At 54.1% G+C, this 115343-nt stretch carries 103 protein-coding genes, 1 tRNA gene, 1 other RNA gene, 3 pseudogenes and 1 riboswitch (2 of these 109 only partly in view); of the genes and pseudogenes, 63 read left to right on the top strand and 45 right to left on the bottom strand.

The annotated features are described in order from the left end of the window. Positions 1–868, bottom strand: the 5' end (the start) of a protein-coding gene (locus FD428_RS03330) for a DUF2264 domain-containing protein (protein WP_114848340.1). 953 nt of this gene lie to the left of the window's left edge; only the first 868 of its 1821 coding nucleotides appear in the window; its start codon is at positions 866–868; its stop codon lies beyond the left edge, outside the window. A gap of 165 nt (positions 869–1033) precedes the next feature. On the opposite strand from FD428_RS03330, the gene FD428_RS03325 reads away from it, so the two are divergent. Beyond that, complete coding sequence (locus FD428_RS03325; RefSeq protein WP_012135160.1) at positions 1034–1885, top strand: AraC family transcriptional regulator; 852 nt, start codon at positions 1034–1036, stop codon at positions 1883–1885. A gap of 75 nt (positions 1886–1960) precedes the next feature. On the opposite strand, the gene parE is transcribed toward FD428_RS03325, so the two are convergent. The 5 genes from parE to nudF are packed head-to-tail and all read right to left on the bottom strand — an operon-like array spanning position 1961 to position 6366. Next, positions 1961–3853 (bottom strand): DNA topoisomerase IV subunit B, encoded by a 1893-nt coding sequence (parE, locus tag FD428_RS03320; protein ID WP_012135161.1) that lies wholly within the window; start codon positions 3851–3853, stop codon positions 1961–1963. Positions 3854–3881: 28 nt separating this feature from the next. Continuing rightward, complete coding sequence (yqiA, locus tag FD428_RS03315) at positions 3882–4463, bottom strand: esterase YqiA (protein ID WP_012135162.1); 582 nt, start codon at positions 4461–4463, stop codon at positions 3882–3884. After that, the gene (cpdA, locus tag FD428_RS03310) at positions 4463–5290 is read right to left on the bottom strand and encodes a 3',5'-cyclic-AMP phosphodiesterase (RefSeq protein ID WP_114848341.1); all 828 of its coding nucleotides are present in this window, start codon (positions 5288–5290) and stop codon (positions 4463–4465) included. Before cpdA ends, yqiA begins: the two co-directional genes overlap by 1 nt. A 24-nt stretch (positions 5291–5314) precedes the next feature. Next, positions 5315–5737: a DUF1249 family protein gene (locus FD428_RS03305; protein ID WP_012135164.1), complete on the bottom strand. Its 423-nt coding sequence runs from the start codon at positions 5735–5737 to the stop codon at positions 5315–5317. Then, positions 5734–6366 (bottom strand): ADP-ribose diphosphatase, encoded by a 633-nt coding sequence (gene nudF / locus FD428_RS03300; protein WP_024130957.1) that lies wholly within the window; start codon positions 6364–6366, stop codon positions 5734–5736. The genes FD428_RS03305 and nudF overlap by 4 nt, the downstream gene beginning before the upstream one ends. A 199-nt stretch (positions 6367–6565) precedes the next feature. Here nudF and tolC point away from each other — a divergent pair, with 199 nt between their 5' ends. The 3 genes from tolC (at position 6566) to FD428_RS03285 (ending at position 10085) form a co-directional block, all read left to right on the top strand. Continuing rightward, a complete protein-coding gene (tolC, locus tag FD428_RS03295) occupies positions 6566–8035 on the top strand; it encodes an outer membrane channel protein TolC (RefSeq protein ID WP_012135166.1) in 1470 nt (489 codons plus the stop codon). A gap of 215 nt (positions 8036–8250) precedes the next feature. Beyond that, positions 8251–8919: a DUF1190 family protein gene (locus FD428_RS03290; RefSeq protein ID WP_012135168.1), complete on the top strand. Its 669-nt coding sequence runs from the start codon at positions 8251–8253 to the stop codon at positions 8917–8919. 5 nt (positions 8920–8924) lie between these two features. Continuing rightward, positions 8925–10085 (top strand): glutathionylspermidine synthase family protein, encoded by a 1161-nt coding sequence (locus FD428_RS03285; protein ID WP_012135169.1) that lies wholly within the window; start codon positions 8925–8927, stop codon positions 10083–10085. A gap of 85 nt (positions 10086–10170) precedes the next feature. Here the strand turns inward: FD428_RS03285 and ygiD are convergent, their stop codons facing one another. Beyond that, the gene (ygiD, locus tag FD428_RS03275) at positions 10171–10959 is read right to left on the bottom strand and encodes a 4,5-DOPA dioxygenase extradiol (protein ID WP_047461156.1); all 789 of its coding nucleotides are present in this window, start codon (positions 10957–10959) and stop codon (positions 10171–10173) included. Positions 10960–11100: 141 nt separating this feature from the next. On the opposite strand from ygiD, the gene zupT reads away from it, so the two are divergent. Continuing rightward, a complete protein-coding gene (gene zupT, locus FD428_RS03270; RefSeq protein WP_114848342.1) occupies positions 11101–11874 on the top strand; it encodes a zinc transporter ZupT in 774 nt (257 codons plus the stop codon). Between the two features lie 19 nt (positions 11875–11893). Here zupT and FD428_RS21910 read toward each other — a convergent pair whose 3' ends face one another. Beyond that, positions 11894–12070 carry a hypothetical protein gene (locus FD428_RS21910; RefSeq protein WP_012135172.1) on the bottom strand — a complete coding sequence of 59 codons (177 nt, stop codon included), beginning with the start codon at positions 12068–12070 and terminating at the stop codon, positions 11894–11896. Positions 12071–12363: 293 nt separating this feature from the next. Beyond that, positions 12364–13017 (bottom strand): 3,4-dihydroxy-2-butanone-4-phosphate synthase, encoded by a 654-nt coding sequence (gene ribB, locus FD428_RS03265; protein ID WP_012135173.1) that lies wholly within the window; start codon positions 13015–13017, stop codon positions 12364–12366. Between the two features lie 105 nt (positions 13018–13122). After that, a riboswitch (FMN riboswitch) is annotated at positions 13123–13328 on the bottom strand. 132 nt (positions 13329–13460) lie between these two features. Between ribB and ubiK the strand changes: the two genes are divergently transcribed. Continuing rightward, positions 13461–13757, top strand: coding sequence for a ubiquinone biosynthesis accessory factor UbiK (gene ubiK, locus FD428_RS03260; protein WP_024130961.1), 297 nt, complete (start codon positions 13461–13463; stop codon positions 13755–13757). Between the two features lie 34 nt (positions 13758–13791). Here the strand turns inward: ubiK and glgS are convergent, their stop codons facing one another. From glgS to FD428_RS03240, 4 genes are all read right to left on the bottom strand, one after another. Then, a complete protein-coding gene (gene glgS / locus FD428_RS03255) occupies positions 13792–14001 on the bottom strand; it encodes a cell surface composition regulator GlgS (protein ID WP_012135175.1) in 210 nt (69 codons plus the stop codon). Positions 14002–14175: 174 nt separating this feature from the next. Then, positions 14176–15609 (bottom strand): bifunctional D-glycero-beta-D-manno-heptose-7-phosphate kinase/D-glycero-beta-D-manno-heptose 1-phosphate adenylyltransferase HldE, encoded by a 1434-nt coding sequence (gene hldE, locus FD428_RS03250; RefSeq protein WP_012135177.1) that lies wholly within the window; start codon positions 15607–15609, stop codon positions 14176–14178. A 59-nt stretch (positions 15610–15668) separates the two neighbouring features. Beyond that, complete coding sequence (gene glnE, locus FD428_RS03245; RefSeq protein ID WP_114848343.1) at positions 15669–18509, bottom strand: bifunctional [glutamate--ammonia ligase]-adenylyl-L-tyrosine phosphorylase/[glutamate--ammonia-ligase] adenylyltransferase; 2841 nt, start codon at positions 18507–18509, stop codon at positions 15669–15671. 135 nt (positions 18510–18644) lie between these two features. Continuing rightward, positions 18645–19946, bottom strand: coding sequence for an inorganic triphosphatase (locus tag FD428_RS03240; RefSeq protein WP_114848344.1), 1302 nt, complete (start codon positions 19944–19946; stop codon positions 18645–18647). 241 nt (positions 19947–20187) lie between these two features. On the opposite strand from FD428_RS03240, the gene FD428_RS03235 reads away from it, so the two are divergent. Both FD428_RS03235 and FD428_RS03230 read left to right on the top strand, forming a co-directional pair. After that, a complete protein-coding gene (locus FD428_RS03235) occupies positions 20188–20808 on the top strand; it encodes a TIGR04211 family SH3 domain-containing protein (RefSeq protein ID WP_012135182.1) in 621 nt (206 codons plus the stop codon). 64 nt (positions 20809–20872) lie between these two features. Next, a complete protein-coding gene (locus FD428_RS03230) occupies positions 20873–22114 on the top strand; it encodes a multifunctional CCA addition/repair protein (RefSeq protein ID WP_058668122.1) in 1242 nt (413 codons plus the stop codon). A gap of 200 nt (positions 22115–22314) precedes the next feature. On the opposite strand, the gene bacA is transcribed toward FD428_RS03230, so the two are convergent. Both bacA and folB read right to left on the bottom strand, forming a co-directional pair. Beyond that, positions 22315–23133 carry an undecaprenyl-diphosphate phosphatase gene (gene bacA, locus FD428_RS03220; protein WP_104868173.1) on the bottom strand — a complete coding sequence of 273 codons (819 nt, stop codon included), beginning with the start codon at positions 23131–23133 and terminating at the stop codon, positions 22315–22317. A 90-nt stretch (positions 23134–23223) separates the two neighbouring features. Next, on the bottom strand, positions 23224–23592 hold the full coding sequence (gene folB / locus FD428_RS03215; protein WP_012135187.1) for a bifunctional dihydroneopterin aldolase/7,8-dihydroneopterin epimerase: 369 nt from the start codon (positions 23590–23592) through the stop codon (positions 23224–23226). Positions 23593–23698: 106 nt separating this feature from the next. Between folB and plsY the strand changes: the two genes are divergently transcribed. After that, the gene (gene plsY / locus FD428_RS03210; RefSeq protein WP_012135188.1) at positions 23699–24316 is read left to right on the top strand and encodes a glycerol-3-phosphate 1-O-acyltransferase PlsY; all 618 of its coding nucleotides are present in this window, start codon (positions 23699–23701) and stop codon (positions 24314–24316) included. 103 nt (positions 24317–24419) lie between these two features. On the opposite strand, the gene FD428_RS03205 is transcribed toward plsY, so the two are convergent. Beyond that, positions 24420–25355, bottom strand: a complete 936-nt coding sequence (locus tag FD428_RS03205) for a LysR family transcriptional regulator (protein WP_012135189.1) — start codon at positions 25353–25355, stop codon at positions 24420–24422. Between the two features lie 210 nt (positions 25356–25565). Between FD428_RS03205 and ttdA the strand changes: the two genes are divergently transcribed. The 10 genes from ttdA (at position 25566) to ureG (ending at position 33647) form a co-directional block, all read left to right on the top strand. Continuing rightward, positions 25566–26477, top strand: a complete 912-nt coding sequence (ttdA, locus tag FD428_RS03200; RefSeq protein ID WP_371417130.1) for a L(+)-tartrate dehydratase subunit alpha — start codon at positions 25566–25568, stop codon at positions 26475–26477. Then, complete coding sequence (gene ttdB, locus FD428_RS03195; protein ID WP_012135191.1) at positions 26474–27079, top strand: L(+)-tartrate dehydratase subunit beta; 606 nt, start codon at positions 26474–26476, stop codon at positions 27077–27079. Before ttdA ends, ttdB begins: the two co-directional genes overlap by 4 nt. Before the next feature lie 48 nt (positions 27080–27127). Next, positions 27128–28591 (top strand): anion permease, encoded by a 1464-nt coding sequence (locus FD428_RS03190; protein WP_058668123.1) that lies wholly within the window; start codon positions 27128–27130, stop codon positions 28589–28591. Between the two features lie 89 nt (positions 28592–28680). Beyond that, positions 28681–29538, top strand: a complete 858-nt coding sequence (locus FD428_RS03185) for an urease accessory protein UreD (protein ID WP_200074446.1) — start codon at positions 28681–28683, stop codon at positions 29536–29538. 10 nt (positions 29539–29548) lie between these two features. Beyond that, a complete protein-coding gene (locus tag FD428_RS03180; RefSeq protein ID WP_042289336.1) occupies positions 29549–29851 on the top strand; it encodes an urease subunit gamma in 303 nt (100 codons plus the stop codon). Between the two features lie 10 nt (positions 29852–29861). Further along, positions 29862–30182, top strand: coding sequence for an urease subunit beta (locus FD428_RS03175; protein ID WP_012135195.1), 321 nt, complete (start codon positions 29862–29864; stop codon positions 30180–30182). After that, positions 30175–31878: an urease subunit alpha gene (ureC, locus tag FD428_RS03170; protein ID WP_012135196.1), complete on the top strand. Its 1704-nt coding sequence runs from the start codon at positions 30175–30177 to the stop codon at positions 31876–31878. Before FD428_RS03175 ends, ureC begins: the two co-directional genes overlap by 8 nt. A 9-nt stretch (positions 31879–31887) precedes the next feature. Continuing rightward, entirely contained in the window at positions 31888–32346 is a 459-nt protein-coding gene (gene ureE / locus FD428_RS03165; protein ID WP_114848345.1) for an urease accessory protein UreE, read from the top strand. Continuing rightward, positions 32346–33020, top strand: coding sequence for an urease accessory protein UreF (locus tag FD428_RS03160; protein ID WP_114848346.1), 675 nt, complete (start codon positions 32346–32348; stop codon positions 33018–33020). The genes ureE and FD428_RS03160 overlap by 1 nt, the downstream gene beginning before the upstream one ends. A 9-nt stretch (positions 33021–33029) precedes the next feature. Beyond that, complete coding sequence (gene ureG, locus FD428_RS03155) at positions 33030–33647, top strand: urease accessory protein UreG (RefSeq protein ID WP_114848347.1); 618 nt, start codon at positions 33030–33032, stop codon at positions 33645–33647. 86 nt (positions 33648–33733) lie between these two features. Here the strand turns inward: ureG and tsaD are convergent, their stop codons facing one another. Continuing rightward, on the bottom strand, positions 33734–34747 hold the full coding sequence (tsaD, locus tag FD428_RS03150) for a tRNA (adenosine(37)-N6)-threonylcarbamoyltransferase complex transferase subunit TsaD (RefSeq protein ID WP_047461129.1): 1014 nt from the start codon (positions 34745–34747) through the stop codon (positions 33734–33736). Positions 34748–34984: 237 nt separating this feature from the next. Between tsaD and rpsU the strand changes: the two genes are divergently transcribed. The 3 genes from rpsU (at position 34985) to rpoD (ending at position 39185) form a co-directional block, all read left to right on the top strand. Next, positions 34985–35200, top strand: coding sequence for a 30S ribosomal protein S21 (gene rpsU, locus FD428_RS03145; protein WP_001144069.1), 216 nt, complete (start codon positions 34985–34987; stop codon positions 35198–35200). Between the two features lie 164 nt (positions 35201–35364). Then, positions 35365–37110: a DNA primase gene (gene dnaG / locus FD428_RS03140; protein WP_012135203.1), complete on the top strand. Its 1746-nt coding sequence runs from the start codon at positions 35365–35367 to the stop codon at positions 37108–37110. Between the two features lie 200 nt (positions 37111–37310). Then, a complete protein-coding gene (gene rpoD / locus FD428_RS03135) occupies positions 37311–39185 on the top strand; it encodes an RNA polymerase sigma factor RpoD (RefSeq protein ID WP_256372597.1) in 1875 nt (624 codons plus the stop codon). 51 nt (positions 39186–39236) lie between these two features. Here rpoD and mug read toward each other — a convergent pair whose 3' ends face one another. Then, positions 39237–39743 carry a G/U mismatch-specific DNA glycosylase gene (mug, locus tag FD428_RS03130; RefSeq protein WP_012135205.1) on the bottom strand — a complete coding sequence of 169 codons (507 nt, stop codon included), beginning with the start codon at positions 39741–39743 and terminating at the stop codon, positions 39237–39239. 125 nt (positions 39744–39868) lie between these two features. On the opposite strand from mug, the gene FD428_RS03125 reads away from it, so the two are divergent. Next, positions 39869–39944, top strand: a tRNA-Ile gene (locus FD428_RS03125). A 119-nt stretch (positions 39945–40063) separates the two neighbouring features. On the opposite strand, the gene FD428_RS03120 is transcribed toward FD428_RS03125, so the two are convergent. Beyond that, complete coding sequence (locus FD428_RS03120) at positions 40064–40363, bottom strand: DUF1889 family protein (protein WP_071257989.1); 300 nt, start codon at positions 40361–40363, stop codon at positions 40064–40066. Positions 40364–40951: 588 nt separating this feature from the next. Here FD428_RS03120 and FD428_RS21790 point away from each other — a divergent pair. Beyond that, positions 40952–41050: pseudogene (locus FD428_RS21790) on the top strand (hypothetical protein); the annotation flags it as partial. Positions 41051–41104: 54 nt separating this feature from the next. Here FD428_RS21790 and dhaR read toward each other — a convergent pair. Further along, complete coding sequence (gene dhaR, locus FD428_RS03110; RefSeq protein ID WP_114848348.1) at positions 41105–43030, bottom strand: dihydroxyacetone kinase operon transcriptional regulator DhaR; 1926 nt, start codon at positions 43028–43030, stop codon at positions 41105–41107. Between the two features lie 105 nt (positions 43031–43135). Beyond that, entirely contained in the window at positions 43136–44233 is a 1098-nt protein-coding gene (locus FD428_RS03105) for a glycerol dehydrogenase (RefSeq protein ID WP_024130968.1), read from the bottom strand. A 594-nt stretch (positions 44234–44827) separates the two neighbouring features. Between FD428_RS03105 and FD428_RS03100 the strand changes: the two genes are divergently transcribed. Beyond that, on the top strand, positions 44828–46486 hold the full coding sequence (locus FD428_RS03100) for a glycerone kinase (protein ID WP_114848350.1): 1659 nt from the start codon (positions 44828–44830) through the stop codon (positions 46484–46486). A gap of 59 nt (positions 46487–46545) precedes the next feature. On the opposite strand, the gene FD428_RS03095 is transcribed toward FD428_RS03100, so the two are convergent. Beyond that, positions 46546–47322: a siderophore-interacting protein gene (locus tag FD428_RS03095; RefSeq protein WP_047463900.1), complete on the bottom strand. Its 777-nt coding sequence runs from the start codon at positions 47320–47322 to the stop codon at positions 46546–46548. 239 nt (positions 47323–47561) lie between these two features. Between FD428_RS03095 and FD428_RS03090 the strand changes: the two genes are divergently transcribed. Further along, on the top strand, positions 47562–48122 hold the full coding sequence (locus FD428_RS03090) for a PadR family transcriptional regulator (RefSeq protein WP_110493781.1): 561 nt from the start codon (positions 47562–47564) through the stop codon (positions 48120–48122). Here FD428_RS03090 and FD428_RS03085 read toward each other — a convergent pair. Beyond that, positions 48119–49684 carry a methyl-accepting chemotaxis protein gene (locus FD428_RS03085; protein ID WP_114848351.1) on the bottom strand — a complete coding sequence of 522 codons (1566 nt, stop codon included), beginning with the start codon at positions 49682–49684 and terminating at the stop codon, positions 48119–48121. The two genes, FD428_RS03090 and FD428_RS03085, sit on opposite strands and share 4 nt — an antisense overlap. A 327-nt stretch (positions 49685–50011) precedes the next feature. Next, positions 50012–51532 (bottom strand): PAS domain-containing methyl-accepting chemotaxis protein, encoded by a 1521-nt coding sequence (locus FD428_RS03080; RefSeq protein WP_114848352.1) that lies wholly within the window; start codon positions 51530–51532, stop codon positions 50012–50014. 431 nt (positions 51533–51963) lie between these two features. On the opposite strand from FD428_RS03080, the gene ygjG reads away from it, so the two are divergent. Then, positions 51964–53343: a putrescine aminotransferase gene (ygjG, locus tag FD428_RS03075; protein WP_111925746.1), complete on the top strand. Its 1380-nt coding sequence runs from the start codon at positions 51964–51966 to the stop codon at positions 53341–53343. 150 nt (positions 53344–53493) lie between these two features. On the opposite strand, the gene FD428_RS03070 is transcribed toward ygjG, so the two are convergent. Further along, positions 53494–53826, bottom strand: a complete 333-nt coding sequence (locus tag FD428_RS03070; protein ID WP_049009430.1) for a tRNA-binding protein — start codon at positions 53824–53826, stop codon at positions 53494–53496. A gap of 219 nt (positions 53827–54045) precedes the next feature. Here FD428_RS03070 and ebgR point away from each other — a divergent pair, with 219 nt between their 5' ends. The 7 genes from ebgR (at position 54046) to FD428_RS03035 (ending at position 66159) form a co-directional block, all read left to right on the top strand. Further along, positions 54046–55029 carry a transcriptional regulator EbgR gene (gene ebgR / locus FD428_RS03065; RefSeq protein WP_049009429.1) on the top strand — a complete coding sequence of 328 codons (984 nt, stop codon included), beginning with the start codon at positions 54046–54048 and terminating at the stop codon, positions 55027–55029. Positions 55030–55236: 207 nt separating this feature from the next. Beyond that, positions 55237–58329 carry a beta-galactosidase subunit alpha gene (ebgA, locus tag FD428_RS03060; protein ID WP_114848353.1) on the top strand — a complete coding sequence of 1031 codons (3093 nt, stop codon included), beginning with the start codon at positions 55237–55239 and terminating at the stop codon, positions 58327–58329. Continuing rightward, on the top strand, positions 58326–58775 hold the full coding sequence (locus FD428_RS03055) for a beta-galactosidase subunit beta (RefSeq protein ID WP_049009427.1): 450 nt from the start codon (positions 58326–58328) through the stop codon (positions 58773–58775). Before ebgA ends, FD428_RS03055 begins: the two co-directional genes overlap by 4 nt. Positions 58776–58842: 67 nt before the next feature. Then, complete coding sequence (locus FD428_RS03050; RefSeq protein WP_114848354.1) at positions 58843–60276, top strand: amino acid permease; 1434 nt, start codon at positions 58843–58845, stop codon at positions 60274–60276. 88 nt (positions 60277–60364) lie between these two features. After that, a complete protein-coding gene (gene ygjJ / locus FD428_RS03045) occupies positions 60365–61420 on the top strand; it encodes a protein YgjJ (RefSeq protein WP_371417128.1) in 1056 nt (351 codons plus the stop codon). Positions 61421–61436: 16 nt separating this feature from the next. Then, complete coding sequence (gene ygjK, locus FD428_RS03040; RefSeq protein ID WP_114848391.1) at positions 61437–63788, top strand: alpha-glucosidase; 2352 nt, start codon at positions 61437–61439, stop codon at positions 63786–63788. A 352-nt stretch (positions 63789–64140) separates the two neighbouring features. Beyond that, complete coding sequence (locus tag FD428_RS03035; protein ID WP_047461103.1) at positions 64141–66159, top strand: NADPH-dependent 2,4-dienoyl-CoA reductase; 2019 nt, start codon at positions 64141–64143, stop codon at positions 66157–66159. Positions 66160–66250: 91 nt separating this feature from the next. Here the strand turns inward: FD428_RS03035 and rlmG are convergent, their stop codons facing one another. Further along, a complete protein-coding gene (gene rlmG, locus FD428_RS03030) occupies positions 66251–67387 on the bottom strand; it encodes a 23S rRNA (guanine(1835)-N(2))-methyltransferase RlmG (protein ID WP_012135225.1) in 1137 nt (378 codons plus the stop codon). 86 nt (positions 67388–67473) lie between these two features. Here rlmG and FD428_RS03025 point away from each other — a divergent pair, with 86 nt between their 5' ends. The 4 genes from FD428_RS03025 (at position 67474) to sstT (ending at position 71825) form a co-directional block, all read left to right on the top strand. Continuing rightward, entirely contained in the window at positions 67474–67977 is a 504-nt protein-coding gene (locus tag FD428_RS03025) for a M48 family metallopeptidase (protein ID WP_012135226.1), read from the top strand. Between the two features lie 69 nt (positions 67978–68046). After that, complete coding sequence (locus FD428_RS03020; protein ID WP_012135227.1) at positions 68047–69033, top strand: Gfo/Idh/MocA family protein; 987 nt, start codon at positions 68047–68049, stop codon at positions 69031–69033. A 324-nt stretch (positions 69034–69357) separates the two neighbouring features. Next, positions 69358–70326, top strand: coding sequence for a TerC family protein (locus FD428_RS03015; RefSeq protein ID WP_114848356.1), 969 nt, complete (start codon positions 69358–69360; stop codon positions 70324–70326). A 254-nt stretch (positions 70327–70580) separates the two neighbouring features. Beyond that, the gene (gene sstT, locus FD428_RS03010; RefSeq protein WP_012135229.1) at positions 70581–71825 is read left to right on the top strand and encodes a serine/threonine transporter SstT; all 1245 of its coding nucleotides are present in this window, start codon (positions 70581–70583) and stop codon (positions 71823–71825) included. Between the two features lie 180 nt (positions 71826–72005). Here sstT and FD428_RS03005 read toward each other — a convergent pair whose 3' ends face one another. Then, positions 72006–73493 carry a UxaA family hydrolase gene (locus FD428_RS03005; protein ID WP_012135230.1) on the bottom strand — a complete coding sequence of 496 codons (1488 nt, stop codon included), beginning with the start codon at positions 73491–73493 and terminating at the stop codon, positions 72006–72008. A gap of 14 nt (positions 73494–73507) precedes the next feature. Continuing rightward, positions 73508–74920, bottom strand: a complete 1413-nt coding sequence (gene uxaC / locus FD428_RS03000; protein WP_114848357.1) for a glucuronate isomerase — start codon at positions 74918–74920, stop codon at positions 73508–73510. Positions 74921–75392: 472 nt separating this feature from the next. Between uxaC and FD428_RS02995 the strand changes: the two genes are divergently transcribed. The 11 genes and pseudogenes from FD428_RS02995 (at position 75393) to FD428_RS02945 (ending at position 82830) form a co-directional block, all read left to right on the top strand. Next, positions 75393–76694 carry an MFS transporter gene (locus FD428_RS02995; RefSeq protein ID WP_047463898.1) on the top strand — a complete coding sequence of 434 codons (1302 nt, stop codon included), beginning with the start codon at positions 75393–75395 and terminating at the stop codon, positions 76692–76694. A gap of 142 nt (positions 76695–76836) precedes the next feature. Continuing rightward, positions 76837–77613 carry a transcriptional regulator ExuR gene (gene exuR, locus FD428_RS02990; protein WP_012135233.1) on the top strand — a complete coding sequence of 259 codons (777 nt, stop codon included), beginning with the start codon at positions 76837–76839 and terminating at the stop codon, positions 77611–77613. Positions 77614–77962: 349 nt separating this feature from the next. Further along, a complete protein-coding gene (gene yqjA / locus FD428_RS02985) occupies positions 77963–78625 on the top strand; it encodes a DedA family general envelope maintenance protein YqjA (RefSeq protein WP_012135234.1) in 663 nt (220 codons plus the stop codon). 3 nt (positions 78626–78628) lie between these two features. Beyond that, entirely contained in the window at positions 78629–79012 is a 384-nt protein-coding gene (gene mzrA / locus FD428_RS02980) for an EnvZ/OmpR regulon moderator MzrA (protein WP_047461090.1), read from the top strand. Between the two features lie 147 nt (positions 79013–79159). Further along, a complete protein-coding gene (locus FD428_RS02975) occupies positions 79160–79528 on the top strand; it encodes a DUF1090 domain-containing protein (RefSeq protein ID WP_049010354.1) in 369 nt (122 codons plus the stop codon). Positions 79529–79569: 41 nt separating this feature from the next. Further along, positions 79570–79875, top strand: a complete 306-nt coding sequence (locus tag FD428_RS02970) for a YqjD family protein (protein ID WP_012135237.1) — start codon at positions 79570–79572, stop codon at positions 79873–79875. A gap of 2 nt (positions 79876–79877) precedes the next feature. Continuing rightward, positions 79878–80283 (top strand): annotated as a pseudogene (locus FD428_RS02965) (phage holin family protein). Further along, positions 80273–80572: a YqjK-like family protein gene (locus FD428_RS02960; RefSeq protein ID WP_012135239.1), complete on the top strand. Its 300-nt coding sequence runs from the start codon at positions 80273–80275 to the stop codon at positions 80570–80572. Before FD428_RS02965 ends, FD428_RS02960 begins: the two are co-directional and overlap by 11 nt. Before the next feature lie 277 nt (positions 80573–80849). Next, positions 80850–81242 carry a DoxX family protein gene (locus FD428_RS02955; protein ID WP_012135240.1) on the top strand — a complete coding sequence of 131 codons (393 nt, stop codon included), beginning with the start codon at positions 80850–80852 and terminating at the stop codon, positions 81240–81242. A gap of 68 nt (positions 81243–81310) precedes the next feature. After that, positions 81311–82306, top strand: a complete 996-nt coding sequence (locus tag FD428_RS02950; RefSeq protein ID WP_049010352.1) for a glutathione S-transferase family protein — start codon at positions 81311–81313, stop codon at positions 82304–82306. 158 nt (positions 82307–82464) lie between these two features. Beyond that, the gene (locus FD428_RS02945) at positions 82465–82830 is read left to right on the top strand and encodes a DUF805 domain-containing protein (RefSeq protein ID WP_012135242.1); all 366 of its coding nucleotides are present in this window, start codon (positions 82465–82467) and stop codon (positions 82828–82830) included. Positions 82831–82908: 78 nt separating this feature from the next. Here FD428_RS02945 and yhaJ read toward each other — a convergent pair whose 3' ends face one another. Next, on the bottom strand, positions 82909–83805 hold the full coding sequence (gene yhaJ, locus FD428_RS02940) for a DNA-binding transcriptional regulator YhaJ (RefSeq protein WP_012135243.1): 897 nt from the start codon (positions 83803–83805) through the stop codon (positions 82909–82911). 104 nt (positions 83806–83909) lie between these two features. Between yhaJ and FD428_RS02935 the strand changes: the two genes are divergently transcribed. Both FD428_RS02935 and FD428_RS21705 read left to right on the top strand, forming a co-directional pair. Beyond that, positions 83910–84611: a pirin family protein gene (locus tag FD428_RS02935; RefSeq protein WP_071257775.1), complete on the top strand. Its 702-nt coding sequence runs from the start codon at positions 83910–83912 to the stop codon at positions 84609–84611. Between the two features lie 26 nt (positions 84612–84637). Then, positions 84638–84802, top strand: a complete 165-nt coding sequence (locus FD428_RS21705) for a hypothetical protein (RefSeq protein ID WP_047463896.1) — start codon at positions 84638–84640, stop codon at positions 84800–84802. A gap of 32 nt (positions 84803–84834) precedes the next feature. Here the strand turns inward: FD428_RS21705 and FD428_RS21930 are convergent. The 14 genes and pseudogenes from FD428_RS21930 to garL form a co-directional block, all read right to left on the bottom strand. Next, positions 84835–84915, bottom strand: a pseudogene (locus FD428_RS21930) (hypothetical protein); the annotation flags it as partial. A gap of 15 nt (positions 84916–84930) precedes the next feature. Beyond that, positions 84931–86241: a serine dehydratase subunit alpha family protein gene (locus FD428_RS02930; protein ID WP_071257772.1), complete on the bottom strand. Its 1311-nt coding sequence runs from the start codon at positions 86239–86241 to the stop codon at positions 84931–84933. A gap of 25 nt (positions 86242–86266) precedes the next feature. After that, complete coding sequence (locus FD428_RS02925; protein ID WP_024130973.1) at positions 86267–87598, bottom strand: amino acid permease; 1332 nt, start codon at positions 87596–87598, stop codon at positions 86267–86269. A 380-nt stretch (positions 87599–87978) separates the two neighbouring features. Beyond that, positions 87979–89343, bottom strand: a complete 1365-nt coding sequence (gene tdcG / locus FD428_RS02920) for an L-serine ammonia-lyase (RefSeq protein ID WP_112001528.1) — start codon at positions 89341–89343, stop codon at positions 87979–87981. A gap of 100 nt (positions 89344–89443) precedes the next feature. Beyond that, positions 89444–89839, bottom strand: a complete 396-nt coding sequence (locus FD428_RS02915; protein ID WP_012135250.1) for an enamine/imine deaminase — start codon at positions 89837–89839, stop codon at positions 89444–89446. Positions 89840–89852: 13 nt separating this feature from the next. Further along, on the bottom strand, positions 89853–92147 hold the full coding sequence (gene pflB / locus FD428_RS02910; RefSeq protein WP_047461071.1) for a formate C-acetyltransferase: 2295 nt from the start codon (positions 92145–92147) through the stop codon (positions 89853–89855). 32 nt (positions 92148–92179) lie between these two features. Next, positions 92180–93388: a propionate kinase gene (gene tdcD / locus FD428_RS02905; RefSeq protein WP_114848358.1), complete on the bottom strand. Its 1209-nt coding sequence runs from the start codon at positions 93386–93388 to the stop codon at positions 92180–92182. Between the two features lie 31 nt (positions 93389–93419). Further along, positions 93420–94751 (bottom strand): threonine/serine transporter TdcC, encoded by a 1332-nt coding sequence (tdcC, locus tag FD428_RS02900; RefSeq protein ID WP_012135253.1) that lies wholly within the window; start codon positions 94749–94751, stop codon positions 93420–93422. Between the two features lie 34 nt (positions 94752–94785). Next, complete coding sequence (gene tdcB, locus FD428_RS02895) at positions 94786–95775, bottom strand: bifunctional threonine ammonia-lyase/L-serine ammonia-lyase TdcB (RefSeq protein WP_012135254.1); 990 nt, start codon at positions 95773–95775, stop codon at positions 94786–94788. A 103-nt stretch (positions 95776–95878) separates the two neighbouring features. Then, on the bottom strand, positions 95879–96817 hold the full coding sequence (tdcA, locus tag FD428_RS02890; protein WP_047461068.1) for a transcriptional regulator TdcA: 939 nt from the start codon (positions 96815–96817) through the stop codon (positions 95879–95881). A 771-nt stretch (positions 96818–97588) separates the two neighbouring features. Then, positions 97589–97967: RNase P RNA component class A (gene rnpB, locus FD428_RS02885), an RNA gene on the bottom strand. Positions 97968–97999: 32 nt separating this feature from the next. After that, positions 98000–99145 carry a glycerate 2-kinase gene (gene garK, locus FD428_RS02880; protein ID WP_114848359.1) on the bottom strand — a complete coding sequence of 382 codons (1146 nt, stop codon included), beginning with the start codon at positions 99143–99145 and terminating at the stop codon, positions 98000–98002. A 96-nt stretch (positions 99146–99241) separates the two neighbouring features. Then, complete coding sequence (garR, locus tag FD428_RS02875) at positions 99242–100132, bottom strand: 2-hydroxy-3-oxopropionate reductase (protein WP_012135258.1); 891 nt, start codon at positions 100130–100132, stop codon at positions 99242–99244. Between the two features lie 28 nt (positions 100133–100160). Continuing rightward, positions 100161–100931 (bottom strand): 2-dehydro-3-deoxyglucarate aldolase, encoded by a 771-nt coding sequence (gene garL, locus FD428_RS02870; RefSeq protein ID WP_024130976.1) that lies wholly within the window; start codon positions 100929–100931, stop codon positions 100161–100163. A gap of 409 nt (positions 100932–101340) precedes the next feature. Between garL and garD the strand changes: the two genes are divergently transcribed. Continuing rightward, on the top strand, positions 101341–102912 hold the full coding sequence (gene garD / locus FD428_RS02865) for a galactarate dehydratase (RefSeq protein WP_114848360.1): 1572 nt from the start codon (positions 101341–101343) through the stop codon (positions 102910–102912). Positions 102913–102971: 59 nt separating this feature from the next. On the opposite strand, the gene FD428_RS02860 is transcribed toward garD, so the two are convergent. Beyond that, complete coding sequence (locus FD428_RS02860) at positions 102972–103781, bottom strand: DeoR family transcriptional regulator (protein ID WP_012135265.1); 810 nt, start codon at positions 103779–103781, stop codon at positions 102972–102974. Positions 103782–104030: 249 nt separating this feature from the next. On the opposite strand from FD428_RS02860, the gene kbaZ reads away from it, so the two are divergent. From kbaZ to FD428_RS02810, 10 genes are all read left to right on the top strand, one after another. Then, positions 104031–105326, top strand: coding sequence for a tagatose-bisphosphate aldolase subunit KbaZ (gene kbaZ, locus FD428_RS02855; protein WP_024130977.1), 1296 nt, complete (start codon positions 104031–104033; stop codon positions 105324–105326). Between the two features lie 18 nt (positions 105327–105344). After that, the gene (agaV, locus tag FD428_RS02850) at positions 105345–105818 is read left to right on the top strand and encodes a PTS N-acetylgalactosamine transporter subunit IIB (RefSeq protein WP_012135267.1); all 474 of its coding nucleotides are present in this window, start codon (positions 105345–105347) and stop codon (positions 105816–105818) included. A gap of 10 nt (positions 105819–105828) precedes the next feature. Further along, a complete protein-coding gene (gene agaW, locus FD428_RS02845; RefSeq protein ID WP_012135268.1) occupies positions 105829–106608 on the top strand; it encodes a PTS N-acetylgalactosamine transporter subunit IIC in 780 nt (259 codons plus the stop codon). After that, entirely contained in the window at positions 106598–107476 is an 879-nt protein-coding gene (gene agaE, locus FD428_RS02840) for a PTS N-acetylgalactosamine transporter subunit IID (RefSeq protein ID WP_012135269.1), read from the top strand. Before agaW ends, agaE begins: the two co-directional genes overlap by 11 nt. Before the next feature lie 17 nt (positions 107477–107493). Next, complete coding sequence (agaF, locus tag FD428_RS02835; RefSeq protein WP_110493762.1) at positions 107494–107928, top strand: PTS galactosamine/N-acetylgalactosamine transporter subunit IIA; 435 nt, start codon at positions 107494–107496, stop codon at positions 107926–107928. Then, on the top strand, positions 107925–109058 hold the full coding sequence (nagA, locus tag FD428_RS02830; protein WP_114848361.1) for an N-acetylglucosamine-6-phosphate deacetylase: 1134 nt from the start codon (positions 107925–107927) through the stop codon (positions 109056–109058). The genes agaF and nagA overlap by 4 nt, the downstream gene beginning before the upstream one ends. Before the next feature lie 299 nt (positions 109059–109357). Beyond that, positions 109358–110503: an AgaS family sugar isomerase gene (locus tag FD428_RS02825; RefSeq protein WP_114848362.1), complete on the top strand. Its 1146-nt coding sequence runs from the start codon at positions 109358–109360 to the stop codon at positions 110501–110503. A gap of 12 nt (positions 110504–110515) precedes the next feature. Further along, positions 110516–111388, top strand: coding sequence for a tagatose-bisphosphate aldolase subunit KbaY (kbaY, locus tag FD428_RS02820; protein ID WP_049008854.1), 873 nt, complete (start codon positions 110516–110518; stop codon positions 111386–111388). A gap of 121 nt (positions 111389–111509) precedes the next feature. After that, positions 111510–113081 carry a maltose/glucose-specific PTS transporter subunit IIBC gene (gene malX / locus FD428_RS02815; protein WP_012135274.1) on the top strand — a complete coding sequence of 524 codons (1572 nt, stop codon included), beginning with the start codon at positions 111510–111512 and terminating at the stop codon, positions 113079–113081. Positions 113082–113093: 12 nt separating this feature from the next. Then, complete coding sequence (locus FD428_RS02810; RefSeq protein ID WP_110493759.1) at positions 113094–114266, top strand: MalY/PatB family protein; 1173 nt, start codon at positions 113094–113096, stop codon at positions 114264–114266. Between the two features lie 96 nt (positions 114267–114362). On the opposite strand, the gene rsmI is transcribed toward FD428_RS02810, so the two are convergent. Continuing rightward, on the bottom strand, positions 114363–115226 hold the full coding sequence (gene rsmI, locus FD428_RS02805) for a 16S rRNA (cytidine(1402)-2'-O)-methyltransferase (RefSeq protein WP_047461036.1): 864 nt from the start codon (positions 115224–115226) through the stop codon (positions 114363–114365). Between the two features lie 62 nt (positions 115227–115288). On the opposite strand from rsmI, the gene FD428_RS02800 reads away from it, so the two are divergent. Next, a protein-coding gene (locus FD428_RS02800; protein ID WP_114848363.1) for a penicillin-binding protein activator crosses the window boundary here: on the top strand, positions 115289–115343 show its start. It continues 1991 nt past the right edge of the window; the window shows 55 of its 2046 coding nt (coding positions 1–55); it begins with the start codon at positions 115289–115291; its stop codon lies off the right edge, out of view.

Raw genomic sequence — 115343 nt, 5'->3', positions numbered from 1 at the left:
GGATCACCCCTTTAATCACGCCCGGCGAGAAGACATCCAGCTCAGCAAACGCCGCCGCGCTCCAGAACGCGACCATCGCAAAGCGATAGGTCAGACTGCGGCCAAACGGTACGGATGCGCCATCTGCTGCCGACATGTAGATAAAATCAGCGGCAAACAGGCGAGCGCGTTCGCGCAGGGTGACGGCACGGGCAGCATCTTCCGGGTTCAGCGTGGCGTACAACAGCCCGTAAAAATGGAAAGCCATTGAAATGTAGTAATCTTTTGGGCGACCGGGGCCATCGGCATACCAGCCGTCACCCAGGTAGTACGCTTCCATCATCGTAAAACGGCGGTCGATCGCCGCCTGATCGAACGGCAGCCCGGCACGTTTGAAACCCAACTGGACGATAATCGCAAAGTAGTTCCAGTTGCTGTCCGGCATTTGCGCGTCGGTGATCTGGTTTAGCCAGCGATGAAGATTCGCCAGTTCCGTTTCGCTGAACTTGTCGGTTAAACGCGTTTGCAACAACGCCAGGCCGAGACCGTAGACGGCCATCTCAACCAGACGCTGATCGTAAGGGTCGGTATCGCCCCAGTAGTGCGGACTGAGTGGATCGGTGCCGAGTTTAATCGCCTGAATATACTTATCAGCAAACGGCACCTCAGCGCCGCCAGCCATCAGAGGAAACAGACCCCATAACGCTCTGGAGAGCCCTTCCATGCAGGCGATATCCACACTGTAGTGCGCGCAGGTGTCACCCAGTGAAAACTGCGCCGCTCCTGCGGGAAACTGTTTATCCAGCGCGCTCAGCATCGTTGTGACGGCGCTGATTACGTCTTCACGGAATGACAATGGATTTGATTTTTCTTCAGTTGCCGACCACATACTCTGCCCCTCTGAATTAAGTGGCTAAAGGATAGTGAATCGCCGACAAGCGGAAATGTTATCTCAATCACACCAATAGAATTAAAATAAAACAGTGATTGAAAAAATTTAAAAACAAGGTTTATAAACCAGAATTCAGAGGCAAAAATTTAAATCTGTTGCACTATGAATGCACCCTCATCTCAGGAACATCTGGAACTGATCGCGCTCAATGACGCCATTGCGTCATTTAGTCGATTATTTGCTAACTCGGTTCGCTATCACCACTGGCATCAGTGTCTGGAGGTGCTGTATGTGGAGGAAGGATTTGGCGTGGTGATCGTCGATCACCAGCAATACACCATGCGGCCAGGTCGATTATTCTTTTTCCCGCCCTTTACCCTGCATAAAATCATGGTGGATGAGCAGGCGCAAGACCACTACCGCCGAACCATTATTCACCTCGATCAGCATGCGGTACTGAAAGTGCTGCGCGATTTTCCGCTTAATCAACAGCGTCTGCAAAGTCTGACCGTACGTGGCGGCGAGGCCAGAGTATTCGATGTGGCGGATATTCACCCGCACGTTGATTTTCTCTTCAGCCGTTACGAGAAAATGGCAGCGCTCAAGCCGCTTAACGCCGAACAGATTTCCTGCCTGTTATTGAGTTTATTTAGCCTGTTGCCCGAAGATAACGTCAATATGACGGAGATTGGCACCGGAATAGCAAGCCAGGTGATGTTCTGGCTGGATGAAAATTACACCCGTAAATTCAGCCTCAGCGAGCTGGCAGAAGAGTCAGGAAAATCAAAAAGCTACATTTCCCGGCGTTTTCATTTTGAAACCGGTGAAAGCATCCTCAATTACCTCAATACCCTTCGGTTACGCAAAGCCTGTGAAGCGTTGTTACACAGCGAGGAGAGTGTGCGGGAGATTGCCCGACAAGTGGGGTTTTCAGACGTGACGTACTTTATTAGCGCCTTTGGCAAAGGGATTGGCGAAACGCCGTTACAGTATCGCAAGCGGCATAGACAGTAACGCCGGATGACGCTTCGCTTATCCGGCCTACGGGCACAATGCGAGCGTAGGCCGGATAAGGCATTCAATGGTCGATTACGCGTCGAGATCCGCCATATCGCCTTTTTCCTGCAACCAGTTGCGGCGGTCTTCGGAGCGTTTCTTCGCCAGCAGCATATCCATCATGGCGTTGGTACGCTGATCGTCTTCGTCGCTGATAGTGAGCTGCACCAGGCGACGGGTGTTCGGATCGAGCGTGGTTTCGCGCAGTTGCATCGGGTTCATTTCACCCAGACCTTTAAAGCGCTGCACGTTCGGCTTGCCTTTCTTACGCTTCAACTGTTCCAGCACGCCCGCTTTCTCTTCTTCCGTCAGCGCATAGTAAACCTCTTTGCCGAGATCGATACGGTACAACGGCGGCAGCGCAACGTAGACGTGCCCGTGCTTCACCAGCGTGCGAAAGTGCTTCACAAACAGGGCGCAGAGCAGCGTGGCGATGTGCAGACCATCGGAGTCCGCATCCGCCAGGATACAGATCTTGCCGTAACGCAGCTGGCTCAGATCGTCGCTGTCTGGATCGATGCCGATCGCCACAGAAATATCGTGTACTTCCTGCGATGCCAGCACTTCATCGGAAGAGACTTCCCAGGTGTTGAGGATCTTACCTTTCAGCGGCATGATCGCCTGATATTCACGATCGCGCGCCTGCTTGGCGGAACCGCCCGCCGAGTCCCCTTCCACGAGGAACAGTTCGGTACGATTGAGATCCTGCGCGGTACAGTCCGCCAGTTTGCCCGGCAGCGCCGGGCCGCTGGTCAGCTTTTTGCGCACCACTTTCTTCGCCGCGCGCAGTCGACGCTGGGCGCTGGAAATGGCCATCTCCGCCAGCAGCTCCGCAGACTGAACGTTCTGATTCAGCCACAGGCTGAAGGCGTCTTTCACCACGCCCGACACAAACGCCGCACACTGGCGCGAAGAGAGACGCTCTTTGGTCTGCCCGGCGAACTGCGGGTCCTGCATCTTCACCGAGAGCACGTAAGCGCAGCGATCCCAGATATCTTCCGCAGACAGCTTCACGCCGCGCGGCAGAATATTGCGGTATTCGCAGAATTCACGCATCGCGTCCAGCAGACCCTGGCGCAGCCCGTTCACATGAGTGCCGCCCTGCATCGTCGGTATCAGGTTAACGTAGCTTTCGGTCAGCAGCTCGCCGCCTTCCGGCAGCCACAGCAGCGCCCAGTCTACAGCTTCCGTATCACCGGCAAAATTACCGATAAACGGTTTTTCAGGAAGGGTCGGCAGACCGTTAACCGCTTCGCCCAGATAGTCGTTCAGGCCATCCTGATAGCACCAGCGCTGCTCGCTATTGTTGACCTCATCTTTAAAGGTGATTTCAACGCCAGGGCACAGCACCGCTTTCGCTTTCAGGATATGGGTTAAGCGAGAGACGGAAAAACGCGGGCTGTCGAAAAAAGTTTCATCCGGCCAGAAGTGAACGCTGGTGCCGGTATTACGTTTACCGCATGTCCCGACAACCTGAAGATCCTGCACTTTCTCGCCGTTTTCAAAGGCGATGCTATAGACCTGGGCATCACGACGCACGGTGACTTCCACGCGTTTTGACAAGGCGTTGACGACGGAAATCCCCACCCCGTGCAGACCGCCGGAGAACTGGTAGTTCTTGTTGGAGAACTTACCGCCCGCATGCAGTCGGCAGAGGATCAGTTCAACCGCCGGAACGCCCTCTTCCGGGTGGATATCCACCGGCATCCCACGGCCATCATCAATCACTTCCAGTGACTGATCGGCATGTAAAATCACATCCACGCGTTTTGCGTGACCCGCCAGTGCTTCATCCACACTGTTATCAATCACTTCCTGCCCAAGATGGTTCGGGCGGGTTGTATCGGTGTACATCCCCGGGCGGCGGCGTACCGGCTCAAGCCCAGTGAGTACCTCAATGGCATCAGCGTTATAAGTTTGCGTCATGATTTAAATTAGCAATTCGAATTGATTGTCAGAAACTGTGCAGTCCAAGGAAATCGACAATCTGGTTGAAATAATCTTCGAAGCCCGTGAATGCATGGTTTCCGCCCTCGATAACGGTCTGGCGGCAGGAGGCGTAATACGCCACCGCCTGGCGGTAGTCCAACACTTCATCCCCCGTCTGTTGCAGCAACCAGATCAAATCCGGCGCTTCCAGCGGGTCAATCTGCATGACTTTAAGATCGTAAATATGGCGAGACTCTAGCACATATTGCTGCCCGGTGTAGGGGTTCTCGTTCTGACCGAGGTAGTCGGTCAGCAGTTCAAACGGCCGCACCGCCGGGTTCACCACCACCGCAGGCAACATAAAACACTGCGACAGCCAGGTGGCGTAATAGCCGCCCAGCGACGATCCGACGACGCCGAGCGGCGCTCCACCGTGTTCAAGCACGATAGATTCCAGCAACTCTGCCGCATCGGCAGGATACGGCGGCAGTTGCGGCACGATCATCTCAACATGAGGGTGGCGCTCCGCCAGCCAGCTTTTAAGCTGACATGCCTTTGCCGAACGCGGAGAGCTATTAAACCCATGCAGATAAAGAAGCGTAGACATCAGTATCCTTCCGAAGCGGTATCGGGTCGGAATTGAGTCCCCGGCAGACGATGCACTTGCGTTTCCAGAGAACCCCCGGCGTACAGTTCCAGCGTCCGCCAGCCTGGCCCTATCGTGTCCAGCGTGAAGTTCGCGCAGTGTGGCTTGAACTGGACGCAGGTGGACGGCGTCGCCAGCAGGCGGCGGCCATTCCAGTCAAGATCCAGCTCCTGATGAATATGACCGCACAACAGGTATTTGACGCGAGGATAGTTCGCCAGCACGCTGTCCAGTTCGGCCGCGTTACGCAGGCTGTGCTGATCCAGCCAGCTGCATCCCGAAGGCAATGGATGGTGATGCAGAAGCAGCAAGGTGTGGCGCTCCGGCGCATCGGCAAGTTTGCGCTCCAGCCATTCAAGCTGAAAGTCGCTCAATTCACCATGCGGTACGCCAAAAACCTGGCTATCCAGCAGCAAGATTTGCCATTGTTCGCCGATAAACACGCGTTTGGCCGGGGAGATCCCCGCTTCCTGCAACGCGCTGTACATCGCGGGCTGAAAGTCATGGTTACCCGGCAACCAAACGCAAGGCGCGCGAAAGCTTGCGATACCTTCAGCAAAGTGCTGATAGGCCGCAGCCGTTTGATCCTGCGCTAAATCACCTGTCGCCACGATCAGATCGTATTCGTGCTGCCCGGCATGAATCGCATCCAGCACCGCCTGGTAACTTTCCCAGGTATTCACGCCCAGCAGCGTTTCATGTTTTTCGGCAAACAGGTGAGTATCGGTAATTTGTAAGATCCTGACTCTGGCCTCACCAGCCAGAGGAAGGGTTAACAGGCTTTCCAAATGGTGTCCTTAGGTTTCACGACGCTAATAAACCGGAATCGCCATCGCTCCATGTGCTAAACAGTAACGCAGCCAGTCGGCCAGAAACTGATTAATTTGATGCTTTTCGTCGCGTTGATGCAACTTTTTATTTGGATAATCATACCGCGCTTTGAAGCGAAAGATCTGCTGACTTGAACACACTTCGGCCACCATCGCGTCATGGTACAGGCGCACCGTAAGTGACGGCAGGCTCCAGTACGTAATGGCTGGCGCCGTCTGCTCGATCGCAACAAGCGTAGTGTATCGGGTCGATTCAACGATCGTTAACCGATATTGCGCGTTGGCCACCTGATAGCTTACTGTTTCGCCGGGTGCGTCATTGCGCGGCAACAGGCGGCGCAATTGCGAAAAATTAGTTTCGCACAGGCGCATCATTTCAGGGAAGTCAGGTGTGTAACGCTTCATTTTTTCCACTCGTGTTTTAACTCTTGATAGTGCAGTTGCAGCCATTGCAAAGCGATGACAGAAGCCGCGTTGTCGATTTTCCCCTCTTCTACCCACTGGTAAGCCTGCTCCCGACTTACCACATGAACACGAATATCTTCGTTTTCATCGGCCAGACCATGAATCCCGTTCGCGGTCGTGGCATCCACTTCACCCACTAAAATAGAAAGACGCTCGCTGGTGCCGCCGGGGCTTGCCAGGTAACTCATGACTGGTTTCGTCCGTTTGACCTCAAGTCCGGCCTCTTCCATTGCTTCGCGACGAGCGACCTCCTCAACGGTTTCGCCCTCTTCGATCATCCCGGCGACCATTTCCAGCAACCACGGCGTCTCGCTGGTGTCATACGCCGCGATACGAATCTGTTCGACCAGTACAATTTCGTCGCGCTCAGGGTCAAAGGGTAGCAACACTGCGGCGTGGCCGCGCTCAAAAATTTCGCGTTTCACTTCACCGCTCATTTCACCGTTGAACAGGCGGTGGCGGAAACGATAGAGATCCAGTGAAAAAAAACCGCGATATAGCGTTTCTCGTGCAATAATTTCTACATCGTTTTTGGAGAAAGTCATTGGCGAGTTGTCTGGTTTATGCATTGTGCTGTCCTGGTACCAATAGTGATTAAAATGTGAATTTCAAGGGCGTTTGACTGCCGTTTCAGCGACCTTGTGATAAATTGGTGCAAATTAACGCCGGATGGCACGTAACGCCAACTTTTTGCAGTGGCGGATTCTGCTAGAATCAGCAATTATTTTTACAATTTGATCAGCGCTAAATACTGCTTCACAACAAGGAATGCAAATGAAGAAATTGCTCCCCATCCTTATCGGCCTGAGCCTGACGGGGTTCAGCACACTGAGCCAGGCAGAGAACCTGATGCAAGTTTATCAGCAAGCACGCCTGAGCAACCCGGAATTGCGTAAATCCGCCGCCGATCGCGATGCTGCATTCGAAAAAATTAACGAAGCGCGTAGTCCTTTACTGCCGCAACTGGGTTTAGGTGCCGATTACACCTACAGCAACGGCTATCGTGATGCGAATGGCATCAACTCCAACGCCACCAGCGCCTCTCTGCAATTAACCCAGACCCTTTTTGATATGTCAAAATGGCGCGCGCTGACGTTGCAGGAAAAATCCGCAGGTATCCAGGACGTCACGTTCCAGACCGATCAGCAAACGCTGATCCTCAATACGGCGAGCGCCTACTTTAAAGTCCTGAACGCCATTGACGTTCTCTCTTATACGCAGGCGCAGAAAGAAGCCGTTTATCGTCAGTTAGATCAAACCACCCAGCGTTTTAACGTCGGCCTGGTCGCTATCACTGACGTGCAAAACGCCCGTGCACAATACGATACCGTGCTGGCGAACGAAGTCACCGCCCGCAACAATCTGGATAACGCCGTAGAAGAATTGCGCCAGGTCACTGGTAACTACTACCCGGAACTGGCTTCGCTGAATGTCACGAACTTTAAAACCGATAAGCCGCAGGCCGTTAACGCTCTGCTGAAAGAGGCCGAAAACCGTAACCTGACGCTGTTGCAGGCGCGTCTGAGCCAGGATCTGGCGCGCGAGCAAATCCGCCAGGCGCAGGACGGCCATCTGCCAACGCTGGATTTAACCGCCTCTACCGGCGTGTCTGACACCTCTTATAGCGGCTCTAAAACCCATAACAGCACGCAGTATGACGACAGCAATATGGGCCAGAACAAAATCGGCCTGAGCTTCTCGCTGCCGCTGTATCAGGGTGGGATGGTCAACTCTCAGGTGAAACAGGCGCAGTACAACTTTGTTGGCGCGAGCGAACAGCTGGAAAGCGCGCACCGCAGCGTCGTGCAGACTGTGCGCTCTTCCTTCAACAACATTAATGCTTCTATCAGCAGCATCAACGCTTACAAACAGGCCGTTGTTTCCGCGCAAAGCTCTTTGGATGCAAACGAAGCCGGTTATTCCGTGGGTACGCGTACCATTGTTGACGTGCTGGATGCCACCACCGCGCTGTATGAAGCGAAGCAACAACTGGCGAATGCGCGTTATAACTATCTGATTAACCAGCTGAACATCAAGAATGCTCTCGGTACGTTGAACGAGCAGGATCTGGTGGCGCTGAACAATGCGCTGGGTAAACCGATCTCGACATCCCCGGACAACGTCGCGCCGGAAACCCCGCAGCAGGATGCAGCGGCGGATGGCTATAATGCCAGTACGGTTCAGCCTGCTTCAGCACGTTCCACCAGCAGCAACGGTAACAACCCGTTCCGTAACTGATGAATTGCCCGATGGCGCTTCGCTTATTGAGCCTACCTGATTCCAGGCAGGGTAAGCGTCGCGCCACCGGGCGCTAAACCTTGTCTGAACGTAAGGCAACGTAAAGATCCCGCCATTCTGCCGCATTCTCGCCTCTTCTCGCTTCAATTTCGACCAGCCATCCACTATCCTGAGCATTATTTATTGTGTTTACCACTGGGTCCTGGAAGACAAAAATGAAACGGACAAAATCTATACATCACGCCTCGTTCCGCAAAAGCTGGAGCGCACGTCATCTTACTCCGGTTGCTCTGGCGGTTACCGCTGTCTTTATGCTGGCCGGCTGTGAAAAAAGCGACGAAACGGTTTCGCTGTATCAAAACGCCGACGACTGCTCGGCGGCGAACCCGGGCAAAAACGCTGAATGTACGACCGCATTCAACAATGCCCTGAAAGAAGCGGAACGTACCGCGCCGAAATACGCGACGCGTGAAGACTGCGTGGCTGAATTCGGCGAAGGCCAGTGCCAGCAGGCGCCGGCTCAGGCAGGTATGGCGCCGGAAAATCAGGCGCAGGCGCAATCCAGCGGCAGCTTCTGGATGCCGCTGATGGCGGGCTATATGATGGGTCGAATGATGGGCGGCGGCGCGGGCTTTGCTCAGCAACCACTGTTCAGTTCAAAAAACCCGGCCAGCCCGGCCTACGGTAAATACACCGACGCCAGCGGCAAGAACTACGGCGCCGCACAGCCTGGCCGTACCATGACTGTACCGAAAACCGCGATGGCGCCGAAACCCGCCACAACCACAACCGTTACCCGTGGTGGTTTTGGCGAGTCAGTGGCAAAACAAAGCACGATGCAACGTAGCGCCACCGGCACCTCGAATCGTTCGATGGGCGGCTAAGACGCATGGAAAGAATCAGTATTACTGAGCGCCCGGACTGGCGCGAGAAAGCCACCGAATACGGTTTTAATTTTCACACGATGTACGGGGAACCGTACTGGTGTGAAGACGCGTACTACAAGCTGACGCTCGACCAGGTTGAGAAGCTGGAAGACGTCACCGCTGAACTGCACCAGATGTGCCTTAAGGTCGTGGAGAAAGTGATCGCCAGCGACGAGCTGATGACGAAGTTTCGCATTCCTAAGCATACCTGGGGCTTTGTACGTCAGTCCTGGCAAACGCAGCAGCCGTCGCTCTATTCCCGCCTCGATCTGGCGTGGGATGGCACGGGGGAGCCTAAGCTTTTAGAAAATAACGCCGATACGCCGACCTCACTGTATGAGGCCGCGTTTTTCCAGTGGATCTGGCTGGAAGACCAGCTCAATGCGGGCAACCTGCCGGAAGGCAGCGATCAGTTTAACAGTCTGCAAGAAAAGCTGATCGAACGCTTCGCCGAGCTGCGTGAGCAGTATGGCTTCCAACTGCTGCACCTCACCTGCTGTCGCGATACCGTGGAAGATCGCGGGACGATCCAGTATCTACAGGACTGCGCCGCCGAAGCTGAAATCGCCACCGAGTTCCTCTACATTGAAGATATCGGCCTGGGTGAAAAAGGTCAGTTTTCGGACTTGCAGGATCAGGTGATTGCCAATCTGTTTAAGCTCTATCCGTGGGAATTTATGCTGCGTGAAATGTTCTCCACCAAGCTGGAAGATGCTGGCGTTCGCTGGCTGGAACCGGCCTGGAAGAGCATTATCTCCAATAAAGCGCTGCTCCCAATGTTATGGGAAATGTTCCCGGATCACCCTAACCTGCTGCCGGCTTATTTTGCGGAAGATGACTATCCGCAAATGGAAAAATTCGTCGTCAAACCGATCTTCTCGCGTGAAGGCGCTAACGTCTCCATCATTGAGAACGGGAAAACGATCGAAGCGGTGGAAGGCCCTTACGGCGAAGAAGGCATGATTGTGCAGCAGTTCTGCCCGCTGCCGAAGTTTGGCGACAGCTATATGCTGATTGGCAGCTGGTTGATCAACGATCAACCCGCCGGGATCGGTATTCGCGAAGACAGAGCGTTGATCACCCAGGATCTGTCCCGCTTCTACCCGCATATCTTTGTCGAATAGTCTCTTGTGCCGGGTGGCGGCTCCGCCTTACCCGGCCTACAATTCGTGCCGTAGGCCCGACAAGCGTAGCGCCATCGGGCATTAATCATCCCACCTGTACCGACAGCATACTCAGGCTGCCCATCTCGATGCCGTCAACCGGGATCGTCACCGGCTCTTTGCCATCCCATGCACCTAACACATACAGCAGCGGCAGATAGTGATCCGGCGTTGGGTTCGACAGCGATCCTCCTTCATGATCGAGGTAATTAACCAGCGGATGCTGTTCTACCGGCCCCTGCCATGTCAGATTCGCTTTCACATACTCATTGAATGACGTTGCCCATGGGTAGGGCGTATTCTCGCCATGCCAGCGCGCCGTGCGCAGGTTATGCACCACGTTGCCACTGGCGACCAGCATAATGCCTTCGTCCCGCAACGCCGCCAGTTTGCGCCCTGTTTCAAAATGCCAGGCCGCCGGTTTGGTGCTGTCGATGCTCAACTGCACCATCGGGATATCCGCATTCGGGTACATCTTGATCAACACGCCCCAGGAGCCGTGATCAAAGCCCCACGCCTCTTTATCCAGCGCGACCGGCGTCGGCGACAGCAACTCAACCAGATGTTGCGCCAGTTCCGGCGAACCGGGCGCAGGATAGTGCGTGTCATACAATGCCTGAGGAAAGCCGCCAAAATCATGGATCGTCTTTGGCGCTTCCATCGCCGTCACGCCCGTCCCTCGCGTGAACCAGTGCGCCGAGACAACGACAATCGCTTTTGGACGCGGCAATGTATCCCCCAGATGCCGCCAGGCGCGGGTATACACATTATCTTCCAGAACGTTCATCGGGCTACCGTGACCTAAAAACAATGCTGGCATACGTGTTGAAGACATGATGATATCCTTACTGAGGGAGTCATTTTGATATCATCACAATACGCTTTTTCGATGGATGAAGAACTCAGATAACCATGATGAAGATCATCAGTTATTTTGAAGGTCAGGTTCGGACAGTTGAATCATAAGGAGTTGTCGATGTCAGTACCTTTAATTCTGACCTTACTGGCGGGCGCTGCCACCTTTATTGGCGCGTTTCTTGGCGTGCTGGGGCAAAAACCGTCCAACCGCGTGCTGGCGTTTTCACTGGGATTCGCCGCAGGCATTATGCTGTTGATCTCGCTGATGGAGATGCTGCCAGCCGCGCTGGCGGCGGATGGCATGTCTCCGGTGCTGGGTTACGGCATGTTTATTATCGGCTTGCTGGGTTATTTCGGTCTCGACAGGCTGCTTCCCCACGCCCATCCACAAGATTTAGTGCAAAAAACCGCGCGTCCTCTCTCCGGCTCGATAAAACGCACCGCCATCCTGCTGACGCTGGGCATCAGCCTGCACAACTTCCCGGAAGGTATCGCCACCTTCGTCACCGCCAGCAGCAACCTCGAATTGGGTTTTGGCATTGCCCTGGCGGTCGCCTTGCACAATATTCCTGAAGGATTAGCGGTCGCCGGGCCAGTCTACGCCGCAACCGGTTCAAAACGGACAGCAATTTTCTGGGCCGGTATCTCCGGGATGGCGGAAATTCTTGGCGGTGTAATGGCGTGGCTTATTCTGGGCAGCCTGATCTCACCGGTCGTTATGGCGTCCATCATGGCCGCCGTCGCGGGAATTATGGTGGCATTATCCGTTGATGAGCTGATGCCGCTGGCAAAAGAGATCGACCCTAATAATAATCCCAGCTACGGCGTACTGTGTGGAATGTCGGTGATGGGGTTGAGTCTTGTCGTGCTTCAGGCGATGGGAATCGGATAACAGAGGCAGCAGGAAGCGCTTATTCCTGCTCTTTGGTCATAACGCGTTCTTCATCATCGCGACGAAGTAATTTATTGCGGATTTCCAGCAGCGCATCTCTGTCCTGCCGAAACGCCTTACAATAGCGTTTCATATGGCAAAAATACCCTACGATCACCAGAAAAATTAAGACGAGCCAATACCAGGCGATAAACATCCTTTTACCCTTAAAATCTAATATTACCAAACAATTAGCGTTAAAACCTTTTCTACCTATATTGAGGTAGCCCTATATACTGGCACAGTATGAAATCGAGAATATGATTTTGATCATAGAGAAAAAGGTTGGGCTTTTATTAACAGATGGGATGTTTAAAAAAGCAAAATATAAGGGATAAACGGCGGGATTAATGACCTCTGTAAACACAAAAAACCGAAGCCTGCGAATCGGCTTCGGTTTTTATTATCATCTCATCGCCTGATGGCGCTTCGCTTATCAGGCCTACAGAATTAGCTGGCTTTACGCTCGTGCGCCTGGCGGTAAGCCACCAGATCTTCGATCGTCACTACTGCCATGTTGTGTTTACCGGCAAACGCGATGCATTCCGGCGCGCGCGCCATTGTGCCATCGTCATTCGTCAGCTCGCACAGTACGCCAGCAGGTTTGAACCCGGCCAGCGTCACCAGATCGATGGTGGCTTCAGTATGACCGCCACGGGTCAGAACGCCGCCCGGCTGCGCGCGCAGCGGGAAAACGTGACCTGGACGGTGCAGATCGGCAGGTTTCGCGCCATCGGCAATGGCTGCGCGAACGGTCGTTACGCGGTCTGCGGCAGAAACGCCGGTAGTCACGCCTTTTGCGGCTTCAATGGTCACGGTAAAACCGGTGCCGTAGGCGCTGGTATTGTTCTCCACCATCATCGGCAGATCGAGCTGCTTGCGACGATCTTCAGTGATGCACAGACAAACAATGCCGCTGCCGTGGCGAATGGTCAGCGCCATCTGCTCAACGGTCATGGTTTCGGCCGGGAAAATCATATCGCCTTCGTTTTCGCGATCTTCATCATCAAGCACCATCACACCGCGTCCTTCACGCAGCGCGGATAGCGCATGTTCCACACGTTCAAAAGGCGTACCAAAAGAGGAAAGTAGCGTCTGATTCATGGTAAAAAAACCTCATTAAAATTATGGTTACCAGAATCAGGGCAGTCTTAGGAGTACCGACAAGCGGCAAAAAAATAACGTGAGCGGGCCCATGCCCGACTAGATCGTTACTCTCTCCCATCCGGACTTTAACCGTCGGCCCCGGAATTACACCGGATCTGCTGACCTTCAGATTTGCACCTGAAGCGCTCGCGGGCTTTCAACCTGTCCTTCATCTTTCACGCCGCTGCTGCATTGCCGCAACGCGAAATCTTTTGGACATACGCTGATTTACCGCCGGTGGGGAATTTCGCCCCGCCCTGAGAATAAGCGAGTTAACTATAACGCTATTGATTACCTTCATCAACGCCTTTACTCCGCTAAGCGACACACAATTCTGGTTTATGACGCCTGCATATCGCACTACAATGTGTTCTGACACTTACCAGTTCAGGGAAACCACAATGATTGACCCGAAAAAAATTGAGCAACTCGCTCGTCAGGTTCACGAGTCGATGCCGAAAGGGGTTCGGGAGTTCGGGGAAGATATCGAGAAGAAAATCCGTCAGACGCTGCAATCGCAGCTGACGCGTCTCGATCTGGTGAGCCGTGAAGAGTTTGACGTGCAGACTCAGGTCTTACTGCGCACCCGCGAAAAGCTGGCGCTGCTGGAGCAACGCCTCAGCGAGCTGGAAGCGCGTGAGAAACCTGTAGATGTTAAACCTGCGCCCGCCATCCCGCCTGTCGATCCGCAAGAGTAAAAACCACAACGGGCCGTAAGGCCCGTTGATATTTTCAGTGTTCGAGTTCTAGCTTCTTAGCCTGTGTCGCCTGTTGGCAGTAAAGCGCATAGCGTTTGCAAAACCAGCTGCGGTGCGCCTCATCCATATTTCCGGTAACGGCCTGGATATCAACAGGATGGCCCTCAGCCTGCATCCTGGCGAAACTGCGCGCCAGAAAATCAAAATTGTTTAACGAATATACGTTCTTGTCGTTCATCAGCATACCCTCCAGTTATCAAATATCTGTTAAGGCCATATGCTTTTTCTAATTTCAGTATTCTCTTATATGTGTTGAACGGTTGTGCAAAAAGTGCGCATATCAGTTGCCTGACATCACACTTTGGAAACAAGCCAGATGCCCGATGGCGCTGTGCGTATCGGGCCGTCTGTTCAGCGGTTATTTATCGCTGTCTTTCTGGATTTTCTTGATGATATTGGTGGTCGAACAACCGTCTTCGAAGTTAAGCACCAGCACTTCGCCGCCGTTGGCCCAGACTTCTTCGCTACCGGCAATCTCTTCTGGCTTATAGTCACCGCCTTTCACCAGCAGATCCGGCAGCACGCCAGCAATCAGCCGCTGCGGGGTGTCCTCGTCGAAAGAAACCACCCAGTCAACGGACTCCAGCGCACCCAGCACGATCATTCGCTGTTCCAGCGGATTCACAGGGCGAGTTTCGCCTTTCAGACGTTTGGTGGAGGCATCGCTGTTCACCGCGACGATCAGGCGATCGCCCAGCTTGCGGGCGTTCGCCAGGTAAGACACATGTCCGGCATGCAGAATGTCAAAAACGCCGTTGGTCATGACCACTTTCTCGCCGCGTTTACGCGCGCTGGCCACGGCCTGTTTCAGTTCGGCTTCCGTCATCACGCCGAAGCCGGTATCCGCACGACCGCGCACCGCATTTTCCAGTTCGATTGGCGAAACGGTTGATGTTCCCAGTTTACCGACGACAACGCCTGCTGCCGCGTTCGCGAAATAGCAGGCCTCTTCCAGGGAGTTCCCCGCCGCTAATGTGGCCGCCAGTACGCCGATCACCGTATCCCCGGCACCGGTAACGTCATACACTTCCTGCGCCTGGGTCGGCATATGCAGCGGCGCTTTACCCGGTTGCAGCAGCGTCATTCCCTGCTCGGAACGGGTCACCAGCAGCGCAGAAAATTCGAAATCGGCAATCAGCTTCATGCCGCGTTCGACAATCTCTTCTTCACTTTTACATTTACCCGCCACCGCTTCGAACTCAGACAGGTTCGGCGTCAACAGCGTGGCGCCGCGATAACGTTCGAAATCGGTGCCTTTCGGGTCGATCAGCACCGGGACGCCCGCTTTACGCGCAAGCTGAATCATCTGCTGAACGCTGGCCAACGCGCCTTTGGCGTAATCAGACAACACCAGCGCGCCAATTGAGCCCAGCGCCTGGTTAATACGCTCGTGCAATGGCAGCGGATCGACGCCTTCAAAGCCTTCTTCAAAATCCAGGCGAATCAGCTGCTGGTTACGGGAAAGTACACGCAGTTTGGTAATCGTCGGATGCGTAGGCACAGAAACGAAGTCGCATTTTACGTTCACATCCGCCAGCGTTTTGCTCAGCGCGCGCGCCGCATCGTCAATACCGGTCAGACCCACCAGACGCGAATTTGCGCCCAGAGAAGCGATGTTCATCGCCACGTTCGCCGCGCCGCCCGGACGTTCTTCAATGGTGTCCACTTTGACAACGGGCACCGGCGCTTCGGGGGAAATACGGCTGGTCGGCCCGTACCAGTAGCGATCCAGCATCACATCACCAACAACCATGACTCCTGCACGTTCAAACTCTGGCAGCGTTACTTTCATTCCTGTCTCCTGAGAGATTCTCTGAGGGTCTTAAAATTTGCGCGCGATAATAGCACACTTCACCCGGCAACCAGCCACTTCTGCCAGCTTGCCCGTACCAGCGCGCGTTCCTTGCTGAAGCACTCTTGCGCCACATGCCCCGGAAGCTCCTGTAGCGCAAGGTGATGAAGCTCATCGCGCAGCGTGGTATAGGCCTGCGTCAGCGCCTGCGCTTCTTGTTCATCCATAATGTCGTTTTGCGCCAGCAGTTCCAGAATGCGCACGTTATCGGACCAGCGCGTCAGCTTCGGCTTTTCATGCGCATAGCGCAGCACCAGATATTGGGTAATAAACTCAATATCGGTGATCCCGCCTTCATCGGCTTTGATATCAAAACGATCGCGATGCTTGTTGCCCAGATGCGCGCGCATTTTCTCGCGCATTTCGCGCACCTCGGTCTGCAACGTTTTGCCTTCGCGGGCGAGGGTCATGATATCGCGACGCACGGCGTCAAACTGCGAGGTCAGTTGCGGGTCGCCATAAACCACACGGGCGCGCACCAGCGCCTGATGCTCCCATGTCCAGGCTTCGTTTTTCTGATAATCGGCAAAGGCTTCCGCCGACGTGACCAGCATTCCCGCCGCGCCGGACGGGCGCAGCCGCGCGTCCACTTCATACAAGATACCGGAAGAGGTGCGAGTGCTGAACAGGTGCATAATGCGCTGCGCCAGGCGTAAGTAGAACTGGCGGCCGTCGATTTCACGCTCGCCGTCGGTCATCACATCCATTGGGCAATCGTGCAAAAAGATCAGATCAAGATCGGAGCTGTAGCCCAGCTCCCAGCCGCCCAGCTTGCCATAACCCACCACCGCAAACCCGCGTCCGGTGCGCTCAGCAAGGTGCGTCGGCTGCCCATAGCGCGCCACCATTTGCCCCCACGCCTGCTGGACAACGGCGTCGATAATGGCCTCAGCCAGCCAGGTCAGATGATCGCTGACCTTCATCACCGGCAGCGTACCGGCGATATCCGCCGCCGCAATGCGCAACAGTTGCGTTTGTTTAAACTGGCGCAGCGCTTCCAGCTGCTGCTCTTCGTCATCTTCCGGCACACGCAGCAAATACTGGCGTAACTCATCGCGATAAGCGTCGGTCGCCGTTGGCTGATACAGCGTATTCGGATCCAGTAGTTCATCGAGCAACAGTGGATAACGCGCCAGCTGGCTCGCCACCATCGGCGAAGCGGCGCACAGCGAAATCAGGTGCTTCAGCGCACCGGGAAATTCGCTCAGTAATTCAAGGTAGGTGGTACGCGTAACGATCCCCACCAGCAGAGGCGTAATACGCGACAGCGGCACAGAGGCATCTTCGCGCGAGCACACGTCGCTAAGCAGATGCGGCATCAGATGGTCGAGCACCTGCCGCCCGCGCGGGCCAATGGTGCGCTTATCCAGCTCTTTACGGAAGTCGGCGATTAACGCCAGCACGCGTCCGCGATCGTCGTCGGACAGATGCGCCAGCACCGGCGTGGTATCATCTTCCTGTAGCGCATCCTGCCACAGCTCGCGCCAGTGTTCCGACAGCGTATCTTCCTGAGTATCGGTTTCGTCATCGCCAATCAGTTCGTTAAATACCCGACGCACGTTAGCCATGTGCGCCGCCAGAATGTCGGTGAGCTGCGACCAGTCATCCGTGCGCATTCCCCAGGCCAGGCGCGCCCGGTTCAGTTCATCGCCCGGCAGCGTCTGGGTCTGCTCATCATTGATGCTTTGCAGCAGGTTTTCCAGACGGCGCAGGAAGAGATAGGCCGCGCGTAACTGTCCGGCGTCATTTTCTGGCAACAGGTGCAGCGCATCAATCGCGCTCAGCGTCGGCAGCAACGAGCGCGATTGCAGCGAGGGTTCCCGTCCGCCGCGAATCAACTGGAACACCTGCACGATAAACTCAATTTCACGAATACCGCCGGCGCCAAGCTTAATATTGTCTTTCAGACCGCGACGACGCACTTCACGGGCAATCATCCCTTTCATATTACGCAGGGACTGGATCACGCTGAAATCGATATAGCGGCGGAACACGAAAGGTCGCAACATGGCGCGTAGTTCATCGACATACGCACTGTCGGCAGCGCCCATAATGCGCGCTTTGACCATCGCATAACGCTCCCAGTCGCGCCCTTGTTCCTGGTAATAATCTTCCAGCGCGGCAAAACTCAGCACCAGCGGGCCACTGTCGCCAAACGGGCGCAAGCGCATATCCACCCGGTACACAAAGCCGTCCATCGTCGGCTGGTCCAGCACTTTGATCAAACGCTGCCCCATGCGGGTAAAGAACTGCGCGTTATCCAGCTCGCGCCGACCTCCCCGGGTGGAACCGTGCTCCGGCCAGGCGAAGATCAGATCGATATCCGAGGAGAAATTCAGCTCGCCGCCGCCCAGTTTTCCCATCCCCAGAATCAGCAACGGTTGAGGTACGCCATCATGGTTGCAGGGCGTACCCCATTCGCGACAGCAGGCGTCATACAACCAGTCGCGCGCGGCGACGATCAACGTTTCCGCCAGTTGGCTTAGCTGTTGCAGAATGTTTTCTTCTTCCACCAGCGACAGCGCCTGCGCCCAGGCGATACGTACCATGATGCGGCGACGGAATACGCGAAGCTCACGCATCAGCGCCGCTTCATCAGTCACCTGCGCCAACGCGTCCTGTAGCCACGCGGCATAATGCCGCCACTCATCGGCCTGCGGCGGCGCGCTTTCCAGCTCAGTCAGCCATTCGGGATGCGCAATCACGCTGTCCTGCACAAAGTCACTAAATGTAAGTACTGACTTCGCCTGAACGCTAAGCGTGGCTTCAGCCAGGATTTCTGGTAACCGCTCAACCACGGTCTGCCAGTGCTGCTGTAACGGTGAAGAAAGCGGCTTCATTTAAGGTGTGTCCTCAGATGGCTAACTAATCCCGATGAGTGTTGCCGGATGGCGGCGCAACGCCTTATCCGACCTACAAAACCTGTGCGTCGTAGGCCTGATAAGATGCGCAGCATCGCCATCAGGCGTTACTGGTTATCGTTTTCCGCTATGCAGCCAGAACGGCTCCTGGAAGATCGCCTCATTGCGGAAGTGTTCAACTTCAATGCGCTGCCCTGTCACAATCGCGTGGCGCAGGCCCTGCCAGTTCTCCAGCCAGGCCTGTACCGCATTCGCGTCGTAATAACCTGCCAGCAGCAAAATGCTGTCAATATCGCGGGTCAGGCGCGGAAGCTGATCGCGATACCGATCGCCCAACGGCTGCCCGAAAGTCGCTTTCAGCTCCGCCGCGTGGCGCGACAGGTGAATATCGGCAAAGCGTTTGAAAGAATCGGCCATTTTCGTCTGCGCTTTGGCATCAAGGAACGGTTGCCAGGCTTTGGTGACCAGCCATTCGGTCAGCGCCAGTTTAGCCATCGCTGTTTGCGTGCTATAGATAGCCGTAATGGCTGAAACCTCAGAGACAAGGGTCGCTTCCGACTGCGTCAGCAAATCGCGTAAGTGAGCGCTTGCTTTACGCGGTACAATGCCGCCAAACAGCATCAGCGCATGGCGAACCAGCCCCATCGCCGCCAGTACATCCGCTTTGGCGGCGTCATTTCCACGCACCCACAGCTCTTCATGGTACTGCCATTGCGACAATGCCAGCTCCAGCGCCGCTTCCAGCCCCTGCTCAATGCTGGCTTTGGCTGGCGCTTTCAGCACCGCAGTAGGTCTGATCTCACGCGGAGCATTCCCCTGCGCCAGATGATATCCCCGTGCGGCTTTGCTCAGGCTGCCCTGACGCAGACCCGCTTGCGACACCAGTTGGTTTGCCAGTTTCAACACCGCACGGGTCTCGCCGCTTAACAGTTCCAGCTCCAGCTCGCAAATTGGCTCGGCACATTCTCCGGCCTTCACTTCGCCAAGATCGAGCGCGATTTCAATACGGCTGCCGTCAACGTCCACCAGCCATTTCTCACGGTAAAAATCGGTGCTGAACAGCGGCTGCACGCGTGAAGCGAGATCCGCGGGCAGCTCGCCGTTCGGCCAGACCTCCTGCGGGAGCAGTGCGAGATCCAACGTCGGCTCGCTCAGCGCAACATTGTATTCCGGCCGTTGATGCAGACCCCCCGTAACCCGACCGCCGATTTTCATAGTCATTTCATAACGACCATTCTCGCCACGGATGCGCAGACCCATATCATGGCCACGCAACCACTTGTCCGGCGTTTCGTAGTAAATGTTCTGTAACTGGCTGGGCGCATGGTGCTCGCCGCCGAGTGTTTGCAGATGGTCACGCAACGCGTCTACAGCGTCGTGATTAACGATAAACTTTAATTCGATTTCCTGAGCCATTGCCTTGTACTTATGGGTTATGTCACATATGGGAAGAATGACGGCGAACTTAACGCGTTCTTTTTTGTCAGTAGATAGTATTTTGCGCCAAATTGCCATGCAACGAGCAATTTGACGGGCGTAAAAGTTTAAAACAGTGGCAAAGATGACACAGATGATTCCGATTGATGTCGAATGCTTTGCGTAGAGACACTGATGCCACTACTATCGTTCCACTTTTTATGACAAAAACGACAGCCTGATGCCAAAATTACGCCTGATTGGATTAACTTTACTTGCACTTAGCGCCACTGCCGTCTCCCACGCAGAAGAGAAGCGCTATGTCTCTGACGAACTGAATACCTGGGTCCGCAGCGGTCCGGGAGATAATTATCGCCTCGTGGGTACGGTGAATGCCGGCGAGGAAGTGACATTATTACAGACTGACGCCAACACGAATTACGCTCAGGTGAAAGACAGTACAGGTCGTACTGCCTGGATCCCGATGAAAGAGCTGAACAGCTCGCCCAGCCTGCGTATCCGCGTACCGGATCTGGAAAATCAGGTTAAGACGCTGACCGATAAGCTGAACAATATTGATACCACCTGGAATCAGCGCACGGCCGACATGCAGCAAAAAGTGTCGCAGAGCGACAGCGTGATTAACGGGTTGAAAGAAGAAAACCAGAAGCTGAAAAACGAGCTGATCGTGGCGCAGAAGAAAGTCAGCGCCGCCAATCTGCAACTTGATGACAAGCAGCGCACCATTATTATGCAGTGGTTCATGTATGGCGGCGGCGTGCTGGGACTCGGCCTGCTGCTCGGCCTGGTTCTCCCGCACATGATCCCAAGCCGTAAACGCAAAGACCGCTGGATGAACTAAATCGCCTTCTCTGCCGCACTGACATATGATTAAGGGATGATTTTTTTCAGGAAGGGAAAGTGGCGTGAAGATTTATCTGGTCGGTGGTGCTGTTCGGGATGCGTTGTTAGGGCTACCGGTCAAAGATAAAGATTGGGTGGTGGTTGGCGCCACGCCGCAGGAGATGCTTGACGCGGGCTACCAGCAGGTAGGCCGCGATTTTCCCGTGTTTCTTCATCCGCAAACGCGTGAAGAGTATGCGCTGGCGCGCACCGAGCGTAAATCCGGTTCAGGCTATACCGGCTTTACCTGCTATGCCGCGCCGGACGTGACGCTGGAAGAAGACCTGCAACGTCGCGACCTCACCATTAATGCCCTCGCGCAGGATGACGACGGCCATATCGTCGATCCCTATCAGGGGCGTCGCGACCTGGACAATCGCCTGCTGCGTCATGTTTCCCCCGCCTTTAGCGAAGATCCGCTGCGCGTGTTGCGCGTGGCGCGTTTTGCCGCCCGCTACGCGCACCTCAGTTTCCGCATCGCTGATGAAACCCTGGCGTTGATGCGCGACATGACCGCCGCAGGCGAACTGGAACACCTCACGCCGGAGCGCGTATGGAAGGAGACCGAGAACGCCTTAACCACGCGCAATCCGCAGGTATTCTTTCAGGTGCTGCGCGACTGCGGCGCGCTGCGCGTTCTGTTCCCGGAAGTGGACGCGCTGTTTGGCGTTCCGGCTCCGGCCAAGTGGCACCCGGAAATCGATACCGGCATCCACACATTGATGACGTTATCAATGGCCGCCATGCTCAGCCCGAACGTTGATGTGCGTTTCGCCACGCTCTGTCACGACCTTGGCAAAGGGTTGACGCCCAAAGCGCTCTGGCCGCGCCATCATGGTCACGGCCCGGCAGGCGTAAAGCTGGTTGAGCAGTTATGCCAGCGTCTGCGTGTGCCGAATGAGATTCGGGATTTAGCCAAACTGGTGGCGGAATTCCACGATCTCATCCATACCTTCCCGATTTTGCAGCCGAAAACGATCGTGAAGCTGTTCGATTCGATTGACGCCTGGCGTAAGCCGCAGCGCGTAGAGCAAATCGCCCTGACCAGCGAGGCCGACGTGCGCGGTCGTACCGGTTTTGAGGCGTCTGACTATCCGCAAGGCCGCTGGCTGCGCGAAGCGTGGCAGGTCGCACAGGCGGTGCCGACAAAAGAGGTAGTAGAGGCAGGCTTTAAAGGCGCGGAGATCCGCGAAGAACTCACCAGACGGCGAATTGCAGCGGTGGCTAACTGGAAGGAACGGCGTTGCCCGAAACCCGAGGCGTAAGCTCACCGTTTTGTTGCCGGATGGCGCTCCGCTTATCCGGCCTACAAAATCGAACCGCAAGCCGGATAAGGCGTAAACGCCGCCATCCGGCAACAAAATCGAACCGTAGGCCGGATAAGGCATTTACGCCGCCATCCGACAACAAAATCGAACCGTAGGCCGGATAAGGCGTAAACGCCGCCATCCGGCATCAAGCGTTATCAGAAGAAAACAACGTAGACCGCAGCAGCCACGATAAAGCGGTAAATCGCAAACGGAATGAACGAGATACGCTTAATCAATTGCAGGAAGGTTTTGATGGCGATCAGCGCCACAATGAACGCAGTCACAAATCCCACGGCGAACATGGGGATATCTCCCACCGTCAGGAACGACCAGCTCTTGTAGAGATCCAACGCCGTCGCGCCCATCATCATCGGAACGGCCAGCAGGAATGAGAATTCCGATGCGGCATAGCGACTCACCCCCATCAACATCCCACCGGAAATGGTCGCGCCGGAACGGGAAAAGCCCGGCCACAGCGCCAGACACTGGAAGCAGCCAATCATAAACGCCTGACGATACGTCATATCGTCCAGGCCCGGCGCGCGCGGCTCTTTCGGCTTCAGGCATTCCGCGGCAATCAGCAGCAGACCGCCCACGACCAGCGCATACATCACGTTGACGGGATTAAACAAAGACTTAATGGTGTCATGGAACACCAGGCCCAGCACCACTGCCGGGATCATCCCCAGCACAATATGCCCTAACGTCAGGCGCCCTTTTCCGGTGCCTTCATGCGGTTGTTTGCCAAAGTGAATGCCGATCAGGCCGAACAAACGCCGCCAGAACATCACCACCACCGCCAGGATCGATCCCAGCTGAATTACCACCTCAAACGTCTCTGCCGTATCGCCTTCAAAACCCAACAGGTGACCGACAATGATCATATGGCCCGTGCTGGAGACGGGCAAAAACTCCGTCAATCCTTCGACCACACCCAAAATTGCCGCCACCAGCAGCGAGTGTATATCGCTCATCAATAAACCCCTAAATCAAAAAAAACGAACAGCAGTTATGACTCCAGCTTTAAGACCCATATATCGCCGTTTGGTTTAAAAACTATGAAGTTAATTATTTTCTTTCAGATTATTGCCACGCTCAATGATAACGCCAACATTCGCCGCACGCGCTACGGCGCCGGGCTTACTGAGCTTGATGCGCACCCACGGAGAGTTAAAGCGGCTGAGCAGCAGATCTGCCACCTCTTCCGCTACGCGTTCGACTAACGCAAAACGGCCGCCCTCCACATGGCTGACTACCGTATCGGCAATGTCGGCATAGCTCAGACAATCCGCAACGTCGTCGCTTCTGGCTGACTTACGGTTGTCCCACGCCATTTCGATATCGAACACCAGTTTCTGTTCGATAGTTTGCTCCCAGTCGTAAACACCGATAGTGGTGATTACCGAAAGTTGCTCTATAAATACAATATCCATCACGACCTGCCTGCTTTTTGGCTAACCCGGATACCACTTCCGGCGAAATATGCGTATTATCCACAGAAGTAGCGTTTAACACGACATTTTCAAAACGGAACAGCTTATGAGTGCAATCGCGCCTGGAATGATCCTCTTCGCGTACCTCTGCGGCTCAATTTCCAGTGCCATTCTGGTCTGCCGCATTGCAGGTTTACCCGACCCGCGTCAGAGTGGCTCCGGTAACCCTGGCGCGACCAATGTGTTACGCATAGGGGGCAAGGGAGCAGCCGTAGCGGTACTGATTTTCGACGTCCTCAAAGGCATGCTGCCGGTCTGGGGCGCTTATGCATTAGGTGTAACCCCTTTCTGGCTGGGCCTGATTGCCATCGCCGCCTGTCTGGGGCACATCTGGCCGGTCTTTTTTGGCTTCAAAGGCGGGAAAGGCGTCGCGACCGCATTCGGCGCGATCGCGCCCATCGGCTGGGACTTAACTGGCGTGATGGCGGGCACCTGGCTGCTGACCGTCTTACTGAGCGGTTACTCGTCATTGGGCGCGATCGTCAGCGCGCTGATTGCGCCATTCTACGTGTGGTGGTTTAAACCCCAGTTCACCTTCCCGGTCTCTATGCTGTCTTGCCTGATTTTGCTGCGCCACCATGACAACATCCAGCGCCTGTGGCGTCGTCAGGAGACGAAGATCTGGACGAAACTCAAGAAGAAGCGCGAGAAAGATCCGCAGTAGTTTTTTGCACCACGCCGTAGGCCAGGTAAGGCGAAGCCGCCATCAGGCACATACGCATCGCCGGATGGCGACGCAAAGCGTCTTATCCGGCCTACAGATTGCTTCACCACGCCACCTGATATCCCTCGTCTGGCTTGCCGAGTCGCTTCTGGCACCATGCCGCCAGAAACTCCACACATACCCGTAACTTTACGCTGCGGTACAGCGGTTCCTGATAGACCGCCCAGATATTGGCGCTCTGCGCATACTCCGGCAATACCCTCACCAGTTTACCGCTCGCCAGAAACGGCTGCACATCCCACTCTGAACGCAGCATGATCCCTTTGCCCTCCAGCGCCCACTGCAAAACAATTTCACCGCTATTGGAAGAGAGGTGTCCGGTTACTTTCACTGATTTTTTCTCTTGCCCGTTCCCCAGTTCCCATATGCCGTGGGTCATATCCCGTTCTTTTGTCACCAGACAATCATGACCGCTTAATTCTTGTAAGGTTTTTGGCTCAGGATATTTCTGGAGATATGCGGGAGACGCGCATAATATTCTTTTATTCTTTGTTAACAAATGCGCAATATAATAATCAGGAATTTCATCGTTAATCCGAATATCCAGATCGATATTATCCTGTACCAAATCAATTTGCCGATCGAAGAGTTCAAAGTGAACCTGTAATTCAGGATAATTGCGCATCAGGTCGGTAATGGCAGGTGCAATATAACTGCGGCCAAAACCAAAACTACAGCCAATGCGAATCATTCCCTCCGGGCGCGTTTTAATTTGCGTCACCTCATCCACCAGCCGCTGATAGTGCGTGAGGAGCTTCAGCGCATGTTCATAGCAGCGTTGCCCGCTTTCCGTCAGCGCAACACCCCTTGCCGAGCGGTTCAGCAGCGTGGTGGCAAGGGTTGTCTCAAGAATCTGAATCCGTTTCGTCACGAACGCGGGCGTTTGCCCCAGCGCCGCTGCTGCCGCGCTAAAGCTTCCCGTATGGACAATTTCAACCAAAACCTGTAGGTCTTTGGCTAAGGGATAGTTGTTCAGCATCTGTCGGTTATCCGTGATTTTAATACGCGCAGTGTAAATCTCTTAACGTCGTTAAACCCTGCCTTTGCTCAATTTTCATCACCTTTCTGTAGTGTGATTCACGAACTGTTAATTGCATATACACAGTGACAAAAAATATAAAACCACACATTTAGTGGTAGTTTACTCCAGAGAATTTATTTCCAGATTAATAAAAGAACTGGAGTTGATATGATGAGCAATAAAAATAACCAAAATGCGGTTACTACGTTGACGGATATTGTCGCTAATTTTACCGCCATGATCTCCACCCGAATGCCCGACGACGTCGTCGATAAATTAAAACAGCTGCGTGATGCCGAAACCTCATCGATGGGAAACATTATCTATCACACGATGTTCGATAACATGCAAAAAGCAATCGACCTGAACCGCCCGGCCTGCCAGGACACGGGTGAAATTATGTTCTTCGTGAAGGTCGGTTCCCGCTTCCCGCTGCTGGGCGAACTGCAAAGTATTCTTAAGCAGGCCGTGGAAGACGCCACCGTAAAAGCGCCGCTACGCCATAACGCGGTCGAAATTTTCGACGAAGTGAATACCGGCAAAAACACCGGCAGCGGCGTGCCGTGGGTCACCTGGGAGATTATTCCTGATGGCGACGATGCGGAAATTGAAGTTTATATGGCGGGCGGCGGTTGCACGCTGCCGGGGCGTTCCAAAGTGCTGATGCCTTCCGAAGGCTACGAAGGCGTGGTGAAATTCGTCTTTGAAAACATCTCCACGCTGGCGGTCAATGCCTGTCCGCCGGTACTGGTCGGCGTGGGCATCGCAACCTCCGTCGAAACCGCCGCCGTGCTTTCCCGCAAAGCGATTCTGCGCCCGATAGGCACCCGTCATCCGAATCCAAAGGCGGCAGAGCTTGAGCTGCGGCTGGAAGAAGGGCTAAACCGCCTGGGAATCGGCCCACAAGGGCTGACCGGCAACAGCTCGGTGATGGGCGTACACATCGAATCCGCCGCCCGTCATCCGTCAACCATTGGCGTGGCCGTCTCCACCGGCTGCTGGGCGCACCGTCGCGGTACGCTGCTGGTTCATTCTGACCTCTCCTTCGAAAACCTGTCCCACACCCGGAGCGCGTTATGAAAAAGATCCTCACTACCCCGATCAAAGCCGAAGACCTGGAAGATATCCGCGTTGGCGATGTGATCTACCTGACCGGAACGCTGGTGACCTGTCGCGACGTTTGTCACCGCCGTCTGATCGAACTCAAGCGCCCCATTCCTTACGATCTCAATGGCAAAGCGATTTTCCACGCCGGGCCGATTGTGCGTAAAAACGGTGATAAATGGGAGATGGTCTCCGTCGGCCCGACCACCAGCATGCGTATGGAAGCCTTTGAAAAAGAGTTCATTGAGCAGACCGGCGTGAAGCTGGTGGTCGGAAAAGGCGGTATGGGGCCGCTGACCGAAGAAGGCTGCCAGAAATTCAAAGCGCTGCACGTCATCTTCCCGGCTGGCTGCGCGGTGCTGGCGGCAACCCAAGTCGAAGAGATAGAAGAGGTGCACTGGACGGAACTCGGCATGCCGGAATCGCTGTGGGTTTGCCGGGTGAAAGAGTTCGGGCCGCTGATTGTCTCTATCGATACCCACGGCAACAACCTGATCGCCGACAACAAAAAACAGTTCGCCGAGCGTCGCGGTCCCATCGTTGACGAAATCTGCGAGTACGTGCACTACATCAAATAACCCTTCAGGAGAGGCGCTACGCCTCTCCCTTTTCTCAGGGATACGACAATGGCACCTTTATCTGGTTGGTGGCGATACCTGGCTCCACTGGTGGTCATCGCCATTATTGCTGTTTTGCCCGTCCCCACCGGTCTTGAGAGCCACACCTGGCTCTATTTTGCGGTCTTTACCGGCGTCATTGTGGGACTCATTCTGGAACCTGTACCGGGCGCGGTCGTGGCGATGATCGGGATTTCGATCATTGCCGTTCTGTCGCCGTGGCTGCTGTTCAGCCCCGATCAGCTCGCGCAGGAAGGCTTCAAATTTACCGCCAAAGCCCTCTCGTGGGCGGTGTCTGGTTTTTCTAACTCGGTTATCTGGCTGATTTTCGCCGCCTTTATGTTTGGCACCGGCTATGAAAAAACCGGTCTCGGTCGGCGAATTGCGCTGATGCTGGTGAAGAAGATGGGCCATCGCACGCTGTTTCTTGGCTATGCGGTGATGTTTTCCGAGCTGATTCTCGCCCCGGTCACGCCGTCTAACTCCGCGCGCGGCGCCGGGATCATCTACCCGATTATCCGCAACCTGCCGCCGCTCTATAACTCGCAGCCTAACGACGCCAGTTCCCGCTCCATTGGCTCGTATATTATGTGGATGGGCATCACCGCCGACTGCGTTACCAGCGCCATTTTCCTGACGGCGATGGCGCCTAACCTGTTGCTGATTGGCCTAATGAAAAGCGCATCCCATACGGCGCTAAGCTGGGGCGACTGGTTCTCAGGAATGCTGCCGCTAAGCATTCTGCTGGTCTTGCTGGTTCCGTGGCTGGCCTACGTGCTGTATCCGCCGGTGCTGAAATCGGGCGACCAGGTGCCGCGCTGGGCGGAAGCTGAGCTAAAGGAGATGGGCCCGCTCTGCTCGCGCGAGAAAAAGATGCTGGTGCTGATGGTCGGCGCGCTGGTGCTGTGGATCTTCGGCGGCGATTACATTGATGCCGCAATGGTCGGTTACAGCGTGGTGGCATTGATGCTGGTATTACGCATCATCTCCTGGGATGACATCGTCAGCAATAAAGCGGCATGGAACGTTTTCTTCTGGCTGGCTTCGCTGATTACGCTCGCCACCGGACTGAACAATACCGGCTTTATCACCTGGTTTGGCAAACTGCTGGCAAACGGGCTAAGCGGCTATTCGCCGATGATGGTGATGGTCGCGCTCATCGTGGTGTTTTATCTGTTACGCTACTTTTTTGCCAGCGCCACCGCTTATACCTCCGCGCTGGCGCCGATGATGATTGCCGCCGCGCTGGCGATGCCGGACATCCCCTTACCGGTGTTTTGCCTGATGGTCGGCGCCGCCATTGGTCTGGGCAGCATTCTCACCCCCTATGCGACCGGCCCAAGCCCCATCTACTACGGTAGCGGTTATCTGCCGACGGTGGATTACTGGCGGCTGGGCGCTATTTTTGGCCTGATCTTCCTGGTTCTGCTGGTAATAACCGGCCTTGTCTGGATGCCTCTCGTTTTGCTGTAAACCTCGTTGGGGCGGCATGACGCCGCCTCTTTTTTCCATAAGCTTCTCGTATGACCGTTTTCCCGATGCGCTGAGGCATACTTTTTTGTATGCACTCCCCTCACGCTGATAAGGGAAACGCTCTGGACACCGTTGCGCACAAGACTCTCACACGGGGCTGGCAGGCCGAACTGGATCTGCGGTTTACCCGCGCCGCGCATAAAACAGTGCTCACTTCGGCGCGACACGTCGGCCCGCTGACGGTACAGCGTCCGTTTTACCCGGAAGACGACGTTTGCCACCTCTATTTGCTTCATCCGCCGGGCGGTATTGTCGGGGGCGATGAACTCACGATTTCCGCCACGCTTGCAACAGACAGCCATGCGTTAATCACCCAGCCTGGCGCAGGGAAGTTTTACCGCAGTCGCGGCCCTCAGGCGCAGCTGCGGCAGGATTTTTATCTCGCCCCACAGGCCACGCTGGAGTGGCTGCCGCAAGATACGATCCTTTTTCCCGGCGCGAACGCTAACATCCAGTCGGTCTTTCATCTGGCGCAAGAGAGCCGGCTGCTGGCCTGGGATCTGCTCTGTCTGGGGCGACCGGTGATGCAGGAGACCTTCAGCCACGGCACGCTGCGCAACCGCCTGGAAGTATGGCGGGACGGTACGCCGCTATTAATAGAAAGGCTTCATCTTGAGGGAGGAAACCTGCACACCGTCGCCAGACATCCCTGGAGCGGTATGCTGCTCTGTTATCCCGCCACGGAAAAGATGCTGGACGGCGTACGCGAGCAAATTGCCCCCCTCGGCGACTACGCTGGCGCGACGCTGATTGATTCACTGCTGGCCCTGCGCTTTCTCGGGCACGACAACCTGCTTATCCAGCGCGTTATGCGCGCCGTCTGGCAATCCTTACGACCACAACTGACCCAAAAACCGCCACTCCTGCCCCGTATCTGGCAGACATAAGAGAATCACTATGGAACTGACTCCCAGAGAAAAAGACAAGCTGTTGCTCTTTACCGCCGCGCTGGTGGCGGAGCGTCGTCTGGCGCGCGGACTAAAGCTGAACTACCCGGAATCGGTGGCGCTGATCAGCGCTTTCATTATGGAAGGCGCCCGCGACGGCAAAAGCGTGGCGTCACTGATGGAAGACGGTCGCCATGTGTTGACCCGCGATCAGGTGATGGAGGGCGTGCCGGAAATGATCCCGGATATTCAGGTTGAAGCCACCTTTCCAGACGGCTCGAAACTGGTCACCGTTCATAACCCGATCGTATAAAGGAGGAACCATGATTCCAGGCGAATACAGGATCTCCACGGGAAACATCGCGATCAATACAGGCAGAGAAACCTGCACGATCGTGGTTGAGAATCATGGCGATCGCCCGGTTCAGGTCGGATCGCACTATCACTTTTACGAAGTCAATCCCGCATTACGCTTTGACAGGCAAGCCGCACGCGGTTTTCGCCTGAACATCCCCGCAGGCACGGCAGTGCGTTTTGAGCCGGGGCAAAAACGCGAGGTCGAACTGGTGCGCGTCGCCGGGGCACAGCGTATTTTTGGTTTTCGCGGCGAGGTAATGGGCTCTCTGGAGGCAGACAATGACTGAGATTTCCCGGCAGGCTTATGCCGACATGTTTGGCCCGACGACCGGTGACCGGGTGCGTCTGGCGGATACCGAACTGTGGATCGAAGTCGAAAACGATCTCACGGCCTACGGCGAAGAGGTGAAATTCGGCGGCGGTAAAGTGATCCGCGACGGTATGGGCCAGGGGCAAATGCGTGCTCGCGCGTGTGTGGATCTGGTGATCACCAACGCGCTGATCGTCGATCACTGGGGGATCGTCAAAGCGGACATCGGCATCAAAGACGGCAGGATCTTCGCCATCGGCAAAGCCGGTAACCCGGATATTCAGCCCAACGTGACGATCCCGATTGGCGTCGGCACGGAGGCGATCGCCGGCGAAGGAAAGATCGTTACCGCAGGCGGCGTGGACACGCATATTCACTGGATCTGTCCGCAGCAGGCGGAAGAGGCGCTGGTTTCTGGCGTGACGACCATGATTGGCGGCGGCACCGGCCCAGCGGCGGGCACCAATGCCACCACCTGCACGCCTGGCCCGTGGTACATCGCCCGCATGTTGCAAGCGGCGGACAGCCTGCCAGTGAATATCGGTTTTCTCGGCAAAGGGAATGGCTCGAACCCGGACGCGCTGCGTGAGCAGATTGCCGCCGGCGCGATCGGCCTGAAGATCCACGAGGACTGGGGCGCGACGCCTGCGGCGATCGACTGTGCGCTGACCGTGGCTGAAGAGATGGATATTCAGGTCGCGCTGCACAGCGACACGTTAAACGAGTCCGGTTTCGTCGAGGACACGCTGGCGGCAATTGGCGATCGCACGATCCATACCTTTCACACCGAAGGGGCGGGCGGCGGTCACGCCCCGGATATTATCACCGCCTGCGCGCATCCCCATATCCTCCCCTCCTCCACCAACCCGACGCTGCCTTATACCGTCAACACCATTGACGAGCATCTCGATATGCTGATGGTCTGCCACCATCTCGACCCGGATATCGCCGAAGATGTGGCGTTTGCCGAGTCGCGTATTCGTCGGGAAACCATCGCCGCCGAAGATGTGCTGCACGATCTCGGCGCCTTTTCCCTGACCTCGTCGGATTCCCAGGCGATGGGACGGGTGGGCGAAGTCATTCTGCGAACCTGGCAGGTGGCGCACCGGATGAAAGTACAACGCGGCCCGTTAGCGGAGGAGACGGGCGATAACGACAACCAGCGCGTAAAACGCTACATCGCCAAGTACACGATAAACCCGGCGCTAACCCACGGCATCGCCCATGAGGTCGGTTCTGTTGAGGCGGGAAAGCTGGCGGATCTGGTGCTCTGGTCTCCGGCCTTTTTTGGCGTAAAACCCGCAACACTCATTAAAGGCGGGATGATCGTCTGCGCGCCGATGGGTGATATCAACGCCTCGATTCCCACACCGCAACCGGTGCATTACCGGCCGATGTTTGGCGCGCTTGGCGCGGCGCGTCATCACTGTCGCCTGACCTTTCTTTCTCAGGCTGCGGTTGAAAACGGCATTGCGCAGCAGCTCAACTTACGCAGCGCCACCGCCGTCGTGAAAGGCTGCCGGACGGTAAAAAAAGCCGACATGATCCACAATAGCCTGCAACCCAACATCACCGTTGACGCCCAGACTTACGAGGTGCGCATTGACGGTGAGCCGATCACCAGCGAACCGGCAGACGTGTTGCCGATGGCCCAGCGTTATTTTTTATTTTGAGGAGACGACATGCTGTATCTGACGCAACGTATTGAAACGCCCGCCGCCGTCACGGCAACGCTGACGCTCCCCATTGATGTCCGCGTCAAAAGCCGGGCGAAGGTAGTGCTGGGCGACGGACGCGAAGCCGGTTTACTGCTGCCGCGCGGTTTGCTGTTACGCGGCGGCGATCGCCTGAGCACGGAAGATGGCGCAGAGGTGGTGGAGATCATCGCCGCAAACGAAGCCGTTTCGGTCGTGCGCTGCTCCGATCCGTTCCTGCTCGCCAAAGCCTGCTACCACCTGGGCAACCGCCACGTTCCGCTGCAAATTCTGCCTGACGAGCTGCGCTATCACCACGATCACGTACTCGACGACATGCTGCGCCAGTTCAGCTTAGAGGTGACTTTCGCGCATCTGCCCTTTGAACCGGAGGCGGGGGCATATGCCAGCGAATCTCACGGCCATCACCACGGCCACGCCCACTGATGACTGACGCCAGACAACGGCTGCGCCTGATGCAGCTCGCCAGCAGCAGTTTACCGGTGGGATCGTTTACCTGGTCTCAGGGGCTGGAGTGGGCGGTGGAGATCGGCTGGGTGAAAAACGCGGAAGACTTTGCGCACTGGCAAACGCAACAGCTGGAGCAGAACTTTTTTACCGTCGACCTGCCGATTTTCGCCCGGTTGTACCACGCCTGTGAACGGAATGACGTTACCGCCGCTCGCCGCTGGAGCGCATATCTGCTGGCCTGTCGGGAAACCCGGGAACTGCGCGAAGAAGAGCGCAGCCGGGGGGCGGCGTTTACACGCCTGGTGGTGGACTGGGTGCCGGACTGCCCGCAGACGTGGCGTCCACTTTTTGCCAACAGCCAGCTCTGCGGTATGGCGTGGCTGGGCGTGCGCTGGCGCATCCCGCTGACGGATCTGGCGTTAAGCCTCGGCTACAGCTGGTTAGAAAGCGCGGTGATGGCGGGGGTGAAACTGGTGCCCTTCGGACAACAGGCGGCGCAGCAGCTCATTCTTTCGCTTTGCGACCATTACGCGCAGGGTATGGCGCAGGCGCTGGCTCGCCCGGATGCGGATCTGGGCTCATCCACGCCGCTGTCCGCCATCGCTTCTGCCCGTCACGAAACACAATATTGCCGATTATTTCGCTCCTGAGGAGACACGATGAACAACTATAAACATCCCCTGCGCGTCGGCGTGGGCGGTCCGGTGGGTTCCGGTAAAACCGCCCTGCTGGAAGCGTTATGCAAAGCGATGCGCGATACGTATCAACTGGCGGTGGTGACTAACGATATTTATACCAAAGAGGATCAGCGCATTCTTACCGAAGCGGGCGCACTGGCGCCGGAAAGGATTGTCGGCGTGGAAACCGGCGGTTGTCCGCATACCGCCATTCGCGAAGACGCCTCAATGAACCTGGCGGCGGTGGAAGCATTAAGCGAGACATTCGGCAACCTGGATCTGATCTTTGTCGAGAGCGGCGGCGATAACCTGAGCGCCACCTTCAGCCCGGAGCTGGCCGATCTGACGATCTATGTGATCGACGTGGCCGAAGGCGAGAAGATCCCGCGTAAAGGCGGGCCGGGGATTACCAAATCCGATTTTCTGGTGATCAACAAAACGGATCTGGCGCCGTATGTGGGCGCGTCGCTGGAGGTAATGGCGCGCGATACAATGCGCATGCGCGGGGATCGGCCGTGGGCGTTTACCAACCTGAAAGCCGGTGACGGCCTGGCGACGATTATTGCGTTTCTGGAAGATAAAGGGATGTTGCGGGTGTAGCGTTTTTTATCGCCGGGAGGCGGCTTCGCCTGACCCGGTCTACGGTATTGTAAGCCCGGTAAGCGAAGCCGCCACCGGGCAAAAAATCACGCCGCAGGCAGCTCCGCCAGCGGCCAGCGAGGACGCACGCTCACGCCTAAATCCGCCGTTGCGCCGGCTTTGAAGCGCACCATACCGGCGTAGGCGATCATCGCGCCGTTATCGGTGCAAAACTCTGGCCGCGCGTAGAACACTTCGCCACGCCGTTTTTGCATCATTTCCGCCAGCTTCGCACGCAGCGTGCGGTTGGCGCTCACCCCGCCGGCCATCACCAGACGCTTAAAGCCGGTCTGATCCAGCGCTCGCTTACACTTGATCATCAGCGTATCCACCACCGCATCTTCAAACGCACGGGCAATATCGGCGCGGGTCTGTTCATCATCACCGTTGCTGCGGATAGTGTTTGCGGCGAACGTTTTCAGCCCGGAGAAGCTGAAATCCAGCCCAGGACGGTCGGTCATCGGACGCGGAAAGACAAAACGCCCTGCGGTGCCCTGCGCCGCCATTTTCGACAGCATCGGGCCGCCAGGGTAATCCAGTCCCAGCAGTTTGGCGGTTTTATCAAACGCTTCACCGGCCGCATCGTCAATGGATTCGCCTAACAGCGCATACTGACCAATCCCGGTCACGCTGATAAGTTGGGTATGACCGCCGGAGACCAGCAGCGCCACGAACGGAAATTCCGGCGGATTGTCTTCCAGCATCGGCGCCAGCAGGTGCCCTTCCATATGGTGTACCGGAATCGCCGGAACATTCCAGGCAAACGCCAGCGAACGGCCAACGGTCGCGCCGACCAGCAGCGCCCCCACCAGACCCGGCCCTGCGGTATAGGCCACGGCATCAATCTCTTTCGCCGTCAGACCCGACTCTTTCAACGCCGCCTGGATCAGCGGCACGGTCTTGCGTACGTGGTCGCGCGAGGCCAGTTCAGGCACTACGCCGCCGTAGTCAGCGTGCAATTTCACCTGACTATACAATTGGTTGGCTAACAGACCTTTTTCGTCGTCGTAAATAGCGATGCCGGTTTCATCGCAGGATGTCTCAATACCCAGTACACGCATGACTTGTTTTACCTCACTCTGATACCGCGCAGTGTAGGGCCAATGCGGGTTGATGTAAAACTTTGTTCGCCCCTGGCGACAGCCTCGTGTATACTCCTCACCCTTATAAAAGTCCCTTTCAAAAAAGGCGTCGGTGCTTTACAAAGCAGCAGCAATTGCAGTAAAATTCCGCACCATTTTGAAATAAGCTGGCGCTGATGCCAGCGGCAAACCGATTTAATCAAAGGTGAGAGGCACATGCCGGTAATTAAAGTACGTGAAAACGAGCCGTTCGACGTAGCTCTGCGTCGCTTCAAGCGTTCCTGTGAAAAAGCAGGTGTTCTGGCGGAAGTTCGTCGTCGTGAGTTCTATGAAAAACCGACTACCGAACGTAAGCGCGCTAAAGCTTCAGCAGTGAAACGTCACGCGAAGAAACTGGCTCGCGAAAACGCACGCCGCACTCGTCTGTACTAATGCGTTGAGGGCGTAAGCTCTCGATTCAGACCGAGTTGTAGTTGTAAGGCCGTGCTTCCGAAAGGAATGCGCGGCTTATTTTCGTTTATGCATTGGCATATATACAAAATCATTCAGGATGCGGCAAAGCGGCGCCTGAAAGATGAAGTGTATAAAAGGGGCATATGGCTGGACGAATCCCACGCGTATTTATCAATGACCTGCTGGCACGCACCGACATCATCGATCTGATCGATGCGCGGGTGAAGCTGAAAAAGCAGGGCAAGAATTTTCACGCGTGCTGTCCGTTCCATAACGAAAAAACCCCCTCTTTCACCGTGAACGGTGAAAAACAGTTTTACCACTGCTTTGGCTGCGGCGCACACGGCAACGCGATCGATTTCCTCATGAACTACGACAAGCTCGATTTCGTGGAAACCGTCGAAGAACTGGCTGCAATGCACAACCTGGAAATTCCCTACGAAGCAGGGACAGGTCTTAGCCAGATAGAGCGCCACCAACGGCAAAACCTCTATCAGTTAATGGACGGGCTGAATGCGTTTTATCAACAGTCGCTCGCCCACCCCACAGCAGAGCCTGCGCGCCAATATCTGCAAAAACGCGGCCTTAGCGCTGAAATCGTTCAACGCTTCGCGATTGGTTTCGCTCCGCCAGGCTGGGATAACGCATTAAAACGTTTCGGTAATAATAGCGACAACAGAGCGCTGTTACTGGATGCCGGAATGCTGGTCAACAATGACCAGGGCAGAACCTACGATCGTTTCCGTAATCGGGTGATGTTCCCGATTCGCGATAAACGAGGACGGGTGATTGGTTTTGGTGGTCGCGTACTCGGTAACGATACGCCGAAATACCTGAACTCCCCGGAAACCGATATTTTCCATAAAGGTCGACAGCTGTATGGCCTTTATGAAGCTCAGCAACATAACGCTGAACCGCAGCGACTGCTTGTTGTTGAAGGCTATATGGACGTTGTCGCGCTGGCGCAGTACGACATTAACTACGCCGTGGCATCGTTGGGGACATCGACAACAGCTGACCATATCCACATGTTATTCCGGGCGACTAACAATGTGATTTGCTGTTATGACGGCGATCGGGCCGGACGTGATGCGGCATGGCGAGCGCTTGAAACGGCAATGCCCTATATCACCGACGGACGGCAGTTGCGCTTTATGTTCCTGCCTGATGGCGAAGACCCGGATACGCTGGTGCGTAAAGAGGGCAAAGAAGCATTCGAAGCACGGATGGAGCAGGCTCTGCCGCTCTCTCTGTTTCTCTTCAATAGCCTCTTGCCGCAGGTTGATTTGAGTACGCCGGATGGAAGTACGCAGCTTGCCGCGCTGGCGCTGCCGCTGATTAACCAGGTTCCCGGAGATACGCACAGGATCCAGCTACGACAGATGCTGGGGCTGAAATTAGGCATCTTTGACGATAGCCAGCTTGACCGCTTAATGCCAAAACAGGCAGAAAGTGGCACGGTACGCCCTGCTCCGCAGCTAAAACGCACGACCATGCGTATACTTATAGGGTTACTGGTACAAAACCCGGATTTGGCGCCGTTAGTACCACCGCTAGGCGGTCTGGATCAAAAAAAGCTGCCCGGGCTTGGCTTATTTGAAGAACTGGTCAACACTTGTTTGTCTCAACCAGGTCTGACCACCGGCCAACTTTTAGAACATTATCGCGGCACAAATAGTGCTGCGACCCTTGAAAAATTGTCGATGTGGGACGATATAGCTGATAAGGACATTGCTGAAAAAACCTTCACCGACTCACTCAACCATATGTTTGATTCGATGCTTAAGCTGCGCCAGGAAGAGTTGATTGCTCGCGATCGCACACACGGTTTAAGCAACGAAGAACGCCGGGAACTCTGGACGCTGAACCAGGAACTGGCCAAAAAATGAATTGATAGACAAAACCATTCAAGTTGTATTAAGGCAGCAAGAGAACGCAGCTAACGCAGAGACAACTTGAAGGATGACGTATTTAACGGCTTAAGTGCCGAATAGCGATCGGGAAGCCCCCGACAGCCGCACTGAGAGGCAGCGGCAAAAATATAAGTACGCCCTCGCTTTAAAGGTTGGCAGATACACCGCCGACACCAATCAAACGAAATAAGTGTGGATACCGTCTTATGGAGCAAAACCCGCAGTCACAGCTGAAGCTTCTTGTCACCCGTGGTAAGGAGCAAGGCTATCTGACCTATGCCGAGGTCAATGACCATCTGCCGGAAGATATCGTCGATTCAGATCAAATCGAAGACATCATCCAAATGATCAACGACATGGGTATTCAGGTGATGGAAGAAGCACCGGATGCCGATGATCTGCTGCTTGCTGAAAACACCAACAACACCGACGAAGACGCGGAAGAAGCTGCTGCTCAAGTTTTATCCAGTGTTGAATCTGAAATCGGTCGTACCACTGACCCGGTACGCATGTACATGCGTGAGATGGGTACGGTTGAACTGTTAACCCGTGAAGGCGAAATCGACATCGCTAAACGTATCGAAGACGGGATCAACCAGGTTCAATGCTCCGTTGCCGAATACCCGGAAGCGATTACTTATCTGCTTGAACAGTACGATCGCGTTGAAGCCGAAGAAGCTCGCCTGTCAGATCTGATCACCGGCTTTGTTGACCCGAACGCTGAAGAAGATATGGCGCCTACCGCCACGCACGTCGGTTCTGAACTCTCTCAGGAAGAGATGGACGACGACGATGATGAAGACGAAGAAGAAGACGACGACAGCAGCGATGACGACAACAGCATCGACCCGGAACTGGCGCGCGAAAAATTCGCAGAGCTGCGTACGCAGTACGAAGTCACCCGTGACACCATCAAAGCGAAAGGTCGCAGCCACGCCGATGCGCAGACCGAAATTCTGAAGCTGTCTGAAGTGTTTAAGCAGTTCCGCCTGGTGCCGAAGCAGTTCGACTACCTGGTGAACAGCATGCGCGTCATGATGGATCGCGTTCGCACGCAAGAACGCCTGATCATGAAGCTCTGCGTTGAGCAGTGCAAAATGCCGAAGAAAAACTTCATCACCCTGTTCACCGGCAACGAAACCAGCGAAACCTGGTTCAATGCCGCCATTGCGATGAACAAGCCGTGGTCCGAAAAGCTGCACGATGTCACTGAAGACGTTCAGCGCAGCCTGCAAAAACTGCAACAGATTGAAGAAGAAACCGGCCTGACCATCGAGCAGGTAAAAGACATCAACCGCCGCATGTCCATCGGCGAAGCGAAAGCCCGCCGTGCGAAGAAAGAGATGGTTGAAGCGAACTTGCGTCTGGTTATCTCTATCGCCAAAAAATACACCAACCGTGGTCTGCAATTCCTGGATCTGATTCAGGAAGGCAACATCGGTCTGATGAAAGCGGTAGACAAGTTCGAATACCGTCGTGGTTACAAATTCTCCACCTATGCCACCTGGTGGATTCGTCAGGCGATCACCCGCTCTATCGCGGATCAGGCGCGCACCATCCGTATTCCGGTGCATATGATTGAGACCATCAACAAACTCAACCGTATCTCCCGCCAGATGCTGCAAGAAATGGGTCGCGAGCCGACGCCAGAAGAGCTGGCCGAGCGCATGCTGATGCCGGAAGACAAGATCCGTAAAGTGCTGAAGATCGCCAAAGAGCCTATCTCCATGGAAACGCCGATCGGCGACGATGAAGATTCGCATCTGGGGGATTTCATCGAGGATACCACCCTCGAGCTGCCGCTGGACTCTGCCACCACCGAGAGCCTGCGTGCCGCAACGCACGACGTGCTGGCTGGCCTGACGGCGCGTGAAGCAAAAGTGCTGCGTATGCGTTTCGGTATCGATATGAACACCGACCATACGCTGGAAGAAGTGGGTAAACAGTTTGACGTTACCCGCGAACGTATCCGTCAGATCGAAGCGAAGGCGCTGCGTAAATTGCGTCACCCGAGCCGTTCTGAAGTGCTGCGTAGCTTCCTGGATGATTAATCTCGCCGCATAAGCATCAACGCCACCGCAAGGTGGCGTTTTTTTTACCGCTTACAGCCCATCAACCACCAGCGATTCATCAAGTTCCCGATACGCCTCCACCAGCTTTTCCGTCCTGATGCGATTTAAGCCGCTGGGATTCGGCAACACCCAGATCTGCGTATCGCCAATGGTCATCGTCTGTTTTCCCCACTGCGCGCCGCGCTGGCTAAATCCCTGCTCAAACGCCTGCTTGCCCAGAATCGCCAACGCCGCAGGTTGATAGTGCTCAATCTTCTCAATGAGCTTATGGCCGCCGCTACGCATCTCCTGAAGCTTAACTTCGTTCGCCTGCACGGTAGGCCTGTCGACAAATTTGGTAACGCCACAGCGGAAATCCAGCAGATGCTGCGCCTCTTCCGGTTTCAGTTGACGCCCGGTAAATCCGGCAAGGTGGATTACCTTCCAGAAACGGTTGGCAGGATGCGCGAACGGGAACCCTGTCCCCGCAGAAGAGAGGCCGGGATTGATGCCGCAAAATACCACTCTCAGCTCCCGCGCCAGTATGTCCTTAACCATATTAACTCCTGAACGATACATCAGGCTGAAAGTATAACGGATTGAAAATACGTTGTTTATAAAAACAGCATCCGTACGGTTATGGCTGGATTGCAACACGGAGTTACTTTATAATCCACCGCCACGGCCCCTTAGCTCAGTGGTTAGAGCAGGCGACTCATAATCGCTTGGTCGCTGGTTCAAGTCCAGCAGGGGCCACCAGATATCAAGGACTTGCGAGAAATCGCAGGTCCTTTTGTTTTTCTGGGAGGCCGGAATAAATGCTCCCGTATTGAAGGCGAGAGCATCGAGGCAGATAGATCTTTTTGCGCGCGCTCAGCTTATACCAGCGCCCGAAGCTGCTCTCGCATATATAAAGAAAAATATTCAGGGTTTTTAATAAGCACCCGTTCTCCTGACGCAATTTTTTCAGCCCACCCGACCAATTTTTCCGTAAACCCGGCATTCCACCCTTCCCGATCACCTCGGGCTGCCACATCTGCTGCTCTCGCCGGAACCCCCAACTCGTTCAAATATTTAAAAATCCCCTTGGCTGTACTTTCATCCATTGGGTGTGGGACTGAAGCGGATGTATTCATACCGTTAATGAAATCTAAGGCTTTATCAATGACTGCTGGCATACTTTTATCCTTAAAATTAACCATCTGAAAAACACCTCTCTAATATGCCCCTGGATTGAACTTAATATCAAAGAAATCATTAAATTTATCCTTTTCTTTCAACCAGGTTTCGAGGTGAGTCACAACACCATCCGTCTTCCTCTCCACAGATCAACCAGATAGCCCGCAAGGATGGAGACAACAAGCGCAGCAAGTGTGGGGGATTCGACGCCTGGTGAGGAGGCGGTCAGTGCCGGGTTCACCGAGAGAAAAAACAAAATTAATTACGCTCCAGTTTGATACGCATCTAAAAATATGAGTTTCAGTATGAAACACAAATAATGGTCTGTAGAGAAAAGTGTGATCATGTCGAATGACATTAATAAAAAAATACGTTCGGAAGATAATTACGTTATCAATTGAGCAATTTTTATCCTGTTGACTTAATACCTGAGAGCGACAAAATAAAGAACACGAAATAAAACATTTACCGCCGCGCGATAATTCATCGCGGCCTCAGCCCTGTACATCGTAGCAGGATATGTTATTGGCAGAAACTGCGTTGCGCTGTTTCTCTGAATGCTCATCCGAACCCGGGAAGGTCTTATTATGAGCTATCGTGTGTTTGATTATCTGGTGCCAAATGTGAACTTTTTCGGCCCCAATGCCATTTCGGTTGTGGGCGAACGCTGCAAACTGTTGGGCGGGCTGTAACCCGGAAAAATTCGCGGATATCGCCGGGAGCCCCCAGCGAAAGCCGGTCTAGTCGTGATGCTTGCGCTTGAACTGGCTGGCGTCGATGTCGTACTGCTTCATCTTACGCCACAGCGTAGTGCGGCCAATGTTCAGCAAATGAGACATTTCCTGCACCCGTCCGCTGGTGACGCGGGCGGCATGGATAATCGCCTCTTTCTCGATAGCCGTAAACGTCAGGCTGGCGGGTAGCAGCGATGATGTCGTATCCACGCCGGGGCGTTCAGAAAACAGATATTCCGGCAGATTACTCAGGCGGATGTGGCCGTTATCGCTGCTGATAGCAATGTTTTCGATGACGCTGTTCAGCTCGAAGTCATTGCCCGGCCAGGAATAGGCTACCAGTTGCGCCAGCGCATCATCATCCACCTTCAGGCTGGTTGAAAAGCGTTTTTTCAGGCCGTTCAGCCGGTTATAGACCAGCGAAGGGATGCTGTTACGCCGCGCGCGCAGCGGAGGAATAATAATTTCAAACGAATGCAGGGCATAGTAAAGCTGACGGCTAAAGCGGTTCTGCTCGACCAGATTCGCCAGATCAACCGTGGTCGTCGCGATCACTTTCACATCCACCGGGATCAGACGTCGCGCGTCAAGGCGGGTTAACACGCCCTGCTTGATCACTTGCAGCAGCGCGGACTGCAACTCCGGCGCCAGATATTCAATTTTTTCCAGAAACAGCGTGCCACCGCTCGCCAGTTCAAGGCGGCTCAGACGACCATTTTCATCATCGGTTGGCGCACTGCCCATAAAATCCTGCCCCAGTACGCTATTGGCATAGAGCTGGCAGTTTACGGCGATATAAGGCCCGCTCGCGCGTTCGCTTTCGTTGTGGATAGCCTGGCTGAGAAGCTCTTTGCCCACCCCTTCTTCACCACACAGCAGAACCGGGAAGCTCCCCCTCGCCGCCTGGCGGCCAAAGTGGATCAACCGACGCGTTTCTGGATCGTCCGTCGACATCTGTTCAAAGGTATGGCTCACTTTCCCCAGTTGACTGGTCATCAACTGGCGCATTTGCTCCACCGGGTGCAGCAGCAGAATAAAGCTGTTGCCCTGCTCCTCAACAATCGGTTTCAGGGTAATGACGGCATCAACAAACTGATGCTGACTTTCAAAAGTCACTTCGACATGGCTCAACCCGCGGACGTGTTTAATGGCGCGACGCAGCAAGGCAGGCAAATTGACCAGATCATGGATGTTTTTCCCCTGGCTGGCCTGCGTATCCAGATGCAGCATCGTGGCCGCCCGCGCGTTGAGAAACTGCAACACGCCCTGCTCGTTCCACGCCATAACGCCATCGTCCATGCTTTCCAGCAGCCCGTACATCTGATTCAGATGACGGTTAGACTCGGCCAACAGGCTATCGGTTAACAGTGAATTTCCCACTTCACGGGCGATCGCCAGCGTCAGCGATAAATCAGAAACTGACTGGTGCTCCACCAGACAGCAGAGCGAAATGGAGCCAAACAGGCGGCCGTGATTATCAAATACCGGGGTTGAGCAGAACGACCACGGGTGCAGCGCCTGTTTAAAATGCTGCTCTCCGGCCGTTTTGGTTGGCTGCCCCGGCATGGTTGCCAGCGACAGCGCACAGCTGCCGATGATGCTTTCCGCACAGTAGCTGCCGTCGAGAAAGCCCAGTTCCGCCAGTTTCTCCAGCGTCCCGGGGTCGCCGCAGCGGTTTAAGATACAGGCGGATTCATCCAGGATAAACAGCGCGCAAGGTCGTCCATCCATGAACTCCCAGGCATCTTCCAGCGCAGCCTGACCTATCGTCAGCAACGCCGTTTTGCGTCGGCAAATCGATTCAAAGGTCAGCCCTTGCGCCTGGTGCGGCGTCTGCCAGGTTTCTCGCTGCATAAACTTGCTGCAACGATGCCATGACTGAGCGATGACGGAAGATACTTCCTTCCCGATGTCCTGCGTCTGAGCCGTCATATCCTTTTCCGCTGTTTTACCATAGACAACCCCTCCGGCCGGAACGGTCAGAGGGGAGGAGAAACTGCCTGTTTATCTCGGGAAGGGAACGTAACTAAAGGCGGATTAACGCGCCAGCCACTGCTGGCCTAACAGATCCGCCGTCAGAATCGCGGCATAAACGCTGTCCGGCGTCACCTCAAACGGCATATTGTGGATGGTTTCGCCTTCCGCGCAGGTCGCTTTCGCCACCGCCTGAATTTTCCCTTCAATGCCGTCTTTCACGCCCATCTGCGCGAGGGTAATCGGCAGCCCCACTTTCTCGCAGAATCCCAGAACGGTTTCGATCTCTTCCATCGGGCTGTTCTGTAATACCAGTTGCGCCAGCGTGCCAAACGCGACCTTTTCGCCGTGATACAAATGGTGGCACTCTTCCAGAATAGTGAAACCATTGTGAATCGCATGCGCCCCGGCCAGACCGCTGCTCTCAAAGCCAATGCCGCTGAGATAGGTGTTGGCTTCAACGATACGTTCCAGCGCATCAGTCACAACGCCAGCCTGAGCCGCCAGACGCGCTTTTTCACCTTCTGCGAGCAATGTATCATAACACAGGCGCGCCAGGCTCAAGGCCGCCGCCGTAGACTGCCCGCCCGCCATGCTGGTCGCTCTGGCGTCATAGCAGGCTTTCGCTTCAAACCAGGTGGAAAGCGCATCCCCCATCCCGGACACCAGTAAACGCACCGGCGCTTTGGCGATGATTGCCGTGTCCATCACCACCATATCCGGGTTTTTCGGGTAGATCAGATACTCTTCAAACTCGCCCGCTTCGGTATAGATAACCGACAATGCGCTGGTCGGGGCATCGGTGGACGCAATAGTCGGAATAATAACGACCGGCAGTTTCTGGTAGTAGCCAATGGCTTTTGCCGTATCAAGCGTTTTCCCGCCGCCGATCCCCACCACGCCACGGCAGCCTTTTTGTTTCAAAATGGCCATCAGACGGTTGATTTCAACATGGCTGCATTCGCCATTGAAACGTTCTGCGTGGCAACGGATTTCGTGGCTATTCAGGCCATTCAGCACCTTCTCTCCCGCCAGCTTCATGACGAAGTCATCTGCAATCACGAAAAAGCTGTCCGCCAGGTCTTTGGCATATTGACCGAATAAGACAGAAGCATCAGGTCCCTGGAGATATTTGGCTGGAGATTGAATAACTTTTAGCATTCCTGTCATCCTCAAATAAGTGCATGTATTTACATGGTGAGCCCTGGCGTTATCCTGTTTGGCCCTGTGTTAATGGCGAAAACGGAGCGATACCGGAGCGATGCAATCACTGTAGGACGAGGCATCGCCAAAAAAATCTTTCCTCTTTTTGTTCTGAAATGGAACACAGAAAAATTCATCACGTTTCATAGTGGAACAATAACCCCTAAAAAACGGCAGGATTGCGATCCCGATCCGTTCAGCCTTCTCATAATGCCTCTGAAAAAAGGGGAATCATGCGTGGTTTTCGCCGCCGACTGCCGACAAAACAGGAAAATATTTTTCTGTCCGGCCAACTTTTCTGCGTGAATGAGCGGGGAAAAGGCGCGCTCCGGCTCGCATTTTGGCTTTTTTCCATCAGAAAACGTTTCATTACGGAACGTAAAAGAATAATTTCGTTTCGTAATGAAACTCCTTTTCTTCAAATTTTTTTCTTCATGAACTCAGCCAGAATCTCCTCATCGCCGACCTGCCCCGCAGCGTCCCGATGATGAGCGCCTCCGCAACCATAATGTGCAGCCGGGGGTCTGTTTTTCCCACTCTCCAGGAACCGTTATGACTCAATTCTTTTTTAACCAGCGACCCCATCTCGTCAACGACGTCATTGAAGGAACGATTATCTCCAGCCCGTGGAACAATCTGGTGCGCCTGGAGAGCGATCCGGCGATTCGTGTCGTGGTTCGCCGCGATCTGAACCGTAACAACGTCGCGGTGATTTCCGGCGGCGGCTCCGGGCACGAACCTGCCCACGTTGGCTTCATCGGGAAAGGCATGTTAACCGCTGCCGTCTGCGGCGATCTGTTTGCCTCCCCCAGCGTCGATGCAGTGCTGACCGCTATTCAGGCGGTCACTGGCGACGCCGGCTGCCTGTTAATCGTAAAAAACTATACCGGCGATCGTCTGAACTTCGGCCTTGCGGCAGAGAAAGCGCGCCGTCTGGGCTACAACGTTGAAATGCTGATTGTCGGGGATGACATTTCGCTGCCAGACAATAAGCACCCGCGCGGTATCGCGGGCACCATTCTGGTTCATAAAGTCGCTGGCTATTTTGCCGAACGCGGCTACAACCTGGCGACCGTCTTGCGTGAAGCGCAGTACGCCGCCAACAATACCGTGAGTCTTGGCGTTGCGATTTCCAGCTGCCATCTGCCGCAGGAGACGGAGAACGCGCCACGCCATCATCCTAATCAGTCTGAGCTGGGCATGGGGATCCACGGTGAACCCGGCGCATCAGTCATTGATACCCAAAACAGCGCGCAGATTGTGAGCCTGATAGTCGACAAACTCCTCTCCGCTCTGCCTGAGAGCGGTCGTCTGGCGGTGATGGTCAATAACCTTGGCGGCGTCTCCGTCGCAGAAATGGCCATCATCACGCGTGAACTGGCGCGCAGCCCGCTGCATAAACGCATCGACTGGCTTATCGGCCCGGCTTCGCTGGTGACTGCGCTGGATATGAAAGGTTTTTCACTGACGGCAATGGTGCTGGAGGAAAGTATCGAAAAAGCGTTGCTCTCCGGGGTGGAAACCAGCAGTTGGCAAACGCCGGTGCCGCCGCGTGAGATAACCATTATGCCATCCTCACTGCAAAGCGCGCGAGTAGAGTTTCAGCCTTCAGAGAACGCGTTAGTTGCCGGGATTGTTGAGCAGGTCACCCGCACGCTGTCCGATCTGGAAATGGATCTTAACGCGCTGGATGCCAAAGTCGGCGACGGCGATACCGGCTCAACTTTTGCGGCAGGCGCGCGTGAAATCGCGGGCCTGCTACACCGTCAGCAGTTGCCGCTCGACCATCTCGCCACGCTGTTCGCACTCATTGGCGAACGTCTGACCGTCGTCATGGGCGGCTCCAGCGGTGTGCTGATGTCCATTTTCTTTACCGCTGCGGGGCAGAAACTGGAGCAAGGCGCCAGTGTGGCGGAAGCGCTGAATACCGGTCTGGCGCAGATGAAGTATTACGGTGGCGCGGATGAAGGCGACCGTACCATGATCGACGCTTTACAGCCGGCCCTGACATCGCTGCTTGCGCAGCCACAGGATCTGCACGCGGCCTTTTCCGCCGCGCAAAATGGCGCAGAACGTACCTGTCAGTCCAGCAAAGCCAACGCCGGACGCGCATCCTACCTCAGCAGCGAAAGCCTGCTTGGCAATATGGACCCAGGCGCACACGCCGTGGCAATGGTGTTTAAAGCGCTGGCGGAAAGTCACAACGCCTGATAGTCAGCAGAAAACCGGGCCCGCAGTGGCCCGGTTAAACTTCCACCTATAAGGAATGATTAAGCCGGCTTACGATGCCAGTATGCTGCGGCGCGCACCCGTTGCGGATCAAACTGTTCCGTCTCAAAGCGACGGCTCAGATGCTTAACCACTTTCCCTTCACCCGTGATCCAGATGAAATAATCCGCCTCCGGCACCGTTAATTGCGCCAGCCGCTCATCAATCGCCTGCTCATCGTGTCCGACCACCCATTCAATGGCAAAGCCATCAAGATGCGCCAGATAATCCTGATACGCGGCATCCTGTACGCTGACCAGCGCCGTAACATGCGGGCGAACGGACAAGCGATCGAGCGCTTCCAGGCGGCGGCGCAGCGCTGGCATCCCTGATTCATCGCAAACATAAACCTGATATGCATAGTCTTCCGGCACCACCAGCGATCCACGCGGCCCACCGATGGTGAGCGTGTCGCCTTCGCGAGCGTTTACTGCCCATGTGCTCGCCACGCCGCCGTCGTGAATAAAGAAATCCAGCGCCAGCTCGTGCCGCTCTTCATCATATAAGGGCGTGTAATCGCGGGAAGCAGGACGTACGCCCTCTCCCCAGACAATCCCTTCGTCCGTCACCGTCGGAGGAACGAACAGGCTGCCCGGTTCAGGGAAAAACACTTTGGTGTGATCGTCAAAGCCGCGCGAGCTAAAGCCTTCCAGCGCTTCACCGCCAAGAACAATGCGCTGAAAACCGGCGCTAATACGCTCGACGCGCAGAACGGTAAGTTCACGAAAACGCAGTTCGTTACGAACGCGCTGTGGGTAGCGTGAGGATGTATTTATCATTTTTTCGCCTTCATGCAGATAATACGATATATCTAAATTAAATTTTAAATGATAATGATTGTTAGTTATGAAGATTGCAAGCACTTTTTTGATACAGTAATCTTCGATATATCTCACGATATAAAACAATTTTAATCACTTTAAAATCAATAAATTAAACAAAATAAAAATCGATCGACTTGCAAGATTACAAGTTTTAGATATAAATTAGATATATCTAAATAAAACAGGAGTACATCATGCGACATCATCATGAAGGTTGCGAGAGAGAGCATCACCACGGCCATGAACATGGCTGCGAGCACCGTCATGGCCGGGGCGGCGGCGGCGGACGTCGCCAGCGCTTTTTTGGCCACGGCGAACTACGCCTGGTGATTCTGGAAATTTTGACCCGCGAGGCCAGCCACGGTTACGAATTGATTAAAGCCATCGAGAACCTGACGCTGGGCAACTACACCCCAAGCCCAGGCGTGATTTACCCAACGCTGGATTTTCTTCAGGATCAGGAATTTATCACTATCAAAGAAGAGGACGGCGGGCGTAAGCAGATCACCATTACAGAGCTGGGGCAACGGTGGCTGGAAGAGAACCGTGAACACCTGGAGCACATCCACGAACGCGTGAAAGCGCGCTGCGTCGGCTTTGAACTGCGTAAGAACCCGCAGATGAAACGGGCGCTGGACAACTTCAAAGCCGTGTTGGATCTGCGGGTGAATCAGGGCGGGATCAGCGACGCGCAGCTTAAGCAGATCATCGGCGTTATCGATCGCGCGGCGCTGGAAATCAGCCAACTGGATTAAGCAGGCGGTACGTCCTCCGCACGGATGCGGAACACTTTCACGATCTCTTTTAAGTGCCGGGCCTGCTCATTCAGCGACGCCGCTGCCGCAACGGACTCCTCAACCAGACACGAGTTCTGTTGCGTGGTGGCGTCAATCAGCCCAATCGCGCTGTTGATTTGCGAAATCCCATCGGTTTGTTCGCGACTGGCCTGACCGATTTCACGCAGAATCACATCCATCTCTTCAACGTTATCCACCATACCATTAATCAACGCACTGGCTTTTTCCACCAGTTGCATCCCCTCCTGCGTCTGGCTGGTAGAGTCTTCAATCAGGTGGCGGATCTCACTGGCCGACGACGCGCTTTTTTGCGCCAGTTGACGAACTTCCCCCGCCACGACCGCGAAGCCACGCCCGTGTTCCCCGGCGCGAGCGGCTTCCACGGCGGCGTTAAGCGCCAGAATGTTGGTCTGGAAGGCAATAGAATCAATCAGGTTGATAATGTCGGACATGCGGTTAGAGGTCTCATTTATCACGCGCATTTTTTGCGTGACCTGACGCATCATCTCACCGTTATTTTTCACCACGCTGGCCGCATCGGCAGAAAGATGGGTCGCTTCGCTGGTGTGGTCCGCCGTATTTTTGACAGTGGCGGTAATCTGCTCCATAGAGGCCGCCGTTTGCTCAACAGAACTGGCCTGTTCTTCAGTACGCGCCGCCAGATCCTGGTTGCCCGCGACAATTTGCGCCGCCGCGCTGGAGATATTTTCAGAGCCGTTCTGAACTTCCTGCACGATCGCCAGCAGACGGTTTTTCATCTCCATCAGCGCCTGCAACAGCACGCCGGTTTCATCTTTTTGCGCGATATGAATCGTGCGGGTCAAATCCCCCTCCGCAATCGCCCCGGCAAACTGCACGGCGTCATTAAGCGGCCGGGTAATGGAACGTACGATGTACCATCCCATTATCACTCCGGCGGCAATGCTGATGAGCGCCAGGAGAATCAGCTGTGCCCGGTTGGTGCGAAAATCCTGGTCAACCGACGCGCCCGCGTTGCGCATCAGCGTATCTTCAATAGCGATCAGCTCCTGTACTTTGGCTTTATACGCCTGCTGTATGTTGACGGTGGTCGTCATCATTTCCTGTATCGCCGCCGGACGATCATGGTTCTGAATTTCCTGCAAAATACGGAACCGGGAGGCCAGATACTGCTGACGCACATCGCGAATTCCGGCGATAATGGCCTTTGAGGCCTCATCCTGACTGCTGGCGGACAGTTCATCGAGCAATACCGTAATGCGCTGGCTAATCGCATCCAGCTGCTTTTGCGACTCCTGGCTCCAGCGCCCTTCTTCATCCAGCAGCATCAGCTGCTGCGTGCTAACGAAATCCTGAAAATTATCGATCAGCAGGTTGGCTTTCACCGTTGTGGGATAATCGTGAGTAATGATGTTCTGCATACTGGTATTCGTTCGATCCAGGCTGAACAACGAAAGGCCAGAACTCACGATCATCAGTACAATAAACAAACCAAACGCAATAAATAATTTCGAGCGGATCTTCATGTTATGCAAAAGCATATTTCCCCCTGGAGATTGTTTTTCCTCTATACAGGGTTCGTTATCGGTTACGGCTTCGCTAACTTTATGATATTGATCGTTTTTTATTTCAATTTATTACGGTAAATAGTTTTCAACGATGAATATCGGCAGACCGATCGTTATACAATTCATTTTTCAGGTTCGGGAAAATGAAGAATCACACAAAATAACGCAGCGGGTTTAAATAAGGAAATAGCTCGAAATGGTAAATATTTAATATGTGCTTAACATTGTTAGCCCAATATTATGACAAAACGCTTATCGGCTTCGATAAGCGTTTGTCGGCAGAAATAAAGGGAATTTGATTTAATGCAGAACCGTTACCGCGTCTTCCAGACGGCTGGCGCGATGTTTAACCATCGCTGAAACCTGAGCGCTCTCCTCCACCAGCTCGGCATTTTTCTGCGTGATATGGTTTAACTCATCCACGGCGCGGGTCAGGCTGGAGAGTCCGTCCGCCTGTTCCAGCGTCGAGTGGCTGATTTGCGCAATAAGCTGAGTGACGTTTTGCACCTGGGCCACAATATCATCCATCGTGCGTCCTGCCGCATGCACCTGTTCGGAACCAGACTGTACCCGGCTTGCGCTGGCGTCAATGAGCTTACGAATATCATTCGCCGCGCTGGCGCTTCGGCTGGCAAGATGGCGAACCTCCCCGGCGACAACGGCAAATCCTTTACCCTGCTCGCCCGCTCGCGCTGCTTCAACCGCCGCGTTCAGCGCCAGGATATTCGTCTGGAAAGCAATGTCGTTAATCAGCGTAGTGATTGTGCCAATCTGCTGCGTGCTGTCAGCGATGTCATCCATCGTTTTAATGACGGTTTCCATCGCCTCTCCGCCCTGCGTCGCCGCACTGCTGGCCGCGCTGGATAATTTATCGGCGGCGGACGCGGTGGTGGAATTTTTCTTCACGGACTCCGCCATCTGGTTCATGGTCGTCACCGTCTGCTGCACATTCTCCACCGTCTGGCGGGTGTGTTTATTCAGATCGTCATTGCCTTTCGCTAACGTCTCGCTGCCGTTTCTGACGCTGGAAACCTGGCTTGAGACGTCATTAATCAGCCAGCGGCACATAAGCCCAAGCTGGCCTACCGCGCGCAACATCAGCCCCAGTTCGTCACTACGGTTAAGATGCGATACGCTGTTACGCTCGCCCGTTGCGACTTTCAACGCCTGCCGGGTGACATTTTCGATCGGACGCACAATCTGCCATTCAAACACCGCCGTTCCCGCCAGCATCAGCAGGGCGTTCACGAATAGCGCTGGCCACGCAACGCCCATTTGCGCCATCGCCGCCATCAGCACCACGCCCGTTAGCGCCATAACGCTGCGTACACGCCAGCGAATGGGGATTGCCGGCAGTTTCCCCAGCCAGCCTTTACGCACCACTAGTCCTTTGTGGATACGTTTGTTGCTGCGGCCTTCATTCAGCGCCTTATACAAAGGCTCAACGGCAGCAATCTCTTCATCTGTCGCGCGGGTACGAATCGACATATAGCCGGTCACGCGCCCTTCCCGCACCATCGGCACCGCATTCGCCCGCACCCAGTAGTGATCGCCATTCTTCCGTCGGTTTTTCACGATGCCGCTCCACGGCTCACCCTGCCTGAGGGTGTACCACATATCCGCAAACGCGGCTTTCGGCATGTCCGGGTGGCGTACCAGATTATGCGGTTGCATAAGCAGTTCATTCAGCGTAAAGCCGCTTACCTGAACGAAGGTATCATTTGCATGGGTGATATAGCTTTGCAGGTCAGTTGTGGACATCAGGGTTGTATCATCATCCAGCGGATAATTATGCTGGCTGACGTAGGGATGAGAAGACATGGTTGCGTCCTGTGCAGGTTACTTGAATGTTAACTTTTCTGTCAGATGTTATTTCGGCGATAATTGGTTTATCTTTAGTTGTTAAATTTGATTTAGATCGCAATTTGCGTTTAAACCGTAATATTTGTATGTTTTCTAATTCATTGATTTAAAATACTTTCGTTAAGTAACTATTCAGTTCTGCTATAACTTCCGCCCCATATACGCACACCGCCCGCACCGTTCTGGTGCGACTGCCCGCTCGTCAGCCCCGCTTCCCCCGCACACGCATTGCGCAAAACATCACCAATTGTTAATGAATGAGATTAAATATTGCACACTTGATATTTTCCCTGGTGTTTATCCCGATTTTCATGATCCACGCCGATATGGCGCAATCCCTGCAATACTTAACTCAGTATCATGTGATACGCGAGTTCCGGGAGCATATTTTGAACAGGTTACCTTCCAGCGCATCGGCCCTGGCCTGTAGCGCACACGCACTGAATCTCATTGAAAAGCGAACGCTTGATCATGAGGAAATGAAAGCACTGAACCGAGAGGTGATTGATTACTTCAAAGAGCATGTTAATCCGGGGTTTTTAGAGTATCGAAAATCTGTGACCGCTGGCGGGGATTACGGAGCCGTAGAGTGGCAAGCGGGAAGTCTGAATACGCTTGTCGACACCCAGGGACAGGAGTTTATTGATTGCCTGGGTGGTTTTGGCATTTTCAACGTGGGGCACCGTAATCCAGTTGTCGTATCCGCCGTACAGAATCAACTCGCAAAACAACCTCTGCACAGCCAGGAGTTACTGGACCCGCTCCGGGCCATGCTGGCTAAAACGCTCGCAGCGCTCACGCCTGGAAAACTGAAGTACAGTTTTTTCAGCAACAGCGGCACCGAATCGGTGGAAGCGGCGCTGAAACTGGCGAAGGCGTATCAGTCGCCGCGCGGTAAGTTTACCTTTATCGCTACCAGCGGCGCGTTTCACGGTAAATCGCTGGGGTCGCTTTCCGCCACGGCGAAATCCACGTTCCGCAAGCCGTTTATGCCGCTGCTGCCGGGCTTCCGCCATGTACCGTTTGGCAACATTGAGGCCATGCGTACTGCACTTAGCGAGTGTAAAAAAACCGGCGACGATGTGGCAGCCGTCATTCTGGAACCAATTCAGGGCGAGGGCGGCGTGATCCTGCCGCCGCAGGGCTATCTGACCGCCGTGCGTAAACTCTGCGATGAGTTTGGCGCCCTGATGATTCTGGATGAAGTCCAGACCGGCATGGGGCGCACCGGTAAGATGTTCGCCTGTGAACATGAAAACGTGCAGCCTGACATTTTATGTCTGGCAAAAGCGTTAGGCGGCGGCGTGATGCCGGTTGGGGCAACCATCGCTACCGAAGAGGTGTTCTCCGTTCTGTTCGATAATCCGTTCCTGCACACCACAACCTTTGGCGGCAACCCGCTGGCCTGTGCGGCAGCATTAGCAACCATTAACGTGTTGCTGGAGCAGAATCTACCGGCACAGGCGGAGCAGAAAGGCGATATGTTGCTGGACGGCTTCCTCCAGCTTGCCAGGGAATATCCTGACCTGGTGCAGGACGCTCGCGGAAAAGGGATGTTGATGGCGATTGAGTTTGTTGACAACGAAATCGGCTACAACTTCGCCAGCGAGATGTTCCGCCAGCGGGTACTGGTTGCCGGGACGCTCAACAACTCGAAAACGATTCGCATCGAACCACCGCTGACATTAACAATTGAGCAGTGTGAACAGGTATTAAAGGCGACCCGCAAGGCTCTGGCGGCGTTACGGGTGAGCGTGGAGGAAACATAACACACCGCCGGATGGCGCTACGCTTATCCGGCCTACAGGAATCCGATCCGTAGGCCGGATAAGATGCGCCAGCATCGCCATCCGGCAAGTTCACACAACCCGCACGCCTGTAGGCCGGATAAGACGCGCCAGCGTCGCCATCCGGCAAGTTCACACAACCCGCACGCCCGCAGGCATTACGCGTTCCGGCGTCAGCAATACGCTTTCACTGCCGTCATCGGTTTCGGCGCACAGCAACATGCACTCTGACGTTTCACCACGCATTTTGGCTTTTTGCAGATTGCACAGTACCACCACCGTTTTCCCCATCAGCGCATCCTCTCGGTAATAAGGTACGAGGCTGGTTACCGTTTGCAGCGTACGCTCGCCCACATCCACCTGCACAATGTAAAGCTTATCGGCATTATCATGACGCTTTACCTGCACAATCTTTCCAACACGCAGCTCCAGTCGGGCAAAATCCGCAAAGGCCACCGTCTCCATCTTTTTCTCCCTTTGGTAAAAATTTACTAAATTATAGCAATAATTTTTCCAGGCACTGTTCTTAAAAAAGGGGAAATGCTGCGTTTATCACACTCTTTAAGCTGAAATTTACCCCTGGCACGTCAAATAAACGCGCTTTATTTACTGAAAACAGATGCATAGATAAGCACTTCCTTTACAATGAAAAGGCTACTCAGGGGAAAGTCGGAAAAGGTAATCATGGCAACACTTAAAGATATCGCAATTGAAGCTGGCGTATCCCTGGCGACAGTGTCGCGGGTCTTAAACGACGACCCCACGCTGAATGTCAAAGAAGAGACCAAACACCGCATTCTGGAAATCGCGGAAAAGCTGGAGTACAAAACCAGCAGCGCCCGTAAGAGCCAGAATAGTACGGTCAGCCTGCAACACATCCTTGCCATCTACAGTTATCAGCAAGAGCTGGAAATTAACGATCCCTACTATCTGGCAATCCGCCACGGGATTGAGACACAGTGTGAAAAACTGGGGATTGAACTGACCAACTGCTACGAACACAGCGGGTTGCCGGATCTTAAAAACATCACCGGCATTCTCATTGTCGGCAAGCCCTCAGCCGCCTTACGCGACGCCGCCGCCGCGCTGACTGACAATATCTGCTTTATCGACTTTCACGAATCAGGCAGTGAATACGATGCCGTCGATATCGATTTGTCCCGCATCAGCAAAGAGATCATCGACTTTTTCATTGCTCAGGGCGCAACCCGTATTGGTTTTATTGGCGGGGAGGATGAGCCCGGCAAAGCCGATATCCGCGAAGCCGCGTTTGTCGAATATGGCCGCCTGAAGCAGGTCGTGCGTGAAGACGATATCTGGCGCGGTGGTTTTTCCAGTTCATCAGGTTACGAACTGGCGAAACAAATGCTGGCTAAAGCGGATTATCCGCGCGCGCTGTTTGTCGCCTCCGACTCGATAGCCATTGGCGTGTTACGCGCAATCCATGAGCATGGCCTTGAGATCCCGCGCGACATCTCCCTGATAAGCGTGAATGACATTCCGACGGCGCGATTCACCTTCCCACCGCTTTCCACGGTGCGCATTCATTCCGAAATGATGGGCAGCCAGGGCGTAAATCTGGTGTACGAAAAAGCCCGTGACGGGCGCGCACTGCCGCTGCTGGTCTTCGTTCCCAGTAAACTTAAACTGCGCGGCACCAGCCGCTAACCCCCCTTTTCCGCCGCCCGGTTTTCCTGATAGCCGGGCGCATTCCGCTTTTCGCCGCTTTTCTTCTCACAGCTTATTTTCGTGATCCAGTTAAAGTAAATCATTTTACCTACTACATTTTAGTAAATATTTTACTAAAATCATTTCCCATAACGCACACTTACCATCGCCTTGAAGGGTTCCGACTTCGCTCCACAGGGAGGCATTATGAATCGCTGGGAAAACATTCAGCTGACCCACGAAAACAGACTGGCGCCACGCGCCTACTTTTTTTCTTATGACTCAATAGCCCAGGCTCGCACATTCGCCCGCGAAACCAGCAGCTATTTTTTGCCGCTAAGCGGTCAGTGGAACTTTCAGTTCTTCGACCACCCGCTTCAGGTGCCGGAAGCCTTTACCTCAGAGTATATGCGAGACTGGGGAACAATTACCGTTCCAGGGATGTGGCAAATGGAAGGCCACGGCAAGCTGCAATATACCGACGAGGGCTTCCCGTTCCCAATCGATGTGCCGTACGTCCCCAGCGATAACCCCACCGGCGCTTATCAACGCATTTTCACGCTGAGCGAAGGCTGGCAAGGAAAGCAAACGCTGATTAAATTCGACGGCGTCGAAACGTATTTCGAAGTTTATGTGAACGGCCATTATGTGGGATTCAGCAAAGGCAGCCGCCTGACGGCAGAGTTCGACATCAGCGCAGTCACGAAGACGGGCGACAACCTGTTATGCGTTCGTGTGATGCAGTGGGCAGATTCCACCTATGTTGAAGACCAGGATATGTGGTGGTCGGCGGGCATCTTCCGCGACGTTTATCTGGTTGGTAAACACACCGTCCACATTCAGGACTTCACCGTTCGCACCGATTTTGACGACGATTATCGCAATGCCACCCTCTCCTGCCAGCTGGTTCTGGAAAACCTGACCGCCGACCCGGCAATCGCTTCTCTGGAGTATGCGCTGTTTGACGGTGAGGATGTTGTACATGCAGGCGCCATCAACGCACTGACCATTGACCAGCGCATCAGCACCGACTTTGCCGTTAGTGTTCACGCTCCGCACCAGTGGTCCTCTGAGTCGCCGTATCTCTACCACCTGGTGATGACCCTGAAAGACGCTAACGGCAATACTCTTGAAGTGGTGCCGCAACGCGTGGGCTTTCGCGATATTCAGGTTCGCGACGGGCTGTTTTACATCAACAACCGCTACGTGATGCTGCACGGCGTCAACCGCCACGATAACGATCATCTTAAAGGTCGGGCTGTCGGCATGGATCGCGTTGAAAAAGATCTGCGGTTAATGAAACAACACAACATCAACTCGGTACGAACCGCGCACTACCCTAACGATCCACGTTTCTACGAGCTCTGCGATATCTACGGCCTGTTTGTGATGGCGGAAACTGACGTCGAGTCACACGGATTCGCTAACATCGGCGATATCAGCCGCATCACCGACGACCCGGCGTGGGAAACGGTCTACGTCGAGCGCATCGTGCGCCATATCCATGCGCAGAAAAACCACCCTTCTATCATCATCTGGTCGCTGGGCAACGAATCCGGGTACGGCTGTAATATTCGCGCGATGTACCACGCCGCCAAAGCGCTGGATGACACGCGCCTGATTCACTACGAAGAAGACCGCGACGCCGAAGTGGTGGATATCATCTCCACCATGTATACCCGCGTGCCGCTGATGAACGAGTTTGGTGAGTATCCGCATCCGAAGCCGCGCATCATCTGCGAATACGCCCACGCGATGGGCAACGGCCCCGGCGGACTAACCGAATATCAGAATGTCTTTTACCAGCACGACTGCATTCAGGGGCACTATGTCTGGGAATGGTGCGATCACGGTATCCAGGCGAAAGACGACGATGGCAACGTGTGGTACAAATTTGGCGGCGATTACGGCGACTACCCGAATAACTACAACTTCTGCCTTGATGGTCTGATTTACCCTGACCAGACGCCGGGCCCGGGTCTGAAGGAGTACAAGCAGGTCATTGCACCTGTAAAAATCCACGCGCAGGATCTGGAACGTGGCGAACTGAAAGTAGAAAACAAACTGTGGTTCACCTCCCTTGACGACTATACCCTGCATATTGACGTTCGTGCCGAAGGGGAGACGCTCTCCACGCAGCAGATCAAACTGCGCGACGTCGCGCCGAATAGCGAGGCGTTACTGCACTGCACGTTGCCAGCGCTGGATGGGCGAGAAACGTTTCTTAACGTCACCGTGACCAAAGACTCCCCCACACTCTACAGCGACGCAGGGCATCATATCGCCGCCTGTCAGTTCCCGCTGAAGGCCAGAACGGCGCCTCCTGTACCGTTTAGCCAGCCAAACGCGCGCGCGTTGACGCTGGAAGACGATCGTCTGAGCTGCACCGTGCGCGGCTACAACTTCCATCTGACGTTCTCAAAACTGAACGGGAAGCCAACCGCCTGGAACGTTAATGGTGAAGCGCTGCTGACCCGCGCGCCAAAAATCAATTTCTTTAAGCCGACAATTGATAATCACAAGCAGGAGTTCGAGGGACTCTGGCAACCAAACCATCTGCACATCATGCAGGAGCATCTGCGGACGTTTACCGTCGAGCAAACGGAAGATGCGGTACTGATTACCAACCACACCCTTATTGCTCCGCCGGTATTTGATTTCGGCATGCGCTGTACGTATCGCTGGCGCATTGCGATGGATGGTCAGGTAAACGTCGCGCTTTCCGGCGAACCCTACGGCGAATATCCGCACATTATTCCGTGTATTGGCTTCACGATGGGAATTAATGGCGCCTTCGATCAGGTTGCCTGGTATGGTCGCGGCCCGGGAGAAAACTATGCCGACAGTCAGCAGGCCAACATCATCGACATCTGGCGCTCCACCGTGGATGACATGTTTGAGAATTACCCGTTCCCGCAGAACAACGGTAATCGCCAGCATGTACGCTGGGCGACGCTAACCAACCGCCACGGCAACGGCCTGCTGGTGGTGCCGCAACACCCCATCAACTTCAGCGCCTGGCATTACACGCCAGAAAACCTCTTTGCCGCGCAGCACTGCAATGAATTGCAGCGCTGCGACGACATCACCCTGAATCTGGATCATCAGTTGCTTGGGCTGGGTTCCAACTCCTGGGGAAGCGAAGTGCTCGATTCCTGGCGCGTCTGGTTCCGGTCATTCCGTTATGGCTTTACGTTGCTGCCGGTGTCCGGCGGCGAAGCGACCGCCCAGGCTATTGCCGGCCATGCCTTCGGCACGGACTTCTTTTCCACAAATTTGCATAGCGAGAATGAAAAATGAGGCTCCTCGATAACTTAGAACAGTTCCGGCAGGTCTACGCCTCTGGTCGCAAATGGCAGCGCTGCATTGAAGCGATTGAAAATATCGACAACATTCAGCCCGGCGTCGCTCACTCCATCGGGGATTCTCTGACGTATCGCGTGGAAACCGACTCTGCCGCTGATGCGCTGTTTACCGGGCATCGCCGTTACGTTGAAGTGCATTACTACCTGCAAGGGCGACAAAAAATTGAATATGCTGCCAAAGATACGTTGCAGGTCGTTGAATATTATCGCGATGAAACCGATCGCGAATATCTGAAAGGTTGCGGAAACACCGTAGAGGTTCACGAAGGACAGATGGTGATTTGCGACAACCATGAAGCCTACCGTTTTATCTGTAATCACGCTGTAAAAAAAGTCGTACTCAAAGTGACCATTGAAGATGGTTATTTTCATAACAAATAAAAATAACGGGCGGCACCTGTGATGTGCCGCTGACTACCCTACAAAAATCAGGAATCGGAGATGTGTTATGTCTGATACCAAACGTAATACAATCGGCAAGTTCGGCTTACTCTCGCTTACCTTTGCCGCCGTTTACAGTTTTAATAACGTCATCAATAATAATATTGAGCTGGGGCTGGCATCGGCGCCGATGTTTTTCCTGGCAACGATTTTCTACTTTATCCCCTTCTGTTTAATTATTGCAGAATTCGTTTCATTAAATAAAAACTCTGAAGCTGGCGTTTATGCTTGGGTAAAAAGCTCCCTCGGCGGACGCTGGGCATTTATTACCGCCTACACCTATTGGTTCGTTAACTTGTTCTTTTTCACCTCGCTGCTCCCGCGCGTAATTGCCTATGCCTCTTATGCGTTCCTGGGCTACGAATATATTCTGACGCCGATCGCAACAACCGTATTGAGTATGGTGCTGTTCGCCTTCTCAACCTGGGTTTCCACCAACGGGGCGAAAATGCTGGGGCCAATCACCTCCGTCACCTCCACGCTGATGCTCCTGTTGACGCTTTCCTATATTTTACTGGCCGGTACGGCGCTGGTGGGCGGCGTTCAGCCTGCCGATCCGATCACCGTGGAGGCGATGATCCCAAACTTTAACTGGGCATTCCTCGGTATTACGACCTGGATCTTTATGGCCGCAGGCGGCGCGGAATCCGTTGCGGTGTATGTTAACGACGTAAAAGGCGGATCAAAATCATTTGTAAAAGTGATCATCCTGGCCGGGATTTTCATCGGCGTGCTTTATTCCATTTCGTCGGTACTGATCAACGTATTCGTGAGCAGTAAAGAGCTGAAATTTACCGGCGGTTCAGTACAGGTCTTCCACGGTCTGGCAGCCTGGTTTGGTCTGCCCGAACTGTTGATAAACCGCTTTGTCGGTCTGGTTTCTTTTACTGCGATGTTCGGCTCTCTGCTGATGTGGACTGCAACGCCGGTTAAAATTTTCTTCTCCGAAATTCCCGCAGGGATTTTTGGCAAAAAAACCGTCGAACTGAATGAAAACGGCGTCCCCGCCCGCGCCGCCTGGATTCAGTTCCTGATTGTCATTCCGTTGATGATTATCCCGATGCTCGGCTCGAATACCGTTCAGGAATTAATGAACACCATCATTAATATGACCGCAGCGGCCTCCATGCTGCCTCCGCTGTTTATTATGCTGGCCTACCTGAATCTGCGGGCAAAACTGGAGCACTTACCGCGAGACTTCCGTATGGGATCGCAAAGAACCGGTATTATCGTCGTGTCGATGTTAATTGTTATATTTACCATCGGATTTATTGCCTCCACTTTCCCAACCGGCGGCAATATTATGACCATTGTTTTCTATAACGTGGGCGGTATTGTTATTTTCCTCGGATTCGCCTGGTGGAAATACAGCCGATACATTAAAGGACTCACAAAAGAAGAACAGGATATTGAAGCCGCACCCGCATCAAACATTAATTAACAGATTGATTTTATAACTATAAGAACCATTTTCACATTGGCTATAACAATAAAAAATATTTATTTTGGCTTAGGACAGAAGCATGAAAATGATGAAAAATATTCGCAGGGCAATGATTGCCCTGCCCTTCCTCTGTGTTTTTCCCCTGGCTGCGGAAGACGTTCATCCGGCAGAACATGACGACACAAAAACGCCAGCCGTCACCTCTCCCTCCTTTCGTTTTTACGGCGAGATGGGGCTGGGGGGATATATGGATTTAGAGGGACAGGATAAGCATAAATACAGTGACGGCACCTATATTGAAGGCGGCCTGGAGATGAAATACGGCTCATGGTTTGGCCTGATTTACGGCGAAGGCTGGACGGTGCAGGCCGACCATCAGGGTAACGCCTGGGTTCCCGATCATAGCTGGGGCGGGTTCGAAGGCGGAATCAACCGTTTTTATGGCGGTTATCGTACTGATGACGGCACGGAACTGATGCTGAGCCTGCGTCAGGATTCCTCGCTGGATGACCTGCAATGGTGGGGCGATTTTACGCCGGATCTGGGCTACGTCATCCCCAATACCCGTGACATCATGACCGCGATTAAGGTGCAGAATCTGAGCGGCGCCTTCCGTTATAGCGTCACCGCCACGCCAGCCGGGCATCACGATGAGGGGAAAGCCTGGCTGCATTTCGGCAAATACGATCGCTATGACGATAAATACACCTATCCGGCGATGATCAACGGTTATACCCAGTACGATCTTGTCGAAGGCGTCACCTGGATGAACGGCCTGGAAGTTACCGACGGCACCGGACAACTGTTTCTGACCGGCGTTCTCTCTCCCAATCTGGCCGCCCGCGCCTGGCACCACACTGGTCGCGCCGACGGTCTGGACGTGCCGGGCAGCGAAACCGGCTTTATGGTCAGCGCCATGTACGAAGCGCTAAAAGGCATTTATCTCTCTACGGCCTACAGCTATGCCAGGCACCGGCCAGACCATGCCGCAGACGAAACCACCTCTTTTATGCAGTTTGGCGTCTGGTACGAATACGGCGGCGGACGTTTCGCCACCGCCTTCGATAGCCGGTTCTATATGCAAAACGCATCTGGCGATCCCAGTGACCAGATTTTCCTGATGCAATATTTCTACTGGTAATAAGGACATGAACACCATGAAAATCACGACGGCCCTGACGCCGCTGACCTGCGCTTTGCTGATAAGCCTCTCCGCACATGCCGCCACTGCGGGCGATTATAAAAATGTCATTAACCGCACCGGCGCGCCGGGCTATATGCATGATTACGATTACGATGATCACCAGCGTTTTAATCCGTTTTTCGATCTTGGCGCGTGGCATGGATACCTGCTGCCAGACAGCAAGGCCACGATGGGCGGCTTTCCCGGCGTCGCACTGCTGACGGAAGAGTACATCAACTTTATGGCCACCCATTTTGACCGTCTGTCGGTGTATCAAAACGGCCAACAGGTTGACTTTGCGCTTGAGGCTTACAGCATTCCCGGCGCGCTGATCCAAAAATTATCCTCAAAGGACGTGCAGGTTGAGATGACGCTGCGCTTCGCCAGTTCGCGCACGGCCCTGCTGGAAACGAAAATCACCAGCAAGACGCCGCTGGATCTGGTGTGGGACGGCGAGTTACTGGAAAAACTGGAAGCGAAAGAGGGAAAAGCGATCTCCGATAAAACCATTGATGGAGAATACCCGGACTATCAGCGAAAAATCATCGCCACCCGTGATGGTCTGAAAGTCACCTTCGGCAAAGTGCGTTCCACCTGGGATCTGCTCACTTCCGGCGAATCTGAATATCAGATACATAAGTCCCTGCCGACAGACACAAAGGTCAACGGCCACCGCTTTACCAGCAAGGCGCACATCAACGGTTCCACCACGTTTTATACCACCTGGTCGCATCTGCTCACCGCGCAGGAAGTGGATAACGAGCAGGCGCAGATCCGCGACATTCTGGCTCGCCCGGCTGACTATCTCAGCGCATCACAAAAACGCTGGGAGGGCTATCTGCAAAAAGGCTTAACCAACCCGGACGCCACGCCAGAACAGACGCGGGTTGCGGTTAAAGCCATTGAAACGCTGAACGGCAACTGGCGCTCGCCAGGCGGCGCGATCAAACACCATACCGTGACGCCATCGGTCACTGGCCGCTGGTTTTCCGGTAATCAGACCTGGCCGTGGGACACCTGGAAGCAGGCCTTTGCGATGGCGCATTTCAACCCGGAAATCGCCAAAGAGAATATTCGCGCCGTCTTCTCCTGGCAGATTCAACCCGACGATCCGCTTCGCCCACAGGATGCGGGCTTCGTTCCCGATCTGATCGCCTGGAACCTCAGCCCGGAACGTGGCGGCGATGGCGGCAACTGGAACGAGCGCAACACCAAGCCAAGCCTCGCGGCGTGGTCAGTGATGGAGGTCTACAACGTCACCAAAGACAAAGTCTGGCTTGAAGAGATGTACCCGAAACTGGTGGCATACCATGACTGGTGGCTGCGTAACCGCGATCACAACGGCAATGGCGTCCCGGAATATGGCGCAACCCGCGATAAAGCCCACAATACCGACACCGGCGAAATGCTGTTTACGGTAAAACAGGGCGACAAGGAAGAGACGTTATCCGGGCTGAGAAACTATGCCCGCATCATCAGCGAAGACCAGTACGACAGCCTGGAAATTCCGGCGCAGGTCGCCGCCTCCTGGGAATCCGGGCGTGATGACGCCGCAGTATTCGGTTTTATTGATAAAGCGCAGCTGGATAAATATGTCGCAAACGGCGGCAAACGCAGCGACTGGACGGTGAAATTTGCGGAAAACCGTCGCCAGGACGGCACGCTGCTGGGCTATTCGCTGCGACAGGAGTCGGTCGATCAGGCGAGCTATATGTACAGCGACAACCACTATCTGGCGGAAATGGCGGCTCTCCTCAATAAGCCGAACGAGGCGCAGCACTATCGCCAGTTGGCGCAGAAGCTCGCGGATTACATCAACACCTGCATGTTCGATCCGACAACACACTTCTTCTATGATCTGCGGATTGAAGAAAAGCCGCTGGCAAACGGCTGTGCGGGGAAACCGATCGTTGAGCGTGGCAAGGGGCCGGAAGGCTGGTCGCCGTTGTTTAACGGCGCTGCGACACAGGCTCACGCCGATGCGGTTGTGAAGGTGATGCTTGACCCGAAAGAGTTCAATACTTTCGTACCACTCGGCACCGCTGCGTTGACCAATCCGGCGTTCGGCGCGGATATTTACTGGCGCGGACGCGTGTGGGTGGATCAGTTCTGGTTCGGATTAAAAGGCATGGCGCGTTACGGCTATCGTGATGATGCGCTGAAGCTGGCGGATACTTTCTTCAGGCATGCAAAAGGGCTGACCGCCGACGGGCCGATTCAGGAAAACTACAACCCGTTGACCGGCGCACAGCAGGGCGCGCCGAACTTCTCCTGGAGCGCCGCGCACCTGTATATGCTGTATAACGACTTCTTCAGGAAACTGTAATCCGAAATGCGATGCCGGATGGCGCTACGCTTATCCGGCCTACAGGAATCCGATCCGTAGGCCGGATAAGATGCGCCAGCATCGCCATCCGGCAATGTTCACACAACCCGTACACCTGTAGGCCGGATAAGACGCGCCAGCGTCGCCATCCGGCAATGTTCACACAACCCGCACACCTGTAGGCCGGATAAGACGCGCCAGCGTCGCCATCCGGCAAATTCGTTCTCTGGCCCCGCTCCTTTTTTGAATCCCATCACAATCATCACATTCCCCTTTTCCCTTTTACGCCGCGACGGCTAAATTATTAACTCATCCGACCACATAACAATAATTTTACATACTGGACACACTTATGAGCTATCCGTCGCTTTTCGCCCCGCTCGATCTGGGCTTTACCCGGCTTAAAAACCGTGTGCTAATGGGTTCGATGCATACCGGGCTGGAGGAATACCCCGATGGCGCCGAACGGCTGGCGGCTTTCTACGCCGAACGTGCGCGGCATGGCGTCGCGCTGATCGTCACCGGGGGGATTGCCCCCGCACTGTCCGGGGTGGGAATGGAAGGCGGCGCTACATTAAATGATGCCAGCCAGCTGCCGCACCACCGCGTGATCACGGACGCCGTTCATGAGGAAGGCGGGAAAATTGCGTTACAGATCCTGCATACCGGACGCTATAGCTATCAGCCGCATCTGGTCGCCCCTTCGGCGATCCAGGCGCCCATCAACCGTTTTACGCCGCACGAACTCACGCACGATGAAATCCTGCAACTGATTGACGATTTCGCCCACTGTGCCCAGCTGGCGCGGGAAGCGGGTTACGACGGCGTCGAGGTGATGGGTTCGGAAGGCTATCTGATCAACGAATTTCTTACCGTGCGCACGAACCAGCGCGACGATGAATGGGGCGGCGATTACGCCAGGCGTATGCGTTTCGCGGTGGAAGTGGTACGGGCGGTACGCCAGCGCGTGGGCAGCGATTTTATCATTATCTACCGTCTGTCGATGCTCGACCTGGTGGAAAACGGCGGGACGTTCGACGAAACCGTACAGCTGGCGCAGGCCATTGAAGCGGCTGGCGCGACGATCATCAACACCGGTATTGGCTGGCACGAAGCGCGTATCCCGACGATCGCCACGCCGGTTCCGCGCGGCGCCTTTAGCTGGGTAACGCGCAAACTGAAAGGCCACGTCACCGTTCCGCTGGTCACGACTAACCGGATCAACGATCCGCAAGTAGCGGACGATATTCTGGCACGCGGCGATGCGGATATGGTGTCGATGGCGCGCCCGTTCCTGGCGGATGCCGAGCTGCTGTCGAAAGCGCAATCAGGGCGGGCGGATGAGATCAACACCTGTATCGGCTGCAACCAGGCCTGTCTGGATCAGATCTTCGTGGGTAAAGTCACCTCTTGCCTGGTGAATCCACGCGCCTGTCACGAAACCAAAATGCCGATAGTTCCGGCTGAACATAAGAAAAGCCTGGCCGTCGTCGGCGCAGGCCCGGCGGGTCTCGCATTTGCCATTAACGCGGCAGCGCGCGGGCACGACGTTACGCTGTTTGATGCCCTGGCCGAGATCGGCGGGCAGTTCAACATCGCTAAACAGATCCCCGGCAAAGAAGAATTTTATGAAACGCTGCGCTATTACCGTCGGATGATCGAAGTGACCGGCGTGACGCTGAAGCTCAACCGGTTTGTCACCGCAGACGATCTGCAACCGTTTGATGAAGCGATCCTCGCTTGCGGGATCGAGCCGCGTAAACCGTCGATCGAGGGCATCGATCACCCGAAAGTGCTGACCTATCTTGAGGTGCTGCGCGATAAAACTCCCGTCGGGAAACGTGTCGCGATTATCGGCTGCGGCGGGATTGGTTTTGATACCGCGATGTACCTCAGCCAGCCAGGCGATCCCAGCAGCCAGAGCATTGCCGAGTTCTGCGTGGAATGGGGGATCGACACCAGCCTGCAACAGCCCGGCGGGTTACGCCCGGAAGGGCCGCATCTGTCTCGCAGCCCACGTCAGATTGTGATGCTACAGCGTAAAGCCAGTAAACCCGGTCAGGGGCTGGGGAAAACCACCGGCTGGATCCATCGCGCAACGCTGTTGTCCCGCGGCGTAAAAATGATCCCGGCAGTCAGTTATCAGAAGATCGACGATGACGGATTGCACGTATTGATCAACGGCGAACCGCAGCTTCTGAACGTCGATCATGTCGTGATCTGCGCGGGGCAGGAGCCACGGCGCGAACTGGCGGAGCCGCTGCGCGCGTCAGGGAAAACGGTACACCTGATTGGCGGATGCGACGTGGCGATGGAGCTGGATGCGCGGCGGGCAATTGCGCAGGGAACAAAATTAGCGCTGGCGATTTAAGGGCATTGCCTGATGGCGCTACGCTTATCAGGCCTACGGGGTAGCACGTTGTAGGCCGGATAAGGCGTTAGCCGTCATCCGGCACACGCTATTAGCGGCGGCGACCGGTTTTGACCGCTTTCAACACCACGAATTTGTTATTGGTAGCGATGGTGGTGCAGTTACCGAAAATCTTCTTCAGCTTGTGGAAATAATCCAGGTGACGGTTCGCCACAATGTACAGCTCGCCGTTGATCTTCAGGCAACGGCGCGCATGGTGGAACATTTCCCAGGCAACGTTATCCGTCAGCGCATGTTTCTGATGGAACGGCGGGTTGCACAGCACGGCGTTAAAGCGGAAAGGTTCCACGCCGGACAAAGCGTTGTTAATCATAAACTCGCAGCGATCCAACGCTTCCGGCATGTTGGTTTCCACATTCAAACGGCTGGACGCGACCGCCATCGGCGATTCATCGACAAACACGACGCTCGCCTGAGGGTTCTTCGCCAGCAGCGTCAGGCCAATCACGCCATTACCGCAGCCGAGATCGACGATCTCCCCTTCCAGATTTTCCGGTAAATGCTGCATAAAGAAGCGCGCGCCGATATCCAGGCCGGTACGCGAGAAAACGTTCGCATGATTGTGGATAGTCCAGTCGGTGCCGTCCAGTTTCCAGCTCAGCGTCTGCGGCGCATCCGCCAGTTCAGGCTTACTGAAGGTACAGTTGATCAGGCGCGCCTTTTTCCAGGCCAGCGTCGTGGTCGTGGGGCCGAGCACTTTTTCGAACAGTTCCAGCGTGGAGGTATGAATGTCACGCGCCTTTGCTCCCGCAATAATACGGGTCTGCGGAGTCACGACCTGGCGCAACGCGCGCAATTGTTGCTCCAGCAGCGCCAGCGTTTTCGGCACCTTAATCAACACGACGCCCGGCGCTGGCGGGTACGCGGCGGTGCTGTCGAGAAACTTCACGCTGGATTCGGCGATATCGTTGTGGCGTAAATTTTCGCGCGTCGCCAGCTCGCTTAAATACGAGTCGCCGATGCTGTATGGTGTATGCTCAGCCAGCGCGCAGCTTAATGCGCCAAAGGCATCATTCAGGATCAGCAGCGGGCCGCTGATTTCCGTGTCGTCTAACTGTTGCAGCAGATATTCATCCGCCGCTTCCCACGCCTGAAGCGGGTTAACGTCATCCGTTTCCGGGAAACGTTTCAGTGTCAGTGAACGGAAACCGTTGTCTACGTGGCTCATCGGCCCTCCTGAATGGTAAAATTTCGCTGTTATCCCTGAAAGGGTGCGTGAGTATACTCTTTTTTTAGATTTAATTTGGGGCTTTGATGGGTCAACTTACTTATCTCCACGGCTACCCGGAGAATTTACTGTCTCAGGTACGCACGCTCATTGCTGAACAGCGTCTGGGCGCAGTGCTGGAAAAACGCTATCCGGGAACACATGATTTTGCGACCGATAAAGCGCTCTGGCAGTATACCCAGGATCTGAAAAGCCAGTTTCTGCGTAACGCCCCGCCGATCAACAAAGTGATGTATGACAACAAGATCCATGTGCTGAAAAATGCGCTGGGGCTGCATACCGCCGTTTCGCGCGTACAGGGCGGCAAGCTGAAGGCGAAAGCCGAGATCCGCGTCGCTACCGTGTTTCGCAATGCGCCGGAACCTTTTCTGCGAATGATCGTGGTTCACGAACTGGCGCATCTGAAAGAGAAAGAGCACAACAAAGCGTTTTATCAACTGTGCTGTCATATGGAGCCGCAGTATCACCAGCTTGAGTTTGATACCCGCCTGTGGTTAACGCATCTTTCGTTAAAGCAATCTGAGCAGTAGCGCACTGGCTTTGTCATAAAGGCATGCTAAATTGACGAAAGAATCCCTTTATGGAGCCTGAAGGCGTTTATGATACGTTTCGCTGTTATTGGCACAAACTGGATCACCCGCCAGTTTGTCGATGCCGCCCATGAAACCGGCAAATATAAGTTAACCGCAGTCTATTCCCGTCGCCTCGAACAGGCGCAAACCTTCGCCAATGATTATCCCGTCGAGCATTTATTCACTTCGCTTGAAGCAATGGCGCAAAGCGACGCCATTGATGCGGTGTATATCGCCAGCCCGAACTCGCTGCATTTCCCCCAGACTCAGCTCTTTTTAAGCCACAAAAAGCATGTGATCTGCGAGAAGCCGCTGGCCTCGAATCTGGCCGAAGTCGACGCCGCCATCGCGTGCGCGCGTGAAAATCAGGTCGTCCTGTTCGAAGCCTTTAAAACCGCCAGCCTGCCTAATTTTCAGTTGCTACAGCAGTCGCTGCCGAAAGCAGGAAGAATGCGCAAAGCCCTTATCAACTACTGCCAGTATTCTTCGCGCTACCAGCGCTATCTGGACGGCGAAAACCCCAATACCTTTAATCCGGCCTTCTCGAATGGCTCCATTATGGATATCGGTTTTTACTGTCTGGCGTCAGCGGTTGCGCTCTGGGGAGAACCGCAAAACGTTCAGGCGTCCGCCAGTCTGCTGGAAAGCGGTGTCGATGCGCATGGCGTGGCGGTGCTGGATTACGGCGACTTCAGCGTCACCCTACAGCATTCCAAAGTGAGTGATTCCGTACTGCCCAGCGAAATCCAGGGCGAAGCCGGTTCTCTGGTCATCGAGAAAATTTCGGAATGTCAGAAAGTGTGCTTCATTCCACGCGGCGGAAAAACGCAGGATTTATCCGTTCCTCAGCATATCAATACGATGCTGTATGAGGCGGAACGCTTTGCACACCTGGTCGAGACCAACGAGGTGAACCATCCCGAGCTGACCGTCAGCCGTATCACGGCCAAACTGCTCACGGAGATTCGTCGGCAGACGGGCGTCGTCTTCCCCGCTGATGACGCCACAGCGTAAAACAATGTAAAACAGATGTAACAGGCCATTGACTGATCGTATGGCCTGTCATATTTTGTTACGTGCAAAGGGGAGTAACTTCATTGTCGGTCGATCGTCATTACGATGTGTGAAAAACCACATCCGGTCGCCGGGCAATAAGAAAGTGATGTGCCTTCATGTCTTTGATTGATGACGAAGCCGATTCGCCATCACCCGTGGAGTGAGTACATATCACTTTCTTGTTGTAAGTGAGACCTTGCCGGAAGGCGAGGTCTATGCATATAAAAAGCAGCGGCTGACGTCTTTCGACGTTGGCCGTTTTTTTATGTGTAAGGAAATTCTATGAATACTGTCGGCACACCGTTGTTATGGGGCGGATTCGCTGTCGTTGTGGTGATTATGCTGGCTATCGACCTTCTGTTGCAGGGGCGTCGTGGCGTACATACGATGTCCATGAAGCAGGCGGCGGCCTGGTCTCTGGTCTGGGTGACGCTTTCATTGCTGTTCAACGCCGCCTTCTGGTGGTATCTGGCGGAGACCCAGGGCCGGGCGGTGGCCGATCCGCAGGCGCTGGCGTTTCTCACCGGTTATCTGATCGAAAAATCGCTGGCCGTTGATAACGTCTTTGTCTGGCTGATGCTGTTCAGCTACTTCTCTGTTCCGCCTGCCCTGCAACGCCGGGTTCTGGTGTATGGCGTACTTGGCGCCATTGTTCTGCGTACGATTATGATTTTCGCCGGTAGCTGGCTGATCGCCCAGTTCGACTGGATACTGTACCTGTTCGGCGCTTTCCTGCTGTTTACGGGCGTGAAAATGGCGCTGGTGAAAGAAGACGAATCCGGCATCGGCGACAAACCGCTGGTTCGCTGGCTGCGTAGCCACCTTCGCATGACCGACACCATCGAAAACGAGCATTTCTTTGTGCGTAAGAATGGCTTGCTGTTCGTGACGCCGCTGATGCTGGTCCTGATTCTGGTGGAACTGAGCGATGTGATTTTCGCCGTCGATAGCATTCCGGCCATCTTTGCCGTGACTACCGACCCGTTCATCGTCCTGACCTCCAACCTGTTTGCGATCCTGGGTCTGCGCGCCATGTACTTCCTGCTGGCAGGGGTAGCGGAGCGCTTCTCGATGCTCAAATATGGTCTGGCCGTCATTCTGGTCTTTATCGGTATTAAGATGCTGATCGTCGATTTCTACCACATTCCGATCGCCATCTCGCTGGGCGTGGTGTTCAGTATTCTGGTGATCACGCTGATTGTTAACGCGTGGGTAAATCACCAGAACGATAAAAAGCAGCAGCTACAGTAAGACCCTGCCCGGCAGCGCTATGTCTGCCGGGCTTACAAAAACCACGGTCGTGGGTTGAGTACACGCAGCACTACCCGATAACATGTAAATGTTTAGTTAAAAAATATGACGTAGTACGTAAATTCCAGCATTTTACGCTTTCCCAATCCCCATCTTTCCTTATACTCACTCAGGCAAACACTTTGTTACATCCTGAAAGATGCGCCAATAGAGCGTGCAAAGGATGAACAACATCACACTGAAAGGATCATGAAATGACTACGCAACGTTCATCGGGGCTACTCCAGCGTTTGGTTCAAGGGAGCCTGGTTAAACAAATTTTAATTGGGCTTATACTGGGAATTTTACTGGCTTTAGTTTCAAAACCTGCCGCAGAGGCAACGGGTCTGCTGGGCACCCTGTTCGTTGGTGCGCTGAAAGCTGTCGCGCCGGTTCTGGTACTGACGCTGGTGATGGCGTCTATCGCCAATCATCAACACGGTCAGAAAACCAATATTCGCCCGATTTTGTGGATGTATCTGCTCGGCACATTTTCAGCCGCGCTGACGGCGGTTGTGGTGAGCTTCCTCTTTCCGTCCACGCTGCAACTGACAACTGGCGCCACGGATATCACGCCGCCGAGCGGCATTGTCCAGGTGATACACGGGCTGCTGATGAGCATCGTTGCGAACCCGATCCATGCGCTGATCAACGCCAACTACATCGGTATTCTGGTGTGGGCTATCGGCCTGGGCTTTGCGCTGCGCCACAGTAATCAAACCACCAAAAATCTGGTGAACGATCTGTCCGACGCCGTCACCTTTATTGTGAAACTGGTGATTCGTTTCGCGCCGATCGGTATCTTTGGCCTGGTCGCCTCAACGCTCGCCACTACGGGCTTCTCAGCGCTGTGGGGCTATGCGCAACTGTTACTGGTGCTGATTGGCTGTATGGCGATTGTGGCGCTGGTCATCAACCCGCTGCTGGTCTTTTTACAGATCCGCCGCAACCCGTATCCGCTGGTTCTCACCTGCCTGCGTGAAAGCGGCGTGACCGCCTTCTTTACCCGTAGCTCCGCTGCAAATATTCCGGTGAATATGTCGCTGTGCGAAAAACTGAATCTGGACAGAGATACCTATTCTGTTTCCATCCCGCTGGGAGCAACCGTCAATATGGCCGGTGCGGCAATCACGATTACCGTGCTGACGCTGGCGGCGGTGTATACGCTGGGTATTCCGGTTGATCTGCCGACGGCGCTGCTGCTAAGCGTGGTGGCATCGCTGTGCGCATGCGGCGCTTCTGGCGTGGCGGGCGGTTCACTGTTGCTGATTCCGCTGGCGTGCAACATGTTCGGTATTCCGAACGAAATCGCCATGCAGGTGGTTGCGGTTGGCTTCATTATCGGCGTGTTGCAGGACTCCTGCGAGACCGCAATCAACTCCTCTACCGACGTTATGTTTACCGCCGCGGTATGTCAGGCGGAAGACGCGCGTTTAGCGAAAAGCGCGCTGCGTAGCTAAATAACCACAAGCCTGATGGCGCTGCGCTTATCAGGCCTACAACGTCCCACTCGTAGGCCGGATAAGACGTTTACGTCGCCATCCGGCATTTTTCATTGCCTGATGGCGCTGCGCTTATCAGGCCTACAACGCCCCACTCACAGGCCGGATAAGACGTTTACGTCGCCATCCGGCATTTTTTTACAGCGTTACGCCGCTTTTGAAAATCGCCAGCTCACGGAAATCATTGCGCTCATTGCAGGTCTGCTTGCCGTTGGCAAACGCCACAATCGTATCCACAAATTCATTCAACAACTGCGGCATCGCCTTACCGTGAATCAACTGCCCGGCGTCAAAATCGATCCAGTGCTTCTTCTTCGCCGCCAGTTCGCTGTTGGTGGCGATCTTCACCGTCGGGACAAACCCGCCATATGGCGTACCGCGGCCGGTACTGAACAGCACCATGTGGCAACCCGCGCCCGCCAGCGCGCTGGTGGCGACCGCATCGTTGCCTGGCGCGCTTAACAGATTCAGACCGCGCGTTTTCAGGCGCTCACCGTAGCGCAGCACATCCACAACCTGGCTGGAACCCGCCTTCTGCGTGCACCCCAGAGACTTGTCTTCCAGCGTCGTAATCCCGCCCGCCTTGTTACCCGGCGACGGATTTTCATAAATCGGCTGGTCATGAGCGATAAAGTATTGCTTGAAGTCATTGACCATTGTCACCAGTTTTTCAAACGTCTCTTCATCACGGCAATGGCTCATCAACAGCTGTTCTGCACCGAACATTTCCGGCACTTCCGTCAGCACCGTCGTCCCGCCGTTAGCGATAACATAGTCGGAGAAGCGCCCCAGCATCGGGTTCGCGGTAATACCGGACAGCCCATCTGAACCACCGCATTCCAGACCAAACTTAAGTTCGCTCAGTTTGCCCGGCACGCGTTTGTCATGGCGCATCACGTTATACAACTGATGAAGATGCTCAACGCCCGCCTCCACTTCATCGTCCTGCTGTTGGCAGGTCATGAAATGAACGCGTTCAGGGTCGAACTCGCCCAGCGTCTCGCGAAAGGCATCCACCTGATTGTTTTCGCAACCCAGTCCAATCACCAGCACCGCCCCCGCATTCGGGTGACGCACCATGTTTTGCAGCATGGTGCGGGTATTGATGTGATCGTCGCCAAGCTGAGAACAGCCGTAGGTGTGGCTGAAGAGGAAAACGCCGTCAGTTCCTTCGGCATCAAAAGTCTCTTTCAGGAAACGGTTCTGGATCTGCCGCGCAATGCCGTTGACACAGCCGACGGTCGGCAGAATCCACAGCTCATTGCGCACGCCGACGTCTCCGTTGGCACGGCGATAAATCTGTACATCGCGATCCGCCGGTTGTACTTCAGGGGCCTGAAAATCGGGTTGATAGCTGTACTCATCCAAATCGCTGAGGTTAGTCCGGGTATTGTGGGCATGAATATGCTCACCCGCCGCGACGTCCACCAACGTATGGCCGATAGGCAGGCCATATTTGATGACGTTCTCCCCCTGCGCAATATCGCGTAAGGCAAACTTATGACCGCGTACGACATCCTGACGTAGCGTCACGGTATGGTTATCGACGCTGACCTCAGCGCCCTGCGTTAAATCGGCCAACGCTACCGCAACGTTATCCAGCGTATGGATCCTGATGTATTGCATATCAACCCCAGACCTTAGTTCAGTTCAATGGCGAAATAGTCGCGCGCATTGTTGAAGCAGATGTTTCGTACCATTTCACCCAGCAACTGGATATCCGCCGGCGCTTCGCCCGCGTTAACCCAGCGGCCTATCATCTGGCACAGGATGCGACGGAAATATTCATGGCGGGTATAAGACAGGAAGCTGCGGCTGTCGGTCAGCATACCGACGAAGCGGCTCAGCAGGCCAAGCTGCGCCAGTTGCGTCATCTGACGCTCCATCCCGTCTTTCTGATCGTTGAACCACCAGCCGGAACCAAACTGCATCTTGCCCGGCATCCCTTCGCCCTGGAAATTGCCGATCATGGTGCCCAGCACTTCGTTATCGCGCGGGTTCAGACAGTACAGGATGGTTTTCGGCAGCAGATTTTCTTCATTCTGCTTGCTCAGCAATTTTGACAGCTCTTCCGCCAGCGGACGATCGTTGATGGAATCGAAGCCGACATCCGGCCCCAGCAGTTTGAACTGGCGCTGGTTGTTATTACGCAGCGCGCCGATGTGGTACTGCTGCACCCAACCGCGACGCGCATATTCCGCGCCCAGCCACACCAGTACGGCCGTTTTGAACTGCGCGACCTCATGCTCGCTCAGGGTCTCGCCCGCCAGACGGCGCGCCAGAATGCTGTCCAGTTCAGCGTCGCTGGCTTCAGCAAACATAACGACGTCAAGCGCGTGGTCAGAAACCTTACAGCCGTGGGCGGCAAAATGATCCAGACGCTGAGTCAGCGCGGCTTGCAGATCGGTGAAGCGGCGAATATCGGTATCCGATACTTCGCCCAGCTTCGTCATGTAATCACCAAAGGTTGCCTGCTCAATGTTAAACGCTTTATCAGGGCGCCAGCTCGGCAGCACTTTAACGGTGAACGTGCTGTCTTTCGCGACCGTGGCGTGGTGCTCCAGCGAATCGACAGGATCGTCGGTAGTGCCGACCATTTTTACATTCATCTGCTGCATGATTCCCCGCGCGGAGAATGCATCCTGCGCCAGCAATTCATTGCAACGATCCCAGATCTCATCTGCCGTCGCAGGCGACAGCAGCTTACCTGTAATACCAAATGGGCGACGCAGTTCAAGGTGCGTCCAGTGATATAACGGGTTGCCGATCGTGTGCGGCACCGTGGCGGCCCAGGCCTCGAACTTCTCACGATCGGACGCATCGCCCGTACACAGACGCTCAGCAACGCCATTGGTGCGCATCGCTCGCCATTTATAGTGGTCGCCTTTCAGCCAGATATCATACAGGTTGTTAAAACGGTAGTTTTCCGCGATCTGCTGCGGCGGCAGGTGGCAATGATAGTCGAAGATGGGCTGATCTTTTGCGTAATCATGGTACAGACGGCGGGCAAACTCGGTATCCAGCAGAAAATCTTCAGTCATAAACGGGGTCATTATCGTCTTCCTCTCAACGAGTGCGTCAGATTGCTTATGTTTTGATGCTGTCAAAGTTATCACACCAATTTCCAGACCCTGAAGATATTTTCGTGAGTTGGATCAATAAAAACCAACAAATAAATTACCCCTAAAAGAGTAAACAGCGCTCCAGGCCGCGCCATTGCTGGTATTTCTAAATCGAAATAATGACCACACTAAGAATCCTGCATTTGTGATGTCACTCACCTTTTGAAGTTGTATGACAAGTTATCTTTCTGGCCGTCGCGATACATAAGCCGACGGAATGCAAAGTTATCGATGGTTAAGACATCGAATTGACCGGTACGGAAACCGAATTAGCACGATGACTCATGGCAACGTTCGGGGCGTACCGGCTTTTTTTCGGTTATCCCGTCGTCAATAACTTCCCCGCTCAGCGCAGGAAGATAACCGCGATTGTTGCGGAAATAACAAAACGATGAGGTTTTACATGCGTAAAATTAAAGGGTTACGTTGGTATATGATTGCACTGGTGACATTAGGCACCGTGCTGGGCTATCTGACGCGTAACACTGTGGCGGCGGCTGCGCCAACGCTGATGGAAGAGTTACACATCTCCACACAACAGTATTCCTATATCATCGCAGCCTATTCTGCTGCTTACACTGTCATGCAACCCGTAGCCGGTTACGTACTGGATGTTCTCGGTACGAAAGTGGGTTACGCCATGTTCGCCGTTCTGTGGGCCGTATTCTGCGGCGCAACCGCACTGGCTGGAAGCTGGGGCGGCCTGGCGCTGGCGCGCGGCGCGGTCGGCGCTGCTGAAGCCGCGATGATCCCGGCGGGCCTGAAAGCCAGCTCTGAATGGTTCCCGGCAAAAGAACGCTCTATTGCGGTCGGCTACTTTAACGTCGGCTCTTCCATCGGCGCGATGATTGCGCCTCCGCTGGTCGTCTGGGCTATCGTGATGCACAGCTGGCAGATGGCGTTTATTATTTCCGGCGTGCTGAGCTTCATCTGGGCAATGGCCTGGCTGGTGTTCTATAAACACCCGCGCGACCAGAAAAAGCTGACGGATGCAGAACGCGACTACATCATTGGCGGTCAGGAAGCGCAGCACAAAGACAATACCGCGAAGAAAATGTCTCTCGCGCAGATCCTGCGTAACCGCCAGTTCTGGGGTATCGCCCTGCCACGTTTCCTGGCGGAACCGGCATGGGGAACCTTCAACGCCTGGATCCCGCTGTTCATGTTTAAAGTGTACGGCTTTAACCTGAAAGAGATCGCCATGTTTGCCTGGATGCCCATGCTGTTTGCCGACTTAGGCTGCATCATCGGCGGTTATCTGCCGCCGCTGTTCCAGCGCTGGTTCGGCGTAAACCTGATCGTCTCCCGTAAAATGGTCGTTACCCTGGGCGCGCTGCTGATGATTGGCCCAGGCATGATCGGCCTGTTCACCAGTCCGTATATCGCCATCATGCTGCTTTGCATCGGCGGTTTCGCTCACCAGGCGCTGTCCGGCGCGCTGATTACGCTCTCTTCTGACGTCTTCGGCCGTAATGAAGTGGCAACCGCGAATGGCCTGACCGGGATGTCCGCCTGGCTGGCGAGCACATTGTTTGCTCTGGTGGTCGGCGCGCTGGCTGACACCATCGGCTTCAGCCCGCTGTTCGCGGTACTGGCGGTATTCGACCTGCTCGGCGCGCTGGTTATCTGGACGGTGCTGCAAAACAAACCGGCCAGCGAGGCGGGGCCCGGGTCGCAGGTCAATCACCCCGCAACGCAAAGTTGACCTGACCTGCGCCATCATCCAACAAGGTTTACTCATCCAAAGCCGCCTGTTAAACAGGCGGCTTTTTCAACGGTACAAGTGGAGCCAGCCTCGCAAAAGTGGTATAACAAATATAGTCTGCCGTCTTATGCCTGGAGCGCATATGGAAATCACCGAACCACGACGTTTGTATCAACAACTTGCTGCTGACCTGAAAGAGCGCATCGAACAGGGCGTCTACCTTGTGGGCGATAAACTCCCTGCCGAACGCTTTATTGCCGATGAGAAAAACGTCAGCCGTACGGTGGTTCGTGAAGCGATTATCATGCTGGAGGTCGAAGGCTACGTAGAAGTCCGCAAAGGTTCCGGCATCCACGTCATTTCAAATCAACCGAAATATTATGTCGCCCCGGATGAAAACCTTGAGTTCGCCAATTATGGCCCGTTCGAACTTCTCCAGGCGCGCCAGTTGATAGAAAGCAATATTGCCGAGTTTGCCGCCACGCAGGTGACGAAACAGGACATTATGAAGCTGATGGAAATCCAGGAGAAAGCGCGTAACGAAAAATGTTTCCGCGACTCCGAATGGGATCTCCAGTTCCATGTGCAGGTCGCGCTGGCGACGCAAAATACCGCGCTGGCCGCCATTGTCGAAAAAATGTGGACTCAGCGCGTACATAACCCGTACTGGAAAAAACTGCACGATCATATTGATTCACGCACCGTCGATAACTGGTGCGACGATCATGACCATATTCTCAAGGCGCTGATTCGCAAAGATCCTCATGCCGCGAAACTGGCAATGTGGCAGCATCTGGAGAACACCAAACAGATGCTGTTTAACGAAACCAGCGACGATTTCGAATTTAACGCCGACCGCTATCTTTTTGCTGAAAATCCCGTTGTTCATCTGGACACCGCCGCTAACGGGGCAAAATAGACAATCTTACGCTGGCAGGCGCATCAGGGCGCCTGTCTGCGACGCCGCTCAGTAAGCGTAAGATATAAAGTGTCAGCCTGTGTAAATCCTCTCGCCACCCACCTTTGTGATAAGCAAAATCATATTTTAACGACGTGCGATTTCTATAACGGACTACGTCGACCTTTGTTACAATTAGATGCATTTTGAATTTTTGTGTGTTAGTGCTTGCTTACTTCACAACTTAACAAGGAATGGTTCAGGCCGCGATTTTGCGCCCGTCCGCAACCCAAGTAGAAAATGAATAATGTTGCGGTATTGCAAACTCAAAAAACCGGCGTGACGTTAACCGATTCTCCAGGAATACTGAATGGAACTACTGACTCAATTACTGAATGCCCTGTGGGCTCAGGATTTTGAAACACTCGCCAACCCTTCCATGATTGGCATGCTTTATTTCGTACTATTTATGATTTTGTTCCTGGAAAATGGGTTGCTTCCTGCTGCCTTTTTACCTGGTGACAGTTTGCTGGTGCTGGTCGGCGTACTTATCGCCAAAGGCGCAATGGGGTTTCCGCAAACGCTCCTGCTGTTAACCGTGGCCGCCAGCCTGGGCTGCTGGGTCAGTTATATTCAGGGGCGATGGCTGGGCAACACGCGTATTGTACAAAACTGGCTGTCGCATCTGCCCGCGCATTATCATCAGCGCGCTCACCATTTGTTCCATAAACATGGCCTGTCCGCGCTGTTAATTGGCCGTTTTATCGCTTTCGTTCGTACCTTGTTACCCACTATCGCGGGTCTGTCCGGCCTTAATAACGCGCGCTTTCAATTCTTTAACTGGATGAGCGGGTTGTTGTGGGTCCTGATCCTGACCTCGCTGGGTTACTTGCTGGGCAAAACGCCTGTATTCCTGAAGTATGAAGACCAACTGATGTCATGTCTGATGCTGCTGCCGGTGGTGCTGCTGGTCTTTGGGCTGGCGGGTTCGCTGGTGGTGCTCTGGAAAAAGAAATACGGAAATCGGGGATAGAGTATGGTGAAACCACGCATAACGCTTCGACAACTGGCCTGGACAACCTCTTTTCTCGTGCTGATGAGCGTGCTTTTTCTCGTCTGGTCGACCATTCGCCAGCAGGAATCCACGCTGGCCATTCGCGCCATCCATCAGGGCGTCAGTATGCCGGACGGCTTTTCCATCTGGCATCATCTGGACGCTAACGGCATTCGCTTCAAAAGCATCACGCCACAAAATGACGCGCTGCTCATTACGTTTGACTCCAGCGCGCAAAGCGCGGCGGCTAAGGCCGTGCTGGACAGAACGTTGCCGCATGGCTATATCATCGCCCAACAGAACGGCGACAGCCAGGCCGTACAGTGGTTGACCCGCTTACGGGATAACCCACATCGCTTCGGTTAATGTCCAGGAATCCGAATCATATCACCCACTTTGGTGATTTCGCCGTTTACTGACTATGATTAATAAGGCGGACTTATTGTCCGCCGTGTTATGACCTGGATCATCGTCCCCCGGTAACGGGTTCGAATCACAATGGAAGGTTCAAGAATGAAATACCGCATCGCTTTCGCTATTACCCTTTTCACGCTCAGTGCAGGCAGCTATGCCAATACCCTCTGTCAGGAAAAAGAGCAGGATATACAGAAGGAAATTAGCTACGCCGAAAAGCACAACAACCAGAACCGCATTAATGGTTTGAATAAAGCGCTCAGCGAACTCAGAGCAAACTGCACCGACAGTAAACTGCGTGCTGACCATCAGAAAAAGATCGCAAAACAAAAAGATGAGATTGCTGAACGTCAGCGTGATCTGGTCGAAGCAAAACAAAAAGGCGATGCGGATAAAATTGCGAAACGTGAACGCAAGCTGGCTGAAGCTCAGGATGACCTGAAAAAGCTTGAGGCACGCGACTACTAAGTCAAATCAAACGTTAACGACTCACTCACCTGGAGAAAACTATGTCGAAAGATAACACTACGGAACATCTGCGCGCTGAGTTGAAATCCCTGGCTGATACGCTCGAAGAGGTGCTTAGCTCCTCTGGCGATAAGTCGAAAGAAGAGTTGAGTAAGATTCGTAGCAAAGCCGAGCGCGCGCTGAAAGAAAGCCGCAACCGTCTGGGCGAAACCGGCGATGCGATTGCCAAACAAACCCGCGAAGCCGCAGCGCGCGCTGACGACTATGTACGCGAGAACCCGTGGACGGGCGTCGGCATTGGCGCAGCCGTTGGTGTGGTGCTGGGCGTACTGCTGACGCGTCGTTAATTATGGCGGATTCTCATCACGCGCAGGGGCCAGGCAAAAGCGTTCTGGGCATCGGGCAGCGGATTGTCACTATCCTTGTTGAGATGGTAGAAACCCGGCTGCGACTGGCGGTTGTGGAACTGGAAGAGGAAAAAGCGAATCTCTTTCAGCTTCTGCTGATGCTGGGGCTGACCATGCTTTTCGCGGCGTTCGGTCTGATGAGCCTGATGGTGCTTATCATCTGGGCGGTTGACCCCCAGTATCGCCTCAATGCAATGATCGCCACCACCGTTGTGTTGCTGGTTCTGGCGCTGATCGGCGGACTCTGGACGTTACACAAAGCCCGCCAGTCAACGCTGTTACGCCATACGCGTCATGAACTGGCTAACGACCGGCAAATTCTGGAGGATGACAAGCCGTGAGCAGTAAAGTCGAACGTCAAAAGCGTAAGGCGTTGCTGCTCAGCCAAATCCAGCAGCAAAGGCTGGACCTTTCAGCCGGTCGTCGCGACTGGCTGGAAGCGACGGACAGTTGGGATCGCGGCTGGAACACGCTGATCAGCCTGCGTTCCTGGGCGCTGGTCGGCAGCAGCGTTATGGCTATCTGGACAATTCGCCACCCGAATCTGCTGGTGCGCTGGGCAAAACGCGGTTTTGGCATCTGGAGCGCCTGGCGGCTGGTCAAAAGCACGATCCGAAAACAGCAGCTACGCGGCTGATTCCTGCCCCCTTCCTCCTCGCCATCCGGCATAACGCCCGATGGCGCTACGCTTATCGGGCCTACGTATTGCTGTTGATCCAATAAGGTGTTTACACCGCCATCCGGCAATCTGTGCCCTGTCACTCAAAATTTTTGAAAATTATTGACAGTTTTCCTTGCTAACAATTGTTACATGTCACGTTTATGATTCTCTCCATCAACCGCAACGACGCGACATTCCGCGTGATTGCACAAAAAATGAAATCAGCAGCCTGAGTGGTTCCCTGGAGAGTAAAATGAAAAAATTAGAAGATGTTGGTGTACTGGTAGCGCGCATTCTGATGCCCATTCTGTTTATCACCGCAGGTTGGGGAAAAATCACCGGTTATGCGGGTACCCAACAATACATGGAAGCGATGGGGGTTCCGGGGTTCCTGTTACCGCTGACTATCCTGCTTGAGTTTGGCGGCGGTCTGGCGATTCTGTTCGGTTTCCTGACCCGTACAACGGCGCTGTTTACCGCAGGCTTTACCCTGCTGACCGCGTTCATCTTCCACAGCAACTTTGCGGAAGGCGTGAACTCACTGATGTTCATGAAAAACCTGACCATCGCAGGCGGTTTCCTGCTGCTGGCCATCACAGGGCCAGGCGCATTCAGCATCGACCGCGTCCTGAATAAAAAGTGGTAAGCACGCTATACTGAATCAAAAAACGAGGGGATATTCTCCTCGTTTTTGCTATCTGGAGGAGAGAGAAAATGGGACAACTGATTGACGGCGTATGGCATGACACCTGGTATGACACCAAGTCTACGGGGGGGAAATTTCAACGTTCTGTATCGGCTTTCCGTAACTGGCTCACCGCTGATGGCGCGCCGGGTCCGACTGGCGAAGGGGGCTTTGCCGCCGAAAAAGATCGCTATCACCTGTATGTTTCACTTGCCTGCCCGTGGGCGCATCGCACGCTGATCCTGCGTAAGCTCAAGGGGCTGGAACCGTTTATCTCCGTTTCTGTTGTGAATCCGCTGATGCTGGAGAATGGCTGGACGTTTGATGATAATTTCCCGGCGGCAACCGGTGATACGCTGTATCAACACGAGTTTCTGTATCAACTCTATCTGCATGCCGATCCGCACTACAGCGGTCGCGTCACCGTACCGGTATTGTGGGATAAAAAGAATCACACCATCGTCAGTAATGAATCGGCAGAAATCATTCGCATGTTCAATACCGCATTCGATGCGCTAGGCGCCAAAGCCGGGGATTACTACCCGACGGCCCTGCGCGGAAAAATTGACGAGCTCAATAGCTGGATTTATGACAACGTCAACAACGGCGTGTACAAAGCCGGGTTCGCCACCAGCCAGCAGGCCTATGATGAAGCCGTAGAGAAAGTGTTCGAGTCACTGGCGCGTCTGGAGCAAATTCTGGGGCAGCACCGTTACCTGACCGGCGACCAGTTAACCGAGGCGGACATTCGCCTGTGGACCACGCTGGTGCGTTTTGACCAGGTTTACGTTACGCACTTCAAGTGCGACAAATACCGCATCAGCGATTACCTGAACCTTTATGGTTTCCTGCGCGATATCTGGCAGATGCCCGGCATTGCGGAAACCGTCAACTTCGACCATATCCGTAACCACTACTTCCGTAGCCACAAAACCATCAACCCGACGGGGATTATCTCCATTGGCCCGTTGCAGGATCTCAATGAGCCTCACGGACGCGACGTCCGCTTTGCAAAAGCGGGATAATCCCTTTACGCCGCCACCAGGAAACAGCCTGGTGGCGGCGCTGACTCGCCTTACCCGCCCGGTGCATTAAACACATTAATCATTCGAATATTTACCACCATTCCATTCACGGCTATTCTTATTTAAAAACAAGTGATTGACCGTATGTTGAGGCGAAAATGGACTGGTATTTAAAAGTATTGAAGAACTATATCGGCTTTGGCGGCCGCGCGCGTCGTAAAGAGTACTGGATGTTTATTCTGGTCAACGTCATTTTTACGTTCGTGCTGGGCGTGCTGGACAAGATGTTCGGCTGGCAACGCGCCGGGGGCGAAGGCGTGCTGACAACCATTTATGGCATTCTGATTTTCTTACCGTGGTGGGCAGTACAGTTCCGTCGGTTGCATGATACCGATCGTTCCGCATGGTGGCTGTTGCTGCTCCTCATCCCTGTTATTGGCTGGCTGGTCATCATCCTCTTTAACTGCCAGAACGGTACGCCAGGCGAAAACCGCTTCGGGCAGGACCCTAAAATTCTGCCCTGAAAGATGCCTGATGGCGCTGCGCTTATCAGGCCTACGCGAGCGCCTGCACCGCCATCCGGCTAAACCGGGCTTGCGCTCTTATCTGCTGGCAAACAGTTTCGGGATTTCCCGCAGGCACCAGGCTTTCGCCTCGCCCATGCTGTCGCGTCGCCAGGCCATAATAATATCAATTTCACTGGTCGATTCCGGGCTGACGACCCGCAGTCTTCCTTGTGCAATATCCTGTTCGACCAGCGGATACGGCATGGTCGCGACGCCCAGCCCGGCCAGCAAGGCCTGACGTTTGTCTTCAATGGTACTCACCGTCAGGCGCGGCTGTTTGTCCAGCAGCTGCACGGTCAATACCGGTCGCTCGCGGGCGGTATCCGCCACCGCCACACCACGATATTTCACGCGGGTCACTTCAGACAGCGGCTCCGGCTCCTGATGAATCGGATGGTCCGGCGCCGCCACGTAGACGTTCATCAGCGTATACAGCTTGCGGGAGTTAATTTCTGACGACGAGCGGAAATGCATATCCGGTGCAATCACAATATCGGCCCGCCCCTGCTCCAGACGCTCCCAGGCGCCCGCCAGCACTTCCGTGATCACCGAAAGCTGGGTGTTGGCTTTCGCGGCCAGTCGGTCAATCAGCGGGAAGAAGGCTGAGGTCGGCACCAGCGCTTCTGTCACCAGCGTCAGGTGCGTTTCCCAACCGCGCGCCAGCGCTTCGGCATCGGTGGTCAGCTTGTCTGCCGCTTCCAGCAATACGCGCCCGCGTTCCAGCAGCATACGCCCCACGTTGGTGAATTTTGTCCGATGGCCGGAACGGTCAAACAGCACCACATCCAGCTCTTCTTCCAGTTTTTGCATGGTGTAGCTGAGCGCGGATGGTACGCGACCTAACTCATCTGCCGCCGCCGCGAAGCTCCCGCGTCGATCTATTGCGTCCATGACGCGTAACGCTTCCAGTGTTAACGCCCTTTCTTTGGCCATATCGTTCTCATTCAGGAAATTTGAACATACCGGGCAGAATATCTGGCTAACAATGCAGCGTCCAGCCCCTTAACATAAAAGGAAGTAAAGAGAGGTCAAGAATTATGATTACTACCCGAACAGCCAAACAGTGCGGACAGGCAGACTACGGATGGTTGCAGGCCCGTTATACCTTCTCCTTTGGACACTACTTCGACCCTAAACTGCTGGGCTATGCCTCCCTGCGCGTACTCAACCAGGAAGTGCTGGCGCCGGGCGCCTCCTTCCAGCCGCGCACCTACCCGAAGGTGGATATTTTAAACCTGATTCTGGAAGGCGAAGCGGAATATCGCGACAGCGAAGGCAATCATGTCCAGGCGAAAGCGGGCGAAGCCCTGCTGCTCGCCACGCAGCCGGGCATTAGCTATAGCGAGCATAATCTCAGTAAAGATAAGTCGCTTACCAGGATGCAGCTATGGCTGGACGCCTGTCCTGAGCGGGAAAACCCGTTGGTACAGAAAACCACGCTAACCGCGGGCAAACAGCAACTCCTCGCCTCCCCGGATGGAGAACAGGACAGCCTGCAATTACGCCAGCAGGTCTGGGTGCACCATATTGAGCTGAAAAAAGGCGAGTCGCTGAGCTTTCAACTGCATGGCCCACGCGCCTATTTGCAGTCGATTCACGGTACGTTTCATGCGGTCACGCATAACGAGGAGCGAGAAGCGCTTACCTGCGGCGACGGCGCATTTATTCGTGATGAAGCTAACATAACGTTAGTTGCCGACACGCCATTGCGCGCTTTACTGATAGATTTGCCTGTGTAGTCAGAAAAAATAAGGGAGTTATGACTGTGAGCAAAAAATCGGCTAAAAAGCATCAATCCGTAACCCAACCCGCAGCACAGGATGCGGCAAACGCGCCCGGGAAATTTGGCTACGAGGAGATGCTAACCGAACTGGAAGCTATCGTCGCGGATGCAGAGATCCGGTTAGCGGAAGAAGATGAAGCCGCCTGAAAAGGCGGCTTCTGATTTCCGATAAACGCAATGCCGGATGGTGGCGTAAACGCCTTATCCGGCCTACAAACACAAGTTACCGTAGGCCTGATAAGCGCAGCGCCATCAGGCAAACCCGCGCCACCGGGTTAATGCGCCTTACTGGCCATAATTTCGATAACCTGACGGTCGGTTTGCTGCATTGCATGACAGGCCAACGCGCACAAATTCGAAATAGATTGCTCGACGTTATGCGCCACAATCCCTTCGTTGCCGGTTACCGCCGTATCATCCAGTGCCATTAACACCGCTTTCCAGGCCGCAGACGCGCTGGTCGATACCTTCATCGCACAGCTATTCGATGCGCCGTCGCATATCATCCCGCTCACGTCGCCGATCATACTGCTGATCGCCATCGCAATCGTGTTATAGCGGCCATCCATCAGCCACGCCATTCCTGCCGCCGCCCCCATTGCCGCCGTGGTCGCCGCACAGAGCGCTGACAGGCGTGGAAGCTGATGGTGAATGTAGATCGCGCTCAGGTGCGAGAGCATCAGGGCGCGCGCCAGACGTTCGTCATCCGCCCCCACATGCTCCGCCACCACCATTACGGGAACTGTCGCGGTGATCCCCTGATTGCCGGAGCCGGAGTTACTCATGGCTGGCAGCGTCGCGCCGCCCATCCGCGCATCCGAAGCTGCGCTGGTGCGAATCAGGATCGCCGTTGACAGATCGTCCGCCAGCAGACCGCGTGCGCACTGCTTTTGCAACGTCGCCCCGATATGCAGCCCCCAGGTGCCGCGCAATCCTTCCTGCGACAGCGCGCCGTTCAGTCTGGCGGCCTCCAGAATAAAGCGGATTGACGCAAACGGCACCGCATTCACAAACGCCAGAATCTCTTCCAGCGAGGTCTTTGATAAGACCGACAGCGGCGATTCTTGCGCCTCCCCCTGCACGCTTTCGGTCTGCGTAAAGATCACCCCAGTGTGAGTTTCAATGCGCACGATATTGGTGTGCCCGCCGACGATCGTTACGCAGGCCCACGCATCGCCGCTGTACACTTTAGCGCGTGAGAAGAGGATGTCGTCGCATGGCTCCTGCAACATCACCGACACCTTCCCGGCAGCCAGCATCGCTTTCGCATCCGCAATCGCCCCCGAAGAGGCGTTTTTCAACACTTCCAGCCCCGCGCTGGCATCGCCGCCAAGCGCCCCCAGCGCTGCCGCAATGGGAAGCCCAACCATCCCGGTACCCGGCACGGTGACGCCCAGGCCATTCTTCATCAGGTTCGGCGAGACCCACGCGTCAACGCGTTCAACTTCGCCGTCAAGTTCAGCCGCGGCAACCGCCGCCGCCAGCGCCAGAGAGACAGGTTCCGTACATCCCAGTGCCGGTTTTACCTCTTCCTGTACTGCGAGGATAAAACGCTGCCATAACGGATTTTCTGTAGACTCAAACATAACAACAACCTTACTTTCAGGAAGATCAAGCAAATGCCAGGAACGGAGAAACGCACAGCAGCAAACCCGTGACGATAATCAGATACAGAGACGCGCCCTTGTATTTGTGCAGTGCAGGAACTTTGTAGACCAGCCAGGCCGGGATCAAACATCCCACCATGCCGAAGATCGGGCTACAGATAGAGGTGAAACTCAGCACCGGCGCATTCAGCACAATGGCGCTCCAGGCCAGTAAGATGGCGAAAACCATAATGCCGCGCTGCACGAAGCGTTCGTTAATCTTCTCGACAGGCATTCTGCGGCGCAGCAGGTTCATCACAATTCCCTGAGTCGCTTCGCGAAAGCCTAAGTAAACGCCGAAGAACGCGGTCATAACGGCAAAGATATTCAGGATCACGCTGACCACTTTCACCCAGCCCGCACCCGCGCCGCTAATAAACTGCGCGGCGATCGCCAGTGCAGAGATGTTCTGCTCGTAGGCTTTGACCGCTTCGTCATGCCCCATCGCCAGGGTGAAAGAGACCGCGTAGAAAAAGACGGTAACAAACAGAATGCCGAACGCGATGTTCATGGCGCGCAGCGCTTTATGCCGTGCGACCTCAATGGATTTTTCGCGTGAACGATAAGAGATCACCATCGGACTCAAGGTCTGGATAAACAGGATGGAGGTCAGCGTAAACGGCAAGGTGATGATGGCGTTTTTAATCAACAGCGCCATCGGCGGCAGCGCGCCAATGTTGTACAAATGCCACATCCCGATCATTGAGACGCCGAGCGCCGCGACCACCAGCAGTTTAGTCAGCACCATGCCGGTCGAAATCTTGAACAGAAGCTGCTCACCGCGTGACGAGATCGCCACCAGAATGCAAATCAGCACCAGTCCATAAAACGGGCTGTCGGAGAGCAAACCTTCCGTGACGCCAAAGGTGTGCAGATAAGAGGCGCTGTCGTTAGTGATGGCGGTGGAGTAGACAAACATCCAGATCACCAGCATCACAAAGTAGAGTGCGCCTAACAGGATGCCCCAGTTTTTCCCCAGATAGCCGCTGATGACGCTCGGGTAGTCTTTACATTCCGGGGACTCCGCCAGCGTGTTGATGAACAGGCGCTGGAACAGATACATCGCGGGATAGCCGATAATAGAGGAGAGTAAAAAGACCCACAGCCCCATTAAACCGACCTGCACCGGGAGAAAAACAATCCCCGCGCCGATCGCCATACCAATACTCATGATGACCCAGCCCGTGTCGGTGCTGTCGAATTTAATGGCTTCGCGCCATTCGCTTTCGGTCATCCCTGCCCGGCGCGCCGGAGCTGATGCGTCGAGTATTACGCTGTTATTCGTTGCCGTTTCCATTACGTTCTCGCTTAATATGTAGGTAGAGTTTTTTATTATTTTTCCGTGCCGCATCAAGGCGATACGCGGTACGTCGTGCGCAGGCGAGTTATTGGAGTAGTGAGGGAATCATACGCGCAGGATCAGAGAAAAACTTCACAAACAAACCCCTGTAATTTCTAAAAGTTAAGAAATATTTTCTCTTTTACGGCAAAATAAAGAATTGAATTTCTATTTTTGAAGCAGATCACAACAAAAAAGGTGCACTAAAGTGCACCTTTTTATCATGCCATGTTGATTAATTCATTGCCGGATGGCGGCGCTTGCGCCTTCTCCGGCCTGCAAACGTACGTAAACCGTAGGCCTGATAAGCGCAGCGCCATCAGGCACGGCTATTCACCTCAGGTACAAACGACCTTAATCGCCAGCCCACCGCGCGAAGTCTCGCGGTACTTATCGTTCATATCCTTGCCGGTTTCATACATCGTCTCGATCACTTTATCGAGCGACACCCGTGGCTCAGACGTCCGCCGCAGCGCCATTCGCGCCGCATTCACCGCTTTTACCGCATTAATCGCGTTACGTTCAATGCAAGGAATTTGCACCTGCCCGGCCACCGGATCGCAGGTCAATCCCAGGTTGTGCTCCATCGCGATTTCCGCCGCAATGCAAACCTGCGATGGACTACCGCCCAGCAGTTCCGTCAGCCCTGCCGCCGCCATCGAGCAGGCGACGCCAACTTCACCCTGACAGCCCACTTCCGCACCGGAGATAGACGCATTCATCTTATACAGCGCGCCAATCGCGCCCGCAGCCAGCAGATAGCGGGCAATCGAGTTGGCATTCACCGGACGGCGGAACTTATCGTAATAAGCCAGTACAGCTGGAATAATGCCGCATGCGCCGTTAGTTGGCGCCGTTACGACCCGTCCTCCTGCCGCATTCTCTTCGCTGACGGCCAGCGCAAACATGTTGATCCAGTCGATAACGTTCATCGGGTCACTGGAGAGGCTGTCGCTGGAGACCAGCAGACGCCTTAACGCAACAGCGCGACGCGGCACATTCAGCGGCCCCGGCAGCACGCCCTCGGTGTTCATGCCGCGTTCAATCCCGGCGTGCATCACATCCCAGATGCGCGCGAATCCGGCGTCAATCTCCTCTTTGCTGCGCAGCGCCAGCTCGTTTTGCATCATCAGGCCAGAGACCGAAAGCCCGTTTCGCTCACACAGTTTCAGCAGTTCGCTGGCCGAGTGAAAATCATAAGGCACAGGCGTTTCGACATCATGCGCCTGCCCGAAACGCTCCTCTTCGACGATAAACCCGCCGCCGATGGAGTAATAGGTTTTGCTCAATAGCGTCTCTTGCCCGTTCCATGCCGTAATACGCATCCCGTTTTCATGGCGCGGTAGCGTTTCGGCGTGAAAGAGAATGCTGTCTGCTACCGGGAAATCAACAACGTGCGCTCCCTCGGCCACCGGCAGGCGTCCACTGCGCGTTACGTCTTCAATAAAGGTGGGAATCGCGTCGATATTCACGTTTTGCGGGCTGTTGCCTGCCAGCCCCATCATGATGGCGGTATCCGTCGCATGACCTTTCCCGGTCAGCGATAACGATCCATACAGATCAACCGTAATACGCGTCGTGCAAAGTAAATCACCCTTGCTGGTCAGTTGATCGATAAAACATTTTCCTGCATTCATCGGCCCTACGGTATGGGAGCTGGAAGGTCCAATGCCAATCTTAAAAATATCGAATGCGCTAATCATATCCAGAACCTCGGATTGCCGTTCAGTGGAGACCAGACATCAAATAGTTTCACACTCGTTTTTGGGATCGGGGCGATCCTGAAGATCGCCCCGCAGGGGGTTACAGCGTATCGCCACGCACCGCGATAGCTTCAATCTCCAGCTTCACATCCTTCGGCAAACGGGCGACCTGCACACAGCTGCGCGTAGGGTAAGTCGCCTGATGCTCATCAAAGAACTGCTGATACACCTCGTTGATGGTGGTGAAATCGTTCAGATCGGTAATGAACACGGTGGTCTTCACGATATCGCCCACTTTCAGGCCCGCAGCTTCCACGATCGCTTTGACGTTTTCCAGGCTCTGACGCGCCTGATCGACGACATTTTCCGCGACCTCGCCCGTTTGCGGGCATACCGGGATCTGACCTGAGGTCAGCACCATACTGCCCAAATCCACACCCTGTACGTAGGGGCCGATGGCCCCCGGTGCATGTTGGGTGGCAATAATCTTTCTCATAGCGCCTCCGGCGTTATATCGCCTGGGTAAAGGTACGTGAAATCACATCCTGCTGTTGCTCGCGGGTGAGCGCATTAAAGCGCACGGCGTAGCCGGACACGCGGATCGTCAGGTTCGGATAGCTTTCCGGGTGCTCGATGGCATCCAGCAGCATTTCACGGTTCATCACGTTGACGTTCAGGTGCTGGCCGCCTTCCACATGCGCTTCATGATGGAAGTATCCGTCCAGCAGGCCGACCAGATTGGTTTTCCGCACGCCGTCATCTTTGCCCAACGCCGCAGGCACAATGGAGAAGGTGTAGGAAATCCCGTCTTTGGCATAGGTGAACGGCAGTTTCGCGACGGAAGTCAGCGAAGCGACAGCGCCTTTACGGTCACGGCCGTGCATCGGGTTCGCACCCGGCGCGAACGGCGTACCGCCACGACGTCCATCCGGCGTGTTCCCGGTTTTCTGGCCGTACACCACGTTCGAGGTGATGGTCAGAATGGACTGCGTCGGCACCGCGTTGCGGTAGGTTGGCAACACTTTAATTTTCTTCATAAAGCGTTCAACCAGATCGCAGGCAATGCTGTCCACGCGCTCGTCGTTGTTGCCGTACTGCGGATATTCGCCTTCGATGACAAAATCGACTGCCAGCCCGTTGTGGTCGCGCACCGGTTTCACCTTCGCGTACTTGATGGCGGACAGCGAATCCGCCGCCACGGACAGCCCCGCGATGCCGCATGCCATCGTGCGATAAACGTCACGATCGTGCAGCGCCATCAGCGACGCTTCGTAGCTGTACTTGTCGTGCATGTAGTGGATGATATTCAGCGCGCTGATGTACTGCACCGCCAGCCAGTCCATGAAGTGGTCAAGGCTCTCCATCACCGTGTCGTAATCCAGCACGTCATCCATTAATGGCGCCGTTTTCGGCCCAACCTGGATTTTCAGCTTCTCATCCACACCGCCGTTGATTGCATACAGCAGCGTTTTAGCGAGGTTGGCACGGGCGCCGAAGAACTGCATCTGCTTACCGATGACCATTGGGCTGACGCAGCAGGCAATGGCGTAATCATCGCTGTCAAAGTCAGCGCGCATCAGATCGTCATTTTCATACTGCAAAGATGAAGTGACGATCGACACCTGCGCCGCATACTTTTTAAAAGCGACCGGCAGGGCTTCTGACCACAGCACGGTCAGGTTCGGCTCTGGCGCAGGCCCCATCGTGTGCAGGGTATGCAGATAGCGGAAGGAGTTTTTGGTCACCAGCGTGCGGCCATCCAGCCCCATACCGCCGATCACTTCGGTTGCCCAAATCGGGTCACCGGAGAACAGCGTGTCAAATTCCGGCGTGCGCAGGAAGCGCACCATGCGGATCTTCATGATGAAGTGGTCGATCAGTTCCTGCGCCTGTTCTTCCGTTAAGATCCCGGCTTTGAAGTCTCGCTCAATGTAGATGTCGAGGAACGACGCGGTACGGCCCAGCGACATTGCGCCGCCGTTCTGCGATTTCACCGCTGCCAGATAGGCGAAGTAAAGCCACTGGACGGCTTCCTGCGCGTTACGCGCCGGACGGGAGATATCGCAGCCGTATTTGGCGGCCATTTCCTGCATTTGCAGCAGCGCACGACGGTGTTCGGCCAGCTCTTCACGCAGGCGAATCGTCGCTTCAAGGTTCTGCCCCCACTCCAGATTTGACTGGAGATCGGCAAACTGCAACTCACGCTCGCGCACCAGATAACGGATACCGTACAGCGCAACGCGGCGATAGTCGCCGATAATGCGCCCACGGCCGTAGCCATCCGGTAAGCCGGTCAGCACCCCGGATTTACGGCAGCGCAGCATATCCGGCGAATACGCGTCGAATACACCCTGGTTATGGGTTTTACGCAGCTCGGTAAACTGATATTCAAAATCAGCATCCATTTCACGACCATACGCCTGGAATGAGCTTTTGATCATGTTGATGCCGCCAAACGGATGCAGCGCGCGCTTGAGTGGCTTATCGGTTTGCAAACCGACGATTTTTTCCAGCTCCTGCTCAATATAACCCGCGTCATGGGCAGTAATGGTGGTCGCAATATTGGTATCGAAATCGACTGGCGCATGCGTCGAGTTTTCAATACGAATACCCGCCATAACTTTTTCCCACAATGCGGTAGTCGCAGGCGTGGCTTCCGCGAGGAAGGATTCATCTCCCTCATAGGGCGTATAGTTGTGCTGAATAAAATCACGGACATTAATTTCTTCTTTCCAGTCCGTACCTTTAAAGCCAAGCCAGGCTTCGGCATACAGCATATCGCTGGTATCGATATTTACCTTCATGAAAAATAGTCTCTCTACAGAACAACAATAAATTATGCAAATTCCACAGGTGCGTTAACTTTGCCTAAATGAATAGCGTCGAGGGCAATCATTTTTTCTTCATTCGTTGGAATGACGGCACAAATAACGTTGGTGTCTTTGCTGGAGATAATTCTTTCACCGTGAGAATTAGGCAGGCTATTCATCTCGTGCTCTAATTTCACGCCCAGAACAGCCAAATGTTCAATGACCAGACGGCGAATTAACACGGAGTTTTCGCCAATCCCCCCGGTAAAAATAATACCGTCCAGGCGGTGTAACGATGCGGCATGCCCGGCAATGTGGCGGGCAATACGGTGCACAAAGGTTTTAATCGCCAGTTGCGCACGTTCATGCCCTTCATGCCAGGCTTTTTCCAGCACACGTAAGTCAGATGACAGACCGGAAATCCCCAGCAAACCAGACTCTTTATTCACCACGCGTTCCATATCGCCCAGCGTCTGGTTGGTTTCGCTGGCAATCCACGCCATCGCGCCGAAGTCCACATCGCCGCTGCGGGTGCCCATCATCAGCCCTTCCAGCGGGGTCATCCCCATAGAGGTATCGACGCTTTGACCGTTACGAACGGCACAGATAGAAGCGCCATTGCCCAGATGCGCGACAACCAGACCCGAGTCCTCTTCCTGTAGCGCAAGAAGGTCATGCGCACGCTGCGAGACATAGCGGTGCGAGGTGCCATGAAAGCCATAGCGCCGGACGCCCAACTCCTCAAAATATTTCCACGGCAAGCCATACAAATAGGCTTCAGGCGCCATCGTTTGATGGAAGCTGGTATCAAATACCGCCACCTGCTGTACGCCCGGGAAAAGATGCTGCGCCGATTCAATTCCGCTTAAATTGGCGTAATTATGTAACGGCGCTAAAGGAGAAACCCGGCGGATATTCTCGATAACTTCATCCGTAATAATGGCTGATGCTGTAAAGATATTTCCGCCGTGGGCAATACGGTGGCCAATTAAGGCCACGCTGTCGATTAAATTACGTTTTTCCAGTTCAAACGCAATCGCCTTTAATGCGCCTTCGTAGCTGTGGTGAGCCAGCTTAGCTGGCTCTCCTCCATTTACGGATAAAAACGCATCTTCAGAATTAATACCGTCCGCAATTCCTGCCATTAACACATCGCAATGGGTTGCATCCAGTACTGAAAACTTAATGGAAGACGATCCACAGTTAATCACCAGAACTACCGGAAATTCATTCATTTCACTACTCCGCTCATCCTGAGCTAAAGGATTAGAACAGTTTGTACACGATATTCAGGATGGTCAGCAGACCAATCACGGTCACAAACACGTTATCCAGACGACCACGGTATTTCGCCAGTGACGGCGCTTTACGGATGGCGTACATCGGCAACAGGCAGAGCAGCGAGGCAATGATCGGCGCACCCATTGCTTCAATCAGGTCCAGGATGTTCGGGTTGGCGTATGCCACAACCCAGGTGGAACCCATGATGAAGATCATGCTGATGGTGTTGAGTTTGCCCAGTGAAACTTTGGTTTTATCGCCTTTGTAACCAAACTTCAGCACCAGACCGTTCAGGCCTTCCAGCGTGCCCAGATAGTGACCGAAGAATGATTTGAAGATAGCGACCAGTGCGATGATGGAAGCCCCGTACTCCAGAACCGTAGCAAACGTTGATTTAGTGCCAGACAGCGACGCAAAGTGGTTCGCCAGATATGAGAGCACCGGAATGTTCTGCGCTTTCGCATCCGCCATGTTGGCCGGAGAGAGCGTGAACAGGCAGCTGAAGGCGAAGAACATCACCACGGCCACCATCAGCATGCTGGCGCGGGAGATGATCTGTGAACATTTACGCTCGGTAAATTCACGACCAAAGTCTTTCTCATACTCTTCACGTTTGGAAACCACGAAAGAAGAGACGATAGGCGAGAAGTTAAAGGAGAACACCATGATGGAGATACCCAGCCACACGGTAACCAGAATGCCGTCATGCCCGGTTAACGCGATATTGCTGAGATCCACCTGATCGATAACCGCAGAGTTCCAGTAAGGGATCAGCGACAGAGAGATCAGCACCAGGCTGGCAATGAACGGCCATACCAGGTAGCTCATCACTTTAACCATCAGGTCTTTACCAAACCAGATAACGAAAGCCATCAGCAGCAGCAGGAACAGCGCCACAAAGCCACGGTTAAGCGCCGGCATCTGCAACTGGTTTTCCCAGAAGGTCATAAAGGTGTTGGTAATGGTTACGCCATAAATCCACAGCAGCGGACAGATAGCGAAGAAGTACAGGAACGTGATGACCACGCCGCCTGTTTTACCAAAGTGCTCTTCTACCGTTTCTGTGATGTTGCCGGAAGGGTTAGAACCGGAAAGACACAGGCGCGCCAGCGCACGGTGGCAGTAAAACGCGATGGGGTAGGCCAACACCAGCATCAAAAGAATCGGGATTAGCCCGCCAAACCCTGCGCGAATAGGGAAGAACAACACCCCGGCGCCGATGGCAGTACCAAATAGTCCCAGTGTCCATGTGGTGTCCGATTTACGCCAGGACGACTGTTTTGTCTGGCTGGATACAATGCTATCAGTAGTACTCATATCCTATCCTCAACGAAAAGATTAATAGCCGGGTTTAAGCGTCAACTAAGCCCGTAATTTGCGATACACGAGAAAGATCGATATTGCCGCCAGAAATAATGCTGACCGTTTTTCTGTTCTGGATATAGCTATCTAATTTCCCGCTTAATAATGCGGCACATGCCAGTGCGCCAGCGCCTTCAGTGACGACTTTATTGCGCTGAATTAATGCAATCATGCTGTTACGAATTTCATCTTCGCTGACCAGGACAATGTCATCCACTAATTCACGAACAATCTCATACGTTAAATTACCCGGGCGAGAAACATCACAACCATCCGCCAGGGTGCCGGTCGTTCGGTGAGTGGTTATTTCTCCTGCATGATAAGATGCCGCCATGCCGTGTACGTTTTCGGACTGTACGCCAATAACTTTAATTGTCGGGTTAATGGATTTAATAGCAATCGCAACACCGGCAATCAGACCGCCGCCGCCAATTGGTACAATGACGTTATCGACATCATACAGATCTTCCATAATTTCCAGGCCAATCGTTCCCTGCCCGGCAATCACTTTCGGATCGTCATAAGGTGGAATAAAAATGCGGCCTTCAGTCTCAACAATTTCGCTCACTTTGGCGATGGTATCGTTGAAGTTGTCACCGTGCAGCACCACTTCAGCGGAGTAGTCGCAGGTGGCCGCCACTTTGGACTTCGGCGCGCCTTTCGGCATCACGACTTTGCCGTCGATACCGAGCATCGCGCAGGAGAGAGACACCCCTTGCGCATGGTTACCGGCAGAGCAAGCCACCACGCCTTTACGTTTTTCTTCTTCCGTTAATGAACTGAGTTTGTTAAACGCACCGCGGATTTTAAAAGAGCCCGTGCGTTGCATATTTTCGAACTTAAGGAATATTTCGCCTTTGCAGCGCTCGCTGAAATAGTTAGAGCGCGGCATACCTGTTTTATAAATTTTCCCCGCAAGTCTTTTTTTCGCTTCGAGGATATCTTCAATCGCAACCGGGAGATCGTATGTAATATGCATTATAACCTCTTAACCTGGGTATTAAGGTAAAATAAATAGTCAGTACCAACGTCTGATATTCAGACAGATGGCATCAGTTTTTGATTAAATTAAATTTAATCCGTTACTTAATTTCTATTAATTGCTTTCGTCTGCAACCATTATAAGATGAATATTCTTTGGCTAATTCCACCAAAACCGATGCTGCTTTTTTAATCCGATAGTTTTTAGACCAGATCGCGGCATAACGCGCGACCGGTAAATCTTCCTCTACTGGAATCGTAATAAACTGGTTTGAACCGAATGGAGATGTCATATCGCAGGGAATGACGGTCAGAAAATCAGCATTGAGAACAAGATTATAAATAGTGACAACGGAATCTGTTTTAACGATGTTTTCACTGCTGATGCCATTTCTTTGTAACGTGGTGAGGAGTTCGCTGTAGTAGCCCATATTCGTTTGTGGCAACACCCACTGTTCGTTCTGCAACGATTCCAGTGTGGTGATGCCGGTGCATGTTCGGGACTTACTGGCCACCAGGACAAACTCTGACTCAAAAAGCGGCTCCACGTGTAGATCCTGTAGTTTCATCTCATCACTGAGCGTGCCGATAGCGAAATCCAGGCGTCCGTCGCGAATCGCGGGCAGGAACGAGGAGAGCTGCGCTTCATACATCGACACCTGCGCTTTTGGGAACACCTCTTTAAATTTATGAATCATGTCAGACATAAAGGTAAAGCCAATCAACGAAGGAAAACCAAACGAAACGTCGACCACCGTGTTGCAGGTCATGCTGTTCATCTCGTTCACCATGTTTTTCATTTCACGGGTGATGGATTCAGACCAGGTAAGCAGCACCTGACCTGCGCTGGTTAACGTGACACCGGTATTTTTGCGAACGATTAACTCAACGCCAAAATAGGCCTCAACATCATTGATAATTTTACTTACAGCAGGCTGAGTTAACCCTAACTCTTTTGCGGCAGAACCGATAGAACCACTTCTAATGACTTCCTGAAAGACCACCAAGTGCTGTGTTTTAGGGAGAAGAATAGTATTCATATCGACCTGCACTAATTACTTTGTTGACGGCATGAAGTGTACCAAATAAAGGTTACATGGTTATGTGCGACTACTCACAAATTAACTTACCTTACATTTTGTAAGCTTATTTTTTAAAAAATAAACCATTTATTATCAATAAGTTGAAAGAACACGACTGCACTTTATCATGATTTTTGTCAAAAAATCATGAGGGGATAACAATATTTTATGGCGATAACATATGCGTTTCATTCGCTATTTTACAAATTCGGGAAAGACGATAATTCAATCAATTATCGCATAATTAACACGCAGATTTACGTTTAAATTTAACGGACAATTAATCAAAAATAAGTACAATTACGCCCTTATTGGGATTAAAGATTGTGGCATATCACATTTTTTCTTCTTATTTGTTTGTAAAAAAACATTACACACACGAATATTTAATTCATTTAATACACATCATTATCATTACCAACAATATATTAACACTGTGATTGTCAATTTTTGTAGCGCGTAATTTTGTGATAGCGATCAACAGCCAATCTTTTATCCGGTTAAAAAAACACCAAACAGCGTTTTGTGTTAGTGGTCACAGAACAAGAAATATCTTTTGGCGGGGAGATTATGTTACGCGGCGCGATCGGGCACCTTCTGCGGGGAATCTGCCGGATGGCGACGCTCACGCGTCTTATCCGGCCTACCAAAGCGCTCTGCCATCAGGCAGTACCGGGAACCCAAACGCTATGAAAGCAAAAACCCGCCGAAGCGGGTTTTTACATGAAGAGGTGAAACTGACCGATAAGCCGGGTTCTGTCGTGGACAGTCATTCATCTAGGCCAGCAATCGCTCACTGGCTCAAGCAGCCTACCCGGGTTCAGTACGGGCCGTACCTTATGAACCCCTATTTGGCCTTGCTCCGGGTGGAGTTTACCGTGCCGCGAACTGTTACCAGCCGCGCGGTGCGCTCTTACCGCACCCTTTCACCCTTACCTGATCCCGCTTGCGCGGGCCATCGGCGGTTTGCTCTCTGTTGCACTGGTCGTGGGCTTGCGCCCCCCAGGCGTTACCTGGCACCCTGCCCTATGGAGCCCGGACTTTCCTCCCCTCCGCCCGTCTCCCCCGAAAGGGACGACGACGAAGCGGCGACTGTCTGGTCAGCTTCGGCGCGCAGTATAGAGGGTTTGCACGCCATTGTCACCCTGCACTACGCATTCCTATCGCCAGCGTTGCGGCGATGTTTCGCGAGGCGCGGTAGATATTATCAAACGCGCCGCGAAAGGCTTCATCCAGCGTGCCAATGCGGGTAAGCACGCTGAACACGGCATCAATGCCATGCTGATGCACCACTCCCACATCATGCGTCAGACTCCCCGCGATCCCAATCACTGGCTTATGATACTTTTTCGCCACACTGGCGACGCCTATCGGTACTTTGCCGTGAATACTCTGGCTGTCGATGCGCCCTTCGCCGGTGACGACTAACGCGCAGTCGTGGATGTGTTCTTCCAGATTGAGCGCCGTGGTGACTATCTCAATGCCGCTGCGCAACTCTGCGCCGAGGAAAGCCATTAAGGCCGCCCCCATCCCGCCAGCCGCGCCCGCGCCGGGGACATTTTCCACATCCACGCGCAGCGACTTTTTAATCATGTCGGCATAATGAGCAAGATTGCCGTCCAGTTCATGAATGAGCTTTTCGGTCGCGCCTTTCTGCGGCCCAAAGATTCGCGACGCGCCATTTTCGCCCGTCAGTGGATTGGTCACATCGCAGGCCACCCGGATAGCACACGTTTTTAAACGCGGATCGAGACCAGAGATATCAATCAAATTCAGGCTGTTCAGGCTGCCGCCGCCGTTCCCAATTTCAGTACCGTTCGCATCCGTTAATCGGGCACCCAGCGCCTGCACCATGCCCGCGCCGCCGTCATTGGTCGCGCTGCCGCCAATGCCGATGATAATGCTTCTGGCGCCGTGCTCCAGCGCATGCAGGATCAGCTCTCCGGTGCCGCGCGACGTAGTAATCAACGGATTACGCTTTTCTGGCGGAACCAGCGCCAGCCCGCTGGCCGCCGCCATTTCAATAAACGCGGTACTGCCGTCCCCGGACATGCCCCAGTTGGCCATGACGGTCTCCCCCAGCGGCCCCGTCACAAAAGCGGTATACTGCGTTCCATGCGTGGCGGCAATCATGGCTTCGACCGTTCCCTCTCCGCCGTCAGCGACCGGGATAGAAACATACTGCGCATCGGGAAAAATTTCCCGGAATCCTTTTTCTATCGCCTGCGCAACTTCAGCGGCAGAAAGGCTTTCTTTATAAGAGTCTGGGGCGATTACGATTTTCATAGTTGTAGCCTGTTACTGCACAACGCCGGATGGCATTTCACTTATCCGGCCAGGGTCATAGGCCCGGACCGCCGCGCGCGACCGGGCATGACGTCATTAGCGAGCGATTTCCACTTTCGCCAGTTTTTCGTAGTAGCAGGCCAGGGCGCTATGGTCGGCCGTGCCCAGACCATCGGCACGTAGCGCCTGCATCATTTCCATCACGGCGGCGGTCAGCGGCAGCTGCGCGCCTACGCCATGAGAGGTGTCCAGCGCATTCGCCAGATCTTTAATATGCAGATCGATGCGAAAGCCCGGTTTGAAATTCCGTTCCATCACCATCGGCGCTTTCGCATCCAGCACGGTGCTACCCGCCAGACCGCCGCGAATCGCCTGATACACCAGATCCGGGTTCACCCCCGCTTTGGTCGCCAGCGTCAGCGCTTCAGACATGGCTGCGATGTTCAGCGCGACAATCACCTGGTTAGCCAGTTTGGTCACGTTGCCCGCGCCGATATCACCGGTATGCACCACGGAACCGGCCATTGCTTTTAGCAGATCGTAATATTTATCGAAAATCGCTTTATCGCCGCCAACCATCACCGACAGCGTGCCGTCGATCGCTTTCGGCTCGCCGCCGCTTACCGGCGCATCCAGCATATCGATACCTTTTGCTTTCAGCGCGTCGCTGATTTCACGGCTTGCCAGCGGAGCGATAGAGCTCATATCGATCAAAACGGTGCCTGGCTTCGCGCCTTCAATAATGCCGCCTTCGCCCAGCGCCACTTCTTTCACATGCGGCGAGTTCGGCAGCATGGTGATAATCACATCGCACTGTTCGGCAACGGCTTTTGCCGTGGTTGCGGTTTCTGCGCCTGCGGCAATAACTTCGGCAATCGCGTCAGGGTTACGGTCAGAAACCACCAGCGAGTAACCGGCTTTGAGGAGGTTTTTGCTCATTGGTTTACCCATGATGCCCAGGCCAATGAAACCTACTTTCATCGTCATAATCTTCTCTCTCTTGTTTCAGTGGTGGTTATTTCTTAAAGGCGTCAGCCAGCTTTTGCGTGGCGGAGCGGAACACGCCCAAATCGCTCCCCACGGCAACGAACGTCGCGCCCCATTCCAGATAGCGGCGCGCGTCGGCTTCGACCGGCGCCAGAATGCCGCACGGTTTACCGTGGGCTTTGGCGCGGGCAAAGATATGCTGAATGGTTTTCTGTACTTCCGGGTGAGAGGCGTTGCCGAGATGACCTAACGCCGCAGCCAGATCGCTTGGGCCGACAAAAATACCGTCAACACCTTCAGTGGCCGCGATAGCATCAACGTTATCCACCCCCTGCTGGCTTTCGATCTGCACCAGAATGGTGATGTTCTTATTTGACTGGGCAAAGTAATCCGGCACGGTGCCAAACATATTGGCGCGATGGGAAACGGAGACCCCACGGATGCCTTCCGGCGGATAACGCGTCGAGGCCACGGCGCGAACGGCTTCTTCTTCCGTCTCGACAAACGGGATCAGGAAGTTATAGAAACCGATATCCAGCAGACGCTTAATAATGACCGGCTCGTTCGTCGGCACCCGTACCACCGGCGCGCTGGCGCTGCCTTTCAACGCCATCAGTTGTGGAATAAAAGTTGAGATATCGTTCGGCGCATGTTCGCCATCCAGCACCAGCCAGTCAAAACCTGCCAGCCCTAACACTTCCGTACTGATGGGGTTTGCCAGCGCGGACCAACAGCCGATCTGAATGCGTTGCGCTGCCAGCGCAGCTTTAAATTTGTTCGGGAAGATATCGTTACTCATCATTTATACCCTGGATGAATCATTATTTATTTCCGCAATTCCGGGAGATATTTCGATTTGCTCATCTAAGGAATTACGCTGATATTTTATCGATAGCGGATAATGAAAGTCGTGAATCAGTATAATCATACTTACGCCGCTAAACATTGTTGTATTGCTCAATTTTAATATTCGCAATGAATAATATTTTGAGCATTTGCACAACGTCATGGGCGGTGATGCACAGATTTGTACATTACTCGCCCAGCGCCCGTACCATCGGGAATAATGGCCGATCGCGATCACATTTTTAAACAAAAACTCCTGGCATTCTTTATTTAGCAGCAACGTATTTTTAATTCTGACAATAAAAAGCAGTTGTTCTCTTTAACACATTTATTATCACCACCTGGCTGGAGAATACTGGACAATGGCCGATATCGAAATTAGACAAGAATCGCCAACCGCGTTTTATATTAAAGTGCATGGCACCGATAACGTGGCAATTATTGTTAATGACAATGGTCTGCAAGCCGGAACGCGTTTCCCGGACGGTCTGGCGTTGGTTGAACATATTCCTCAGGGGCATAAAGTGGCGCTGGAGGCGATTCCTGCCCACGGCGAAATCGTGCGTTATGGCGAGGTGATCGGCTATGCCGTTCGCGACATCGCACGCGGCAGCTGGATAGATGAGTCGCTGGTTGAGCTACCGAAAGCGCCGCCGTTACACACCCTGCCGCTGGCGACGAAAGTGCCGGAACCGCTGCCGCCGCTGGAAGGCTACACGTTTGAAGGCTACCGCAACGCGGATGGCAGCGTCGGCACCAAAAATCTGCTCGGCATCACCACCAGCGTACACTGCGTGGCGGGCGTCGTGGATTATGTCGTGAAGATCATTGAGCGTGACCTGCTGCCCGGATACCCGAATGTAGACGGCGTTGTCGGTCTGAACCACTTGTACGGCTGCGGCGTGGCGATCAACGCGCCAGCGGCCGTGGTGCCTATCCGCACCATTCATAACATCTCGTTGAACCCGAACTTCGGCGGCGAAGTTATGGTCATCGGCCTTGGCTGTGAAAAACTTCAGCCGGAACGTCTGCTGGAAGGCACGGAAGATGTGAAAGGGATTCCGGTGGACAGCGCCAGTATTGTGCGTTTGCAGGATGAGCAGCACGTCGGCTTTAAGTCGATGGTCGAGGATATTTTGCAGGTGGCCGAACGCCACCTGGCGAAGCTCAACCAGCGCCAGCGTGAAACCTGCCCGGCTTCCGAACTGGTGGTCGGAATGCAGTGCGGCGGCAGCGATGCGTTTTCCGGCGTGACGGCCAACCCGGCGGTGGGTTACGCCTCGGATCTGTTAGTGCGTTGCGGCGCGACGGTGATGTTCTCGGAAGTCACCGAAGTCCGTGATGCGATCCACCTTCTCACGCCACGCGCAATTAACGAAGAGGTCGGCAAACGCCTGCTGGAAGAGATGGCCTGGTACGATAATTATCTTGATATGGGGAAAACCGACCGCAGCGCCAACCCGTCGCCGGGCAACAAAAAAGGCGGTCTCGCGAACGTGGTGGAAAAAGCGTTGGGCTCTATCGCAAAATCCGGGCAGAGCGCGATTGTGGAAGTGCTGTCCCCCGGTCAGCGACCGACAAAACGCGGTTTAATTTACGCCGCCACGCCCGCCAGTGATTTTGTCTGCGGCACGCAGCAGGTCGCTTCCGGGATCACCGTGCAGGTGTTCACAACCGGTCGCGGAACGCCATATGGCCTGATGGCGGTTCCGGTAATCAAAATGGCGACCCGCACAGAACTGGCGAATCGCTGGTTTGATTTGATGGACATCAACGCGGGCACCATTGCCACAGGGGAAGAGAGCATTGAGGACGTGGGCTGGAAGCTGTTCCACTTTATTCTGGACGTCGCGAGCGGTCGTAAGAAAACCTTCTCAGACCAATGGGGGCTGCATAACCAGCTGGCCGTGTTTAACCCCGCGCCAGTGACCTGATGACGAAAAAAGGCCGGATGGGGATCGCATCGCCATCCGGCCTTTTACAGATAACTGAATTACGCGTTCACCAGAATCACTTCAATACCGCTCTTGCGTAAACCTTCCAGACTGTCGACAGGAATACCTTCATCCACAATGATGGTATGAATACGCTGCGTATCAATGATCTTATGCAGACTGGAGCGGTTAAACTTCGTGGAATCCGTGACGACAATGATGCGCTCGGCCACTTCACACATCCGGCGGTTAAGTCTGGCTTCATCTTCATTGTGCGTGCTGACGCCACGCTCTAAATCAATGGCATCGACCCCCAGAAACAACATATCGAAATGGTAATTCTGTAGCGACTGCTCTGCCTGGTCACCATAAAATGACTGCGACTGGCGGCGCAGATGCCCACCAGTCATCAGCAGTTCCACTCCCTCAGCTTCCAGCAATGCATTGGCGACATTCATGCCATTGGTCATGGCGATGATATCCGTATGCTGGCGCATCATGCGCGCGATTTCATATGTCGTGGTGCCTGAGTCAAGGATCACCCGGTGTCCGGGTTTAATCAGCGAAACCGCCGCCTGGGCGATACTGCGCTTTACAGCGGTATTGAGTGAACTTTTATCTTCCACCGAAGGCTCAATACCCGGAGTATTGCTGTCGCAAATTAACGCGCCGCCATACGCACGCACGGCAATCCCCTGTTTTTCGAGAAAAGCCAGATCGTTACGGATGGTCACGGTGGAGACGCCGAATAAGACGGAAAGATCGTTAACCTGTACGCTTCCCTGCTGTCGCAACCGCTGGATAATTTGCTCCCGCCTTTCACTGGTAGCGGTAATGCGCTTATCCGCAGAAGAATCAGTACTGCTCATAAAAAATCCTTTAATCAAATCTTTCGTTTCATTTCGATTTTTCTATTAACGCCTTTCTTTTACTGGAATGCAAGCCCCCATACCTGCAAGCCATAAGACGACGCATCGCTGAAACCTTTCATTATGTTTCTTTTGTGAAACAGATCCGAAAACCGATATCTTTCGTTTTATTTTTATAGCGTCTTGCACCAGTATCAGATGAAACAAAATGAAAGACACTTGTCTTAAGCATTCAACCTGGAGAGGAAAGTGAAACATCTAACAGAAATGGTGGAGCAGCATAAACGAGGGAACACAAATGGGATTTATGCCGTTTGTTCTGCGCATCCACTGGTGCTGGAAGCCGCTATACGTTATGCCCATGCAAACCATACCCCACTGCTGATTGAAGCCACCTCTAACCAGGTTGACCAGTTCGGGGGTTATACCGGCATGACGCCCGCCGATTTTCGCGGCTTTGTTTACCAGCTGGCCGACTCACTTAATTTTCCACAATCACAGTTGATTCTGGGCGGCGATCACCTCGGCCCCAACCGTTGGCAAAATCTGCCTGCCGCCCAGGCGATGGCAAATGCGGATGATTTAATAAAGAGCTACGTGGCAGCCGGGTTTAAAAAGATCCATCTCGATTGCAGCATGTCCTGCGCCAACGATCCGATACCGTTAACCGATGAGATCGTTGCTGAGCGCGCCGCGCGACTGGCGAAGATCGCAGAAGAAACCTGCCGTGAGCATTTTGGCGAATCCGATCTGGTTTACGTGATCGGTACTGAAGTTCCGGTTCCCGGCGGCGCGCATGAGACATTGACTGAACTGGAAGTAACAACACCTGACGCGGCACGAGCCACGCTGGAAGCGCATCGTCATGCATTTGAGAAACAGGGACTGAGCGCCATTTGGCCTCGTATCATCGGGCTGGTTGTACAACCGGGCGTTGAGTTCGACCATACGCATATCATTGATTACCAACCGCAAAAAGCCATCGCGTTGAGTGCAATGGTAGAAGCGTATGACACGCTGGTGTTTGAAGCGCACTCCACGGATTACCAGACGCCACAGTCGCTGCGCCAGCTGGTGAAAGATCACTTTGCGATTCTGAAAGTCGGCCCGGCCCTCACCTTTGCCCTGCGCGAAGCGTTATTCTCGCTGGCCGCAATTGAAGAAGAGCTGTTACCCGCCAAAACCAGCTCTGGTCTGCGCCATGTGCTGGAAAGCGTGATGCTCGATCGCCCGGAATACTGGCAGAGTCACTACCACGGCGACGGCAACGCACGCCGCCTGGCGCGTGGTTATAGTTATTCCGATCGCGTTCGCTATTACTGGCCGGATCAGCAGATTGATGAGGCGTTTGCACGGCTGGTTCGCAACCTGGCGGATGACCCCATTCCACTGCCGCTCATCAGCCAGTATTTGCCGCTACAGTACGCCAGAGTGCGCGAAGGGGATCTCAACGCAACGCCGCGAGAGCTCATTATCAGCCACATTCAGGACGTACTACAGCAGTACCACGCCGCCTGCCAGGGCGTTACATCCCAAAACGCATAACAACGAAGAGGAAACGCTATGCCAAACATTGTATTGAGTCGAATTGACGAACGTTTAATCCACGGCCAGGTCGGCGTGCAGTGGGTTGGGTTTGCGGGGGCAAATCTGGTACTGGTCGCCAATGATGAAGTGGCTGAAGACCCGGTACAGCAAAACCTGATGGAGATGGTGCTGGCGGAGGGGATCGCCGTACGTTTCTGGCCGCTGCAAAAAGTGATCGACAATATCCATCGCGCTGCCGATCGACAGAAAATTCTGCTGGTCTGCAAGTCGCCAGCGGATTTCCTCAAGCTGGTGGAGGGCGGCGTTCCCGTAACACGTATCAATGTAGGCAACATGCACTATGCCAATGGCAAACAACAAATTGCCAAAACGGTTTCTGTCGATGCTAACGATATTACGGCATTTAATGGCCTGAAAACCGCCGGTGTCGAATGCTTCGTACAGGGCGTTCCGACAGAACCCGCTTTGGATCTCTTTAAACTACTCTGAGGGATTCACAATGGAAATCAGTCTGTTGCAGGCTTTTGCGTTGGGTATTCTCGCCTTTATCGCAGGCCTGGATATGTTCAACGGGTTAACGCATATGCACCGTCCGGTGGTGCTTGGGCCGCTGGTCGGCCTGATTCTGGGCGATCTGCATACCGGTATTTTGACGGGTGGTACGCTGGAACTGGTGTGGATGGGCCTGGCGCCTTTAGCTGGCGCACAGCCGCCAAACGTGATTATCGGCACGATCGTGGGAACGACGTTTGCGATTACGACCGGTGTGAAACCCGATGTCGCCGTGGGTGTCGCCGTACCGTTTGCCGTCGCCGTACAAATGGGGATTACCTTCCTGTTCTCAGTGATGTCTGGCGTAATGTCCCGCTGCGACCGTATGGCGGCTAACGCTGACACCCACGGCATTGAACGAGTAAACTATCTGGCGCTGCTGGCGTTAGGCATCTTCTACTTCCTCTGCGCCTTCCTGCCGATTTACTTTGGGGCGGAACATGCGAAAACCGCCATTGATGTGCTACCGGAACGTCTGATTGACGGGCTTGGCGTCGCAGGCGGCATTATGCCTGCTATCGGTTTCGCCGTACTGCTGAAAATCATGATGAAAAATGTCTATATCCCCTATTTCATCATCGGTTTCGTTGCCGCGGCCTGGCTCAAACTTCCGGTGCTGGCCATCGCCGCTGCGGCCCTCGCAATGGCATTGATCGACCTGCTGCGTAAATCTCCTGAACCGACTCAACCTGCGGCACAGAAAGAGGAATTCGAAGATGGCATCTAATCAAACCACGCTACCAAACGTCTCCGACACTGACGAGACGCTGCTGTCCGGCGTAAACGAAAACGTCTATGAAGACCAAAGTATCGGCACTGAACTGACGAAAAAGGATATCAACCGCGTGGCCTGGCGTTCCATGTTGTTGCAGGCTTCCTTTAACTACGAGCGTATGCAGGCATCTGGCTGGCTGTACGGTTTACTGCCCGCCCTGAAAAAGATCCATACCAACAAACGTGATTTAGCGCGTGCAATGAAGGGCCATATGGGTTTCTTCAACACCCATCCATTTCTGGTGACGTTTGTGATCGGCATTATCCTCGCGATGGAGCGCTCCAAGCAGGATGTGAACAGCATTCAGAGTACCAAAATTGCCGTTGGCGCCCCGCTCGGCGGAATTGGCGATGCGATGTTCTGGCTGACATTGCTGCCCATTTGCGGCGGTATTGGAGCCAGTCTCGCACTGCAAGGTTCTATCCTCGGCGCCGTCGTCTTTATTGTTCTGTTCAACGTGGTTCACCTCGGCCTGCGTTTTGGCCTGGCGCACTATGCTTATCGGATGGGGGTCGCGGCCATTCCGCTTATCAAAGCGAACACCCGGAAAGTGGGTCATGCGGCGTCTATCGTTGGGATGACGGTGATTGGCGCGCTGGTGGCAACCTATGTTCGTCTGAACACCACGCTTGAAATCAAGGCCGGTGATGCGGTTGTTAAATTACAGGCCGACGTTATCGATAAGCTCATGCCCGCATTTTTACCGCTGGTCTATACCCTGACCATGTTCTGGCTGGTACGCCGCGGCTGGAGCCCGCTACGCCTTATTGGTATCACCGTCGTTCTGGGTGTAGTCGGTAAATTCTGTCACTTCCTGTAAATACAAAGAGGTTTGAGATGTTAGGCATTATTTTGACGGGGCACGGCGGATTTGCCAGCGGGATGGAAAAAGCGATGAAGCAGATCCTTGGCGAGCAGTCGCAATTTATCGCCATCGACTTCCCGGAAGCATCAACGACCGCGCTGCTCACCTCACAGCTTGAGCAGGCCGTTGGTGAACTGGACGACCGGGAGGATATCGTGTTTCTGACTGACCTGTTGGGCGGTACGCCTTTTCGGGTGGCATCAACACTGGCGTTACAGAAACCGGGACGGGAAGTGATCACCGGCACGAATTTACAGCTCCTTCTGGAGATGGTGCTGGAACGCGAAGGATTAACCAGCGAAGCCTTTCGCCAGCAGGCGCTGGAGTGCGGGCATCGCGGCCTGACCAGTCTGGTGGATGAGCTGGGGCGCTGTCGCGAAGAAAACGCCATAGAGGAAGGGATATGAGCCAGTTGCTGCGCGCCCGACGCGTGTTGACCGAGCAGGGCTGGCTTGACGATCACCAACTCCGTATTGAGAAAGGCGTTATTGCGGCAATAGAGCCCGTTCCCCCAGGAATCACAGTGCGTGATGCAGAGCTACTGTGCCCGGCATATATTGATACTCATGTTCACGGTGGCGCAGGTCTGGATGTCATGGACGACGCGCCGGAGACGCTCGATAAACTGGCGTTGCATAAAGCGCGCGAAGGCGTGGGAGGTTGGCTTCCCACGACGGTCACTGCACCGTTGGATGCTATCCACAATGCGCTGGAACGTATTGCCCGACGCTGTCAGTCCGGCGGCCCCGGCGCGCAGGTGCTGGGTAGTTATCTGGAAGGCCCCTGGTTCACGCCGCAGAACAAAGGGGCTCATCCGCCTGAACTGTTTCGTGAATTGGATCTTGCCGAGCTGGACGACCTGATAGCCGTCTCACAGAACACCTTGCGCATCGTCGCGCTGGCGCCGGAAAAACCTGGCGCACTGCAAGCGATTCAACATCTCAAACAACGCGGCGTACGCGTCATGTTAGGCCATAGCGCGGCAACGTACGAACAGACCTGCGCCGCATTTGATGCCGGTGCAGACGGGCTGGTGCATTGTTTTAACGGTATGAGCGGATTACACCATCGGGAACCTGGAATGGTGGGCGCCGGGTTAACCGATACGCGTGCGTGGCTGGAGCTTATCGCCGACGGGCATCATGTCCATCCTGCGGCACTGCGTCTGTGCTGTGGCTACGCGAAAACGCGGGTTGTATTAATCACCGATGCGATGCGCGCAGCAGGTATGCCTGACGGGCAATATGATATTTGCGGCTACGACGTCGAAATGCGTGGCGGCATTGTACGCACCGCGTCCGGTGGGCTGGCGGGCAGTACGCTCTCGATTGATACCGCCGTGCGAAATATGGTCAAACACGCTGGCGCGACGCCAGAAGAAGCTATCCATATGGCCTCACTGCATCCTGCACGCCTGCTTGGCATCGATCGCCAGTTGGGATCGATCGAGCCAGGCAAATGCGCCAGCCTCATCGCGCTGGACAATGGCCTGCATCTCCAGCGTGTCTGGATTCAGGGGCAGCCCTTCGCCTTGTAGACCTTTCATTCTCTGTCATATTGGCCTTAGACGTAACGTCATGAGGCCTTTCTTTTTCTTTCGCTAAGGAAATCCTTAGATAACGTAAGTTAAAGCCAACACGTTATATATCAATGAGATAACCACACCCTTCGTTTCATCGATCACATTTTTCGTTTTATTTCACTTTGCATCATTGAACTTTCGATTTCTTTTCTATAGATTTTATTTAACTGAACAGCAGAACAAGTGAAACGAAACGAAAGTCAAAGGCACAATACCAACGGCTGAGTGGAGTTCACAAGACTAAGGACTATGTTATGCCAGAAACTCGCACCTCCGTTACCGGCACCTGGACGGAAGAAGAGATCCGTCAACAACCGGCCAGTTGGATCCGCTCACTTAATAACATCAGCAGTATTCGATCGGCCATTGATCGTTTCCTGACGCCATTGCTGTGCAAAAACGATCTGCGGATCATACTGACCGGCGCAGGCACTTCCGCGTTTATCGGCGATATCATCGCCCCCTGGCTTTCACGCCACACCGGGAAAAACATCACGGCCGTACCCACCACTGACCTCGTCACAAATCCAATGGATTACCTGACGCCCGCACATCCGTTACTGCTGGTCTCCTTCGCCCGCTCCGGCAACAGCCCGGAAAGCGTTGCCGCCGTTGAGCTGGCAAATCAGTTTGTGCCTGAGTGCTATCACCTTTCGATCACCTGCAATGAAGCCGGAAATCTGTATCAAAATGCCGTCGACAGCGATAACGCCTTCGCATTGTTGATGCCTGCTGAAACGCACGATCGCGGCTTTGCGATGACCAGCAGCATCACCACCATGATGGCGAGCTGTCTGGCGGTGTTCGCACCCGATATGATCAACAACCAGACCTTCCGCGATGTTGCGGATCGCTGCCAGACGATCCTCAGCTCGCTCGGTGATTTCAGCAAAGGCGTTTTTGGCAATGAGCCCTGGAAACGGATCGTTTACCTCGGTAGTGGCGGGTTACAGGGCGCTGCGCGTGAATCTGCGCTCAAAGTTCTGGAGCTGACAGCCGGTAAGCTGGCTGCATTTTACGACTCGCCGACGGGTTTCCGTCACGGCCCGAAATCGCTGGTTGATAACGAAACGCTGGTCGTGGTGTTTATCTCCAGCCATCCCTACACCCGTCAGTACGATCTCGATCTGTTAGCGGAACTGCGCCGCGATCAACAGGCACTGCGCGTCGTCGCAATCGCCGCTGAAAGCAATCCTGTCATCGACGCAGGCCCACATATCCTGCTGCCGCCATCGCGCGCTTTTATTGATACAGAACTGGCTTTCTGCTTCCTGATCTACGCGCAGGTGTTCGCACTCACGCAATCCATCAGCGTCGGAAACACCCCGGACACCCCATCCGCCAGCGGCACGGTTAACCGTGTGGTGCAAGGTGTTGTTATCCATCCCTGGAATGCCTAAGAGGATCGCATCATGAGCATTATTTCCACCAAGTACCTCCTGCAAGATGCCCAGACGAAAGGTTACGCTGTCCCTGCATTCAACATCCATAACGCCGAAACGATCCAGGCGATCCTCGAAGTTTGCAGTGAAATGCAATCCCCCGTGATCCTCGCCGGTACGCCTGGCACCTTTAAGCATATTGCGCTGGAAGAGATCTACGCGCTATGCAGCGCTTACTCCAACAGCTATGACATACCGCTGGCGCTGCATCTCGATCACCATGAGTCGCTGGAAGATATCCGCCGCAAGGTCAATGCCGGCGTACGCAGCGCCATGATCGACGGTAGCCACTTCCCGTTTGAAGAAAACGTGAAGCTGGTGAAATCGGTGGTGGATTTCTGTCACGCGCGCGATTGCAGCGTGGAAGCTGAACTGGGACGTCTGGGCGGCGTGGAAGACGACATGAGCGTCGATGCAGAAAGCGCCTTCCTGACCGATCCGCAGGAAGCGAAACGCTTTGTCGAACTCACCGGTGTCGACAGCCTCGCTGTGGCAATCGGTACTGCACACGGCCTTTACACCAAACGTCCTAAAATCGATTTCCAGCGTCTGGCTGAGATTCGCGAAGTGGTTGATATCCCACTGGTGCTGCACGGCGCAAGCGATGTACCTGATGAGCTGGTGAGACGGGCCATTGAACTCGGCATATGCAAAGTGAACGTTGCAACGGAGTTGAAAATCGCTTTCGCCGCAGCGGTTAAAAAATGGTTCAGTGAAAACCCTGATGGCAACGATCCGCGTTATTACATGCGCGTGGGCATGGATGCGATGAAAGACGTCGTCAGAAGTAAAATAACGGTTTGCGGATCCTACAAAAAGTTACTGCAACCTTCGCATTGTTAATCTTTGTTTTCGAATTGAATCAATAAACATATAAAAACAACTTACTTCGCAATTTCAAAAGGTCATGATTAATTCCTCATGACCTTCATATTATACTGATGAAAATCATGGAGTACTCTACATGACACAGGAAAAGTCCTTTAAATCGAGGTTATGGGAATTTTTTCAAAGCCTGGGTAAAACATTTATGTTCCCCGTATCGCTGCTTGCATTTATGGGGTTATTATTAGGTGTAGGCAGTTCAATTACCAGTCCGTCGACAATAAAAAGCTTTCCATTCCTGGGAGGAGAACTTACCCAATTAACTTTTGGTTTTATTGCAATGGTAGGTGGATTTGCTTTTACTTATTTACCTGTCATGTTTGCTATTGCTATTCCAATGGGAATGGCTAAACGGAATAAAGCCGTTGGCGCTTTTTCAGGTTTTGTCGGCTATATGCTGATGAATATGAGTATCAATTATTACCTGACCGCGACACACCAGATTGCGGATGCCGCGACAATGAAACAGGTCGGGCAATCCATCGTATTAGGCATTCAGACATTAGAGATGGGCGTGCTGGGCGGCATCATCGCTGGCGTTATCACCTATTTCCTGCACGAGCGTTTCCAGGATACCGTCTTGCATGACGCTTTCGCTTTCTTTAGCGGCATTCGTTTCGTCCCTATTATCACCTCGCTGACAATGTCTCTGGTGGGGTTAGCGATTCCATTACTCTGGACCTACGTCGCGATGGGTATTGCCGGTATCGGACATATCATTCAGAGCACCAGCGTATTTGGCCCATTCTTATACGGTGTAGGCGTGCTGCTGCTCAAGCCTTTCGGCCTTCATCATATCCTGTTAGCTATGGTGCGTTTCACCCCGGCTGGCGGAACGGAGTTCGTTAACGGCCATGAAGTCGCCGGGGCGCTCAATATTTTTTATGCCGAGCTAAAAGCTGGCCTTCCCTTCAGCCCACATGTAACGGCCTTCTTATCTCAGGGCTTTATGCCGACATTTATTTTTGGTTTGCCTGCCGTAGCATATGCTATCTACAGAACGGCCAAACCCGAAAACCGCCCGGTGATTAAAGGACTGTTACTTTCCGGTGTTTTAGTTTCGGTTATCACTGGTATCTCCGAGCCTATTGAATTTTTATTCCTCTTTATTGCCCCAGCGCTGTATGCCTTCCATATTGTAATGTCTGGGTTGGCTTTGATGGTCATGGCAATTCTTGGCGTCACCATTGGTAATACGGACGGCGGCATTCTGGATTTGTTAATTTTCGGTGTGATGCAAGGAACATCAACGAAATGGTATTTATTATTCCCGGTTGGTATCGTTTGGTTTGGGATCTACTTCTTTGTTTTCCGCTGGTACATTCTTAAGCATGATATTAAAACACCAGGCCGTGAGGACTCTTCAGATGATGCAGCCCAGGCTGTTGCAGCAAATACCAAAGCACGCGGCAAATCAAAATATGATCACGGTGTTATTTTGAATGCGCTGGGTGGGAAAGAAAATATCGATTCTCTGGATAACTGTATTACCCGTTTACGCCTGGTGGTGAAAGATATGTCCAAAGTGGATCAACAAACATTAAAAAACGCCGGGGCGCTCTCCGTCGTTGTACTGGATGCGCATAGCGTTCAGGTCATTATTGGGCCACAGGTGCAAAGCGTGAAAACAGGCATTGAAGCCTTAATCTAACAGGAGTCTGGAATGTTCGATTTCGACAGTATCATCGAGCGTCAAAGTGATAAATGCCGCAAGTGGGATCATCCGTTTGTCTGCTCGCGGTTTGGCGCCGTACCAAAAGACTTTATTCCGCTATGGATTGCGGACATGGATTTCACCTCACCTCCTGCGGTGATTGACGGCTTCCAGCGTATCGTCCAGCACGGAACATTTGGCTACACCTACTGTTTCGATGCGTTTTATGACGCGGTCATTACCTTCCAGTATGAGCGCCATCAGGTAAATGTTCAGCGTGACTGGATCACGCTAACCTACGGCACCGTTTCTACACTGCACTACACGGTTCAGGCATTCTGCCAACCGGGCGATAGCGTGATGATGAATACGCCGGTCTATGACCCTTTTGCGATGGCGGCGCAGCGGCAGAATGTGCATGTTCTCGCCAGCCCGCTTCGCGTGGAAGAGAACCGCTATCATCTTGATGTTGAATTGATCGAAGACCAGCTTAAAACGCATCGTCCAAAGCTATGGTTCTTCTGTTCGCCGCATAACCCTTCAGGAAGGATCTGGCGTGCGGATGAGATCCGTCTGGTCTCTGATTTATGCAAACGCTATGGCGTGATCCTGGTCGTTGACGAAGTCCATGCCGAGCACATTCTTGATGGTAAGTTCGTCAGTTGCTTGTCATCGGGGTGCGCCGCACTGGATAACGTTATTGTCCTGACCTCGCCCAACAAAGCTTTCAACTTAGGCGGGCTGAAAACCTCTTATTCCATCATCCCGAATGAGACGCTGAGGCAGCGTTTTCGCCAGCAGCTTGAGAAGAACTCCATCACCTCACCGAATATCTTCGGTGTCTGGGGAATCATTCTTGCCTATCAGCAGGGGCTTGCATGGCTGGATGCGCTGAATGGATATCTGCGCGGCAACGCCGTATATCTGGCTGACGCCATTAAGACCCACTTTCCCGACTGGAAAATGATGACACCGGAATCGTCATATCTCGCATGGATTGACGTGAGTGCGGATGAGCGCAGCGCAACGCAACTGACACAGCACTTTGCTCAACAGGCAGGAGTGGTGATCGAAGATGGCAGCCACTACGTGCAAAACGGTGAAAACTATTTACGGATTAACTTCGGCACCCAGCGCTATTGGCTGGAACACGCCATCGACAGGATGCTGAAGCATTACTAATCCTTGTACAAACAGTGTTATCCCCACCGGGTAACACTGTTTTTCCTCTGATGCGGCCAGCCAGGGCAGTAAATGGCGGCCGCCCGACTTTCACACTTACTCCCCCTGCTGCTCCAGCGCATACTTATACAGCGCGTTCTTTTTCACGCCGTGGATTTCGGCGGCAAGAGCGGCGGCCTTTTTCAGCGGTAGTTCCGCCTGTAACAACGCCAGCGTTCGCAGCGCGTCGGCGGGAAGCGCATCGTCCTGGGCTTTGTGCCCTTCGACAATCAGTACCATTTCCCCCTTGCGGCGGTTTTCGTCCTCTTTCACCCATGCCAGCAGTTCGCCGACCGGCGCGCCGTAAATGGTCTCCCAGGTTTTGGTCAGCTCACGCGCCAGCACCACGTAGCGAGATTCTCCCCACACGGCGACCATATCTTCCAGGCTGTCCAGCAAGCGGTGTGTGGATTCATAAAAAATCAGCGTCCGTGGTTCTGCTTCAATCGCTTTCAGCGCATCACGGCGGCCTTTCGATTTAGCGGGCAGAAAACCTTCATAGCAAAAACGATCGGACGGCAACCCGGCGGCGCTCAGCGCGGCAATCGCGGCGCACGGCCCCGGCAACGGAACCACACGGATGCCAGCTTCACGACAGGTGCGCACCAGATGGTAACCCGGATCATTGATCAATGGCGTTCCGGCATCAGAAACCAGCGCAATGTTCTGCCCCTCTTTTAGCTTCGCCACCAGCGTCTCGGCTTTTTGCTGCTCATTGTGGTCATGTAAAGCGAACAAACGGGCGTTAATCGCGAAGTGTTGTAACAATAGCCCGGTATGACGAGTGTCTTCAGCGGCAATTAAATCAACGGCTTGCAAAACTTCGAGCGCTCGTTGGGTAATATCAGCCAAATTCCCGATAGGAGTAGGTACAATATAGAGTTGGCCCTGAGAATTATCCGCCGATTCGTTTTGTTTCATTGTGTCGTCCGTATTGCCGATTTAATATTGAGCATTGCGTAAAAAATATCACTGGATACAGTATGGTACCCTCAACATTTTCTCGTTTGAAAGCCGCGCGCGCGCTGCCTGTCATTC

Source organism: Citrobacter sp. TBCP-5362, assembly GCF_005406305.1.
GTDB lineage: Bacteria > Pseudomonadota > Gammaproteobacteria > Enterobacterales > Enterobacteriaceae > Citrobacter_B > Citrobacter_B koseri.
Note: the sequence above shows the minus strand (reverse complement) of the source record. Positions and strands in the feature narration are given on the sequence as shown.

Bases quoted from the DNA above. Each gene is read 5' to 3' on its own strand.
- FD428_RS03325 (WP_012135160.1), top strand. From the start codon at position 1,034: ATGAATGCACCCTCATCTCAGGAACATCTGGAACTGATCGCGCTCAAT.
- parE (WP_012135161.1), bottom strand. From the start codon at position 3,853: ATGACGCAAACTTATAACGCTGATGCCATTGAGGTACTCACTGGGCTT.
- yqiA (WP_012135162.1), bottom strand. From the start codon at position 4,463: ATGTCTACGCTTCTTTATCTGCATGGGTTTAATAGCTCTCCGCGTTCG.
- FD428_RS03305 (WP_012135164.1), bottom strand. From the start codon at position 5,737: ATGAAGCGTTACACACCTGACTTCCCTGAAATGATGCGCCTGTGCGAA.
- nudF (WP_024130957.1), bottom strand. From the start codon at position 6,366: ATGCATAAACCAGACAACTCGCCAATGACTTTCTCCAAAAACGATGTA.
- tolC (WP_012135166.1), top strand. From the start codon at position 6,566: ATGCAAATGAAGAAATTGCTCCCCATCCTTATCGGCCTGAGCCTGACG.
- FD428_RS03290 (WP_012135168.1), top strand. From the start codon at position 8,251: ATGAAACGGACAAAATCTATACATCACGCCTCGTTCCGCAAAAGCTGG.
- FD428_RS03285 (WP_012135169.1), top strand. From the start codon at position 8,925: ATGGAAAGAATCAGTATTACTGAGCGCCCGGACTGGCGCGAGAAAGCC.
- ygiD (WP_047461156.1), bottom strand. From the start codon at position 10,959: ATGTCTTCAACACGTATGCCAGCATTGTTTTTAGGTCACGGTAGCCCG.
- zupT (WP_114848342.1), top strand. From the start codon at position 11,101: ATGTCAGTACCTTTAATTCTGACCTTACTGGCGGGCGCTGCCACCTTT.
- FD428_RS21910 (WP_012135172.1), bottom strand. From the start codon at position 12,070: ATGTTTATCGCCTGGTATTGGCTCGTCTTAATTTTTCTGGTGATCGTA.
- ribB (WP_012135173.1), bottom strand. From the start codon at position 13,017: ATGAATCAGACGCTACTTTCCTCTTTTGGTACGCCTTTTGAACGTGTG.
- ubiK (WP_024130961.1), top strand. From the start codon at position 13,461: ATGATTGACCCGAAAAAAATTGAGCAACTCGCTCGTCAGGTTCACGAG.
- glgS (WP_012135175.1), bottom strand. From the start codon at position 14,001: ATGCTGATGAACGACAAGAACGTATATTCGTTAAACAATTTTGATTTT.
- hldE (WP_012135177.1), bottom strand. From the start codon at position 15,609: ATGAAAGTAACGCTGCCAGAGTTTGAACGTGCAGGAGTCATGGTTGTT.
- glnE (WP_114848343.1), bottom strand. From the start codon at position 18,509: ATGAAGCCGCTTTCTTCACCGTTACAGCAGCACTGGCAGACCGTGGTT.
- FD428_RS03240 (WP_114848344.1), bottom strand. From the start codon at position 19,946: ATGGCTCAGGAAATCGAATTAAAGTTTATCGTTAATCACGACGCTGTA.
- FD428_RS03235 (WP_012135182.1), top strand. From the start codon at position 20,188: ATGCCAAAATTACGCCTGATTGGATTAACTTTACTTGCACTTAGCGCC.
- bacA (WP_104868173.1), bottom strand. From the start codon at position 23,133: ATGAGCGATATACACTCGCTGCTGGTGGCGGCAATTTTGGGTGTGGTC.
- folB (WP_012135187.1), bottom strand. From the start codon at position 23,592: ATGGATATTGTATTTATAGAGCAACTTTCGGTAATCACCACTATCGGT.
- plsY (WP_012135188.1), top strand. From the start codon at position 23,699: ATGAGTGCAATCGCGCCTGGAATGATCCTCTTCGCGTACCTCTGCGGC.
- FD428_RS03205 (WP_012135189.1), bottom strand. From the start codon at position 25,355: ATGCTGAACAACTATCCCTTAGCCAAAGACCTACAGGTTTTGGTTGAA.
- ttdA (WP_371417130.1), top strand. From the start codon at position 25,566: ATGATGAGCAATAAAAATAACCAAAATGCGGTTACTACGTTGACGGAT.
- ttdB (WP_012135191.1), top strand. From the start codon at position 26,474: ATGAAAAAGATCCTCACTACCCCGATCAAAGCCGAAGACCTGGAAGAT.
- FD428_RS03190 (WP_058668123.1), top strand. From the start codon at position 27,128: ATGGCACCTTTATCTGGTTGGTGGCGATACCTGGCTCCACTGGTGGTC.
- FD428_RS03185 (WP_200074446.1), top strand. From the start codon at position 28,681: ATGCACTCCCCTCACGCTGATAAGGGAAACGCTCTGGACACCGTTGCG.
- FD428_RS03180 (WP_042289336.1), top strand. From the start codon at position 29,549: ATGGAACTGACTCCCAGAGAAAAAGACAAGCTGTTGCTCTTTACCGCC.
- FD428_RS03175 (WP_012135195.1), top strand. From the start codon at position 29,862: ATGATTCCAGGCGAATACAGGATCTCCACGGGAAACATCGCGATCAAT.
- ureC (WP_012135196.1), top strand. From the start codon at position 30,175: ATGACTGAGATTTCCCGGCAGGCTTATGCCGACATGTTTGGCCCGACG.
- ureE (WP_114848345.1), top strand. From the start codon at position 31,888: ATGCTGTATCTGACGCAACGTATTGAAACGCCCGCCGCCGTCACGGCA.
- FD428_RS03160 (WP_114848346.1), top strand. From the start codon at position 32,346: ATGACTGACGCCAGACAACGGCTGCGCCTGATGCAGCTCGCCAGCAGC.
- ureG (WP_114848347.1), top strand. From the start codon at position 33,030: ATGAACAACTATAAACATCCCCTGCGCGTCGGCGTGGGCGGTCCGGTG.
- tsaD (WP_047461129.1), bottom strand. From the start codon at position 34,747: ATGCGTGTACTGGGTATTGAGACATCCTGCGATGAAACCGGCATCGCT.
- rpsU (WP_001144069.1), top strand. From the start codon at position 34,985: ATGCCGGTAATTAAAGTACGTGAAAACGAGCCGTTCGACGTAGCTCTG.
- dnaG (WP_012135203.1), top strand. From the start codon at position 35,365: ATGGCTGGACGAATCCCACGCGTATTTATCAATGACCTGCTGGCACGC.
- mug (WP_012135205.1), bottom strand. From the start codon at position 39,743: ATGGTTAAGGACATACTGGCGCGGGAGCTGAGAGTGGTATTTTGCGGC.
- FD428_RS03120 (WP_071257989.1), bottom strand. From the start codon at position 40,363: ATGCCAGCAGTCATTGATAAAGCCTTAGATTTCATTAACGGTATGAAT.
- dhaR (WP_114848348.1), bottom strand. From the start codon at position 43,030: ATGACGGCTCAGACGCAGGACATCGGGAAGGAAGTATCTTCCGTCATC.
- FD428_RS03105 (WP_024130968.1), bottom strand. From the start codon at position 44,233: ATGCTAAAAGTTATTCAATCTCCAGCCAAATATCTCCAGGGACCTGAT.
- FD428_RS03100 (WP_114848350.1), top strand. From the start codon at position 44,828: ATGACTCAATTCTTTTTTAACCAGCGACCCCATCTCGTCAACGACGTC.
- FD428_RS03095 (WP_047463900.1), bottom strand. From the start codon at position 47,322: ATGATAAATACATCCTCACGCTACCCACAGCGCGTTCGTAACGAACTG.
- FD428_RS03090 (WP_110493781.1), top strand. From the start codon at position 47,562: ATGCGACATCATCATGAAGGTTGCGAGAGAGAGCATCACCACGGCCAT.
- FD428_RS03085 (WP_114848351.1), bottom strand. From the start codon at position 49,684: ATGCTTTTGCATAACATGAAGATCCGCTCGAAATTATTTATTGCGTTT.
- FD428_RS03080 (WP_114848352.1), bottom strand. From the start codon at position 51,532: ATGTCTTCTCATCCCTACGTCAGCCAGCATAATTATCCGCTGGATGAT.
- FD428_RS03070 (WP_049009430.1), bottom strand. From the start codon at position 53,826: ATGGAGACGGTGGCCTTTGCGGATTTTGCCCGACTGGAGCTGCGTGTT.
- ebgR (WP_049009429.1), top strand. From the start codon at position 54,046: ATGGCAACACTTAAAGATATCGCAATTGAAGCTGGCGTATCCCTGGCG.
- ebgA (WP_114848353.1), top strand. From the start codon at position 55,237: ATGAATCGCTGGGAAAACATTCAGCTGACCCACGAAAACAGACTGGCG.
- FD428_RS03055 (WP_049009427.1), top strand. From the start codon at position 58,326: ATGAGGCTCCTCGATAACTTAGAACAGTTCCGGCAGGTCTACGCCTCT.
- FD428_RS03050 (WP_114848354.1), top strand. From the start codon at position 58,843: ATGTCTGATACCAAACGTAATACAATCGGCAAGTTCGGCTTACTCTCG.
- ygjJ (WP_371417128.1), top strand. From the start codon at position 60,365: ATGATGAAAAATATTCGCAGGGCAATGATTGCCCTGCCCTTCCTCTGT.
- ygjK (WP_114848391.1), top strand. From the start codon at position 61,437: ATGAAAATCACGACGGCCCTGACGCCGCTGACCTGCGCTTTGCTGATA.
- FD428_RS03035 (WP_047461103.1), top strand. From the start codon at position 64,141: ATGAGCTATCCGTCGCTTTTCGCCCCGCTCGATCTGGGCTTTACCCGG.
- rlmG (WP_012135225.1), bottom strand. From the start codon at position 67,387: ATGAGCCACGTAGACAACGGTTTCCGTTCACTGACACTGAAACGTTTC.
- FD428_RS03025 (WP_012135226.1), top strand. From the start codon at position 67,474: ATGGGTCAACTTACTTATCTCCACGGCTACCCGGAGAATTTACTGTCT.
- FD428_RS03020 (WP_012135227.1), top strand. From the start codon at position 68,047: ATGATACGTTTCGCTGTTATTGGCACAAACTGGATCACCCGCCAGTTT.
- FD428_RS03015 (WP_114848356.1), top strand. From the start codon at position 69,358: ATGAATACTGTCGGCACACCGTTGTTATGGGGCGGATTCGCTGTCGTT.
- sstT (WP_012135229.1), top strand. From the start codon at position 70,581: ATGACTACGCAACGTTCATCGGGGCTACTCCAGCGTTTGGTTCAAGGG.
- FD428_RS03005 (WP_012135230.1), bottom strand. From the start codon at position 73,493: ATGCAATACATCAGGATCCATACGCTGGATAACGTTGCGGTAGCGTTG.
- uxaC (WP_114848357.1), bottom strand. From the start codon at position 74,920: ATGACCCCGTTTATGACTGAAGATTTTCTGCTGGATACCGAGTTTGCC.
- FD428_RS02995 (WP_047463898.1), top strand. From the start codon at position 75,393: ATGCGTAAAATTAAAGGGTTACGTTGGTATATGATTGCACTGGTGACA.
- exuR (WP_012135233.1), top strand. From the start codon at position 76,837: ATGGAAATCACCGAACCACGACGTTTGTATCAACAACTTGCTGCTGAC.
- yqjA (WP_012135234.1), top strand. From the start codon at position 77,963: ATGGAACTACTGACTCAATTACTGAATGCCCTGTGGGCTCAGGATTTT.
- mzrA (WP_047461090.1), top strand. From the start codon at position 78,629: ATGGTGAAACCACGCATAACGCTTCGACAACTGGCCTGGACAACCTCT.
- FD428_RS02975 (WP_049010354.1), top strand. From the start codon at position 79,160: ATGAAATACCGCATCGCTTTCGCTATTACCCTTTTCACGCTCAGTGCA.
- FD428_RS02970 (WP_012135237.1), top strand. From the start codon at position 79,570: ATGTCGAAAGATAACACTACGGAACATCTGCGCGCTGAGTTGAAATCC.
- FD428_RS02955 (WP_012135240.1), top strand. From the start codon at position 80,850: ATGAAAAAATTAGAAGATGTTGGTGTACTGGTAGCGCGCATTCTGATG.
- FD428_RS02950 (WP_049010352.1), top strand. From the start codon at position 81,311: ATGGGACAACTGATTGACGGCGTATGGCATGACACCTGGTATGACACC.
- FD428_RS02945 (WP_012135242.1), top strand. From the start codon at position 82,465: ATGGACTGGTATTTAAAAGTATTGAAGAACTATATCGGCTTTGGCGGC.
- yhaJ (WP_012135243.1), bottom strand. From the start codon at position 83,805: ATGGCCAAAGAAAGGGCGTTAACACTGGAAGCGTTACGCGTCATGGAC.
- FD428_RS02935 (WP_071257775.1), top strand. From the start codon at position 83,910: ATGATTACTACCCGAACAGCCAAACAGTGCGGACAGGCAGACTACGGA.
- FD428_RS02930 (WP_071257772.1), bottom strand. From the start codon at position 86,241: ATGTTTGAGTCTACAGAAAATCCGTTATGGCAGCGTTTTATCCTCGCA.
- FD428_RS02925 (WP_024130973.1), bottom strand. From the start codon at position 87,598: ATGGAAACGGCAACGAATAACAGCGTAATACTCGACGCATCAGCTCCG.
- tdcG (WP_112001528.1), bottom strand. From the start codon at position 89,343: ATGATTAGCGCATTCGATATTTTTAAGATTGGCATTGGACCTTCCAGC.
- FD428_RS02915 (WP_012135250.1), bottom strand. From the start codon at position 89,839: ATGAGAAAGATTATTGCCACCCAACATGCACCGGGGGCCATCGGCCCC.
- pflB (WP_047461071.1), bottom strand. From the start codon at position 92,147: ATGAAGGTAAATATCGATACCAGCGATATGCTGTATGCCGAAGCCTGG.
- tdcD (WP_114848358.1), bottom strand. From the start codon at position 93,388: ATGAATGAATTTCCGGTAGTTCTGGTGATTAACTGTGGATCGTCTTCC.
- tdcC (WP_012135253.1), bottom strand. From the start codon at position 94,751: ATGAGTACTACTGATAGCATTGTATCCAGCCAGACAAAACAGTCGTCC.
- tdcB (WP_012135254.1), bottom strand. From the start codon at position 95,775: ATGCATATTACATACGATCTCCCGGTTGCGATTGAAGATATCCTCGAA.
- tdcA (WP_047461068.1), bottom strand. From the start codon at position 96,817: ATGAATACTATTCTTCTCCCTAAAACACAGCACTTGGTGGTCTTTCAG.
- garK (WP_114848359.1), bottom strand. From the start codon at position 99,145: ATGAAAATCGTAATCGCCCCAGACTCTTATAAAGAAAGCCTTTCTGCC.
- garR (WP_012135258.1), bottom strand. From the start codon at position 100,132: ATGACGATGAAAGTAGGTTTCATTGGCCTGGGCATCATGGGTAAACCA.
- garL (WP_024130976.1), bottom strand. From the start codon at position 100,931: ATGAGTAACGATATCTTCCCGAACAAATTTAAAGCTGCGCTGGCAGCG.
- garD (WP_114848360.1), top strand. From the start codon at position 101,341: ATGGCCGATATCGAAATTAGACAAGAATCGCCAACCGCGTTTTATATT.
- FD428_RS02860 (WP_012135265.1), bottom strand. From the start codon at position 103,781: ATGAGCAGTACTGATTCTTCTGCGGATAAGCGCATTACCGCTACCAGT.
- agaV (WP_012135267.1), top strand. From the start codon at position 105,345: ATGCCAAACATTGTATTGAGTCGAATTGACGAACGTTTAATCCACGGC.
- agaW (WP_012135268.1), top strand. From the start codon at position 105,829: ATGGAAATCAGTCTGTTGCAGGCTTTTGCGTTGGGTATTCTCGCCTTT.
- agaE (WP_012135269.1), top strand. From the start codon at position 106,598: ATGGCATCTAATCAAACCACGCTACCAAACGTCTCCGACACTGACGAG.
- agaF (WP_110493762.1), top strand. From the start codon at position 107,494: ATGTTAGGCATTATTTTGACGGGGCACGGCGGATTTGCCAGCGGGATG.
- nagA (WP_114848361.1), top strand. From the start codon at position 107,925: ATGAGCCAGTTGCTGCGCGCCCGACGCGTGTTGACCGAGCAGGGCTGG.
- FD428_RS02825 (WP_114848362.1), top strand. From the start codon at position 109,358: ATGCCAGAAACTCGCACCTCCGTTACCGGCACCTGGACGGAAGAAGAG.
- kbaY (WP_049008854.1), top strand. From the start codon at position 110,516: ATGAGCATTATTTCCACCAAGTACCTCCTGCAAGATGCCCAGACGAAA.
- malX (WP_012135274.1), top strand. From the start codon at position 111,510: ATGACACAGGAAAAGTCCTTTAAATCGAGGTTATGGGAATTTTTTCAA.
- FD428_RS02810 (WP_110493759.1), top strand. From the start codon at position 113,094: ATGTTCGATTTCGACAGTATCATCGAGCGTCAAAGTGATAAATGCCGC.
- rsmI (WP_047461036.1), bottom strand. From the start codon at position 115,226: ATGAAACAAAACGAATCGGCGGATAATTCTCAGGGCCAACTCTATATT.